Origin of the sequence: Streptomyces sp. NPDC058145 (assembly GCF_042884245.1) — a bacterium.
Lineage (GTDB): Bacteria > Actinomycetota > Actinomycetes > Streptomycetales > Streptomycetaceae > Streptomyces.
On sequence record NZ_JBHVUH010000001.1, the window covers coordinates 288,879 to 403,391 of the forward strand.

Sequence of the window (114,513 nt, forward strand, 5' to 3'; positions counted from 1 at the left end):
CCGCGGGGGGGGGGGGGCCCCCCCCCGCGGGGGCCCGCGGGGGGGGGGGGGGTTTGGGGGGGGGGGGGGGGGGGGTTGGGGGGGGGGGGGGGGGGGGCGCCCCCCCCCGGGGGCCCCCCCCCCGCGCCTCTCTCGTCTCATGCCCGTAGGCGCCCGCAGCGATTGGACGATATGGGCCAACGACGACGGCGGAACCAGAGGTCAGCGGAGGCGGAGGTGGCCCGAACCGCCCACTCGTGCGTCACTCACTCTTCTTCTGCCGCCCCCGCGTCTTCTTCTCGGGGCGCCAGTCGACGAGGTCGGACTCGGAGAGCTGACGTTCCGTACGGCCGGTCTCCAAAGCGGACTGGAATTTCTCGGCAGGGTTCCCCTCCCACTCCTCGTCGTACTCGCCGTACCGCTGGTGGATGGATCCAGGGCAGCACCTCGCGCAGACCGGCGAGCAGGGGAACGAACCGGGGGTCCTCCTTGGCCCAGCCGTCGTTCTCCACCCGGTCGCGGATCATGCCGACGAGGGCGTCGGCCTGGTCGCGGTGGTCCCAGCCGGCCCAGCCGAGCAGCAGGGAACCGTCGGAGCCGGGGGAGGCGCCGGGAACCGTGGTTCACCACCCGGCCGGGGTGGCCTTGAGCTCCCGCAGATAGAGGCCGCCGGGTACGGCGATCAGCACATCGCACTCGCTGACCGGCCCGACGCCCCGGTGAACTGGAATGTCGCCCACGCCCGGTAGGGCTCCGTCTTCGGCATCAGCCCCCGGAGATGGTCCAGCCCCTCCTGCTCCTACCCGAACCGGGCCGCCGCGGCTGGAACCAGCGCTCCCGCGGAGCGGGCGCTGTCGGCTTGGGAGCAGCGGGCAGCAGGCACCTCCGGACGGCAGTGGACACGAGGGGAGGCACGGGTGACGCGCGTCTGTGCCCCCCTCGACGGCTGGATGAGAATCCTGATCCGCCCCACCGACAGGCGGCCGTGGCCGACCGGCTGCACGATCACGTCGGCCGAAGGCGGCCACGCGGAAGCCCCCGCCGCCCGCCCGGCACGGGGGCTTCCTGTCGACCGCCGCCTACTGCTCCAGCTCGTCCAGCGCCCCCAGCTGCTGCATCAGCCCCAGCTGGTCGTGCTGCCACCAGGTTTCGGTGATCTTGCCGTGGGCGCCGAAGCGGAAGAGGGTCATGCCGGTCATGCTGACCTGGCGGCCGGTCGCCGGGATGCCCAGGAAGTCGCCCTTGTGGGTCGCGTGCCAGGTCCAGCGCGCGCAGGCCTGGTCGCCCTGGGCCAGCACGTCGTCGACCGTGAAGGCGAAGTCGAAGGCGGCGCGCCACATCCGGTACTCGCTGCGGACGCTGTCCAGCCCGATGGTGTCCTGCGGGTTCACCGGGTCGTGGCTGTGGATGTCCTCGTCCAGCAGGTCGTTGAGCGGCGGCAGCTCGCCCTCGCTCTCCAGGGCCGCGAAGAGCCGCCGTACGGAATCGAGGCCCAACTGCTCGTCCCTGACGACGTCCAGGTCCGTGAACGTCGGCGTCTCGTCGCACAGGGCGACCATGTCCCGGAAGATCCTGCCGGTCTCCGGGAGGTTCGAGTTCCGCATCGCCTCCTCGTACGACGGGAACTCCACCACCTCGACGATGTGCGACGCGTCGGAGCGGTCCTTGCCGACCACCGCGTGCGTCGCCGTGCGCTTCCCCTTGCTCTGGGTGACCCAGTCGTCCATGAGCCGGTTCATCTCGTCCAGCCGGCTCGTCCTGCACTCGATGAGCTGTACGAAGGTCATGCCACCGCCTCCGGCCCCCCCTGGTCCGGTACCGACCCGACCATCTTCCCACCGGAACGGCGCCGCCACCCGTGCTACTGAGGCCCGTACTTGCGCCCCGTCCGCGAGCTGATCCCGCCCAGCAGACCGCGCGGGGTGACCTTCACCAGGCCCATCAGCGCCTTGTAGCGCGGGTCCGGGATGGACAGCGACTTCCCGCGGGCGAGGTCGGCCAGCGCCGCCGCGACCAGCTTGTCCGCGTCCAGCCACATCCAGCCGGGGATGTTGTCCGTGCCCATCCCGGCCCGCTCGTGGAACTCCGTGCGCACGAAGCCGGGGCACAGCGCCATCAGCCGGACCCCGCTGCCGGCCAGGTCCTTCGCCACGCCCTGGGTGAACTGCACGACCCACGCCTTCGAGGCGCCGTAGGTGCCCCGGGGCACGAAGGCGGCCACGGACGCCACGTTGACCACACCGCCCCGGCCGCGCTCCCGCATCGCCCCGGTGGCCGCCGAGGTCAGCCGCAGCACCGCCTCGCAGTGCACCTTGAGCATTCTCAGCTCGTCGGCCATGGACACATCGAGGAAGCGGCCCTTGTTGCCGAAACCGGCGTTGTTGATCAGCAGGTCGACCGGGTTGCGCCGGTCGCCGAGCCGGTCGGCCACCGTCTCGATGCCCTTGTCCTCGGCGAGGTCGGCGGTGAGCACCTCCACCTCGACGCCGTGCCGGTCGTGCAGCTCGGTCGCCTGCTCGCGCAGCCGCTTGGTGTCCCGCGCCACCAGGACGAGGTCATGCCCTTCAGCCGCCAGGCGCCGCGCGAAAGCGGCACCGATCCCCGCGGTCGATCCCGTAATCAGAGCCGTTGTCATGGCCCAAGGGTAGTGACCCGGAGCGACCGCGTCCGCCGGCGGTGACAGCCGCTCAGCGGGGCTGAGCGGCGACGTACTTGCGGGCCGCGGCCAGCGTCTCCGTGTGCAGCGCCTCGCCGGCCACGAGCAGCCCGGGCAGCAGTTCCCGCTCGGTGGTGACCGCGCGGAACTGCATCGCCGCCGTGACCCCGTGGTCCGGCCGGTGCAGGATCTCGACGGAGTCGCCCGCCCGTATCTCCCCCGGTTCGATCACCCGCAGATAGGCGCCGGTCGCGCCCTTCCGGGTGAATCTCCTCACCCATCCCTGTTCGGCCAAATGGCCCTGGAAGGTGCGGCACGGGATCCGGCCGGAGGTGACTTCCAGTACGACCCCGGAACCGATCCGCCAGCGCTCGCCGATCAGCGCGCCGGACACGTCGAGACCGTCCGTCGTGAGGTTCTCGCCGAAGCAGCCGTTGGCCAGCGTCCGGCCCAGCTCGCGCTCCCAGGCGTCGAGGTCCTCGCGCGCGAAGGCGTACACCGCCTGGTCGTCACCGCCGTGGTGGCGGGTGTCGCACACCGCGTCCCCGGCGACACCGCTCGCGCCGGTCCCCTTGGGGCCGGGCGCCGCCACCCGCACCGGCCCGTCGGTGGGCCGCTTGTCGATGCCCGTCACACCCTGCGGCTGGTCCGTGTACGGCACCGGCTGCGGGCTGCCCAGGTTGACCGAGAGAAGCTTCATGCCCGCACGGTACGGGACCGGACCCCAAAGCGTCGACGCAATATCGGGCGCCGCATCCAAGCTCGGCTTATGCTTCCAGGGTGATCGAGGCCCGTCATCTCCGCGTCCTGCGCGCCGTAGCCACCACCGGCTCCTTCTCCGCCGCTGGGCGCGAGCTGGGCTGCACCCAGCCCGCCGTCAGCCAGCAGATGAAGGCCCTGGAGGCCTCGGTCGGCACCCCGCTGCTGGTCCGCAGCGGCCGCGAGATGCGGCTGACCGAGGCCGGTGAGGCCCTGGTCCGGCACGCCTCCGGCATCCTCGCCGGGCTCACCGCGGCCGAGGAGGAGGTCGCCGCGATCGCGGGCCTGCGCGCCGGCCGGGTCCGGCTCGTCTCCTTCCCCAGCGGCAGCTCCACCCTCGTGCCCACCGCCCTGGCCGCACTCCGCGCCGCCCACCCCGGCACCCGTGTCTCCCTCGAGGAGGCCGAGCCCCCGAGGTCCGTGGAGCTGCTGCGCGAGGGCGACTGCGACCTGGCGCTCGCCTTCCGTTACGAGGGCGCGGCCGTCGCCGAGGAGTGGGACGACCTCGTCGTACGGCCCCTGCTGATGGACCGCCTGGTCGCCCTGGTGCCCGAACGGCACCCGCTCGCGCGCGCGGAGTCCGTCGCCATCGGGGAACTGGCCCGTGAGCCCTGGATCGCGGGCTGCCCGCGTTGCCGCAGCCAGTTGGTGGAGGTGTGCGAGAGCGCCGGCTTCACGCCCCGCATCGACTTCGCCACCGACGACTACCCGGCGGTGGTCGGCCTGGTGGGCGCGGGACTCGGGGTCGCCGTGCTGCCGCAGCTCGCGGTGGAGTCGGTACGGCCGAGAGGGGTGCGCACGGTGAATCTGGAACCGGTGGTCCGGCGGCAGATCGTCGCCCTCACCCTGCCCGACCTGGCCCAGGTGCCGACCGTGGCGGCGACGCTGGAGCAGCTGGCCCGGGCGGCCGGGCGGGAGCAGCGGTACGACGGCCGGGTCACGCGCGGGGACGACGGCTAGGTCGCGCGCGCGAGGTACTGCGGAGAGGTCACGCGGGGTACTACGGCGAGGTCGCGCGGGCTCCGGCGGCGAAGCCGCGGACAGGGTGCACGGCGGCAGAGTCGCGGGCACGCGCTTGGCGTGCCCGGTGGGGGATGGGAAGCACCCGGTGGTCTGTGGGTGCAGAAACGTTTCCTTCAGTGATGAGGGGCGGGGTCGCCGCTGGTGGTCGAGGCCGCCACCAGGCGGTTGCGTGCCCGCCCCATCAACTCCTCACGCTCGTCCTCGGTCAGGCCGCCCCAGACTCCGTACGGCTCGCGTACCGCAAGCGCGTGCGCCGCGCACTCCGCACGGACCGGGCACCTCATGCAGACCTCCTTGGCCGAGTTCTCGCGAGCGCTCCGAGCCGCCCCGCGCTCGCCCTCAGGGTGAAAGAAGAGCGAGCTGTCGACCCCGCGGCAAGCAGCCAGCAACTGCCAGTCCCACAGGTCCGCATTCGGTCCGGGAAGGCGGGAGAAATCTGCCATTACGTGACCCCTTGTAGCCGTTCTGGGCGGATCCGGTGCCAACGACCGTACATCTCCGGTCTAAGGAGATGAAAATATGACTCATTGCGAATCTAGCTCCAGACACCGAGAAACGGGAGCAAAAGCGACTAAATGGGGCATAGGTTGTGATGAAAAGTTGAGAGTCTGTTGGGCATGTCTGCACCGTGTCGAGACCCTCACGTAGAGTGCCGAAGACGGCATGTAGCCCCGTAACTCTTTCGAGTGACCGTCGTTGAGAGTGCGGAGGCGGTTGAAAACACAAGCGCTCGGGCAGGCGTCCGAGGCGGTCGACCGCACAGGTGACGATTCCGTACCAGCCTGGAGGCTCAAGGTGACGCGCATCAGCTGCGGAGGGCGGTCATGACATCCGTCCTCGTCTGCGACGACTCCCCGCTTGCCCGAGAGGCGCTGCGCCGCGCGGTGGCGACCGTGCCCGGCGTCGAGCGCGTGACCACGGCGGCCAACGGCGAGGAAGTCCTCCGCCGCTGGGGCGCCGACCGCTCCGACCTGATCCTGATGGACGTACGCATGCCCGGCCTGGGCGGCGTCGAGACCGTGCGCCGCCTGCTGTCCGCGGACCCGGGCGCGCGCATCATCATGCTGACCGTCGCCGAGGACCTCGACGGTGTGGCCCTCGCGGTGGCCGCCGGCGCCCGGGGCTACCTGCACAAGGACGCCTCGCGCGCGGAGCTGCGCGCCACGGTGACGCAGGCCCTCGCCGACCCCACCTGGCGGCTGGCCCCGCGCCGGCTGCGCTCGGCGGAGATGGGCGCCGCGCCCACCCTCACCGCGCGCGAGATCCAGGTGCTCGAGGGCATGAGCCACGGCCGCTCCAACGCCGAGATCGGCCGCGAGCTGTTCCTCTCCGAGGACACCGTGAAGACGCATGCCCGCCGCCTGTTCAAGAAGCTCGGCGCCTCGGACCGGGCCCACGCGGTGGCGCTCGGCTTCCGCTGGGGACTGGTCCGGTAGGACGTGTGCCGCGGCGCACGGCCGCGGTCGGCCCCTGGTCGTCCCCGTCTGTCGCGCGGCAGACGGGGCGGAGCGTGGCCGGGGGCGAGGCGGTCCGGTGGCGGGGCGACGGGTGGGTGCGGGTGCGGCTCGGTGGTCTGTCGGCAGTTGTCGGCGGCCGGTGCCCGCGGTCCGTGCCCGCGGCCCGTGGTCATGTGGCCGATGGGTGTGCGTGTGTTCGAGCGGGGCTGTGGTCCGGTCGCGGGAGTGGTGACTGTGGGTGACGATTCTGGCTCGCCCGGCATCTTCGGTCACCCGGCTTCCCCGGTCATCTCCTCGGTGATCCGCCGCTCGGCCGTCGTCCGCCGAAGCGGCTCCGCCGCCCGCCCGCCGACCCATCCACCGGGGTGCGAGGCGCGCGGGCGCAGGGCTGTCGGTGGGCGGCGGGAGACGCGCGGACGGGGCCGGGCGAGGCGGCCCGTGGACGCCCGCTGCTCGTTTCGGCGCGGATGCCGCATCCTTGAGATGTGGAGTCTCTCGGGGACGAGTCGGTCGAGCGGAAGGGGAGGGCGCAGGGGATGAGTGCCGGCGCACCTACTCATAACGCTTCGGTGCACAACCACGGGCACGATGCGACGGACCGGACGGCCGCAGGGCACCATGGACCGATGCGCGACGACGAGGCGGGCACGGCCCCTGGGGCCTTCGGTGCGCTCGTACATCGCGCCGTCGACGGCGACGCGCAGGCCACGCACGACCTGCTCGCCCATGTCCACCCCTTGGCGCTGCGCTACTGCCGCACCCGGCTGTCCCGGCTCCCGGGCGACGCGCGCCACTTCGTGGAGGACCTCGCCCAGGAGGTCTGCGTGGCGGTGCTGCTCGCCCTGCCCCGCTACCGGGACACCGGCCGCCCCTTCGAGGCCTTCGTCTTCGCCATCGCCTCGCACAAGGTGGCCGACCTCCAGCGCGCCGCGATGCGCCACCCGGGCTCCACGGCCGTCCCCTCGGACGAGATGCCGGAGCGCCCCGACGACTCCCTCGGCCCCGAGGAGCGCGCCCTGCTCAGCAGCGACGCCGAGTGGGCCAAGAAACTGCTGGCCAACCTGCCCGAGAACCAGCGGGAGCTGCTCCTGCTGCGCATCGCCGTGGGCTTGACCGCGGAGGAGACGGGGCAGATGTTGGGAATGTCACCCGGCGCGGTCCGGGTCGCCCAGCACCGGGCGCTGAGCCGCCTGCGCGCACTGGCCGAGCAGTAACCCCCTGGACGGGGCCTCCCAGGCTCCCTCCGCTGAACGGGCACGGTCCCGTTCCCGTACGAACATACGAAGCCTGAAGCGGCGTCCTGACGTGGAATTTGCTAGCGAAGCTTGCCGTTAGCATGGACATCCGCACCGATCAAGGCCATTTGGGGAAGGTGTCATGACTGCAAACGTCGACGGAGTGCCCGGAAAATTCGCGACCCTCGGGCTGACCTACGACGACGTGCTGCTGCTGCCGGGCGCATCCGAGGTGCTCCCCAACGCGGTCGACACCTCGTCCCGCATCTCCCGCAACGTCCGGGTGAACATCCCGATGCTCTCGGCGGCGATGGACAAGGTGACCGAGTCCCGCATGGCGATCGCGATGGCCCGGCTGGGCGGCGTCGGCGTGCTGCACCGCAACCTCTCCGTCGAGGACCAGGTCAACCAGGTCGACCTGGTGAAGCGGTCCGAGTCCGGCATGGTCACCGACCCGATCACGGTGCACCCCGACGCCACGCTCGCCGAGGCGGACGCGCTGTGCGCCAAGTTCCGCATCAGCGGTGTCCCGGTCACCAACCCCGCCGGCAAGCTGCTCGGCATCGTGACCAACCGCGACATGGCCTTCGAGAGCGACCGCAGCCGCCGCGTGCACGAGGTCATGACCCCGATGCCGCTGGTCACCGGCAAGGTCGGCACCTCCGGCCCCGAGGCCATGGAGCTGCTGCGGAAGCACAAGATCGAGAAGCTGCCGCTGGTGGACGACGAGGGCGTCCTCAAGGGCCTGATCACGGTCAAGGACTTCGTCAAGGCCGAGAAGTACCCGAACGCCGCGAAGGACGCCGAGGGCCGGCTGCTCGTCGGTGCCGCGGTCGGCGCCAGCCCCGAGGCGCTGGAGCGCGCCCAGGCGCTCGCCGGGGCCGGTGTGGACTTCCTGGTCGTCGACACCTCGCACGGCCACAACAGCAACGCCCTGAGCTGGATGTCCAAGATCAAGTCGAGCGTGAACGTCGACGTGGTCGGCGGCAACGTCGCCACGCGCGACGGCGCCCAGGCGCTGATCGACGCGGGTGTGGACGGCATCAAGGTGGGCGTGGGCCCGGGCTCCATCTGCACCACCCGCGTCGTCGCAGGCATTGGTGTCCCGCAGGTCACCGCCATCTACGAGGCCTCCCTCGCGGCCCGTTCCGCCGGTGTCCCGCTGATCGGCGACGGCGGCCTGCAGTACTCCGGCGACATCGGCAAGGCGCTGGCCGCCGGCGCCGACACGGTGATGCTGGGCAGCCTCCTCGCCGGCTGCGAGGAGTCCCCGGGCGAGCTGCTCTTCATCAACGGCAAGCAGTTCAAGTCGTACCGCGGCATGGGGTCGCTGGGCGCCATGCAGTCCCGCGGCCAGGGCAGGTCGTACTCCAAGGACCGCTACTTCCAGGCCGACGTCGTCGCCGACGAGAAGCTCGTGCCCGAGGGCGTCGAGGGCCAGGTGCCCTACCGCGGCCCGCTCGCCAACGTGCTGCACCAGCTCGTCGGCGGCCTGCGCCAGACCATGGGTTACGTGGGCGCCGCCACCATCGAGGAGATGGAGTCCAAGGGCCGGTTCGTGCGGATCACCTCGGCGGGTCTGAAGGAGAGCCACCCGCACGACATCCAGATGACGGTCGAGGCACCGAACTACAGCAACAAGAAGTGACGCACGTACGCGCGTGACGGGCATCGGCGGCGGCCCCGGAACCTACGGGGCCGCCGTTGCCGTGCCCGTCGGCGATACTGGAAGACGCTGAACGCATCAGGGAAAGGCCAAGACGTGACTGAGATCGAGATCGGGCGCGGCAAGCGCGGCCGCCGGGCGTACGCCTTCGACGACATCGCCGTCGTCCCCAGCCGCCGTACGCGGGACCCGAAGGAGGTCTCGATCGCCTGGCAGATCGACGCCTACCGGTTCGAGCTGCCGTTCCTGGCCGCCCCCATGGACTCGGTCGTCTCCCCGGCCACCGCGATCCGCATCGGCGAGCTGGGCGGCCTGGGCGTACTGAACCTCGAGGGCCTGTGGACGCGGCACGAGGACCCGCAGCCGCTGCTCGACGAGATCGCCGAGCTGCCCGCCGAGCAGGCGACCCGCCGCCTCCAGGAGATCTACGCGGCTCCCATCAAGGAGGAGCTGATCGGCGCCCGCCTCAAGGAGGTGCGCGACGCCGGCGTGGTCACGGCGGCCGCGCTCTCCCCGCAGCGCACCGCCCAGTTCTCCAAGGCGGTCGTGGACGCGGGTGTGGACATCTTCGTCATCCGCGGTACGACGGTCTCCGCGGAGCACGTGTCCTCCTCGCACGAGCCGCTGAACCTCAAGCAGTTCATCTACGAGCTCGACGTGCCGGTGATCGTGGGCGGCTGCGCCACCTACACCGCGGCCCTGCACCTGATGCGCACCGGTGCGGCCGGCGTGCTGGTGGGCTTCGGCGGCGGCGCCGCGCACACCACGCGCAACGTGCTCGGCATCCAGGTCCCGATGGCGACGGCGGTCGCCGACGTGGCCGCGGCCCGCCGGGACTACATGGACGAGTCCGGCGGCCGGTACGTGCACGTGATCGCGGACGGTGGCGTCGGCTGGTCCGGCGACCTGCCCAAGGCGATCGCCTGCGGCGCCGACTCCGTCATGATGGGCTCCCCGCTGGCCCGCGGCACGGACGCGCCCGGCAAGGGCCACCACTGGGGCATGGAGGCCGTCAACGAGGAGCTGCCCCGCGGCCAGAAGGTCGCCCTGGGCACGGTCGGCACCATCGAGGAGATCCTCACCGGCCCGTCCCACACCCCCGACGGCTCCATGAACTTCTTCGGCGCCCTGCGCCGCGCCATGGCCACCACCGGCTACAGCGAGCTGAAGGAGTTCCAGCGCGTCGAGGTGACGGTCGCGGACAGCCAGCACCGCCGCTGAGCCTTCGATACACCGGAAGGGCCGGTCATCCAGGAGGATGACCGGCCCTTCCGCGTGCCCAAATACGACTCTTCGGGGGCGCATTGGGTTGAAGGGGGCGCGTGGTTGCGTTCGGGGTGAATGCGGGCCGAGTGGGTGAAGCGGGGCGGTAATGTCCGTGGTCGGCGCTCCAGTTGTCCTGGGCGCCTCCTTCCAAGGACAAGGACCGGACCCCGCCCTCGGGGCCCGGCCCGAATTCCATGCGGTCCGCCTACCGGGTCTCTGGGCGGCTCGTGGAAGGGGGCGCCCATGGGACGCCACCGCAAGCCCAACCGATGGGACCGTGTCCGGCTTCGGCTCGTGAAGTGCCGGAGGAGGTGGATCTTGCGGATCTACGGGCGATGAGCGGCCACCCCTACAGCAACTAGGGGTGGACACTCCGTACCTCGCTCAGGAGCCTGCCGCAGTGACCCCTGCGGTGGGCTCCACTGCTTAGTACGGTAGCCGCGGTTTCGCCCTTCACGCCACCGGCACCGCCGGCTCGAGCGTCCACGCGCCCCCCTTCACAACCGGTGCGCCGCCCCCGTGGGGGCCGCGCCTCGGGTGTCCAGCAGGAGTTGGGCCTTCACCGACAGGCCCTGCAGATCGTATGTGCGGTGGTGCTGGAGCAGGATCGTCAGGTCGGCGTCGGCGACCGCCTCGTACAGGGCGTCGGCTCGGGGGACCGGGCGGTCGAGGACGCTCCACGCGTGCACGTACGGGTCGTGGAAGCTGACGGACGCGCCCAGCTCGGTCAGCCGCACCGCGATCTCGCGCGCGGGCGTGCCCTGGAGGTCGGCGATGTCGGGCTTGTAGGTGACGCCGAGCAGCAGAACGCGGGCCCCGCGCGCGGACTTGCCGTGCTCGTTGAGGAGGGTGGCGGCGCGCCGGACGACGTACTCGGGCATGCGGTGGTTGACCTGCTGGGCGAGTTCCACCATGCGCAGGGTGCGGGTCGCGTGGCCGGTCAGGTCCTGGGGGAGGCCGTGGCCGCCGACGCCAGGGCCCGGCCGGAAGGCCTGGAAGCCGAACGGCTTGGTCTCCGCGCAGCGGACGACGTCCCACAGGTCGACGCCCAGCTCGTGGCAGAGCTCGGCCATCTCGTTGACCAGCGCGATGTTCACGTGCCGGTAGTTCGTCTCCAGCAACTGCACCGTCTCCGCCTCGCGCAGCCCGCGCGCGCGGACCACCTTGTCGGTCAGTCGCCCGTAGAAGGCGGCGGCCGACTCGGTGCAGGCCGGGGTGAGCCCCCCGATGACCTTGGGCGTGTTGGCGGGGGTGCGGTCGCGGTTGCCGGGGTCGACCCGGCTGGGCGAGTAGGCGAGGTGGAAGTCGCGCCCGGCGCGGAGTCCGGAGCCCTCCTCCAGCAGGGGGCGCAGGAACCCGTCGGTGGTCCCGGGCAGCACGGGTGACTCCAGGATGACCGTGGTGTGCGGGCGGAGCCGTTCGGCGAGCGTGCGGGCGGCCCCCTCCACCAGGCCGAGGTCGATCCCGCCGTCGGCACCGCGCGGAGTGGGCGCGCAGATCACCGCGGTGCGCACCCGGCCGAGCTGGGCCGGGTCGGTACCGGGCCGGAAACCGGTGGAGCGCATCCGGCGCAGCTCGGCGGGGCTGAGCGAGCCGGCCTCGGGGCCGGTGGCGTACCCGATGGTCGGGATGCCTGCGGCGACGGCGGCCTGGGCGAGCGGCAGGCCGTACGGACCGAGTCCGATCACGGCGAGGTCTGCGGGCATGGGGCGTGGGCCGTCCTTCCCAGTAGCCGAAGCGGGACAGGTGCGCAACCGCTGTGGGCAGCATGTACGAGCGCACTGTCACACTAGGAGTAAATATGACCGTGATGTGGGATTGTGTTCGTGTGTCTCCCAGGCGGTTGCGCGCACGTTGTCCACAGGTCGCGGGCGCGTGGTGGCCGGCACAGGGCGAGCCGGTCAGAATTTGGGCATGAGGAGGGGATGAACGGGCTTCGCCCACCGCGGGTGCGGCCGACGCGAGCGAGACGTTCGACAGCGGGAGGCAGCGGTGAGGACAGCGACTCTGGGCCCGGAGCAGCGCGCCGAGGCACTGGCGGCGATGGCGGAGCGCGAGCTGGACGTGCTGGTGGTCGGCGGCGGAGTGGTGGGCGCCGGCACCGCACTGGACGCCGTCACCCGCGGTCTGTCCACCGGCCTGGTCGAGGCCCGCGACTGGGCGTCCGGCACCTCCAGCAGGTCCAGCAAGCTCATCCACGGCGGCTTGCGCTACCTGGAGATGCTCGACTTCGCCCTCGTCCGCGAGGCGCTGAAGGAGCGCGGTCTGCTGCTGGAGCGAATCGCCCCGCACCTGGTGAAACCGGTACCGTTCCTCTATCCGCTCCAGCACAAGGGCTGGGAGCGGGTGTACGCCGGGTTGGGCGTCGCGCTCTACGACGCGATGTCGATGGCCCGCGGGCACGGCCGTGGCCTCCCTCTGCACCGTCATCTGACCCGCCGTCACGCCCTGCGGGTCGCGCCCTGTCTGAAGAAGGACGCCCTGGTCGGCGCGCTGCAGTACTACGACGCCCAGGTGGACGACGCCCGCTTCGTCACCAACCTGGTGCGCACGGCGGTGTCCTACGGCGCGCGGGTCGCCAACCGGGCGCGCGTGACCGGGTTCCTGCGCGAGGGTGAGCGGGTCGTCGGCGCCCGGGTGCAGGACGTGGAGGGCGGCGGGGAGTACGAGATCCGCGCCAAGCAGGTCGTCAACGCCACCGGCGTGTGGACCGACGACACCCAGGCCATGGTGGGTGAGCGGGGCCAGTTCCACGTCCGCGCCTCCAAGGGCATCCATCTGGTCGTGCCCAAGGACCGCATCCACTCCACCACCGGCCTGATCCTGCGCACCGAGAAGTCGGTCCTGTTCGTCATCCCCTGGGGCCGGCACTGGATCGTCGGCACCACGGACACCGGCTGGGACCTCGACAAGGCCCACCCGGCCGCCTCCAGCGCCGACATCGACTACCTGCTGGAGCACGTCAACTCGGCGCTCGCCGTGCCGCTCGGCCGCGACGACGTGCAGGGCGTGTACGCCGGACTGCGCCCGCTGCTGGCCGGTGAGTCGGACGCCACGAGCAAGCTGTCCCGCGAGCACACCGTGGCGCATCCGGCGCCGGGTCTGGTGGTCGTGGCGGGCGGCAAGTACACGACGTACCGGGTGATGGCGAAGGATGCCGTCGACGAGGCGGTGCACGGGCTCGACATGCGCGTCGCCGACTGCGTCACCGAGGAGATCCCGCTGCTCGGCGCCGAGGGCTACCGGGCGATGTGGAACGCCCGGGCGCGGATCGCCGCCCGCACCGGGCTGCACGTGGTCCGGGTGGAGCACCTGCTGAACCGGTACGGCTCCATGGCGGAGGAGATCCTGGACCTCGTCGCGGCCGACCCGGCCCTGGGCGAGCCGCTGCAGGCCGCCGACGACTACCTGCGCGCCGAGGTCGTGTACGCCGCCTCGCACGAGGGCGCCCGGCATCTGGACGACGTGCTCACCCGCCGCACCCGTATCTCCATCGAGACCTTCGACCGGGGCACCCGCAGCGCCCGGGAGGCCGCCGAGCTGATGGCGCCCGTCCTCGGCTGGGACAAGAGCCAGATCGAGCGCGAGGTGGAGCACTACGAGAAGCGGGTGGAGGCCGAGCGGGAGTCCCAGCTCCAGCCGGACGACCTGACGGCGGACGCGGCCCGGCTGGGCGCGCCGGACATCGTGCCGCTGTAGCCGGAACCACCCGGACGAGTGACCCGGGCCGGGATCTCCGCCGGGATCCCGGCCGTTGTACCCGGTGCGAGGGCGAATTCGGCGACGGGCGGGGCGGGTTCCGGGTGGCTCAGGAGCCGCGCCCGCGCGTGTGCCCAAGAGGAACCGGGGCACTCCTGGAGGGGGAGGGGGGCGCAGGGGCTGACGCGGACTCAAGGGGACGGCGTGGCGGGTGTTCCGGTATGTGCGGCCCCCGGCGCGGCAGGGGGCACCCTGGGCGTCGGCCACTTGTCGGGTGAGAGACAATGGAGGCTCTGTCAGGGCGGGTTGCATGAGGGGACGCATGTCGGAGGCGGAGCGGGCGGGAACATCCCGTCAGGAGACTCGTCAGGGCAAGAACGAGCGGCGTCTCCTCGCCGGGCGGTACCGGCTGGGAGACGTGCTGGGCCGCGGCGGCATGGGCACGGTGTGGCGCGCCGAGGACGAGACCCTCGGCCGTACGGTCGCCGTCAAGGAGCTGCGGTTCCCGTCGAACATCGACGAGGAGGAGAAGCGGCGCCTGATCACGCGCACCCTGCGCGAGGCCAAGGCGATCGCCCGGATCCGCAACAACAGCGCGGTGACGGTCTTCGACGTGGTCGAGGAGGACGACCGGCCGTGGATCGTCATGGAGCTGGTCGAGGGCAAGTCCCTGGCCGAGGTCATCCGTGAGGACGGCCTGCTGGAGCCCAAGCGCGCCGCCGAGGTGGGCCTCGCCGTCCTCGACGTGCTGCGCTCCGCGCACCGCGAAGGCATCCTGCACCGGGACGTGAAGCCGTCCAACGTGCTGATCGCCGAGGACGGCCGGGTCGTGCTCACCGACTTCGGCATCGCGCAGGTCGAGGGCGACCCGTCCATCACGTCCACCGGCATGCTGGTCGGCGCCCCCTCGTACATCTCCCCGGAGCGCGCCCGCGGGCACAAGCCCGGTCCCGCGGCCGACCTGTGGTCCCTGGGCGGCCTGCTGTACGCGTCGGTCGAGGGTCTGCCGCCGTACGACAAGGGCTCGGCGATCGCCACGCTGACCGCGGTGATGACCGAGCCCCTGGAAGAGCCCAAGAACGCGGGCCCGCTCAGGGACGTCATCTACGGCCTGCTCACCAAGGACCCGGCGCAGCGGCTCGACGACGCCGGCGCCCGGGCCATGCTCAACGCGGTGATCCACGCGCCCGAGCCGGAGTCGATGGACGCCACCCGTGTCGTCCCGCTGCCGGCGCAGCCCGGCGGGCCGGAGGGCAAGCGGGGCGAGGAGGCCGGGGAGAAGCTGCGCGGGGCGCTGCGCTCGGTCCGCAAGGCGGCCGGGGCGGCCACCGCGGCGGCGGCCGTGCGGGCGAAGAACAATGGCGCGACGGCCACTTCGGGTACCGGCGCTCCGGGCGCCGCGGAGCGTGGGCCGGTCTCCGGCGCCACGGCCGGTGCCGGTTCGCCGGGAAGGCAGACCGGTACCGCCCAGGACTCCCCGGCCGCTCCGAACGCAGCCGCGAGCAAGCCGAGTTCCGGTTGGCCCGTGGTGCCGCCGCCGGACCTGGACCTGCCGTCGCGGCCGGCGCCCAGGGCGCCGCTCACCGACGTGGTGCCCAGGCGGACCCTGGTGATCATCGCGGTCGTGGTCGCGCTGGCGGTGATCGGCAGCGTGCTGGCCGTCGTGTTCGGCGGCGGCGACGGCAAGGGCGACGACCGCGGCAGCGGTGCCAAGGCCGCGCCGAGCGCAAGTGCCTCCGTCAAGGAGGACAAGGGCACGGGCCGCAAGAGCAGCCCCGGCGACGGCACGCGGACCGACGAGGACGCCTCGACGGGCTCGTCGTCGGACGACGCGGCGAGCGCGAGCGCCTCCGACGATGACGGGAACTCCGGCTCGTCCGGCTCGAAGAGCGGCGGCAGCGCGCCCGTCGAGTCGACCCACAAGGGCGGCCAGGGATACTCGATCGGGCTGCCCAAGGGCTGGAAGTACCAGTCGACCGGCGCCGCCGGCGACCGCTACACCGGGCCCGACGGACAGAAGCTGCTCGTCGCCTGGACCAGCACGCCCAAGAACGACCCGGTGGCGGACTGGAAGAACCAGGAGCGCTACATGGTGCGTTCCCAGTACCAGAAGATCCGCATAGAGCAGGTCGACTACCGCGGCTGGAACACCGCCGACTGGGAGTTCACCTACTCCGAGGGCGGCACCAAGTACCGCACGATCGACCGGGGGTTCGTGGTGAACGGGCACCTCGGGTACGCCTTGATGTACACCGCCAAGGCCGCGAAGTGGCACGGCGAACTGCGCAAGGACACCTGGCGGACGCTGACGAAGTCCTTCGAGCCCAAGTCGTGACATGACCGAGCCCGGTTCGGATACGTGAGAATCCGTCATCCCTTCAATGCGGGTTGCCTCCGGCACGTATCGTGAATGGTTGCGGACCGTACGGAGCCGGATGCGGATGCGGAACGGACCGTAGGGGAACGGATCTGAACGACCAGGCGGCCGGGGGAGGCAACGTGGACGACTACGCGGGCCGGGTGCTCGCCGACCGCTACCGCCTGCCGCTGCCGCCGTCCGACGAGTACGAGCTGACCGAGACCCGGGCGTTCGACACCTACAGCGGCCAGGAGGTGCTGGTCCGTCAGGTGCCGCTGCCCGAGGTCGTCGAGGCCGAGGTGCTCGACTCGGAGGGGCTGCCCGAGGGCTTCACCGCCCGGGAGCGCGGCACCCGCCGCTCACCCGCCGCCCGTACGGCCACCCGCCGCCCGTCGGATCCCGCGGTGCGGCGCGCCGTCGAGGCCGCGCAGGCGGCGGCCCGCATCCCCGACCATCCGCGTCTGGACCAGGTCTTCGACGTGTTCGCCGAGGGCGGCTCGCTGTGGATCGTCAGCGAGTGGGTGGCCGCCCGGCCGCTGTCCGCGCTGCTGGCCGAGCAGCCGTTGGCGCCGTACCGGGCGGCCGAGGTCGCCTCCGACGTCCTCATGGCGCTGCGCGTGCTGCACGCCCACGGCTGGACGCACCGCAACGTCACCGCCCGCACGGTCCTCGTCTGCGACGACGGCCGGGTGATGCTGACCGGACTCGCGGTCGGCGCGGCGGAGGAGGCGCTGTGCGGGTACGACCCGGTGCCGGCCCAGGACGGGCCGCACGACCCGCACGGGCCGGCCGGCGACGGCGGCGGCGCGGACACCCGGGCCGCCGGTGGACAGCTTCCCGGCGCCCTCGGTGCTCCCGGCGGACCCGGCGGCCCAGGTACTCCCGGCAGCTCCGGGAGCCAGGGGTTCGGCGGCGCGCTCGGACCCGCGGTGGCGGTTCCGTCCCCCGATGCCGATCCCGAGGCCGCGCGGCGGGCCGCGATCCAGGCGCGGGCGGCCGGCGGAATGCCGGTGCCGGGCGGTGCTCCCGCCGGTACTGTCCCGGTTCCGCCGTCCGGGCGCCGGGCCCTGGAGAGCGGCGACGACGTCCGCGCCGCCCGAGCCGGGGCCATAGCCGCCTACCGTGCCGGAACCCGGGCCGCGGCCCGGGTGCAGGAAGCCCAGCAGAACGGCCGCGCCGCCCTGCCCGGCGCCCGTCCGCCCGCCGAGGGCGACACCGGGGCCGCGGGTGCGGCGCAGCCGCCGTACTCCTCCGGCCGGACCGCCGTGCCGCCCGGCCGGACAGCCGACCCCCACGGTGCGCCAGGCACCGCCTGGCACGGCGCCGCACCCCGCACCGGCCCGGCCGGCGACCCGCAGCGACCGGGACTGCCGCCCGGCGACGACCTGACCTCCGGCTCAGGGCGCCTGCCCGTGCCCGGCCAGTCACCCGCGCCCGGATACGGCGCTCCCGGCGCCGGTCACAGTGCCGTGGCCCCGGGTCAGACGTCCGCTCCCGGCCTCGGCGCCGCCCCGGAGACGCCGACCAGCCCCTCCGCCGCGGGCTCGCGGTGGGACGACCCCGGGGCCGGGGGCAATGCCGTGCGTCGTGGGCCCGGTACCGCGCTTGCCGCCGAGCGGGCCCGTCAGGTGCGGATGACCGTGGTGGGGCCGGTCACCGAGCGCTGGGCGCCGGAGCAGGCGGGCCCCGTGCACGAGAACTGGCAGCTGGCCGCGCCGATCGGGCCCGCCACCGACCTCTGGGCGCTGGGCGCGCTGCTCTTCCGCGCGGTCCAGGGACACGCCCCCTACCCCGAGGAGTCCACGGCCGAGCTGGTGCAGCTGGTGTGCGCGGAGCCGCCCGCCTTCGCCGAGGAGTGCGGCCCGCTGCGCCCGGTCGTGGAGTCGCTGCTGCGTCAGGACCCCACCGACCGGCCGGACTTCGAGGAGCTGAGCGGCTGGCTGCGCTCCCTGGTGCGCTCGGCGCCCGAGCCGGACGCCGGTGCCCATGTGGTGCCCGTCCCGCCCGCCGACCCCAAGCGGCTGCCGATCGTCCGGCGGCGCGGCGAGCTGGTACGGCGGCGGCGTACCCGGGTGCCCGCGGCCCACCCGCACGGCCGGCACAAGCGCGCCCCGGAGCAGGCGCGTTCGCCCCGCAACCTCGGCCGGCTGCTGCTCCTGCTGATCCTGCTCCTGCTGGCCGGCGCGGTGGCGTACGCGATGCTGTTCATGCCGAAGCAGGGCGAGAGCGGCGCCGCGGGCGGCGACCGTACCGGCAGCGCCGGTGAGGCGAGCCCCGCGCCCTCGCCCTCCGAGCGGCCGTCCTCCGGGCGGCCGTCCGAACCCGGCCCCTCGGCGTCCGCGCCCGCCGCCGAGACCCAGACCGGCGGCGACCCCTCCGTCGCCGACGGGTTCACCCTGCGCAAGGACCCGGACGGCTTCCGGATCGCCGTCGCCAAGGGCTGGGACCGCACGCCGAAGAACGGCAGCGGCCAAGTCGTCTACACGCACGGCAACTTCGAGCTGCTCGTCGTACCCGGACGAGACGGCACGGGCACCTACGGCAGCGATCCGATGGTCTACCAGCGGGACAAGGAGCGCGAACTCCAGCCGTACCGGGACTCGAGCTGGGCCACGGCCACCGGCCTGCGGACCATCGAGGTGGGCGGCCGGACCATGGCCGAGGGCCAGTTCACCTGGACCGACGGGCAGGGCCGCGACCGGTACGTGCGCAACATGGCGATCCTGCTGAACGGCCGCTACCACATCGTCCAGGTCCGGGGCCCGGAGGCCGAACGCGACGAGGTGACACGGCTGTACGAGCAAGCTACCGCGACGTACCGCTACACGGGTTGAGCGCCCCGTATACCGCCTGTGTGAAACGGGGTTGGGTACCGCCCGCGCGCCGGATACGGCAACCGTCACAGGACTGTCACCTTGGTACCCCTCGTGTTCCCAGAGGGAGGGCCGGTCCTTAGTCTGACCCTGTCAATAGCATTGCGGGGCAACGTGAATCAGATGCAGGGCCTGCTCATAGCGGGCCGCTACCGGCTCGCCGATTCCATCGGCAGCGGCGGCATGGGCCGGGTATGGCGCGCCCACGACGAGGTGCTGCACCGGCAGGTGGCCGTCAAGGAGCTGACAGCGGCGCTGTACGTCTCCGACAGCGACCGGGCCGTTCTGCTGGCCCGCACCCGGGCCGAGGCGCGGGCCGCCGCACGCATCAACCACTCCGCCGTCGTCACCGTCCACGACGTGCTGGAGCACGACGGCCGCCCGTGGATCGTGATGGAGCTGGTGGAGGGCCACTCGCTGGCCGACGCGGTCAAGGAGCGCGGCCGCCTCGAAGCCTCCGAGGCCGCACGGATCGGCCTGTGGGTACTGCGGGCTTTGCGCGCCGCGCACTCGGCCGGCGTACTGCACCGGGACGTCAAGCCCGGCAACGTCCTCCTCGGCCGGGACGGCCGGGTCCTGCTCACCGACTTCGGCATCGCCCAGATCGAGGGCGACTCCACCATCACCCGCACCGGAGAGGTCGTCGGCTCCGTCGACTACCTCGCGCCCGAGCGGGTGCGCGGCCACGACCCGGGCCCGTCCTCGGACCTGTGGGCGCTCGGGGCCACGCTGTACACGGCGGTCGAGGGACGCTCGCCGTTCCGCCGCACCTCGCCGCTGAGCACCATGCAGGCGGTCGTCGAGGAAGAGGTGGAGGAGCCCCGCAACGCCGGTCCCCTCGGCCCCGTCATCGCCGCCCTGCTGTGCAAGGAACCGGCCCAGCGGCCGGGCGCGGAGGACGCGGAGCGCATGCTCGCCGAGGCGGCGCAGGGCCGCCGGCCGCACACCACGCAGGCGTTCGTACCGGCGCAGGGCTCGGGCGCGCACGATGGAGCGAGGAGTAACACCGGTCACGGTCAGGCCGGTTACCCCTCCGGAGGGACCACGCGCGGTCACGTCCCCGGCGCACCGGCTGCCGGGAGCCGTTCCACGACCGGGGCAACGGCCGTGGCCCCCGCACCCGCGGGCATGCCGGCCCGGCCCCGGCGCCGGCTGCGCACCCTCGCGCTGGTCGTCGCCGCCGCGGCCGTGCTCGGTGGCGGCGCGGCCGTCGCCTTCCAGCAGTGGGGCGGATCGGAGCGCGACACCGGTACGAGCAGGGGCACGAACCAGGTCACGCCGTCGCCCTCCGCCAGCGGCGACAGCAGCGCCACACCCCGCCCCGGCGGAGTCGTGCCCGCCGCCTGGCGGGCGTACCACGACCCGTGGGGCTTCACCGTCTACCTGCCCAAGGGCTGGTCGCGCAGGATCGTCGAGGGGCAGGGCGTCGAGGCCGATCCCGACCTCCGGCAGGTCGACTACACACCCGACGGCGGCAAGCATTTCGTGCGCATCGCCATGGACACCAGCTCGGACTTCGCCAACGCCCTCGAGCACCAGAAGGACCTGGAGCAGCAGCTCAAGCTCCATTCACTGGTCAACTACCGCCAGGTGACAATGAAAGCGAACACCTACCGCGATCGCGAGGGCGCGCTGTGGGAGTACACCTGGGACGCGCTCGCGAAGGACCCGCCCTATGTGGCCGGGCCCCGGCACGCCATCGAGGAGACGTACTTCTCGCGCGAGGGCACCGAGTACGCGATCTACATGTCGACGCCCGAGGCCGACTGGCCGCGGACGAGCAAGCAGTTCCAGTGGGTGCTGCGGAGCTGGCAGCCGCCGAGCGCCGGCTGACCGGCTCAGGCTTGGCCGATCACCGACCCGAACGGGTGCGGCCGGTGCGGCATGATGGGCCTCATGGGATCCGACGGGGACGACTTCCGCGTGATCGCGGGCCGTTACCGCCTCGAGGAGCGGATCGGACGCGGCGGCATGGGCGTCGTATGGCGGGCGAGCGACCAGGTGCTGGGCAGGCTGGTGGCGGTCAAGGAGCTGGCGGCCGACGACTCCCTCCCGGACGACGACGCCCGCCGCCGACGCGACCGCACCTTCCGTGAGGCGCGGGCGGTCGCGCAGTTGCGGCACCCGCACATCATCGTCGTGCACGACGTCATCGAGCAGGACGAACGTCCGTACCTCGTCATGGATTTGATCGACGGCGGCTCCCTCGCCGACCGCATCACCAGGAACGGACCGGTCGACGCCGCCGAGGCCGCCCGGATCGGCGCCGACCTGCTGAGCGCGCTGCGCGTCGCGCACGAGGCCGGCGTGCTGCACCGCGACATCAAGCCCGCGAACGTGCTGCTGGAGTCCGGCACCGGCCGGGTGGTGCTCACCGACTTCGGCATCGCGCAGGTCGCGGGCGCCACCACGCTCACCGAGACCGGCTCCTTCGTCGGCTCGCCCGAGTACACCGCCCCGGAGCGGATGGCCGGCACCCGGACCGGACCCGAGTCCGACCTGTGGTCGCTCGGCGCGCTGCTGTGCACGGTGCTCAGCGGTGAGTCCCCGTTCCGGCGGGACTCGCTCGGCGGCATCCTGCACGCCGTCGTCGCCGCCGAGATCCGGCCACCCGCGCAGGCAGAGCCGCTGCTGCCCGTCGTACGGGGCCTGCTGGAGCGCGACCCCGACCGCCGGCTGGACGCGGCGGACGCCGAGCGGATGCTCCGGACCTTCCTGGAGACGGGCCGCACACCGGCCGCCCCGGAACCGCCGACGACGGGCCGCACCCCCAGGATCGTCGCCCTCGCGGCCCGTGCGGCCGGAGCAGGCCACCCGCCGACCGAGCCCGATGTGCCGCGGGCGACCGCCGACACCCCGACGCCCGAACAGCCCCCGCCCGCACGCCAGTCCTCACGCGGTGTGCTGATCGCCGCCCTGCTGGTCGCCGCGGTGGCCGGGGCGGGCGTCTCGGCGGCGGCACTGCTGCTGCACCAGGGCGAGGGCGGCGGCACGCCCGGCGGCACGACGAGCAGCCCGGCCGCGCCGACCAGCCACTCCGCGTCCCCGCCGGCCGGCAGCGCCTCGCCGTCCCCCGCGGGCACCACGAGCGGCGCGCCCGCGGCCTCCCGGCCCCACACCGCCCCCTCCGGATACCGCACCGCCCGGGACCCGAACGGGTTCTCGCTCGCCGTGCCGGAGGACTTCGACCGCGAACGGCAGGGCGAGCGCGTCTTCTACCTCTCCCCGGGAGAGACCTTCCGCCTCGGCGTCAAGGTCTCGCCGCCCGACGCCGGCGGCCCCGCCGCGGTGATGAGCCGGGCGGCCGCGGGGGGCGCCAGCACCAACCCCGGTTACCACGACGGCCGGGTCGTCGGGACCACGCACGCCGGACACCCCGCCGCGCTCTGGGAGTTCACCTGGGACGGCTTCAGCGCCGCCGAGGGCCCGCGCCACACCTACGACCTGTGCTGGGAGGAGGACGGCCGGATGTACGACGTGTGGGTGTCGGCGCCGGTCGGACGGGTCCGCGAGGCCCGGGAGTACTTCGACGTGGCCGTGGACACCTTCTCGGTCACGGCACGTTGATTCCCGCTCGGTCACGGCTTCGTGACCGGTTCGTGTTCCCTGTGGTGGGGGACGGCGATGGCGCGATATGGATGTTCCATGAGCACTGACGGGGGAGCCGGTCGCACGGCCGACGACACGACGAGTTTTGTTCTGCGACCGCCGAACCCGGTGCCCGGCGCCCGGCCCGGGGCGGCGCCCCGGCAGGCGGACCAGCAGACGGACGAGCAGGCGGCTCACCTGGGCCCTGCCCAGAGCCCGGCCCAGGACCCGGCCCCCGCCGCTCAGGAGCCGGGCACCGGGCGGCTGATCGCCGGCCGGTACCGGCTGCTCGCCAAGCTCGGCCACGGCGGCATGGGCACCGTGTGGCGGGCCAAGGACGAGATGGTGGACCGCGAGGTCGCGGTGAAGGAACCCCGTGTGCCGGACCACCTTCCCGAGCGCGAACGCGCCAACGCCTTCGAGCGGATGCGCCGCGAGGCCCGCGCGGCGGCCCGGCTCGACCATCCCGCCGTGGTCAACGTGTACGACGTCGCGGTGGTGGACGGGCGGCCGTGGATCGTGATGGAGCTGGTGCACGGCCGCTCGCTGGGCGGCGCGCTCCAGGAGGGCACGCTGGACGCGCGCGAGGCGGCGCGGATCGGCCTGGAGGTGCTCGGCGCGCTGGAGGCCGCGCACGCGGCGGGCGTCCTGCACCGGGACGTCAAGCCGGACAACGTGCTGCTCGGCCGGTACGACCGGGTCGTCCTCACGGACTTCGGCATCGCGCAGATCGAGGGCGAGACGAACCTGACCGACACCGGCGGCTTCGTCGGCTCGCCCGAGTACATCGCGCCGGAACGGGTGCTGGGGCAGCGCCCCGGGCCGTCGAGCGACCTGTGGTCCCTGGGTGTCGTCCTCTACACCGCCACCGAGGGCGTCTCCCCGTTCCGCCGCAGCAACACCCCGGCCACCCTGCAGTCCGTCCTCAACGCCACCCCGGCCGCGCCCGCCGCCGCGCGCGGCCCGCTGGCGGAGGCCGTCAACAGCCTGCTGCAGAAGGACCCTTCCCGCCGCCCGACGGCGGCCCAGGTCCGCGTGCTGCTGGAGGCGGCAGCCAACCCCCCGGCGCCCGAGCCCACCCAGCGCGTGACGGTCGCCGCGCCCGCCGGCCGCGCCCCGCGCCTGGGCCGCAAGGCCTGGCTGGGCGTGGGCGCGGCCGTGGTCGCCGCGGCAGTGGCCGGGTACCTCGTCCTCGCCGATCCCTTCGCGGGACCGCTGCCGGACGGCTGGACGAAGCGGAACGACGCCGGGCTGGGCGTCACCCTCGCCGTCCCCGCGTCCTACGAGCCCGGCCACCCGGACAAGAACGACTCCGACCGGAGCTGGGTGTCGTACACGGACCCGAGCGGAGCCATCTCGGTCGTGCTGGACCTGACCCGGAAGTCTGAGGACTCGCTCAACACGATCAAGAGCAACGCGGTGGCCCAGATGCACGCCGACGACGAGAAGTTCAAGAACGAGGGCGAGTACAGCCTCGACATGCCCAAGGGCGCGAAGACGCACCCGGACGACGGCACCAGGTACCACGGCAAACAGGCCGCCACGAACACCGTCGGTTACACGACCGACGACTCCCAGAGCCCGCGCCCGCGCGAGCTGCGGATCTTCTACTACCGCACCGGCTCCGGTGACCTGTACCGACTCACCATCGGCTACCCCGGCAAGGGCGACTTCACCGCCCGGGGGCGCGAGGTCGCCAGGACGGCGATCGCGAACCTGGCGATCAAGAAGCCCTGAGGGACAGCGGATCGGGCCCATCGGCACCCGGCCCCGCTTCACAAGGGCGCGGTGCGCACGGTACTCATGTGACATGAGTGGAGACGGCGAACACCCGCCCGGCGCACGGCTGATCGGTGGACGCTACCGGCTTCTCGAGCGCCTGGGCGCCGGGCCGTCCGGGACCGTCTGGCGGGCCCGGGACGAGCAGGAGCGGCGGGACGTCGCCGTCAAGGAGCCCGTACTGCCCGGGCGTCCGGCCGACGACGAGGAGAGCCGCCGGATCGCGCACCGGCTCCACCGGGAGGCACGGACCGCCGCCCGGGTACGGCACCCCTCGGCCGTCGCCCTGCACGATGTCGTCCTGGACGGCGAACTGCCGTGGATCGTCATGGAGTTGGTGAAGGGCGAGTCGCTCCGGGAGGCCGTGCGGCGCGGGCCCCTGCCGCCCGCCGAGGCCGCGCGTGTCGGGCTCGCCGTCCTCGGGGCGCTCAGGGCCGCGCATGCCGTGGGGATCGTGCACCGGGACCTCAAGCCGGCCAACGTCCTGATCGAGTCCGATACCGGGCGGGTCGTCGTCACCGACTTCGGGATCGGGGACGGGCCCACCGCGAACGTCCCCGCCGGGTTCGCCGCCCCGGAGCGGGCCTCGGGGCGCGGCGCCGGGCCCGCCTCCGACCTGTGGTCCCTCGGCGCGCTGCTCGCCACCGCCGTGGAGGGCGGCGACGCCGGCCCGCTGCGACCGCTCCTGACCCGCCTGCACGCGCCGGACCCGGGCGCGAGGCCGACCGCGCAGGAGGTCGCGGCAGCCCTGGAGGCCTGCGCCACCGTGCCCCCCGCCCGCCCGGCGCCCCACGAGCCACCGCGAACCCTGGCCCCCGAACCACACCCCTGACCCGGCCTGCGCCGCCCTCTCGCCGCTTCGGCCCTCCCCACGCCGGAAAAACCCGGCGCGCGATGATCGTCACCCGACAACGCGCTGATCAGCGCATTCGCTGCCAGTGATCACTGGCGTCATGTGAGCACTCGGTGAATCCCCGTTACCGACGGGTACCCAAAGCCTCCGCCGCGGCATACCCTGCGCGTCATGACGGACTCGCAGGCCCCGGACATCACCGGTACCAACCCGCTCGCGCCCGCCCCCGAGGGCGTCCGCACCGCCGCCGACGTGGTCACCCCGACGCTGGTGGCCCAGCTCACCAAGGGTGTCGTCGGCTCCGGCCGTACCACCAACCACACCCCCTTCACCGGCGAGAAGCTGGCCGACCTGCCCGAGTCCACGCCCGAGGACGTGCGAGAGGCCTTCGAGGCCGCCCGCGCCGCCCAGGCCGTGTGGGAGAGGACCCCGGTGCGGCAGCGTGCCGCCGTGCTGCTCCGCTTCCACGACCTGGTGCTCGAGCGCCAGGCCGAGGTGCTCGACCTCATCCAGCTGGAGACCGGCAAGGCCCGGCTGCACGCGCACGAGGAGGTGCAGGCCGTCGCCGTCGCGGCCCGCCACTACGGCCGCAAGGCCCCCGGCTACCTGCGTCCCAAGCGGCACACCGGCGCCGTGCCGACCCTGACGAAGGTCACCGAACTGCGCCACCCGCGCGGGGTCGTCGGCCAGATCGCTCCCTGGAACTACCCCCTGGAGCTGTCCGTCGGCGACGCGCTGCCCGCCTTCGCCGCCGGCAACGCGGTCGTCATGAAGCCGGACACCGAGACCTGCCTCACCGCGCTCTGGGCCCGTGACCTGCTCATCGAGGCCGGGCTGCCCGAGGGCGTCTTCCAGGTCGTGCTCGGCGAGGGCCCGGTCGTCGGACCCGAGCTGGTCAAGCACGCCGACTACGTCTCCTTCACCGGCTCCACCCGCACCGGCCGCGAGGTCGCGCAGGGCGCCGCCGCCCGCCTGGTCGGCGTCTCCCTCGAACTCGGCGGCAAGAACGCCATGCTGGTCCTGGAGGACGCCGACATCGAGAAGGCCGCCGCGGGCGCCGTCCGGGCCTGCTTCTCCTCGGCCGGCCAGCTGTGCATCTCCATCGAGCGGCTGTACGTCCACGAGTCCGTCGCCGACGCTTTCCTGGAGCGCTTCGCCGCCCGCACCCGGGCCATGCGGCTCGGCAACTCCCTCGCCTACGGCGCCGACATGGGCTCGCTGGTCGGGGAGCGGCAGCTCAAGACCGTCGAACGGCACGTCCAGGAGGCCGTCGCCAAGGGCGCCGAGGTGGTCACGGGCGGCGTGGCCCGTCCGGACATCGGCCCGTACTTCTTCGAGCCGACCATCCTCGACGGCGTCGAGGACTCCATGGCCGTCTGCGAGGAGGAGACCTTCGGCCCCGTCGTCTCCCTGTACCGCTTCAAGACCGAGGACGAGGCGGTCGAGCGCGCCAACTCCACGCCGTACGGCTTGAACGCGTCCGTGTGGACGAAGTCCGCCCGGCGCGGCCTGGACGTCGCCTCCCGGCTGCGCACCGGCACGGTCAACGTCAACGAGGGCTACGCGCCCGCCTACGGCAGCGTCCAGTCCCCGATGGGCGGCATGAAGGACTCCGGCCTCGGCCGCCGCCACGGCTCCGAGGGCATCCTCAAGTACACCGAGGCCCAGACGGTGGCCCGGCAGCGGCTGCTGCCGATGGCGCCGTCGCTGGGGATGGACGACGCGCAGTACGCCCAGTTCATGAGCCGCAGCCTCCGCCTGATGAAGGCATTCCGTTTCCGCTAGTCCACCCCCGACCGAACAGCCATCAACCCCCGTTCTCGACGAGGAGAGCACGTGTCGCAGGAGAAGTCTGTCCAGACCCGGGACGAGGACGGGTACGACTACGACGTCATCGTGATCGGTTCGGGGTTCGGCGGCTCGGTCTCCGCCCTGCGCCTCACCGAGAAGGGCTACCGGGTGGGCGTGCTGGAGGCCGGCCGCCGCTTCACCCGCGACTCCCTGCCCAGGAACTCCTGGGACCTGAAGAACTACCTCTGGGCCCCGCGGCTCGGCATGTACGGCATCCAGCGCATCCATCTGCTGGGCAATGTGATGGTGCTGGCCGGCGCGGGCGTCGGCGGCGGTTCGCTGAACTACGCCAACACCCTCTACGTGCCGCCGAAGGCCTTCTTCGACGACCCTCAGTGGCGCGGCATCACCGACTGGCAGCAGGAGCTGAAGCCGTACTACGACCAGGCGCAGCGCATGCTCGGCGTGCGGCTCAACCCGACCATGACCCCGTCCGACGTGCACCTGAAGGCGGCGGCCGAGCGGATGGGCGTCGGTGACACCTTCCACCTGGCGCCGGTCGGCGTGTTCTTCGGTGACGGCAAGGACGCCGACGGCACGGCGCAGGGCAGGCCCGGCGAGCAGGTGGACGACCCGTACTTCGGTGGCGCCGGGCCCGCCCGCAACGCCTGCACCGAGTGCGGCGAGTGCATGACCGGCTGCCGGCACGGCGCGAAGAACACCCTCAACGAGAACTACCTGTACCTCGCCGAGAAGGCCGGCGCGGTGGTCCACCCGATGACGACGGTGGTGTCCGTCACGGACGACTCGCGCGGCGGGTACGCGATCGCGACGCTGCCGACGGACGAGAAGAAGAAGGGCGGGGGACGGCTGTTCACCGCGCGGAAGGTCGTGGTCGCGGCCGGTACGTACGGCACCCAGACCCTGCTGCACCGCATGAAGGCCGGCGGTCAGCTGCCCCTTCTCTCCGCCCGGCTCGGCGACCTGACCCGCACCAACTCCGAGGCCCTGGTCGGCGCGCAGACCGACAACCGCCGCTACCGCAAGGCGACCGGGGAGCAGAAGGCCGACTTCACGCGCGGGGTCGCCATCACGTCCTCGATCCACCCCGACGACAGCACCCACATCGAACCCGTCCGCTACGGCAAGGGCTCCAACTCGATGGGCGGTCTGTCCATCCTCCAGGTCCCCTACGCCGAGGGTTCCTCGCGCGTCCTGGCCTGGCTGGCCAACGCCGCCCGCCACCCCCTGCTCGTCGCCCGCTCGCTGTCCAACCGGCGCTGGTCGGAGCGGACCATCATCGGGCTGGTGATGCAGTCGCTGGACAACTCGCTGACGACCTATCTGAAGCCCGGCGGGGTCGGCAAGGGCCTGCTCACCGCCCGGCAGGGGCACGGCGCCCCGAACCCCAAGCAGATCAAGGCCGCGTCCGAGGCCGCCACCGTGCTCGCCGAGGAGATCAACGGCTTCCCGGGCAGCAACGTCGGCGAGCTGATGGGCACCCCGCTGACCGCGCACTTCCTCGGCGGCTGCCCCATCGGCGACTCCCCGGAGACGGGTGTGATCGACCCCTACCACCGGCTCTACGGCCACTCCGGCATCTCGGTGGTGGACGGCGCCGCCGTCTCGGCCAACCTGGGTGTCAACCCGTCGCTGACGATCACCGCGCAGGCCGAGCGGGCCATGTCGTTCTGGCCGAACAAGGGCGAGGAGGACCCGCGCCCGGCGCAGGGGGCGGCTTACGAGCGGCTGAAGCCGGTGGAGCCGCGCGAGCCGGCGGTCCCCGCGGACGCGTTCGGCGCGCTCAGGCTGCCGTTCCTGGGCATCCCGGCGGTGCCGCCGAAGAAGTAGCCGGACCCGAAGACGCCGAGGGACCTGCATCCCCCTCCGAACGCAGGTCCCTCGCCTCATACCGTCTTCTTGATCCGGCAGCAGGTTTGATCCGCGAGGCCGGTGAATGGTTGCTTCCGGATTCACCGGAATTTGTGTGGCGTGGGTCACATTCGACATGGGCCGGGGATCGGGCACGACGAAGGGCCCCGCGGGACTCGAGCCGCGGGGCCCTCTCTTCGCCGGCACCGGCGCAAGGGCGCGCCGGTGCCCGGGAGCGGCGCCGGGGGGTCGCGCCGCCTGCTCTGTGGTCCTGACCTCGTGTTTTCCGTCGGTCGGCCCCGGGCGTCCCCGGAGCCGGCCGTTCTCTTGGGTGACCGGGCTGCTGTCCCCTGCCGTCCGGTCACTTCTGCGGAGCGAGGTCCCACGGCGTACGGCACGACCCGTACGCCTCATCGCTCCGGCGAGCCACGCGTGGTTCTGTCGGGCCCGCCCCTGGCTGGCACGGACACCGATCTCAACGAAGCGGTGCGGGGGCCGGTCACGCGCCGTACGGGTGAGACCCGGACCGAACTCAGATACGACCCCGGCACAGCTCCAGCATGGTCATCGCCAGTGCGGTGCCCGGCCTGCCGAGCGCCTCGCGGTAGCGGCCGAGGATCTCCATCTCGCGGGAGAGGTTCACCCGTCGGCCGCCGGAGGCGGTCCGGGTCTCCTGGACGACGGTGGACACGGCCATCCGCTCCTGGATGAGCCCGATGATCCGGTCGTCGAGCGCGTCGATGCGGGTACGGGAGTCGGCGATGGTCTGTTCCGCGGTGAGGGTGGTCATGTCGGGGGCTCCTCGTGAAGGTGGCTGGTGGAGGCCCCGGAACGGCAGAACCCGGAGAAACGACAGGCGCCCCGGGCCTTGTCGGCCCGGGGCGCCTGGTAAGTCGCTTGGCGGTTCGCTCAAGCAGCACGACCATGGCAGCCGGCGGGCCGGGTGCCATAGGTAAAGAGGAAGGTCGAGTGCGCGAGCATGCGGCCAGTATGCCACGGTCCCGTCCGGCGGAGGCGAGCCCGCCCACACCGTTAGACTCGTTAGCACAGACCCCGCCCGACCACCAGAAGGCACCCCGTGTCATCAGCGACTTCAACTGCCGCCTCCCCCGACACCGTCCTGGTCGTCGACTTCGGCGCGCAGTACGCCCAGCTCATCGCCCGTCGCGTCCGCGAGGCGCGGGTCTACAGCGAGATCGTGCCGAGCACCATGCCGGTCCAGGAGATGCTCGCCAAGAACCCCGCGGCGATCATCCTCTCCGGCGGGCCCTCGTCCGTGTACGAGCAGGGCGCCCCCCGGCTCGACCGCGCGCTCTTCGAGGCCGGCGTCCCCGTCTTCGGCATGTGCTACGGCTTCCAGCTGATGGCGCAGGTCCTCGGCGGCACCGTCGACAACACCGGCGCCCGTGAGTACGGCCGCACCGACCTGCACGTCTCCAAGTCGGGCTCCACCCTCTTCGAGGGCACCCCGGACGAGCAGCACGTGTGGATGTCGCACGGCGACGCCTGCTCCGCCGCCCCCGAGGGCTTCGCCGTCACCGCGTCCACCGACGTCGTCCCGGTCGCCGCCTTCGAGGACGACGAGAAGAAGCTGTACGGCGTCCAGTACCACCCCGAGGTCATGCACTCCACGCACGGACAGCAGGTGCTGGAGCACTTCCTGTACCGGGGCGCGGGCCTGACCCCGTCCTGGACCACCGGCAACGTGATCGAGGAGCAGGTCACCGCGATCCGCGAGCAGGTCGGCGACAAGCGCGCCATCTGCGGCCTGTCCGGTGGCGTGGACTCCGCCGTCGCCGCCGCGCTCGTCGCGCGGGCCATCGGTGACCAGCTGACCTGCGTCTACGTCGACCACGGCCTGATGCGCAAGGGTGAGACCGAGCAGGTCGAGAAGGACTTCGTGGCCGCGACCGGCGTCAAGCTGGTCGTCGTGGACGCCGAGGAGCGCTTCCTGACCGCCCTCAAGGGCGTCTCCGACCCGGAGGAGAAGCGCAAGATCATCGGCCGCGAGTTCATCCGCGTCTTCGAGCAGGCGCAGGCCGAGATCATCGCCGACGAGGGCCCGGCCGTGGAGTTCCTGGTCCAGGGCACCCTGTACCCGGACGTGGTCGAGTCCGGCGGCGGCACCGGCACCGCCAACATCAAGTCGCACCACAACGTCGGCGGCCTGCCCGAGGACCTCGAGTTCCAGCTGATCGAGCCGCTGCGCAAGCTGTTCAAGGACGAGGTCCGGATGGTCGGCCAGGAGCTGGGCCTGCCGGAGGAGATCGTGCAGCGCCAGCCCTTCCCGGGCCCCGGCCTCGGCATCCGCATCGTCGGCGAGGTCACCAAGGAGCGTCTCGACCTGCTCCGGGACGCCGACGCCATCGCCCGCGAGGAGCTGACCGCGGCCGGACTGGACCGGGACATCTGGCAGTGCCCGGTGGTCCTGCTCGCGGACGTCCGCAGCGTGGGCGTCCAGGGCGACGGCCGCACCTACGGTCACCCGATCGTGCTGCGCCCGGTCTCCTCCGAGGACGCCATGACCGCCGACTGGTCGCGGCTGCCGTACGACGTCCTCGGCCGCATCTCGACCCGGATCACCAACGAGGTGAGGGACGTCAACCGCGTCGTCCTCGACGTGACCTCCAAGCCCCCGGGCACCATCGAGTGGGAGTGATCCTCTCCCGGTGAGGATCAGGTCCGCCTGAGCGTGCGCACCGGCGCGCCGGGCCGCCAGACCTGGACGACCAGATACGTGTCGCCCTCGACGAAGGTCCGCACGACCTCCGTCAACTCGGTGCGGAAGAGGTGGAACGGCTGCGGCGGTTCCACCTCTTTCACGTACGCGGCCTTGCTCTCACCCTCCTCGACCTCGTACGCCCGTCCGGCGATCCGCACGTCCCCGCCGGCCATCCCGGTGCCCTCGCCCGGGTTCGCCTGCAGCGCGAAGCGCGGATCGCGGCGCAGATCGAGGGCCTTCAGCGAGCCGGCCATCATGCCCAGCCACAGCTCGCCGCCCCGGAAATCGGCCTCCAGGCCCGAGGTGCGCGGGGAGCCGTCCCGGCGCAGGGTGGCGAGGACATGGTGACGGAAGGCGCCGAAGCGCTGCTCGGTGATCGCCGCCAGCTCGGGCGCGGCGGTGGAGAAGGCTGCCCAGTTCATGCCGGCCAGTCTCACCGGCAAACCGGACACCTGCTGTCGGATATCCGCCGCGCACGTCATCTTTACCAACCGGCGCTGCCCTTTTGCGCCGACCGGCGGTAACTTCCCGCCCGTACCGCAAACCCCCACGCTGGAGGACCCATGCACGGGCCCACGCCGCCCCCTCCGCTGCCCACCGATCGGCTGAAGTTCGCCATGCCGCCGATGCACGACTCGGTGGAGGACGAACGCCGGCACCGCAAGGAGCGGCTCGCGGGCGCCCTGCGGATCTTCGGGCGCGCCGGACTCGAGGACGGGGTGTCCGGGCACATCACCGCGCGCGACCCGGAGTACAGCGAGTGCTTCTGGGTCAACCCGTTCGGGATGCCGTTCAAGCACGTCACCGTCGGCGACCTCGTGCTCGTCAACCAGGACGGTCAGGTCGTCGAGGGCCGCTACCACGTCAACCAGGCCGCGTTCACCGTGCACGCCCAGGTGCACGCCGCCCGGCCCGACGTCGTCGCCGTCGCGCACTGCCACTCGGTGCACGGCCGGGCCGTCGCCGCGCTCGGCGACCTCATCGACCCCATCACCCAGGAGAGCTGCGCCTTCTACGAGGACCTGGCGCTGTACGACGCCTACACCGGCGTCAACGTCGACGCCGAGGAGGGCCGCCGCATCGCCGGCACGCTGGGATCCCGCAAGGCGCTGGTGCTGCGCAACCACGGGCTGCTGACCGTGGGGAACTCGGTGGACGCGGCGGCCTGGTGGTTCCTGTCCCTGGAACGGTCCTGTCAGGTGCAGCTGATGGCCAAGGCGGCCGGCCGGCCGGTGCTCATCGACCACAAGCTGGCCGTGGCCACCCGCGAACAGCTCGGCGGCGACCTGGTGGCCTGGATCAACTACCAGCCCCTGTGGCAGGACATCAGCCGCAGCGAACCCGACCTGCTCGGCTAGGGCCTGCCTCTCGTTCGGGTCAGGCCGGGCTCGCGGGCCCTGGTGCCTGATCCGGCCCGATCCTGATCCGGCCCGATCCAAACGAAAGACCCTGGCTCCCGGCCGTGCGGGGGCGCCGGGAGCCGCGTCAACACGGCGGCCCGGAGTTCACCCGCCGTGACCCGGACCGGCAGGCCCGGACCGCCCGGGGTAGGGCACAATTCGCTTTCGTCGCAGGGGAGTTGCATGGCCGGAAATGCGCACTATGGGTGGCTTCGGGTCGTGTCGAGAGGTCGTTGCGGAAGGCGGGCGTCGGGCGTGGCGGTGCAGGAGGCCAGACAGAGCACGGGTGCCGACGGCGCCCATGAGGGCGGATGCGCGTGCGGGGACTGCCCGCACGGGGCACGGCAGGGGCACCGGCGGGCCGTCGCGGCGTTCCTGCGCGTCCGCGACGGGTTCGCGGCCGGGCAGGGCCTGCCGCCGGCCGTGGCCCACTCGGCCTCAGCCTCCCGCCAGTGGGTCTCCGAGGAGCTGACCCAGCGGGCCGAGGAGGTCGCCGAGCGCGGCCGCGCCGAGGGCCACGCATGGCTCGCGCGGCTGTGGCTGCGGACGGTGTGCGCGGTGGGCGGCGCCGTCCTCGCCCTGCTGCTCGCCGAGTCGCTCACCGCCATCGGCGCGGGCTGGAGCAGCGCCCGCACCGCCGCCCTGCTCGCCGCCTTCGCCGTCGGGGGCGTGCTGGCCGCCGCCTCCTGGTGGCACCGGGCGCGCGGCGGCGTGCTGGCCCCGCTCATCGGCGAGGACAACCGCATGTCCACCTCCCGCACCGTGGCCGCGAGCTGGATCCTCCTCGTGACCTACGCCGTCCTGCTGCTCGCGGGCCGGCTGGCCGCCGCCTCCGGTCACACCGAACGCGACGCGCTGCTCACCGGCCTGGACCTCGCGCGCGGCGCGGGCCTGGTGACCGTCCTCGGCGTGCTGTGCGGCATCGCCGTACTGGTCCGCCGGGTGGTCGGCCTGCGCATCCTCGCCCAGCGGCTGCAGAAGGTACCGGCGCACCGGCCGCGCGCGGCCGACCTGCTGACCGACGACTCCGGCCGGGGCGCCTTCGCCGACATCCAGTACGTCGCCGTGAACGCCGTCGCCCTGCTGTTCGCCGCCGTGCGGTTGGCCCGGCGCCCCGACCAGCTCCCCGACCTGCCCTGGGGGCTCGCGGTCCTGGTGCTCGTCTCCGCCGCGACCTACCTGGCCGGCAAATACGCGGAGGGCGGCCGCCCGGTGATCCTCTCCGTGGTCCGCGCCCGCGAGCCCGGCGACCTGGACGGCCCGATCCGCACCGGCGACGACATCGAGATCCGCGGCACCGGCTTCGTCCCGCCCGGCGCCCAGAGCGCCGACCGTCTCTCCCGCACGGTCGTCCGCATCGGTGCCGTCGACGTGCACGTCCCCCTGGTCCCCGTCACCGGCGGCTTCCGCAACCCCACCGACACCGTGCTGACCGTCCCGGTACCGGTCGAGGTGGAACCCGGCGCGGTGGAGGTGCAGGTGATCACCGCGGGCGGTGCGGCGACCAACCGGTGCGTCGTCCAGATCACGGAGTGAGGGACGGGCCGAGTGAGGAGTGGACCGGCGGGCCGGTGCCTCCGTCCCGTCCGGCCGTCCGCTCACACCCGAAGGTCGGAAGTCGGTAAAAGCGGTGAAAGCGTCCCGTAGAGGATTGAACGGTTCCCGCTTGTCATACGTATCGTCGATTGAGGGGTCCGGCACGGCGGGTGAGAGGCGGCTGGCAGTGATGACTCAGGGTATTCGGACGGACACGTACACCTCCGATCCGAACGGCGTGCGCGGCTGGCGGGACACGGCCACCCGGTACGCCCTCCTTCCGCTTCGCATCTTTCTCGGCGTGACCTTCGTCTACGCCGGTCTGAACAAGATCACCGACAGTGCCTTCCTCAAGTCCGGCGGCGCCGGGTCGATCGGCGACACCATGCGCGCGGCCCGCGGCTCCGCCGCCCTTCCCGCCCTGATCGACCTGGCGCTCAAGAACCCCGTCGGCTTCGGCTTCGCCATCGCCCTCGGCGAGCTGGCCATCGGCATCGGCACCCTGCTCGGACTGCTCGGCCGGCTGGCCGCCCTCGGCGGCGCGCTGATCTCGCTCAGCCTGTGGCTCACCGTGAGCTGGGCCTCGACGCCGTACTACTACGGCAACGACCTCGTCTACCTGATGGCCTGGCTGCCCCTCGTCCTCGCCGGAGCGCCCTACCTCTCCGTCGACGCGGCCCTCAGATCGCGCCGACGAGCCCGAGCGGGCGGCTACCGCTGACCGCTGCGCGCGGCGTGCCGTCTGCGTACGCCCCGCGCCGCCGCCGTGCTGACGCCGGCCAGGCAGAGGCCGCCCACCACCAGCGGGACGATCAGGAACCACGGGGCGTCCCACAGCCCGGCCGCGTCGCCGGCGTAGACCGCGCCGGCGGCGGTCAGGAAGAGACCGGCGACCAGCTTCCCCGGCTGGAACTCATGACGCAGCATGGCTGACCTCCACCTGTCCGACGCCCACCCGGAGATCCAGCCTGAGCGTCCCGGCCTTCTTTCCGGAGCCGACCGGTGAAAGGGTCACGTCCTGGTGCCTGCCCGGCTTCACGTCCACGTCCTTTCTGCTGTCACCGGGCAACCGGATGTCGCCCACGCCCACGTCGATGCTCATCCGCACGGTCGTGTCCCGCGGCACGATGACCTTCAGCTGCCCCGCGCCCACCTCCGCGTCGGTGGTCACCGTCCGCCCCCTGCCGGGGTGCACCCGGGTCAGGTCCAGGGTGCCGACACCGGTGCCCACGGAGTAGGCGGGCCGCACGTCCGCCGTCGCGGCCGGTCTCCAGGACGTCCGGTTCCAGTGGGTCGCCATGTCCTTCGGCAGGGCCGTGGCGCCCGCCAGCAGCGCCGCGGTGACGATCGCCAGGAACATCGACCCGGCCCCCGTCCGGCCCAGGAACGCGCTGACCGCGATGCCGAGGCCGAAGGTCACGAGCGCCCAGGCCAGGCCGGTCTGAAGGCTGGTGCCCAGCGGGTGCGTGTCCCAGGTCAGCCCGGTGCCCAGGCCGCCGGCCAGCAGGGCGAACAGGAACACCCAGCCGCCGATCCAGCGCGGGCCGCGCGGTCTCGGCGGCGCCGGCCGCGTCGGCTGTGAGGTGCCGGGGTGGGTCCAGGGGAGGTCGATCCCGAGGTCGACGGCCGGGGCGAGGTGCCGGTCACGGGCGTCGGGAGGGCCCCACAGATACCCGGTGCCGCCTACATGGGTGCCGTCCTTGACGATCGGATCCCGCCACCAGGAGGGGTGGTGGATGGTGATGACCGGCGGCGCCTTGGCCTCCGGCGGGGCGTCGGCGGCGGCCTGCGCGGCGAGCGGATCGGGGTCGGGGGCACCGCGGTGCCGTGACCAGTACCCGGCGCCGGCCAGCAGCAGGGAGAGCACCACGGCGAAGGCGAGCACCCCGCCGTTCTTCAGCATGGTCAGGAAGATCCCGCACCCGACCAGCGCGAACAGCACGGCGGCCAGCGCCTGCCCGTCGACCCGCCCGGTCAGCAGCCTGCGGACCTCGTTCTCCTCTTCCTCCTCGTACGGCACGAGCAGCCAGGCGAAGCCGTAGAAGATGAGACCGATGCCGCCGGTCGCTGCCAGCACGGCCAGGGTGATCCGGAAGATCACCGGGTCCATGTCGGCCTGCCGTCCGAGCCCCGCGCACACGCCCGCGATCGCCTTGTGCCGGCGGTCGCGCCGGAAGCGGCCGGGGGCCTCGGCGGTGTCCTGCTCCTCCGTCCGCTGCTCCGTCTTCCGCTCCGCTGTCGTCGTCCGCCCCGCGGTGCCGGTGCCGGCGGCTCCCTCCGCTCCGGGCGTTCCTGTCCCTCCCGTCGCGGCGGGCGCGGCATCCGTCGGCCCGGTGCCCGGGGCCGGGCGCGGGCCGGGGCCGGGTCCCGGACCCGTCGCGGCGTGCTCGTGATCCGTCATGTGTCCATGGTGACGGTCCGTCCGCCGCGAGGGCAGTCGGGATCCCCCTGGGTGAACCCTGAGATCGGCCCGGAGAGACGGCGGGGAGGCGTTCGACACGGGCCGGCCGGCCCCTGCGGACCGCCGGCCCGGAGATCAGCCCGGAGATCAGGGGAGTCTAGGGGGCGGACCCTGATGCTCCGCCCCCGCAGCCGTGTGACCATCGATGGCATGCCGGAAGCCGCAGCACTGCCCCTCGAAGATCCGCGGCCACCGCGCAAGCTCTACCGCAGCAGCGACGGCCGCTGGCTCGGCGGAGTGGCGCGGGGTCTCGCCGGGCACCTCGGCCTGCCCGTCATCTGGGTCCGGCTCGCCTTCGTCGGCCTGTTCATGGCCAACGGACTGGGCGCGCTGCTGTACGCCGCGTTCTGGTTCTTCGTCCCGCTCGGCGTCGGCGGCGTCGGCGGCCACAAGCCACCGCTGGTCGGCACCGAGACCTCGCCGGAGGGCCGCCGCAGACTGGTGGCCCGCAAGCCGGACAAGGGACAGATGGTCGCCCTGCTCCTCATGGTCATCGTGTCCGTGGTCTTCGTGGGCAGCGTCAACCTGACCAACGGGGCCAAGGCGTATCTGCTGCCCGCCGTGCTGGTCGCGGCCGGTGTCGCCCTCGTCTGGCGCCAGGCGGACAACGCCCGCCGGGCCCGCTGGGTCGAGGTCGGCAGCCGCCGGCGCACGCTCACCCTGCTGCGCGCGGGCGTGGGGGTTTTGCTGGTCACCGCCGGCGTCTCCGCCATCTTCGTCATGCAGGGCTCGGCCGCCCACCTCGGCGCGGTCCTCCAGGCCGCGCTCGCCGTCCTCGTCGGCATCACCCTGCTCGCCGGCCCCTATCTGGTCCGGATGACCCAGGACCTGTCCGAGGAACGCCTCATGCGCATCCGCGCTCAGGAACGCGCCGAGGTCGCCGCCCACGTCCACGACTCCGTGCTGCACACCCTCACCCTGATCCAGCGCAACGCCGACAACGCCGGCGAGGTGCGCCGCCTGGCCCGGGCCCAGGAGCGGGACCTGCGCACCTGGCTGTACAAGCCCGAGGGCACGGGCAAGGATGAGGCGGACGAGCCCGACACGGTCGCCGAGGCGGTGCGGCGCAGTGCCGCCGAGGTGGAGGACAAGCACGGCGTGCCCATCGAGGTGGTCGTGGTCGGCGACTGCCCGCTCGACGAACGGACCGGCGCGCAGATGCAGGCCGCGCGCGAGGCGATGGTCAACGCCGCCAAGTACGGTGGCGAGGGCGGTGCCGTGCAGGTGTACGCCGAGGTCGAGGGGAGGACGGTGTTCGTGTCGGTCCGCGACCGCGGCCCGGGTTTCGACCTCGACTCGATACCCGCCGACCGCATGGGTGTCAGAGAATCGATCATCGGCCGCATGGAGCGCCATGGCGGCAAGGCCCGGCTGCGGGCGGTGCCGGGCGGCGGCACGGAGGTCGAACTGGAGATGGAGAGGGCGGAGAAGACGTCATGAGCGACGCGACCGAGGCGAACGGCACGGCGGGAGCGGCGGAGCCGGCCGGGTCCGACCCGACCGGGAAGCGGCATGTGCGCGTGGTGCTCGTGGACGACCACCGTATGTTCCGCACCGGCGTCCAGGCCGAGATCGGTCAGACCGCCGAGACCGGGGTCGAGGTGGTCGGCGAGGCCGCGGACGTCGACCAGGCGGTCTCGGTCATCACCGCGACGCGGCCCGAGGTGGTCCTGCTCGACGTCCACCTGCCGGGCGGCGGCGGCGTCGAAGTGCTGCGTCGGTGCGCCGCGTTGATGGCGGACGCCGAGCGGCCCGTCCGCTTCCTCGCCCTGTCCGTCTCGGACGCCGCGGAGGACGTGATCGGCGTGATCCGCGGCGGCGCCCGCGGCTACGTCACCAAGACCATCACCGGCACCGATCTGGTCGACTCGGTCTTCCGGGTCCAGGAGGGCGACGCCGTCTTCTCGCCGCGCCTGGCCGGGTTCGTCCTGGACGCCTTCGCCTCCACCGACGCCCCGCCGGTCGACGAGGACATGGACCGCCTCACCCAGCGCGAACGGGAGGTGCTGCGCCTGATCGCGCGCGGCTACGCCTACAAGGAGATCGCCAAGCAGCTCTTCATCTCGGTCAAGACGGTCGAGTCCCATGTCTCGGCGGTCCTGCGCAAGCTCCAGCTCTCCAACCGCCACGAGCTGACCCGCTGGGCCACGGCACGCCGGCTGGTCTGACCGCCGCGGCGCCCTCACGACACCCGTGTCGCCCCCGCGAACGGCATCTCGTCGACGGGGGCCACCCGGACCGGGGCCGACGGGTTCGGGGCGTGGATCATCCGGCCGTTGCCGATGTAGATGCCGACATGGCTGATGCCGGAGTAGAAGAAGACCAGGTCGCCGGGTTGGAGCTGGGAGCGGGGCACTCGTCGGCCCGCGTTGATCTGGGCGTAGGTGGTGCGGGGCAGGGAGATGCCCGCGGAGCGGTAGGCGGCCTGCACCAGCCCCGAGCAGTCGAAGGCGTTGGGCCCGGTCGCGCCCCACACATAGGGGCTGCCGAGCTTCTGGTAGGCGTAGGCGACGGCCGTGGCCGCACGGGAGCCGGAGGCGGCGACGGACCCCGCTTGCTCCAGGGCTGCCCGGGTGTCCGAGGCGGAGCGCGCGGCGTGCCCGGCGGAGGCGCCGTCGCCGGTGATCCGTGACCGCTCCGGGGGAGTGAGGCGTGCCAGCAGTCGGCGCGCCTCCCCGAGCTTCGCGGTGACGGTCTGCTTGTGCCGTCGTACCTCCACCTGCCGCGACCGCAGCGACTTCAGCTCGACGCGGGAGGCGCCGCGCAACTGCTCGATCTCGCGGAGCTGTTCCCGCACCCGCGCCACCGTCCCGGCCTGCCGGTCGCTCGCCCGCTCCGCGAACGCGGCCCCGTCCAGGTACCGGTCCGGGTCGCTGGACAGCGCCAGCTGCCAGGAGGGGTCGATCGTGCCGTCGCGGTACTGCGCCGCCGCCAGCGAACCGAGCGCGTCACGTGCCGTGTTGAGCTTCTGCTGCCTGCGGGCGGCCTCGTCCCGCAGCGAGTTCAGCCGCCGCTGGGCCGCGTCCGCCTTCTCCTTCGACCCGTTGTACTTCTCGGTGGCGCTCTCCGCCTCCTGGTACAGCTTGTCGACCTTGGCCTTCACCTGGGCCGGCGTCAGCTGCGGCTCGGCGTTGCCCGTGCCCTCGAAGGCCGTCGCGGTGGCCGCGCCCGCCAGGGCGAGGGTGACGGCCGTGCGGGCCGTGTTGCCGCCGAGCGAGCGCTGTCGGGGCTTGCGGTGCGCTGCCACCTGGACCGTCACGTCCTTCCATGGGACCTCTGCGGCCGAGCGGTCGGGGTGTCCGGCGGCCGCCCGCACAGGGGATCGGGCCGCCGCCGGACCTTTCTCGGCGGAGGTGGCCGGCGGCCGCCCCTGGCCCGGGCGGCGGTGGGAAGCCGGTCACCTGGGGGAGGACGCTAGGCCGGACTGTGACAGGTTGGTAACGCACTGTACGGAAGTGGCCGAGACGGACCGAGCTGTACCCGTCCGTGATCGCATTGCCGGGCCATGGCTGCCGCCTTCACGCTGCGTAGTGACCGAAGCGCGCATTGAGGGACCCACGGGGACCCTGTGGTGCTATGCGGCGCATATATGCAAGATCCCCCGCGCGGGATAGCGGCCGTGGGGCGGGCCCGGTGACCGGCCGTCCAGGACCGCCTCATAGGCTCCGGGGTCATGGACGTACTCATCCATCTCCTCGTCGGCCTGCACATCATCGGCATCGCCGCGCTGCTCGGCGGTTTCCTCACCCAGATGAAGGCGATGGGCCAGGGCACGGCCCGGTTCGTCCCCGGGATGCTGCACGGCGCGTTCACCATGCTGGTCACCGGCGTGGCCCTGGTCGGGCTCAACGAGGCCGACGGCCACCACGTCAACACCTTCAAGATCGGCGTGAAGCTGGCCCTGCTGATCGTGATCCTCGGGCTGGTCTACGTCCAGCGTGACGAGGAGAGGGTGGACAAGCGCGTCTTCGGGCTCGTCGGCCTGCTGACCATGGCGAACATCTTCATCGCCGTGCTGTGGACGTGAGGCTCAGCGCGCCCTGACGAGGCCGGCGCGGGCCGCGAGCACCGCGCCGGCCGCGACTACCAGCCACACCGCCACCGCCAGCCACACCAGCACCTGGCCCGGCCTCCGCAGCCACTCGATGCCCAGGGCCGCCGCGACCGACAGGGTCGACGCCGCCGTCATGCCCAGCGGGAACACCGTCGACCAGCGCCGCACGTCGAAGCGCAGCCGCGGCCGGGCCACCTCGGCGGCCAGCAGGACCACGCAGCAGGCCAGGTCCAGCACCAGCAGCGCGACCGTGACATTGCGCAGCACGCCCCGGTCGTCGTCGTTCCACAGGTACAGCCGCGCACTGTCGGCGGCCAGCAGCTTCGCCCCGGCCAGCGCCGAGATGGCGAGCGCACCGCCCGCGATCCAGTGGTCCCCGGCCCCCTCCAGCACCTGCCGCGGATCGAAGCGCGCCAGCGCCAGGCCGTAGAGGACCAGGCCCAGCCAGAACAGCACCAGCGCGGCGCGCGCCAGCCACGCCGTCGTCTCCGCCGCGGCCAGGGTGGCCGCCAGCACCGCCAGCCCCTGTGTGGCCACACAACACAGGAACACCGCCCCCGGCATGCGCCGCCCCCAGTGCCGTACGACGAGAAGCAGCAGCACCGGCCACAGCAGAACCGCCAGCGCCAGGGCGGCCCCGGCCAGGGTCTGCCGGCCGAGCAGCGAGAGCCGGGTGCCGAGCACCGTCGTGGCGGCGACGGCGGAGAGCGCGCCGGGGCTCTTCGCCTCGGCCAGCCACCGCGGCCGCTGCGTCACCAGCCGTACGGCGAAGTCGGCGGCGAGCGCCACCCAGGCGAGGCAGGCCAGCCACAGGAAGACCAGGGACACCACCTCGGGACCGGTCAGATGCAGGCCCACCGACACGATGCCGCTCGCCATGACGGCTGCCCCCGCCGCCGGCGGACGCCCCGCCCACCATGTACGCAGACCAGAGAAGCCGGGCATGGGCATGCGCCCGATGCTAGGGAGCGGTGGCGCCCGCGCTCGCGGGGCACGCGCGCGCGGGGCCCGAAAAGAGCACCGTCAGGCCGGCCGCACCACCCGGTGGACGACCGACTCGCCCGCCAGGTGGACCGGTTCCTCGCGCACGTACGCACCGGGCCGCGGGGCGTGGATCATCGTCCCGTCGCCTGTGCACAGGCCCACATGGCTGCTGTCTTCGTGGAAGAAGACCAGGTCACCGGGGCGCGCGTCGGCGAGCGGGACCGCGGTGCCCATGGCGGCCTGGTCACGCGCGGCACGCGGCAGGGTGACACCCGCGGCCTTCCAGGCGGCCTGGGTGAGGCCGGAGCAGTCGTATGAACCGGGCCCGCTGGCACCTGAGACGTACGGCTTGCCGATCTGGGCGCGCGCGAAGGCGATGGCCTTCTCGGCCTTGGTGACGGGGGCCAGCGGGGCGACGGGCGGCACGCTCACCGGCCGCGCCGCGGACCGCGGCCGCTCCGGAGCCCGGGCCGGGACCGAAGGCGGAGCCAGGACCGAGGGCGGAGCCGGGACCGAAGCCAGAGCCGGAGCCGGATGCGGAGCCGGCACCGCAGCCATAGCCGGAGCCGGGGCCGCGACCGGAGCCGTCAGTCGGGACAGCAGCTCGCGCGCGGTGGCGAGCTTGTGCTGGACGGCCGCCTTGGCCGTCCTCACGTCGTACCGCGCGGCGGCCGGCGCCTCGGGGGCCCTGGGGGCCTTCCCGCGCTCGGCCGCGCCCTTCACCCGGGAGGCCAGCCGGTTCATCAGCCGGCTCTGGGCGAAGTGGTCCTCCGGGTACTCCGCGAGCAGCGAGCCGGCCGTCTCGGGAGCGGCGGCGAACGGAGCCAGCCCCTCGCGGGCCTTGGTGAACAGCCCCGGGCGCCGGACGGCCTCCGCGCGCGGGACCTCGGCGCGAGCCCGCTGCACGGCCGCGGGCTCCTCCTCCGGGTCAGCCCTGCGGTACAGCTCATCGATCTTCTTCTCGACCTCCTCCACGCTCGGCCTGCCGTCGCCTGCGGAGGAGGCGGAGGCCGAAGCGGCCCCGGCCGTCTGGGACAGGACGGCCACGGAGGTGAGGGCGGCGGTGGCCAGGACGGGGGTGCGGATGCCCGTCCCACGGGTCCCCGGGGGACCCGGCTTGCGGTGCGACGCCAAGGGAGGCGACTCCTTCCAACATGCCGCCTACCGGGTTAGCTGTCGGGTTCGGGCGGGTGGTTCGGAAGGGTTGCCCTACGGCGTCGTCCCGGGCGGGAGTCGGCCGATTCACCCCAGGAACGGTGGGTCCCCGGCTCCGGCTGCCACGAGGGGCGCACCGGACTCGGCGGAGGCCGCGCGGCCCGGCGAGGTTCGCCGGTAGGGGTCGTGCGGCCTGACGGCAACCTAGCCAACTCGTGTGACTCCTGTGAAGGTTGCTGTGCCATATGTCCGATACATTTCCGTGACCCGGGGCCGGTTTCATACGGGCGTGACAAGGCGCTTTCGCAGGGTGAGGGGTTCGGCCGCATTCCTGGCGCGATGGCCGACGCGCCGGTGCCGTGTGCTGTCGCGGACCTCACGGGCGCCGACTTCCCGGTGCCGGGACCGGTTGTCGGTGCGGCCCCCTAGACTCGTAGAGCGATGAGCAGCCTCTTTGACGACAGCTTCCTGGCGGACCTCCAGGCCCCTCGCGGGCACGCGGAGGAGCCCCCGCCGCCGCCCGAGGACGACCACGCTCCGGAGCCCCTTCCGGACGATCTGTTCGGCGGGAAGTTCGACGTGCCGCCGGACCGGGACGCCCACTACCGCGACGGCGCCCCGCGTCCCGTGATCGACCCGGACGCGCTGATGCGGGGGCTGAACGACAACCAGCGCGCCGCGGTCGCCCACGCCGGCTCGCCGCTGCTCATCGTGGCCGGCGCGGGTTCCGGCAAGACCCGCGTGCTCACCCACCGCGTCGCCCACCTGCTCGCCGCGCGGAACGTGCACCCGGGTCAGATCCTCGCGATCACCTTCACCAACAAGGCCGCGGGTGAGATGAAGGAGCGGGTCGAGCAGCTCGTCGGCCCGCGCGCCAACGCGATGTGGGTGATGACCTTCCACAGCGCGTGCGTGCGCATCCTGCGGCGCGAGTCCAAGAGGCTCGGCTTCACGTCGTCCTTCTCGATCTACGACGCCGCCGACTCCAAGCGCCTGATGGCCCTGGTCTGCCGCGACCTCGACCTCGACCCCAAGCGCTACCCGCCGAAGTCCTTCAGCGCCAAGATCAGCAACCTGAAGAACGAGCTGATCGACGAGGAGGACTTCGCCGCCCAGGCCACCGACGGATTCGAGAAGACCCTCGCCCAGGCCTACGCGCTCTACCAGTCACGGCTGCGCGAGGCCAACGCGCTGGACTTCGACGACCTGATCATGACGACGGTCAACCTGCTGCGCGCCTTCCCGGACGTCGCCGAGCACTACCGCCGCCGCTTCCGGCACGTCATGGTCGACGAGTACCAGGACACCAACCACGCCCAGTACGCTCTGGTACGGGAACTGGTGGGCACCGGGCAGCACGACGAGGACGTACCCCCCGGCGAGTTGGACCTGCCGCCCGCCGAACTCTGCGTGGTGGGCGACGCGGACCAGTCGATCTACGCCTTCCGGGGCGCGACGATCCGCAACATCCTCCAGTTCGAGGAGGACTACCCGAACGCGACGACGATCCTGCTGGAGCAGAACTACCGCTCCACGCAGACCATCCTGTCCGCCGCCAACGCGGTCATCGAGCGCAACGAGTCCCGCCGCCCGAAGAACCTGTGGACCAACGCCGGCCAGGGCGCGCGGATCACCGGCTACGTCGCCGATACCGAGCACGACGAGGCCCAGTTCGTCGCCGACGAGATAGACCGCCTCACCGACGCGGGCGAGGCGAAGGCCGGGGACGTCGCCGTCTTCTACCGCACCAACGCCCAGTCCCGTGTCTTCGAAGAGGTCTTCATCCGCGTCGGCCTGCCCTACAAGGTCGTCGGCGGCGTCCGCTTCTACGAGCGCAAGGAGGTCCGGGACGTCCTCGCCTACCTGCGTGTCCTCGCCAACCCCGAGGACTCGGTGCCGCTGCGCCGCATCCTCAACGTGCCCAAGCGCGGCATCGGCGACCGTGCCGAGGCGATGATCGACGCCCTCTCCCAGCGCGAGAAGATCAGCTTCCCGCAGGCGCTCAAGCGCGTGGACGAGGCCTACGGCATGGCCGCACGCTCCACCAACGCCGTCAAGCGGTTCAACACGCTGATGGAGGACCTGCGGACCATCGTGGAGTCCGGCGCCGGACCGGCGACCGTGCTGGAGGCCATACTCGAACGCACCGGTTACCTGGCCGAGTTGCAGAACTCCACCGACCCGCAGGACGAGACCCGCATCGAAAACCTCCAGGAACTCGCGGCGGTGGCCCTGGAGTTCGAGCAGGAGCGTGCGGAGGGGGAGACGGGCACGCTCGCCGACTTCCTGGAGCAGGTCGCGCTGGTCGCCGACTCCGACCAGATCCCGGACGAGGAGGACGGCGACGGCGTCATCACCCTGATGACCCTGCACACCGCCAAGGGCCTGGAGTTCCCGGTCGTCTTCCTGAGCGGCATGGAGGACGGCGTCTTCCCGCACATGCGCGCCCTCGGCCAGACCAAGGAACTGGAGGAGGAACGGCGCCTCGCGTACGTCGGCATCACCCGCGCGCGGGAGCGGCTGTACCTCACCCGGTCGGCGATGCGCAGCGCCTGGGGCCAGCCCTCGTACAACCCGCCCTCCCGCTTCCTGGAGGAGATTCCGGCCGCGCACATGGAGTGGAAGCGGACCGGAGGGGCGGCGCCGGTGTCCTCCGGACCCGCCGCCGGGTTCGCTGCGTCGCTGTCCTCCGCCCGCTCCCGCTCCGCGGCGTCGGGCGCGTCCGGGTTCGCCACCCGGCGCACGGCCGAGAAGCCGGTGGTCGCGGTGGCCGTCGGGGACCGGGTCACGCACGACCAGTTCGGCCTTGGCACGGTCGTCGCGGTCAAGGGCACCGGCACCAACGCCGAGGCGACGATCGACTTCGGGGACACCAAGCCGAAGCGGCTGCTGCTGCGGTACGCGCCCGTCGAGAAGCTCTAGACGACCCGTCGGGCAGCCCCGGACGACAGGAGCCCCGCCGGTCGGGCGGGGCTCACGTCATTCGTCCGTCTCTCCGAGGCTCAGCTCGGGTCCAGCCCGTGGCTTCGCAACCACGGCAGTGGGTCTATGGCCGCCCCGCCGGCCGGCCGGACCTCGAAGTGCAGGTGCGGTCCGGTGGAGTTGCCCGAGTTGCCTGAGTAGGCGACCGGCTGGCCGGCCTTGACGGTCGTACCGGAGGCGACGCGGTAGCTGGAGAGGTGGCAGTACCAGGTCTCCGTGCCGTCCTTGGCCGTCAGGATCATCATGTTGCCGTAGGCGCTGTTCCACTTGGTGGAGACGACGCCGTCGGTCGCGGCCATCACCGTGGTGCCGTACGAGACCGGGAAGTCGATGCCCGTGTGCACGGACATCCAGTTCACACCGGCCTGGCCGAAGTAGGCGCTGAGCCCCTTCTGGGCGACCGGGAGCACGAACTTGGGCCGCAGCCGCTCCTTGAGCGCGGCCTCGGCGGCGGCCTTCTTCTTCTGCAGTTCCTGCTGGTTCTTGAGGTCGATGCGTTCCTGCGTACGGCTGGCCCGGTCGGCGAAGTCGTCGGCGCCGGCGGAGAGCGTCCTGAGCTGGGTGTCCAGCTTGCTGTTGGCGACGGACGGCTTCACCGACTGCGCGTCCGAGGCGGTGGCGGAGGTTTCCTTGCCGTCGTCGGTCAGGCCGCCGACGGAGGCGGCGGCGATGCCGGCGACCCCCATCACACAGGCCGAGGGCACGGCGATGGTCAGCAGCGCGGAGCGCTTGGGCGGCGTACGGCGACGGGAACGCGCCGCGCCGCGGGAGCCCGCGCGGGGCGCCGGGATGGAAGCGAACTCCTCCTGGTCGTCGAGCAGAACCGGGACGGCGGGCAGCTCACCCGTGTCGCCCGGCTCGCCGTGCCCTGCGGCCGCTTCCCCGAACTCGCCGGGCTCGGCGTACTCACCGAACTCGGCGGCACCGGTGTACTCGCCGGTGTCCGCGTACTCGCCGGCCTCGGTGTAGTCGACACCCTCGGCGTACTCACCGAACTCGCCGGTCTCGGTGACCTGGTCGAACGGCTCGGCAAGCTGGTCGTGCGGTGTCCCGAGCTGGTCGGGCTGCACGGGCGTGCCGTCGGAGTTCCACTGCGTGGCGTCGTACACGCCGGTGTCATAGGTCTGGGTGCCCCACTGCCACTGCTGGGTGGGGTCGGCGCCGGCGGACTGGTCGTGCTGCAGCCAGGTGTTCGCGTCCCACTGGCCGCTGACGTCGTTGCCCGTGGCCTGTGCCGGGATTGTCCAGGCGGTGGTGTCGTGTCCGCCCGTGTCGTAGGCCGTGTGGTGCTGGGCCGCGTACGGGTCGTACTGCGTGAACTGGCCCGTACCGGTCTGCCACTGCGTGCTGTCGTAGGCGCCCGTGTGCTGCTCGCCGCCGGGGAGACTGCCGAAGAGCGGATCGGCGGCGAAGGCGCCGGTCCCGCTGGTGCCGGCCGCGAAACCGGTGGCGTCGTAGCCGCCGTACGTGGTGAGGTCGTCGTACTGGGCTTCCTGCGTTCCGTACGCGTAGTGCCCGGTGGAGGCGTCGGAAGCCGGGGCCGGGGTGGTCATGGTCCCCGACGGGTGACGATCGTTCACCAACTTCTCTTTCGCCTCGACAACGGTGGCTGCCAGAGCAGTGCGGCGACTGTACCCGGCGGTACGCGGGCGCGACAATCGTCGGCCGGTTTCGCTTGGGCCGGAAACGGGCATTCGGCCGTGATTCGGGGGTCCGTGAACGCGAGTTTGGCTTTGTGTTCGAGAACTGTTCGATGCTGGATGACGCTGTGTCACCTGTGGAGCGGCTGTGTCACCGCCCGTGCACGGCCTCGGCCCACCCCTCCGGGGCGGTCTCCCTCACGCCACCGTCACGCCGTCGGCGATCCGGCTCTCGGCGGGCGTGGCCTCCAGGGCCTCACGTATCCCGGTGGCGACGGCGGGGTGCACGGGCAGGGCGAGATGCCCGATGCCCGTCACCCGGACGTTGCGCACCTCCAGGTCGGGGTGGTCGATACAGGCCGACTCCAGGGGGTCCATCACGGAGTCCAGGTCGCTCCAGAAGCTGACGAACCGCGTACGGCAGCCGGGCGCCGGCCTGGTCAGCTCCTCGATCACCTCGGAGCCGGGCCGCATCTGCCGCACGATCGGGTGCGCGCTCGCCAGGGGCACGGCCCGGGTTCCGGAGTGCGGGGTGCCGAGGGTGACGAGGGTGCGTACCCTGATGTCACCGCCCAGGCACTGTGTGTAGTAGCGCGCGATGAGGCCGCCGAGGCTGTGGCCCACGATGTCGACCTGGGTGCTGCCGGTTCGCTCGCAGATCTCCTCGACATGCCGGCCCAGCAGTTCGGCTGCGATGCGTATGTCGCATGTCAACGGAGAGTAGTTGAGTGACTCCACGCGCTGCCGGCCGCTGCGCGCGAGGCTGCGGCGCAGCAGGACGAAGACCGAACGGTTGTCGATGAAGCCGTGCAGCAGCACGACCGGCGGTCCGGGCCTGTCCGGCAGCCGGGTGGTGCCGTCCGGGCCCTGGATGGAGGGCGCGGGGCCGCGCCGCTCCTGGATGAGGCCGGTCGGGTACAGCAGCAGATGCCCGGCCAGGATCGCCGCTTCCAGCGCGGTCGCCTTGAGCAGGGTCATGGAGAGATCGACCAGTCTGCCGGGCCACAGGCGCCGGTAGAGCGGGAGGACGAGCGGCAGTACCCCGGTGACCTTCATTGGCCGACCTCCAGTCGGCACGTGGGGGGCGGCTCGGTCCCCCGCGTGCCCTCATGTCCCACCATGTGATTTCCCCCTCCCCGCGCGCCGTAAAACTGCCGGTTGCGGGATGCTGGAGATAACGTTCGTTCACTTCGCGACGGGTGGCGGAACGCGCCAAAAGTGCGGTACTTGTCGTTACGGACGGAAGCGATCGCTTCCGGGGTCGTCTGATGGAGGCAGTGATGGGTGTGGCAGCCGGTCCGATCCGCGTGGTTGTGGCCAAGCCGGGGCTCGACGGCCACGATCGCGGGGCCAAGGTCATCGCGCGTGCGCTGCGCGACGCCGGCATGGAGGTCATCTACACCGGACTCCACCAGACGCCGGAGCAGATCGTCGGCACCGCGATCCAGGAGGACGCCGACGCGATCGGCCTGTCGATCCTCTCGGGGGCCCACAACACCCTCTTCGCCGCCGTCATCGATCTCCTCAAGGAGCGCGACGCCGAGGACATCCTCGTCTTCGGCGGCGGCATCATCCCGGAGGAGGACATCGCGCCGCTCAAGGAGAAGGGTGTCGCGGGGATCTTCACGCCGGGAGCGACGACCGGGGCGATCGTGGAGTGGGTGCGGGAGAACGTGCGTCAGCCAGCCGCTTCCTGAGCCCGAGCTGCCGCGGACGCGGGTGCCATGCGGCTCCGGGGGCGCCGCCCCTGGAGCCTTTCGCACATGAACGGCTCCTTGCCTCAGGTCCCGGACGGGCCGGGGGTTCCGTCCGGTGCCAGTTCCCCGGCCATCGCCGCCCGCAGCCGCAGGGTGGTGACGAGCCGCTGGAACGCCTCCGCCCAGTACCCTCCGGCGCCCGGTGAGGCGTCCTCCCGCTCATCGGGTATCGCCAGCAGGCCGTCGAGACGGGTGGCCTCCGCCGGATCCAGGCACCGCTCGGCCAGTCCCATCACCCCGCTGAAGCTCCAGGGGTAACTGCCCGCGTCCCGTGCGATGTCGAGGGCGTCCACCACGGCCCGGCCGAGCGGGGCGGCCCAGGGGACCGCGCACACCCCGAGCAGTTGGAACGCCTCCGACAGGCCGTGCGTCGCGATGAATCCCGCCACCCACTCGGCCCGTTCACCGGCGTCGAGCGCGGCCAGCAGCTTCGCCCGCTCCGCCAGGGACACCGCCCCGGGCCCGCCGGCCTCGGGCGCCGACGGCGAGCCGAGCAGCACCCTCGACCACTCGGCGTCCCGCTGCCGCACCGCCGCCCGGCACCAGGCGGCGTGCAGCTCGCCCTGCCAGCCGTCGGCCACCGGCAGCGCCACGATCTGCTCCGGGGTGCGCCCGCCGAGCCGCCCCGGCCAGGTCCCCAGCGGGGTCGCCTCCACCAACTGGGCCAGCCACCACGACCGTTCCCCTCTACCGGTGGGAGGCTTGGCCGCCACACCGTCCCGTTCCATGCCCGGGTCGCACTCGTGCGGCGCCTCCACGACGAGCGTGGGCGAAGCCGCCGTGCGGTCCACGGCCACACATGCCGCGGCCCGCCCCGCCATACGCCCGGCGAGTGCCGAACCGGGCAGCGACGACAGCAGTTCCGCCGCCGTCGCCCGGACGTTGCGGCTGCGGTCGCCCAACGCCTGCTCGAGGAACGGCTCGTCCTCGGCCGACAGGCCCGCGCGCAGCGAGTCGAGGAACATCAGACGGTCCTCCGCCCGCTCCGTCGACCAGGTCCCCTCCAGCAGTTCCCGTGCGACGGCGGGCGTACCGGCCCGCAGCGCGCCCAGCAGCGCGACCCGCTCGGCGAACAGCCCCTCCTGCCACAGCCGTCGCACCGCCTCACCGTCCCCGGCGTCGGGCAGCGCCGCGCCACCTCCCGGCGCCGCGCGCAGGGCGAACCGCCAGTCGGGGTTGAGCCGGGCCAGCCACAGCGCCCGCGGTCCGGCGAACGCCAGCGCCGCAGGCCGCAGGTCGGTACGGCCCCGGGCGGCGTCCAGCAGCGCGGGCAGCGTCTGGGCGGGGGCCGCGTAGCCGTGGGCGCCCGCCGCCGCCAGCCACTGCGGGAGCAGTTCCATGAGGTCCGGCGAGCTGCCCCGCCGCCCGCCGCCCACGCCGCCGGAGCGGTCGGCCAGCAGCGCGGCGAGCCTGCGGGCCGCGGCCGCGGGCAGCGCCGGACGCGGGTCCTCGGGGGCTGGCTCCGGCCGCCGCGCGGCCCGCCCGGGCCGCAGGCCCGCCCGCCGCCGTACGGTCGCCACGGCAGCGGCGTCCAGCAGCGCCAGGGGGGCCTCCCGCCCGGCGGCGGCTGCCGGAGGGCGCCGGTCGGTGCCGAGCAGTGCGGCGGTGACCAGCTCCTCCCAGGGGGCCGCGCCGTTCCGCGTGGCCGGCGTTCCGTTCATGACGTCCCGTTTCCCTTCCATCGTCGAGGGCGCCGCCCCGTTCCTCCGCCGGCGGTCGGGTCCGGTCAGCACAGCGTCACCGGGTCTCCCGGGCCCTCGGGCCACGCCGTCAGCGGGGTGAAGCCGCGGTGGCCGCACTCGCCGAAGACCCGCACGGGGGCGCCGCCGGACAGGGCGACCAGGCGCCACAGGCCCGGGCGGGAACGGAACGCCTCGGTGAGCGGCAGCGCCGAGTCCCCCTCCGCGTCGGCCAGTTGCCAGGCGTCGCCCGCACCCGTGTCCTGGGCGGGCACGACCCGGTCCAGCGTGACCGGGACCGAGTCCAGCCAGGGGTCCTCACGCAGGGCCTCGCCGTAGCGCGCCGCGGCCTCGGCGGTGGTCCCACCGGGTGGGCGCGGCGCGGCGGGCGCGGGCGGGGCGTACTGCTCGCCCAGAGCCGCCCGCACCTGACCGGCGCCGGGGAACACGGACAGGTCCGCGTCCAGCGCGAGACCGACCGGCAGCGACAGCTCCGGTGCCCGGCCGGCCGCGCCGTAGGAGAGGAGCAGCCGGGTCAGGCCCGAACCGGCGCCGTGCAGCCATATCCGGCGCGTCGTCAGTTTCGCGTCGGACGTGTCGTACTGGGCGAGGACCAGCCAGCGGTCGCGCTGCGGCGGGCCGTCCGGTGCGGCGGGCAGGCCGAGCCGGGAGCGGACCGTGGCCGCGAGGGCGTCCGGCAGCCGGTCGCGGCGCAGCCAGCCCTGGTCGAGGAGATGCAGCAGGGCACTCTCCTCCAGCAGCCGCGCCGGCCAGCCCGGACCGGAGGCCGGTATGGCCCCCAACTCCCGTACTCGCGCGGCGAGTCCTGGCGCCTGTGCGTCGACCATGCGGGCCGCCGTCTCGTCCCACTGGCCGTACCCCGTCTGCTCGGCCGCGGCCAGACCGCCGCGCAGCAGGTCCGCCAGGCGCTGCTCCAGCTCCGTCGCGCCCGCCGCGACCCGCTCGGCGCGGCGCTCCGCCCGCCGCCGCGCCGCATCGGGATCGGCGGCCCCGGACCCGGACGCGGCACCGCCGTCGTCCCCGGCACGCTTGTTCTCCGCGCGCTCGCGCCGGCCCGAGAGCCACTGCCCGGCCCAGTCCGGCGGCTCGGCCGCCACCGGCACCGAGCCGTCCCCCTCCGCCCAGAGCAGGAGCAGGCCGAGGGCGTGCTTGCACGGGAACTTACGACTCGGGCAACTGCACTTGTATCCGGGACCGGTGACGTCCGCGAGGTCCACCACCGTCTGGTACGGCCTGCTGCCGCTGCCCTTGCACAGCCCCCACACCGTCCCCTCTCCGCTGCCCGCACCGGACCACGGCCCGGCCGTGCCCAGTCTGCTTCCCGCCTTGCGTGACGCGGCGTCAGGCGCCAGAGCCAGCACCTGGTCCGCGGTCCAGCGCACCCCCTGCTCAGTCATGGAAACGACGGTAGGTCCCACCACTGACAATCGACCCCGCGAGCACGTTCATGCAGGTCAGAGCGATTGTCAGTGGTGTGGTGCACGGTGGATGCCAGATCCGAACCGGCCGAGCTGGAGGGGGCCTCAGCCATGTCTGTGTCCGTGGAACCGATGTCCGTCGACGCGAGCGGAGACCAGGACGCGCAGGCGTTGCGACCGCACGCCGAGCACGCCTTCGCCGCCGAACTCGCCGCGCTCGCCGCCCAGGACGACCGCCCGCGCCCGGCCCGCTGGAAACTGTCGCCGTGGGCGGTGGCGACCTACCTGCTCGGCGGCACCCTGCCGGACGGCACCGTGATCACGCCGAAGTACGTGGGCCCGCGCCGCATCGTCGAGGTCGCCGTCACCACCCTCGCCACCGACCGCGCCCTGCTCCTGCTCGGCGTACCCGGCACGGCCAAGACCTGGGTGTCGGAGCATCTGGCCGCGGCCGTGAGCGGCGACTCGACCCTGCTGGTGCAGGGCACGGCGGGCACGCCGGAGGAGGCGATCCGCTACGGCTGGAACTACGCGCGACTCCTCGCCCACGGCCCCAGCCGGGACGCCCTCGTGCCCAGCCCCGTCATGCGGGCCATGGCCGAGGGCATGACGGCCCGGGTGGAGGAGCTGACCCGCATCCCGGCCGACGTCCAGGACACCCTGATCACGATCCTGTCCGAGAAGACGCTGCCGATCCCGGAGCTGGGCCAGGAGGTGCAGGCGGTCCGCGGCTTCAACCTCATCGCCACCGCCAACGACCGCGACCGCGGCGTCAACGACCTCTCCAGCGCCCTGCGCCGCCGCTTCAACACCGTGGTGCTGCCGCTGCCGGAGAGCGCCGACGCCGAGGTCGACATCGTCACCCGGCGTGTGGAGCAGATCGGCCGCTCCCTCGACCTGCCCGCCGCGCCCGACGGCATCGACGAGATCCGCCGGGTGGTGACCGTCTTCCGTGAGCTGCGCGACGGCCTGACCGCCGACGGCCGCACGAAGCTGAAGTCACCGAGCGGCACGCTGTCCACGGCCGAGGCGATCTCCGTCGTGACCAACGGCCTCGCTCTGGCGGCCCACTTCGGTGACGGCGTGCTGCGCGCGGGCGATGTCGCCGCCGGCATCCTCGGCGCCGTCGTCCGCGACCCGGCGGCCGACCGGGTGATCTGGCAGGAGTACCTGGAGACGGTCGTGCGCGAGCGCGACGGCTGGAAGGACTTCTACCGGGCCTGCCGGGAGGTGAGCGCGTGAGCGACACCTCGGCCCGGGACGGTGCGTACGGCTCCGGGCCGCTGCTGCTGGGCGTACGGCACCACGGGCCCGGCTCGGCGCGCGCGGTGCGGGCCGCCCTGGACGCCGCCCGGCCCGGCGCGGTACTCGTCGAGGGGCCGCCCGAGGCCGACCCGCTGATCCCGCTGGCCGCCGACCCGGACATGCGGCCCCCGGTCGCCCTCCTCGCCCACGCCGTGGACGAGCCCGGCCGCTCGGCATTCTGGCCGATGGCCGAGTTCAGCCCCGAGTGGGTGGCGATCCGCTGGGCCCTCGAGCACGACGTCCCGGTCCGCTTCATCGACCTGCCGGCCACGCACACGCTGGCCTGGGACACCGAGGCGGAGACCCCGTCCGGCGCCGGGGTCGGGGAGGGCCCGGAGCACGACCTGCGCGTCGACCCGCTCGCGGTACTCGCCGGGACCGCCGGTCACGACGATCCCGAGCGCTGGTGGGAGGACGTCGTCGAGCACCGGGGCGCCGGGCCCCGGGACCCCTTCGCCCCGTTCGCCGCGCTGGAGGAGGCCATGGCCGCGCTGCGGGAGCGGTACGGCGTCGGCGGCAGACCGCGTGACCTGGTGCGGGAGGCCCATATGCGGCTCCAGGTGCGGGCCGCGCGCAAGGAGTTCGGCCCGGCGGTGGCCGTCGTGTGCGGCGCGTGGCACGTGCCCGCGCTGCGGGAGAGGACCACCGTTACCGCCGACCGGGCACTGCTGAAGGGGCTGCCCAGGATCAGGACCGATCTGACCTGGGTGCCGTGGACGCACCGCCGGCTGGCCCGGTCGAGCGGCTACGGCGCCGGGATCGACTCGCCGGGCTGGTACGGCCATCTGTTCCGGGCGCCGGACCGGCCGGTCGAGCGCTGGCTGACCAAGGTGGCGGGGCTGCTGCGCGAGGAGGACCGGATGGTGTCCTCCGCGCATGTCATCGAGGCCGTACGGCTCGCCGGCACCCTCGCGGCGATGCGCGGCCGCCCGCTGCCGGGCCTGAGCGAGACCAGCGACGCCGTGCGCGCGGTGATGTGCGACGGGTCCGACGTACCGCTGGCACTGGTGCACGACCGGCTGGTGGTCGGCGACCTGCTGGGCGAGGTGCCGGAGGCGGCGCCCGCGGTGCCCCTGCAGCGCGACCTCGCCCGGGAGCAGCGCGGGCTGCGGCTGAAGCCGGAGGCACTGGAGCGGGAGCTGGAGCTCGACCTGCGCAAGGACACCGACGCCGGCCGCGGCAGGCTGCTGCACCGGCTGCGGCTGCTCGGCGTCGGCTGGGGCGAGCCGGCCGAGTCCCGGGGGAGCACCGGCACCTTCCGGGAGACCTGGCGGCTGCGCTGGGAGCCGGAGCTGTCGGTCCGGGTCGCCGAGGCGGGGGTGTGGGGGACGACCGTGCTCGCCGCGGCCACGGCGAAGGCCGAGGCCGACGCGCTCGCCGCGCGGACCCTCGCCGACGTCACCGCCCTCGCCGAGCACTGCCTGCTCGCCGGGCTGCCGGACGCGCTGCCCGTGGTGATGCGGGTGCTCGCCGACCGGGCGGCCCTCGACACGGACGTCGGTCATCTCGCCCAGGCCCTGCCGGCCCTGGTCCGCTCCCTGCGCTACGGCGACGTGCGCGGCACCGACACCGGAGCCCTGACCGGCGTCGCCGCGGGCCTCGCCGAGCGGGTCTTCGTCGGCCTGCCGCCGGCCTGCGCCGCCCTGGACGCGGACGCGGCACAGGAGATGCGCGGCCATGTGGACGCCGTGCACACGGCCGTGGGCCTCCTCGCGGAGACCCTGGCCGGCACCCCTGCCGCCGGTCACGGGGACCTGCGCGGCCGGTGGCGCGCCGTGCTGCGGACCCTGGCCACGCGGGACACCGTGCCCGGCGTCGTCCGCGGCCGGGCCGTGCGGCTGTTGCTGGACGACGGCGAGCTGGAGCCCGGCGACGCGGCCCGGCTGATGGGTCTGGTGCTGTCCCCGGGCACCCCGCCCGCCGACGCGGCGGCCTGGATCGAGGGTTTCGCCGGGGGCGGGGGCGGCATGCTGCTGGTCCACGACGAACGGCTGCTCGGCCTGGTCGACACCTGGCTGACCGGGGTCCCCGCGGACGCCTTCACCGACGTACTCCCGCTGCTGCGGCGCACGTTCTCGGCGTACGCGCCCGGCGTGCGCAGAACCCTCGGGGAACTGGTGCGCCGCGGCCCCGGAGCGGACACCGCCCGCACGGCCCGGGCGGCGGCCGTACCCGGCTTCGCCACCGAGCCGGACACCGCGCGTGCCGACGCCGTGCTGCCGGTGCTGCGGCTGCTGCTCGGCCAGGACCCGGACGGCGGCACCACGACGACCGACGACGACTGCCTGACGGGAGTGGGCGCATGACCGGCGAACCCCTGCTGACGGAATCCGCCGACCCTGCCCCGGAGCGGCTGCGGCGCTGGCGGCTGGTGCTCGGCGGCGACCAGGCCGACGGCACCGGATACGCGCTGTCCGGCCGGGACGCGGCGATGGACGGGACGCTCGCCGCTCTGTACGGCAAGGGCGACAAACCGCAGGGAGGGCGGGACCGTTCGGCGGGCCTGGGCGCCTCGGCGCCGTCCGTGGCCCGCTGGCTGGGCGACATCCGCACCTACTTCCCGTCCTCCGTCGTCCAGGTCATGCAGCGCGACGCCATCGACCGGCTCGGGCTAGCGTCCCTGCTGCTGGAGCCGGAGATGCTGGAGGCGGTCGAGGCCGACGTGCATCTGGTCGGCACGCTGCTCTCGCTCAACAAGGCCATGCCGGAGACGACGAAGGAGACGGCGCGGGCGGTGGTGCGCAAGGTGGTCGAGGACCTGGAGAAGCGACTCGCCGCCCGGACCCGGGCCACCCTCACCGGCGCCCTCGACCGCAGCGCGCGCGTCAGCCGGCCGCGCCACCACGACATCGACTGGAACCGCACCATCGCGGCCAACCTCAAGCACTACCTGCCCGAGTACCGCACGATCGTGCCGGAACGGCTCATCGGATACGGGCGGGCCGCGCAGTCCGTGAAGAAGGAGGTCGTCCTCTGCATCGACCAGTCGGGCTCGATGGCGGCGTCCGTGGTCTACGCGTCCGTCTTCGGGGCGGTGCTGGCCTCGATGCGGTCGATCGACACCCGGCTCGTCGTCTTCGACACGGCGGTCGTGGACCTCACCGACCAGCTGGACGACCCGGTCGACGTGCTCTTCGGTACCCAGCTCGGCGGCGGCACGGACATCAACCGGGCGCTCGCCTACTGCCAGGAGCGGATCACCCGGCCCGCCGAGACGGTGGTCGTGCTGATCAGTGACCTGTACGAGGGCGGCATACGCGACGAGATGCTCAAGCGGGTCGCGGCGATGCAGGCGTCCGGGGTGCGGTTCGTCACCCTGCTCGCGCTGTCGGACGAAGGAGCGCCGGCGTACGACCGGGACCACGCGGCGGCGCTCGCGGCGCTCGGAGCACCGGCGTTCGCCTGCACGCCCGACCTCTTCCCGGAGGTGATGGCGGCGGCGATCGAGAAGCGGCCGCTGCCGATACCGGACACCGCCTGACGCGGCCCGAAAAAAGGGACATGGCTACTCATTGGTAACAGGGGGCTTGCGCGACCACGGGCCGTGCGTGCGAGTATCTACGCCGCCTTCACCCTGCCGACCTGAGGGAGCTCTCGCCTCTTGACCCTGACAGCAGCTCCGTTCGGGACCGCTGTGCGCGCGCTGCGTACCGCGGCCGGGCGGCGTGCGCTCCAACTGGTGCTGCTGCTCGGCGGATTGCTCGCACTCGGCTTCCTCTGCGGGGAGCAGGCCCACGCGGCCGAAGGCACGCCCACGACCCCGGTGAGTTCGGTACTGCCGCGGACCGGGCACGAGGACGCGCCGACCGCCGAGGCGGAGACCGTCACGGCACCGACCGCCACGGCAAGGTCCGTCACGGCACCGAACGTCACGGTGGCAACCGTCACCGAACGGGCCGTCACCTCCGCGCATGGGATCACCGACGGCACCGTCGTCGAACAGGCCGTCACCTCGGTGGAGGCGGTCACCGAACGGGTCGTCACCCCCGTGCGCACCGTCGTGCGTGAGACGGCCGACACCCTCGACGAGGCACGGGCCACGGCGCTGCCCGGAACGTCCTCCCTGCCCGTGCCGGAACTCCCCGGAGTCTCCGAGCGGCTGCCCGTGCCCCAGTCGCCCACGCCGGTCACCCCCGAACCCCGGCCGGACCGGCACGGCGACGCGGCACCGGCCGCCGGACAGGCCGACCGGCCCGGCGCCGAGAGCGCCGAGGGCACCGGCCACCGCACCACGGCCCCCGCGCGCCCGTCGGCCGTCACGTACGGACCGGACGCCGTGCCCGTCACCGCGCAGGCACCGGCGCACACTCCGGCCGGCCATGGCACCGCCCATGCGGGCGCCCCGGCCCAGCGGCCCGCGCCGTCCGGAGACCCGGACGGCGCCCTCGGCAAGCAGGCGGCCGACGGCGCCGCGTCCCGGCACGGCGACGCGCACGCCATCGCCCTCGACGGCCGGGCGCCCCTGCGGCTGCTGCCCGGCTCCACCGCGCGCGTCGACGCACAAGGGACCCGGGAACGGCACCGGGACATCCCTCTCTTCCCCGGCTAGGCCCCAGGGCCGACCTCCCCGCCACCGACCTGTCGCGCGGGGCGCAACAGGTCTGCCCGCCCGTCCGGGACCCCCTTTTCCGATCCCCTCGGCGATCCCCGGACGGAACCCCTAGCCGTTTCCGAAGGACTGACGCACGCAATGAACAAGAACATCCGCCGCTCCGTCGTGATCGCCGCCGGTGTCACCGGCGCCTGGGCGCTGGGCTCGGCCGCCGCCAGCGCCGACGAGCTGTCCTCCCCCTCGGTCTCCGTACCGGACACCGACAGCAGCACCGGCACCCTGACCGGCACGCTCACCGACACCGTCGACGGTGTCCTGACCGACGTCACCGATGTCGTCGGCACCACCGGTGTCACCGGCACCGTCTCCCGGCTGACCGACACGGCCACCGACACCGTCTCGGGCACGGCGGCCGAGGCGCGCAAGCCGGCCGGGACCGTCACCGGCACGGCCGACCGGGCCCGTCGCCACGCCGACACCAGCACCCCGGCCGCCAAGAGGATCAGGGGCGACCAGGCCATCAAGGGCGCGCAGGCCGCCCGTGCCGGCCGGTACCGGGCCGAGGCGCCCGCGCAGGCCGCGCAGCACCTGCGGGAGGCGGGCGACGGGCTCCTCGGCGGGACCACCGCCAGGGCCGCCAGGCTGACCGAGGTGGCCGAGGTGGCCACCCCCCTCTCGGCCCCCACCCCCCAGGGCGGGATCGACTACCTCTTCGGCCCGCTCTCCTCCTTCGCCCCCGAGGTGGAGGAGGCGCTGGCCGCCGCACAGACCGGGCTCCGGACCACCACGTCGGACGCCCGCCTGAGGGCCGAGGCAGTCGTCGCCGGCGTGCCCGCGCACGCCGCCGGCACGGTCGACGGTGCCCAGCGGCGCGTCGTGGGCACTGTGCGGGCGGTGCCGGGCACGGCCGCGCCGGCCGTGGACGAGACGACCGCCGCCGCGGTCCCGCCGGTGGCCTCCGCCGCCGTGGACGGTGTGCTGCCGGTCGCCGGGCAGGCCGTGGCGGGAGTCGTACCGGCCGTCGGCCGCGCGGTCGAGGGCGTGCACGGCACCGTCAGGGGCGCGGTGACGGGCGTCCAGGGCACCGCCACGGGCGCTGCGGCGGGCGTACAGCCCACCGCCGGGTACGCGGTCGCGGGCGTCGAGGGCACCGCCGCGGACGCCGTGACGCACGTGCGTGGGCTCGCCACCGACGCCACGGCCGACGTGCACGGCGTCACCGGCGGTGCCGTGACCGGCGTCGACGGCACCGCCACGGGCGCGGTGGGCGGCGTGCACGGTGCCGCCGGGTCCGCCGTGGCCGGGGTCGACGGCACCGCCACCGGCGCCCTGGCCGGCGTGCTCCCCGTCGCCGGCGGTGCCGTCGAGGGTGTGCCGCCGTACGCCACCGGCCTGGTCGGCCAGGTCGTCCACGACACCGAGGACGCCGTGCTGCCGCCGGTCGCCGGGGCCGCCGTGCACGGGGTCGTGCCGGTCGCCGGGCGGGCCGTCACGGACGCGGGGGCGCTCGCGTACGGAGCGACCGGTGCCGTGGCGCCCTTCGCGACCGGTGTCGTGGGCGCCGTGCCGCCGGCCGCCCAGGAGGTGACCGGGCAGGCCGGTGCCTTCGCGCAGGGCGTGACCGGGCAGGTGCCGCCGTTCGCGGCCGGAGTCACCGGCGCGGTGCGGCCGGTCGTGGACCAGGTCACCGGGACGGTACTGCCGGTCGTGGACGGTGCCGGCGTCAGCGCGAGCGGGCTGGCGTACGGAGTGGCCGGCGAGGCGGTGCCGTTCGCGGGCGGCGTCGTCGGCGCGACCGGGCCCGTCACGCGGCAGGTGGGCCCCTTCGCCCAGGACCTCGGCTGGACCGCGCGGGTCACCGCGGGGCCGCTGGCCGCCCATGCCGTGGACGGTGCCGCGCGGGTCGCTGAGACCGCCACTCCGGGGTATGCGCACGACCTGACGGACCATTACGGCGCGCAGGCCTGACAGGCCGCGACCGACTCCGTGGAGGGGACCGGACCCGAACGGCCGAATCCCGTCGGCCCGTCCGCCCGGCCCTCCGCGGCACGGGGCGGGTGGTTCCCATTGGGGTGGGGACCACCCGTCCAGGGCCCCAGAGGCCCGTTCGGGGGCCTCACCGGGCTCACCCCAGCCCGGTGAGGCCGCGCACATCCCCCCATCGTCGGCACGCCGTGCCAGCAAAACCGGCATCATGTGACAGGTATCACCGCTCAGGTGTGACCCTCGATTTAGGGACCCCCGGCCAGCGGCGATAACCTGCGAGACGGACATGCCGCGCGCTCGGACACCGTGTGCGCTTCCCTTGTGACACAGCGGACGTCACGTTGCCCTTCGCGGCACGCCCACGCATCCAACGAACCGCTAGATCACTGATAGGGACGGAAGCGCGTGGACCTGTTCGAGTACCAGGCGAGGGACCTCTTCGCCAAGCACGATGTACCGGTGCTGGCCGGTGAAGTCATCGACACGCCTGAGGCGGCGCGCGAGATCACCGAGCGGCTGGGCGGCAAGTCCGTCGTCAAGGCGCAGGTGAAGGTCGGTGGTCGCGGTAAGGCCGGTGGCGTCAAGCTGGCCGCCTCCGCGGACGAGGCCGTCGCCCGGGCGACGGACATTCTCGGCATGGACATCAAGGGCCACACGGTCCACAAGGTCATGATCGCCGAGACCGCTCCGGAGATCGTCGAGGAGTACTACGTCTCCTTCCTCCTCGACCGTGCCAACCGCACCTTCCTCTCCATCGCCTCCGTCGAGGGCGGCATGGAGATCGAGGAGGTCGCGGCCACCCGCCCGGAGGCCGTCGCCAAGATCGCGATCGACGCCATCGACGGCGTGGACGAGACCAAGGCCCGCGAGATCGTCGAGGCCGCCAAGTTCCCGGCCGAGGTCGCGGACAAGGTCGTCAACGTCCTGATCAGGCTGTGGGACACCTTCATCAAGTCGGATGCCCTCCTGGTCGAGGTCAACCCGCTGGCGAAGGTCGCCTCCGGCGAGGTCATCGCCCTCGACGGCAAGGTGTCGCTCGACGAGAACGCCGAGTTCCGCCACCCCGAGTACGAGGAGCTCCACGACAAGGCCGCGGCCAACCCGCTCGAGGCCGCCGCCAAGGAGAAGAACCTCAACTACGTCAAGCTCGAGGGCGAGGTCGGCATCATCGGCAACGGCGCGGGTCTCGTCATGAGCACCCTGGACGTCGTCGCGTACGCCGGTGAGAAGCACGGCAACGTCAAGCCCGCCAACTTCCTGGACATCGGCGGTGGCGCCTCCGCCCAGGTGATGGCGAACGGCCTGGAGATCATCCTCGGCGACCCCGACGTCAAGTCGGTCTTCGTCAACGTCTTCGGCGGCATCACCGCCTGCGACGAGGTCGCCAACGGCATCGTGCAGGCCCTGAAGCTTCTCGAGGACCGCGGCGAGAACGTCAGCAAGCCGCTCGTCGTCCGTCTGGACGGCAACAACGCCGAGCTGGGCCGGCAGATCCTCACGGACGCCAACCACCCGCTGGTCCAGCGCGTCGACACCATGGACGGCGCGGCCGACAAGGCCGCCGAGCTGGCCCACGCCGCCAAGTAAGCACTCAGGACGAGGACACAACACACCATGGCTATCTGGCTCAACAAGGACAGCAAGGTCATCGTCCAGGGCATGACCGGCTCCACCGGCATGAAGCACACCAAGCTCATGCTCGGTGACGGCACCAACGTCGTGGGCGGCGTGAACCCGCGCAAGGCGGGTCAGTCCGTGGACTTCGAAGGCACCGAGGTACCGGTCTTCGGCACCGTCAAGGAGGCCATCGAGAAGACCGGCGCCAACGTCTCCGTCATCTTCGTGCCGGAGAAGTTCACCAAGGACGCGGTCGTCGAGGCCATCGACGCCGAGATCCCGCTGGCCGTCGTGATCACCGAGGGCATCGCCGTGCACGACACGGCCGCCTTCTGGGCGTACGTCGGCAAGAAGGGCAACAAGACCCGCATCATCGGCCCGAACTGCCCCGGCATCATCACCCCGGGCCAGTCGAACGTCGGCATCATCCCGGGCGACATCACCAAGCCGGGCCGCATCGGCCTGGTCTCGAAGTCCGGCACGCTGACGTACCAGATGATGTACGAGCTGCGTGACATCGGCTTCTCGACGGCCGTCGGCATCGGTGGCGACCCGATCATCGGCACCACCCACATCGACGCCCTGGCCGCGTTCCAGGACGACCCCGACACCGACCTGATCGTGATGATCGGTGAGATCGGTGGCGACGCCGAGGAGCGCGCGGCCGCGTTCATCAAGGAGAACGTGACCAAGCCGGTCGTCGGCTACGTCGCGGGCTTCACCGCGCCCGAGGGCAAGACCATGGGCCACGCCGGCGCCATCGTCTCCGGTTCGTCCGGCACCGCCCAGGCGAAGAAGGAGGCCCTCGAGGCCGCCGGCGTCAAGGTCGGCAAGACGCCGACCGAGACGGCGAAGCTGGCGCGGGAGATCCTGAGCGCCTGAGCGTCACAGCTGAGTGCCGGTAGGCCCGTCCCCGTAGGTTGGGGCGGGCCTACCGGCTTTCTCGCTCGCCACGCCGGTGGGTGCGACGGTGTCACCCGGCAACGGGCATCAGACGTTCCGGGCCGCTCGTCTCCGAGCGGCGGAGTTTCTCGCGCAGTGTCTGCTCCTCGCGGGACAGGGGGCCCATGGCGGCAGGTGGTGGCACCCCCTGCACCGCCTGGGCCGGCGCGATGGGCGGCTCGTAGTGGGTCGGTGCGGTGCGCAGGGTCAGTGCCGTGGAGCCGATGATCGCGACCGTGAAGGCGATGGCCGCGCGCGTCCAGAACACGTTCCGGCGTTCGCCGCTCGTCCGTACCGTCGTCGGTCTCGGCGGCCGCGGCCGCTCCGTGGAGGCGAGCTCGACCAGCCGCCGGTGCAGTTGGGCGGGGTCGGCCAGGTGCGGGACCCGCGCGGCCACGGCCTCCCGGGCGCGGGTCAGCCGGCCGGCCGCGGCGGGCGTACTGGCCTCCGTCTCCGCCGCCGTCTCGGGCAGGTCGAGGCCGACGCCGTCGTACAGCACGAGGGTGCGCCGGTAGGAGGGGGGCAGCTCGAGCAGGGTGTTCAGCAGCACGCGGTCGGCGGGGTCGGCCGGTGGGGGTTCGGGGGAGCGGTGGCGGGGGCGGAAGCGGTGCCAGGGGGAGAGGGCCCACTCGTACGCCACCGCCCGCACCCAGCCCGCCGGGTCCCGGTCCCGGGCCACTTCCGGCCAGCGCTGCCAGGCGAGTTGGAAGGCGTGCTCCACGGCCTCCCGGGCCAGCTCGCGGCGACCGGTGAGCAGGTAGGCCTGCCGGGCGAGGGCGGGAGCGCAGAACGCGTACAGCGCGTCGAAGGCCTGAGCGGGCGTCAGCGCGGACGGTGACCCCGCCGGGCCGTTCGCGTCCGTCCGCCCGGCCGGGGGCTCGGCGAGGCCGGTCAGCAGGCGGGCGTACGCCTCGCCCTCCTGGCCGCTCGGAGTGCTGCGGCCACGCTCCCAGGCGCGGACCGTGGCACGGCCGACGCCGATCCGTGCGGCTACTTGAGCCTGCGTCAGCGACCCGGCCTCCCGCAGGCGGCGGCGTTCCTTCGGTGGTGGCAACTGGCTGGCCGGGCTTTCCGTCACAGAACACTCCTTCGGCCGAAAAAGTACATAAACATATATTGAGCGACACATCGGCAGTTCTCCTGTTACGACGGGAAAGCGCGTGTCGTTGGGAGCATGGCGGCGTGACCCTGATGACCGATCGCCGACCGTCGTTGCCGCCCCTGCTGCACGGAATGCGCGACCGATCGCCCGGGCTGGGCGCCGGTCTGCTGGGCGGCGCGGTCGCCGCCGCGCTCGGGCTCGGCTCGCTCGCCGTACTCGTGCTGGGGCTGTGGATCAGCTCGCCGTACCCCGACAGCGGACCGGACGGCGCGCTGCACGTCGCCGCCGCGCTGTGGCTGCTGGGACACGGCGTCGAGCTGGTCCGCACCGACACGCTGGCCGGCTCGCCCCAGCCGGTGGGCGTGACCCCGCTGCTCCTCCTCGCCCTCCCGGTGTGGCTGGTGTACCGGGCGGCGCGGGACGCCACGGACGCCTCCCCCGAGCCCGACGGCCCGCCCCCCGTCCCGGCGCGTACGGCGTGGACGGGTGTGGTCCTCGGCTACCTCGGCGTCGGCGTCGCCGCCGCGCTGTACTGCTCCGGCGGCGAACTGCGTCCCCAGTGGGGCTGGGTGACGGTGTGCCTGCCGCTGGTCGCCGCGGTGCCCGCGGCGGTTGGGGTGTGGACGGCGCACGGCTGCCCGCGCGGGCCCCTGCGCGATCTGCTGCCTCTGCTGCCCGGGCCGGTGCGACGGCTGCTGACCGGGGCGGACGCGTGGGCCCGGCTGGACGCGGCGGTACGGGCCGCCGCGGCCGGGACGGCGGTGCTGGCCGGGGGCGGGGCACTGCTGCTCGGGGCGTCGCTGGTGCTGCACGGCGATGTGGCGCGCGCATCCTTCCTCCAGCTGACGGCGGGCTGGACCGGCCGGTTCGCCGTGCTGCTGCTCGGTATCGCGCTGATCCCGAACGCGGCGGTGTGGTCGGCGTCCTACGCCCTCGGCCCAGGCTTCGTCCTCGGCACCGGGCACCTGGTGCACCCCTTCGCCTCTGACCCCGCCCCGCTCCTGCCCCCGTTCCCGCTGCTCGCGGCGGTGCCGGACGCGGGCCCCGGGACCCGGCTGAACTGGGCCGCGGGGCTGGTGCCGGTGGCGGCCGGGGTGACGGTGGCCTGGTTCCTGGCGCGGGCGGCCGCGGGCCGGCGGGGACGGACGGGGGCCGGGCAGCGGGCGGCGCCCTGGTCCGCCGTGCGGACGGCCGGGGCGCTGGTCCTGGCGGCGTTGCTGTGCGGGGCGGCCGTGGCGCTCCTCGCCGCGCTGTCCGGCGGCCGCCTGGGCGCGGCCGCGCTGGCGGACTTCGGCCCGGTGTGGTGGCAGGGTGGTCCGGTGGCCGCGCTGTGGATCACCGTGATCGGTCTGCCGGTCACGCTGATCTCACGGGCCTGGCGGGTGTGGAGAGGCCGGGCCCGGGACGCGGAGCCGGCCGGGCGGACGGCGAAGGACACGGGGGCCGGGCAGGCCCCCGCGCGGGCCGCGCTCAAGACCGCCGCCGAGGAGCCGGCCAAGGACGCGACGCCGAAGGCGGGGAAGACCGGGAAGGGCGTGCGGACGACGAAGGCGCCGGGTGGGGGACTGCTAGAGGACGAGCTGTACGACTTCCTGCCCGCCGGCGACCCGTACCTCCCGGGCCGGCAGCACGACGACCTCTCCCGGGCCTCCCGCTGGGAAGCCCTGCGTGCGGCCGCCACGCCCCCGCAGGCCCCGGAACGGCCACCTCTGCCGCCCCCGTCACCGGCGACGGATGCGCCTCGGCCCAGCGACGGCCCGGCTCCCGGCGACCCACCCGGTCAGGACGACGGGCCCGACCCGTCGTCGGCACCGGCCGCCGAAGAACTCTCACAGCCCGCCCGGCCACCCCTGCCGCACCCGGCGGCCCCGATGGACACCCCCGGCCCGCCCGAACCGCCGGCCGACGAGTAGCCGCGTGGCCGCGTACCGCCCCGCCCGGCGGGCCCGGGGCACCGGACCCGAGCCGTCACCGGCGCGCGGTCGAGCCCCGGGGTCCGGGACGGACGCCTCAGCCGTCGCCGACCCCCAGCACCCCGCGCAGCTCCTTCGGCAGGTGCTGGTCGCAGGACTGTTTGGCCTGGTGGGTCAGGGCGTCGCTGACGCAGGTGTAGTAGTCGCTGTAGACGAGCTGGACCGTGAAGGTCATGCCCACCAGGAGCAGGGCCAGGCCGGCCGTGACCAGGCCGCTGATCGCCGCCGTGGTCTGCGGGCGGGCGCCCGGCGCCGGGGCGGGGGTGTCCGGGCCGGGGGTGTCCGGGCCGGGGTCGCGGGGCTTGGCGCGCAGGGCGCTGATGCCCCAGTACAGGGCCAGCGCGCCCAGCAGCAGCGCCACGTACGGCCAGCTGAACAGGGCGAAGAAGACGGCCCACATGCCGGACAGCAGGGCGTAGCGCGCGCGGCGCTGGGCCGGGTCCGTCGGGTCCCAGCGCATGCCGGGGCCGGTCGGGCCGCCCTGGCCGGGGCCCTCGGGCCGGCTGCCGGGACGCTCACCGAAGCCGCCGGGGGAGCGGCCGGGCTGGCGGTCGCTCCACTGGCTGCCCCACGGGGGCTCGCCCTGCGGGGACTCGCCCTGCGGGCCCGAGGACCCCTCGGGGCGGCGGGGCTGCCACGGCCGGTCCGGGGTGCCCTCCGGCGGTGGCGCGAACGGGTTGTCGTCCTGCCGCTCGTCACCCTGCCCGTCCCCGTCCCGTCCGCCCGACGGCGCCTCGGGCGGCGAGGCCGGCCGCTCCCGGAGCAGCACGCCGGCACGCTCGCCTCCCTGGGCCCGGAGCGGCGGGAACGTGAGGAGTCGCAGGCTGCGATCGGGCATCAAAAGAGCGTCTTCCCCTAGGTGAGCGCGGCTGTCCGCGTTGAGCTTCCACCCCGTGAACGCACCGCACGGCGACCGCGTTCCCGGGGCTGCTCCTTCGTGATTCCCTCCGAACGCTACCTTCCGGCCACGCCCCCGTCCCGAGGGGGCCTTCCGGAGTGCCGGTATCGTTGCTGGCGGTCGGCCGCTTCGTAGACTTCCCCGTATCCCGGGGCGCGAAGCATTGGTGCGAACGCACAAACCGCCGACCGGACATGTCGCTCACCGAGAAAGGGCCCCGCCGTGGCCGCCACCCCCGCTGGCCGAGCGGTCAAGCGCCTCGTCGTGCTGGTCTCCGGATCCGGCACCAATCTCCAGGCGCTCCTGGACGAGATCGAGCGCACCGGAGCCGAGGAGTACGGCGCGCGGATCGTCGCCGTCGGGGCCGACCGCGGCGACGTCGAGGGGCTCGCCCGCGCCGAGCGGGCCGGACTGCCGACCTTCGTGTGCCGGGTGAAGGACCACGGGACCAGGGAGGAGTGGGACACGGCCCTCGCCGAGGCCGTGGCCGCGCACCGGCCCGACCTCGTGGTCTCCGCCGGCTTCATGAAGATCGTCGGCAAGGAGTTCCTCGCGCGGTTCGGCGGGCGGTTCGTCAACACCCACCCGGCCCTGCTGCCCAGTTTCCCGGGGGCCCACGGCGTGCGCGACGCGCTCGCGTACGGCGCCAGGGTCACCGGCTGCACCGTCCACTTCGTCGACGACGGCGTCGACACCGGGCCGATCATCGCTCAGGGCGTGGTCGAGGTCCGGGACGAGGACGACGAGAGCGCGCTGCACGAGCGCATCAAGGAAGTCGAGCGAAGACTGCTCGTCGAGGTCGTGGGGCGGCTCGCCCGCAACGGCTATCGCATTGAGGGACGAAAGGTAGTTATCCAGTGACCGCCACCGCCGAGAGCACCAAGCGGCCCATTCGCCGGGCGCTCGTCAGCGTCTACGACAAGACCGGCCTGGAAGACCTCGCGCGCGGCCTGCACGAGGCCGGTGTCGAGCTGGTCTCCACCGGCTCCACGGCCGGCCGAATCGCCGCCGCCGGTGTCCCCGTCACCAAGGTCGAGGAGCTGACCGGCTTCCCCGAGTGCCTGGACGGCCGGGTCAAGACGCTGCACCCGAAGGTGCACGCGGGCATCCTCGCCGACCTGCGGCTGGACAGCCACCGCGAGCAGCTCGCCGAGCTGGGCGTGGAGCCGTTCGACCTGGTCGTCGTCAACCTCTACCCGTTCCGCGAGACCGTCGCCTCCGGCGCCTCGGACGACGAGTGCGTGGAGCAGATCGACATCGGCGGCCCGTCGATGGTCCGCGCCGCCGCCAAGAACCACCCGTCGGTGGCCGTGGTGACCAGCCCGGAGCGGTACGCCGACGTCCTCGCCGCCGCGGCGGCCGGCGGCTTCGACCTCGCCACCCGCAAGCGGCTCGCCGCCGAGGCCTTCCAGCACACGGCCGCCTACGACGTGGCCGTCGCCTCCTGGTTCGCCTCCTCCTACGCCCCCGTCGACGAGTCGTCGTTCCCCGACTTCCTCGGCGCCACCTGGGAGCGCGCGCACACTCTGCGCTACGGCGAGAACCCGCACCAGCCGGCCGCCCTCTACGTCGAGGCCGGCGGCGCCGGCCTGGCGCAGGCCGAGCAGCTGCACGGCAAGGAGATGTCGTACAACAACTACACGGACACGGACGCCGCCCGCCGTGCCGCGTACGACCACGACGAGCCCTGCGTCGCGATCATCAAGCACGCCAACCCCTGCGGCATCGCGGTCGGCGCGGACGTCGCCGAGGCGCACCGCAAGGCGCACGCCTGCGACCCGGTCTCCGCGTACGGCGGGGTCATCGCCGTGAACCGGCCGGTCAGCAAGGAGATGGCCGAGCAGGTCGCGGAGATCTTCACCGAGGTCATCGTCGCGCCCGACTACGAGGAGGGGGCCCTGGAGGCCCTCGCCAAGAAGAAGAACATCCGGGTCCTGAAGGCCCCGAACGGCCCGGCCGACCCGGTCGAGGTCAAGGCGGTCGACGGCGGCGCGCTGCTGCAGGTGACCGACCGGCTGCAGGCAGAGGGCGACGACCCGGCCAACTGGACGCTCGCCAGCGGCGAGGCCCTGAGCGAGGCCGAGCTGGCCGAGCTCGCCTTCGCCTGGAAGGCCTGCCGCGCGGTGAAGTCCAACGCGATCCTGCTCGCCAAGGGCGGCGCCTCGGTCGGCGTCGGCATGGGCCAGGTCAACCGCGTCGACTCCTGCAAGCTGGCCGTCGAGCGGGCCGGTGAGGAGCGGGCCCGCGGCGCCTACGCGGCCTCCGACGCCTTCTTCCCCTTCCCCGACGGCCCCGAGATCCTCATCGGCGCCGGTGTCCGGGCGATCGTCCAGCCGGGCGGCTCGATCCGTGACGAGCAGGTCGTGGAGGCGGCCAAGAAGGCGGGCGTGACCATGTACTTCACCGGCACGCGTCACTTCTTCCACTGAGCCCCAGGGCGACGAGAAGCGGCCTCCGGCCCCCTTCGCGGGGGCCGGAGGCCGCTACGTCGTGCGGGTGCTCAACTCACGGGTTGCGGATCACGATCGAGCCGCAGACCTTGTCGGCGAACGTCTGGCTCTTGGAGTCCCACGCGGGCCAGAGGTAACCGAGGTAGCAGGGCAGACCGTCGATGATGTGGGCCAGCTGGCGCACGAACGCCATGCCGCCGCCGAGCGGCTGGCCGGTCTCCTCCTTGAGCGTGCGGATGCCGAGCGCCTTCTTGCCGACGGTCTGGCCGGTCTTGCCCTCCTGGATCACCTGCCAGATGAGGACGCCGATGCCGAGCAGGAAACCGACCAGCGTCAGGGCCGGGGCGCCCGCCTTGGCGCCGATGACGGCGAGGGGGACGTAGGCGACCATGTACAGGACCATGTCGATCAGCTTGCTGAGGAACCGCTGACCCCAGTTCGCGTACTGCGGCTGCATGCCGTACCCGCCCTGCTGCGGGTAACCCGGGTAGCCGGGCTGCTGGGGATAGCCGTAGCCCTGCTGCGGCGGGACGCCCTGCGGGGCCTGCGGGTAGCCGGGCTGCTGGGGGTAGCCGTAGCCCTGCTGCTGCGGCGGCACGCCCTGCGGAGCCTGCGGGTAACCCGGCTGCTGCGGTTGACCGTAACCCTGCTGCGGGTCCTGCGGCTGACCATAGGGGTTGTTGGGCGAGCCGAAACTCATGGCGGATTTCCTCCGTTGGATCTGCGGGGACGACGCGGAAGGAACGGAGGTACGTCAGGATTTGAGCGGTTTGCCCCCCAACCGGACCGCGATACTGCGCCGTTCATCGTCATCCGGGAGGCGAGTTCTTGTCCAGCCGGATTCGCGATGCGTTGTGCAAGTGCAACATCGTCGATCATGTCCGGACATCCGGGACCGTCGCCGGAAGCCGTCCCAGGTGCCGGACGGTGGGGACCCGGATTGGAACCGAGGGCCGGTCATCCGCGAGGATGGGTGCATGACCGCCCAGATTCTCGATGGCAAGGCCACCGCAGCCGCGATCAAGTCCGAGCTGACCGCCCGCGTGGCGGCGCTGAAGGAGAGGGGCGTCACGCCCGGCCTGGGCACGATTTTGGTCGGGGAGGACCCCGGCAGCCAGAAGTACGTCGCCGGCAAGCACCGCGACTGCGCCCAGGTCGGCATCGCCTCCATCCAGCGCGAGCTGCCCGCCACGGCCACCCAGGAGGAGATCGAGGCGGTCGTCCGGGAGCTGAACGAGGACCCGGGCTGCACCGGCTACATCGTGCAACTCCCGCTGCCCAAGGGCATCGACGAGAACCGCGTCCTGGAGCTGATGGACCCGGCCAAGGACGCCGACGGCCTGCACCCGATGAACCTCGGCCGTCTCGTGCTGAACGAGCCGGCGCCGCTGCCCTGCACCCCCAACGGCATCATCAGCCTGCTGCGGGCCCACGGCGTCGAGATCAAGGGCGCCGAGGTCGTGGTCGTCGGGCGCGGTGTGACCATCGGCCGCCCGATGCCGCTGCTGCTCACCCGCCGCAGCGAGAACGCCACCGTGACCCAGTGCCACACCGGCACCCGTGATCTGTCCGCCCACCTCAAGCGGGCCGACATCATCATCGCGGCGGCCGGCTTCCCGCACCTGATCCGCGCCGAGGACGTCAAGCCGGGCGCGGCCGTGCTGGACGTCGGTGTCTCCCGCAACGCCGAGGGCAAGATCGTCGGCGACGTCCACCCGGACGTGACCGGTGTGGCCGCCTGGATCTCCCCGAACCCGGGCGGTGTGGGCCCCATGACCCGGGCGCAGCTGCTGGTCAACGTGGTCGAGGCGGCGGAGCGCAGTGCCGGCTGAGGACGACCGTACGGTGACCGGGCCGACGGCCCGCGACGCGATCAGCGCCCCCGACGCCGAGGGGCGCCCACGGCGTGTCACGCGCCGCTTCCCGCTGTTCACCAGGGACACCGCGCGCCCCGAGGGCGGCGGCCGGGCCGCCCCGGGTGACGCCCCGGCGCCCGCCCGGCAGTGGCCGATGCTCGTCGTGCTCTCCGCCGTCGCGCTCGGCCTGCTGCTGACCGCGCTCGACGTGTTCCGCTACGGAACCCTGCTGATCGGCGCCGCCCTGCTGGCCGGCGCGGCCCTGCGCTGGACGCTGCCGAGCGTCGGCATGCTCGCCGTCCGCTCGCGGTTCACGGACATCGTCACCTACGGCGTCCTGGGGCTCGCGATCGTGCTGCTGGCGATGACGGTCCAGCCCAACCCCTGGCTGACCATCCCGTTCCTGAAGGGCGTGCTGCACTTCACGCTGACCAATTAGCGCCACCTGCGGGGCCCTTGGCGGGCGCCTCGGTGGCCGGTGCGATGGAACGGCGGCCCGTCCCCTCCCCCGAGCAAGGACGGACCGCCGTCATTACGTAAGCCTTCCCTGCCGTGAACGGCCAGTTCAACGGCTGTCCGCACGCTGTGGCACGGAAGTGACCGTTCCGCTACGGTGTCCGCGCACTGCCACATGTGTGCGGGCCGTGTCGCTGTCCCCGTGAATCGGCGCTACGTTACGAAGGCTCCGTGGAGGCGGGTGCGCGACCTGTGGAACCGGTGCTCCCGTGCACCCCCGCTCCGGGAACTGGGATCCTTGGTCGGCGCATCCCTGTGGGTAGGCCAGAACGATGTCGCGCCGGGAACCGACCGGACCGGCGCGCGGGCCACGCGCGGGGCACGGCGCGGGGAACCAACAGCACCAACCGGGGGGAAGAGGGGGAAGCACGATGCCTCGATGGAAAGCCTTGCCGGACGAGCTGGATCCGCAGATCAAGGAGTTCACGAGCCAGTTGCGGCGACTCGTGGACCGCAGCGGCCTGAGCATCGCGGCGCTGGCGGACCGGACCGGCTACAGCAAGACGTCCTGGGAGCGTTACCTGGGTGGCCGGCTCCTCGCGCCCAAGGGCGCGATCGTGGCGCTCGCGGAGGTCACCGGCACCCACCCCGTCCACCTCACCACGATGTGGGAGCTGGCCGAGCGGGCCTGGAGCCGTGCGGAGATGCGGCACGACCGGACCATGGAGCAGATTCGTATCTCCCAGGCGCGCGCCGCGCTCGGGGAGTTCGGGGCGGCCGGGGCCGAGGCCCAGGGGACGGGCGGTACGAGGACGGCCAACCGGGGCACCGGCACCACGGCGGTCCCGGGTGCCGCGGACCCCGCTGGTGCCCCGCCGCGGGTTCCGGCCCAGCCGACGGCGTCCGACGCCGACGACCGCGAGCGGACGGACCTCGGCCCGGGCCCCGAGGTCAACTCCTGGGGGCTGGCGGGCTACGAGGGCCCGTCGCGGGCGAGCGGTCGCCCGGGTACGCGTGCCCCGTCCACGCCGGACGGCGCGGGCCACCCGCCGGTTCCGCCGTCCCCGTACGGCGGGCAGCAGCCGCCGAGCTCCGCGGGCAACCGTTCCGCCAAGGGGTCCGGCGGCAAGCGGCGGCTGACGATGTTCCTCGCGGGTGCCGGCGCCGTCCTCGTCGTCGTCGCGGCCGTCTTCCTGTTCACGCACCGGGGCGGCGGCAAGAACGTGGGCGCCACGAAGTCGCCCTCCCCGGCCGCCAGCACCCGCCCCAGCCTGCCCGCCGGGGTCAAGTGCGCCGGCTCGGCCTGCACCGGCAAGGACGCGGAGGCGATGGGCTGCACCGGCAGCCTGGTGACCACCGCGAAGACGGCCACCGTCGGCGCCGCCACCCTCGAGGTCCGCTACAGCAGCACCTGTGGCACGGCCTGGGGACGGATAACCGGCGGCGTCCAGGGCGACCAGGTCCAGGTCTCGGCAGGCAAGGCCCGACAGAAGGGCGACATCACCACCGCCGGGGACACCATCGCCTACACGCCGATGGTCGCCGTGAAGGACGCGGCCGAGGCCGAGGCCTGCGCGACCCTCGCCTCCGGGCAGACGGGCTGCACGAAGTAGCCGGCTGCGCGAAGCGGCGAACCAGCGGGCGGGGCGAAAGAGGGGACCGGCGCGCGGGACGGAAGCGGAGGGGCCCGTTCGGGTGACTTTCCGGGGCGGGGCGCATGGGCCCCGGGAACCTGGGCACGCGAACCGTACCCCCACGGGAGTCCGGCAGTCCGGTATCCCCACCGGCGGCCGTCTCCGTCCCCCTCTCCCGGACGGGCGGCCGCCTCCTCCGTACCCCCGTGACCCGCCGGCACGACTTGTGAACTGAGCCACAGGGCCCCGGACGTCTCGCATGGCGGATGCGCGATAGCCTGACCGCTGGATTCTCTTGACGCCAAGAGATCGATCATCCGGGGCCGTGCCGCCCCACCGCCAGCTGTCATACGGAGAACGCCATGACCCGCACTCCCGTGAACGTCACCGTCACCGGCGCGGCCGGCCAGATCGGTTACGCCCTGCTCTTCCGCATCGCCTCCGGCCAGCTGCTCGGCGCGGACGTGCCGGTCAAGCTGCGCCTCCTGGAGATCACGCCGGCGCTGAAGGCCGCCGAGGGCACGGCCATGGAGCTGGACGACTGCGCCTTCCCGCTTCTTCAGGGCATCGAGATCAGCGACGACCCGAACGTCGCCTTCGACGGCGCCAACGTGGCCCTGCTCGTCGGCGCCCGCCCCCGCACCAAGGGCATGGAGCGCGGCGACCTGCTCGAGGCCAACGGCGGCATCTTCAAGCCGCAGGGCAAGGCCATCAACGACCACGCCGCGGACGACATCAAGGTCCTGGTCGTCGGCAACCCGGCCAACACCAACGCGCTGATCGCCCAGGCCGCCGCGCCGGACGTACCGGCCGAGCGCTTCACCGCGATGACCCGCCTCGACCACAACCGCGCGCTGACCCAGCTCGCGAAGAAGACGGGCTCGACGGTCGCCGACATCAAGCGCCTGACCATCTGGGGCAACCACTCCGCCACCCAGTACCCGGACATCTTCCACGCCACGGTCGCCGGCAAGAACGCCGCCGAGGTCGTGAACGACGAGAAGTGGCTGGCCGAGGACTTCATCCCGACCGTCGCCAAGCGCGGCGCCGCGATCATCGAGGCCCGTGGCGCCTCGTCCGCCGCCTCCGCCGCCAACGCCGCCATCGACCACGTGCACACGTGGGTCAACGGCACCGCCGAGGGCAACTGGACCTCGATGGGCATCCCGTCGGACGGCTCCTACGGCGTCCCGGAGGGCCTGATCTCCTCCTTCCCGGTCACCACCAAGGACGGCAAGTACGAGATCGTCCAGGGCCTGGACATCAACGAGTTCTCCCGCGCCCGCATCGACGCCTCCGTCAAGGAGCTCGAGGAGGAGCGCGAGGCGGTCCGCGGTCTCGGCCTGATCTGAGAACACCCGCGGCGGTGACGCCGTGCACACGAGCGGGCCCCGCTCCGGAGGAACCGGAGCGGGGCCCGCTCGTATGCGGACGCGGGACCCGCCCGGTGTCCCGCCGTTGCCCTATGCTGATGGCTCGTCAACTCACCTCTTCGCTGAGTGACTTACCACGCCTCGGGGGAATCGCGTGAACACCGCATTCGTGCCGCAGCAACCGCAGCCGACGCCTGCGGCGGCACCATCCGCAGCGCCGCCGCCCACCCCACCGCACGCCAGTGAGGCCACCCGGCTGCTGTGCGCGGGCACGTACCTGGATCCCGGTTACCGGGACCGGGTGATCGACGAACTGCACCTCAACGAGCAGCGGTTCGTGGCGCCCTCGCTCGGTCTCGACGCCGCCCGCGTCCTCGCACACGCCCTGCGCGCCCGCCGCCGGGAGCTCCAGTGGGCCGCGGCGGCTCTCGGTCTGTGGCTGGTGGGAGCGGCCCTGACCCAGGGTCTGCTGGCCCTCTACCTGCTGCCCAGCCTGTATCTCGCGATCGGCGTCCGGATCAGGGGCCGCTCGCCGGTCGCTCCCCTGTACCGGGTGCTGCCCGCCTTCCTCTTCCGCTGGTGGGGCCGGATCCTGTTCGCGCTGCTGCTGGGGTTCACCGTGATCGCCGCGTTCGGCGGCGGGGACGACGGCACTTCGTACGACTCCTACGGCGGCTCCTACGACTCGTACGGCTCGTACGGAAGCTCCGACTCGGCGAACCTGAGCGACGTCTTCCTGCCTGGCTCCAATGATGCCGGGGCCCATTTCAGGCCCTGGCAGGCCTGGGCCACCCTGGTCGTCCTCGCGCTCGTCGCCCTGTGCCTGGCGGGTCAGCGGGGCCAGTTCGCGCGCGTCCTGGCCGCCGAGCTGTCCCCGCAGCGCTTCCCCGACGCCGCCGACGACCCCGCCGAGCAGGGCGAGAACCGCCGGTTCCAGTGGCTCAAGCACCGCATCCGGACCGAGCAGCACGCGCCGCTGATCATGTACCACGAGGCGCGTCCGTTCTGCGGGGCCGGTGTGGCGCAGCAGGACTGGGTGCTGGCCGTCGAGCTCAAGCCCGACGCGCTGAAGAAGCGACAGCAGCCGATCAGCAACCGGCTGGTGCTGGAGAAGATCCGGCCGCTGGTGGAGCGGCTCCGGCTGCCCGCCGAGTACGCGGGGACCGGGGTGCGCGACCGACTGCGCTGGCTGGAGATCGACGAGTGCGTGTTCCTGCCGGCGGAGGGTCTGCTGCGCCGCGAGGACGCGCCTCACCAGCCGCATGCCTTCGAGGAGCACCGGGCGCACGCGGTCGAGGAGGGCGCCGAGAAGCGCCGGCACTTCCTGCGCATCCGCGTAGGCGGCTGGGAGGAGGAGCTGGTCGTCACGGTGTTCGTGCGCGTCCACACCCAGGGCCGCATGCTCATGCTGGAGATCGCTCCGCACGTGCTGTCGCCGGTGCGTCAGGTGTTCAAGGAGGCCGACCGTACGGCCCACCGGTACCAGCACAACAACTTGCTGGGCAAGGCGGTCTGGGCCGTGACCCGGGTGCCGGGCTCGCCGGCCGGGTCCCTGATCGTCCTCGGCAGGGCCGTGGCGTACGGCTGGCGGCTGCTGACGGGCGGGTACGCGAACGCGTTGCCGGACGGACCCGCGCTGTCCGTCCGGGAGCTGGGCTCGGCCGAAGCAGGTTCGCAGTTCCAGGAGATGGACGCCTCCCGCTACCTCACGAGCATCCAGGACCGGGTGGCGAACGGGGTGCGCGCCGCGCTCGCCGAAGCCGGCTACCAGACCGGCGAGTTCGTCCAGCAGGTCAACAACATCAGCAACGGAGGCGTGCACATCGGCAGCGTCGAGGGAAGCACCTTCGCCGTCGGCGACAACTCCTCCGCCTCCTCCACGAACGGCGGCGGCGAGCCGCGGAAGGGAGCCGACGCCCATGGCGACGAATGAGCCGAGGGTCAGCATCGGCGATGTCTCGCACAGCACCTTCGCCATCGGCGACCACGCGCACGCCGAGAGCCACCACGGCACGGCCGCGCCGCGCGACGCGGCGGCCGAGGAGCTGCTGCTGGCCGTACGGGAGCTGCGCGCCGATCTGGCACGGGTGCGGGCCGACGACCGGACGGCGGAACTCGACGCCGCCCTCGCGGACACGGAGGACGAGATCACCCGCACCGGCCAGGCCGCCCCCTCCCGCCGCGAGCGCCTGCGCCGGCTGCTCGACGACTCCCAGGCGCTGGTCGGTCTGCTCGCCTCGGCGGGCACGCTGGCCGGCCTGGTGGGGCTGTGAGGCGGACGCCATGAGCGGGGGAGCGCGGTACTGGAACGAGGAGACCCAGCGCTGGGAGGACAGCGAGGGAGGTCAGGCCGGCGCACCGGTGACATCGCCACCGCCGGCCATGCCGGACCGGGCACCCGTGTGGCCCCCGGCCGGACCGCCGACGACCGCCGAGGGCGTGTCCGTCCCGCCGGATCCTGTCCTTGCGGAATCCGTCTCCCCGGCGCCCGCGGTGCCCGGGCAGGCGCCGCCCGCGCCGCCGACGCCGTGGCCGGATTCGTCCGGCGTCCCGCACGGCACCTGGCCGGGCGCCTCCGTCGGCACGCCAGGTGGACCGAACGGCCCTGAAGCGGGCAGCGGCGGGGCGGGCTGGTCCTCGCCCGAGTGGCCCGTGCCGCCCGGGCCGGCGCCCGCGCGCACCGGCGGGCTCAGCCGGAGAACGGTCTGGACCGTCGTCGTGGGCGCCGCCGTGGTCGGTGTCGCCGCGAGCCTCGTCCTGACCTTCGTGGTCGGGTCCGGGGATCACGACCGGCCCACACCGGCGGCCGGCTCGCCGAGCGCCGCCGTGGTCACGGACTCCCCGGTGCCGTCCGACGACCCGTCCGGCTCCGCGTCCAACGCGGAGGACGCTGCCACACCCTCCGCCTCGGCGAGCCCGCTGCCCGCGGACTGGGAGGCGTACGACGACGACGAGGGCTTCCGGATCGCGCGCCCCAAGGGCTGGTCGCGGTCCACGCTCCCCTCCTCGTACGGCATCAAAATCGTCAACTACCGCAGCCCGGACCAGAAGCACCGGCTGCAGATCTACCAGGTGGCGGAGGCGTCCCCGGACGAGTCGTTCGAGATGTACCTGTCCGACGGAACCGCCAAGCCGCCGGGATTCCGGAAACTCTCCCTGCTCGATCTCGACGAGGGCGACTTCGTCGGCTCACGCATGGAATACCTGGCCGACAGCATCAAGGGCGAACCGGACGTCGGCGCCTGGCACGTCTACGACGAGCGCTTCATGGCCGTGGACGGGCGGATCTACGCCATCGCCGCCTACGGCCCCGACAAGGACGGCGGCGGTGACGAGCTGAAGCTGCTCGACACCGCGCTGAGCGGGTTCTGCCCGCCCGACACGGGCTGTGACGCGCCGATGGACTGAGCGCTGCGCCGTAGATAACCCGTTTCTGACCGATTTCGCATGAATTTTCAGTGACGCCGCGCACTGTGGGCCACTGATTCGGCATGCAAGCCCCGGGTCGTGGGCAGGCGGCGACGGTCCCTGAGCACGCCGCCTGCGTGACACACGGGCACCGAACAGGAACGGAAGGCAGCACCGATCATGGCGGAGAGAACGGAACGACAGGACCAGGCGACGATCCACGCGGGAGGGGAATGGCTGGCAGCGGCCTCCGGCGCGACACGCGAGATCCTCGACCCCGCGGACGCCCGGCGGTTCGCCCTGGTCGCGGAGGGTGACGAGAAGGACGCGGAACGTGCGGTCGCCGCCGCCCGGCAGGCGTTCGACCACGGCCCCTGGCCCGGCACGCCGGTCGCCGAGCGCGCCGCGCTGCTGCGCCGCGTGGCCGACCTCCTCGTGCGCGACCGCGAGGAACTCGGCCTGCTGGAGAGCCGGGACGCGGGCAAGACCGTCGAGGAGGGCCGCGTTGACATCGACTGCGTCGCCGACGCCTTCCGCTACTTCGCCGACCTGGTCGCGGGCGAGGCCCCCGGCCGGGTGGTCGACGCGGGCTCACCCGACATCCACAGCGTCGTCGTCCACGAGCCGGTCGGCGTCTGCGCGCTGATCACCCCCTGGAACTACCCGCTGCTCCAGGCAAGCTGGAAGATCGCCCCCGCGCTCGCGGCCGGCAACACCTTCGTGATCAAGCCCAGCGAGATCACCCCGATGACGACCATCGCGCTGATCGACCTGCTCCGTGAGGCCGGTCTGCCCGCCGGCGTCGCCAACCTGGTCACCGGCCCCGGCCACACCGTGGGCGCCCGGCTCGCCGAGCACCCCGACGTCGACCTCGTCTCCTTCACCGGTGGCCTGATCAGCGGAACCAAGGTCGCCCAGGCCGCCGCCCCCACCGTCAAGAAGGTCGCCCTCGAACTCGGCGGCAAGAACCCCAACGTGGTCTTCGCCGACGCCTGCGCCACCGAGGAGGGCTTCGACACCGCCGTCGACCAGGCCCTCAACGCCGCCTTCATCCACAGCGGCCAGGTCTGCTCGGCAGGCGGCCGGCTGATCGTCGAGGAGTCGGTCCGGGACCGCTTCGTCACCGAACTCGCCCGTCGCGCCCAGCGGATCAGGCTCGGCCGGGGCACCGAGGACGGCGTCGAGTGCGGCCCGCTCGTCTCCGCGCAGCAGCGCGCCAAGGTCGAGTCGTACGTCGCCTCCGCGCTCGAGGAGGGCGCGGTGCTGCGCTGCGGCGGCAAGCGTCCCGAGCCGTCCGAGACCCGGCCGGAGAGCGGCTACTTCTACGAGCCGACCGTCCTCGACGCCTGCCACCGCGAGATGCGGGTCGTACGCGAGGAGGTCTTCGGCCCGGTCCTCACCGTCGAGACCTTCCGCACCGAGGAGGAGGCGGTGTTCCTCGCCAACGACACCGAGTACGGCCTCGCGGGCGCCGTCTGGACCGCCGACGCGGGCCGTGCCCGCCGCGTCGCGGGACGGCTGCGCCACGGCACCGTCTGGATCAACGACTTCCACCCCTACCTGCCGCAGGCGGAGTGGGGCGGCTTCGGCAGGAGCGGCACCGGCCGTGAACTCGGCCCCGCCGGCCTCGCCGAGTACCGCGAGACCAAGCACGTCTACCAGAACCTGGCGCCGAAGCCGGTGCGCTGGTTCGCCGGCTGAGCCCCCACCAGCCCCGCCGGCGAACCGCCTTCCGCACCCTGAACTTCTTCCCACCCCCCAGGAGTAACCACCCGATGCCCGATCACACCCACGAATTCGACTACGTCGTCATCGGCGGCGGAACGGCCGGTTCCGTCATCGCCTCGCGGCTGACGGAGAACCCGGACGTGACCGTCGCCGTCATCGAGGGCGGCCCCAGCGACGTCGGCCGCGACGACGTGCTGACGCTGCGCCGCTGGATGGGCCTGCTCGGCGGTGAACTCGACTACGACTACCCCACCACCGAACAGCCCCGCGGCAACTCGCACATCCGGCACAGCCGGGCCCGGGTGCTGGGCGGCTGCTCCTCCCACAACACCCTCATCTCCTTCAAGCCGCTCCCGTCCGACTGGGACGAGTGGGAGGAGGCCGGTGCCGAGGGCTGGGGCGCCGTGCCCATGGAGGCGTACTTCGCCCGCCTGAAGAACAACATCGTCTCCGTCGACGAGAAGGACCGCAACGCCATCGCCCGCGACTTCGTCGACGCCGCGCAGACGGCGCTCGACGTCCCGCGCGTCGAGGGCTTCAACGAGAAGCCGTTCACCGAGGGCGTCGGCTTCTTCGACCTCGCCTACCACCCCGAGGACAACAAGCGGTCCTCCGCGTCGGTGGCGTATCTGCACCCCGTCATGGACGGACGCCCCAACCTCCACGTCCTCCTGGAGACCTGGGCGTACCGGCTGGAGCTGGACGGCACCCGCGCCGAGGGCGTGCACGTGCGCACCAAGGACGGCGAGGAACTGCTGATACGGGCCCGCAACGAGGTCGTGCTGTGCGCGGGCGCCGTCGACTCGCCCCGCCTGCTGATGCACTCCGGCGTCGGCCCGCGCGAGGACCTGGAGGCGCTCGGCATCCCCGTCGCGCACGACCTGCCCGGCGTCGGTGAGAACCTGCTCGACCACCCCGAGTCGGTGATCGTCTGGGAGACGAACGGGCCGATCCCGGAGAACTCCGCGATGGACTCCGACGCGGGCCTGTTCGTGCGCCGCGATCCCGGACACCAGGGCCCGGACCTGATGTTCCACTTCTACCAGATCCCGTTCACCGACAACCCGGAGCGACTGGGCTACCAGCGGCCGGAGTTCGGCGTCTCGATGACCCCGAACATCCCCAAGCCGAAGAGCCGCGGCCGCCTCTACCTCACCAGCGCCGACCCGTCCGTGAAGCCCGCACTGGACTTCCGCTACTTCACCGACGAGGACGACTACGACGCGCGGACCCTGGTCGACGGCATCCGCATCGCCCGCGAGATCGCCAAGGCCGAGCCGCTGGCCGGCTGGCTCAAGCGCGAGGTCTGCCCCGGCCCGGAGGTCCAGGACGACGCCGAACTGAGCGAGTACGCCCGCAAGGTCGCGCACACCGTCTACCACCCGGCCGGCACCTGCCGCATGGGTGCCGCCGAGGACCCGCTCGCCGTCGTCGACCCGGAGCTGCGCGTCCGCGGTCTCGACGGAATCCGTATCGCCGACGCCTCCGTCTTCCCGACCATGACGGCGGTCAACCCGATGATCGGGGTGCTCATGGTCGGGGAGAAGGCCGTCGATCTGATCGGAGGTGACGCGCGATGACGCTCACCGTTCCCACCCGTAAGCCGCCCACCACCGACGCCCCCGTCTTCTCGGTCGACGGACTGTGGAAGGTGTTCGGCCCCAAGGCCGGCCGCGTCCCGGGCGACCCGGAGCTCAGCACCCTCGACCCCGCCGACCTGCGCTCCCGCACCGGCTGCACGGCCGCCGTCCGGGACGTCTCCTTCGACGTGCGCAAGGGCGAGGTCTTCGTGGTGATGGGCCTGTCCGGCTCCGGCAAGTCCACCCTCGTGCGCTGTCTGACCCGGCTCATCGAGCCCACCGCCGGCACCATCGCCATCGACGGCGAGGACGTGCGCGCCATGGACCGCACGCGCCTGCGCGAACTGCGCCGCCACCGGGCCGCGATGGTCTTCCAGCACTTCGGCCTGCTCCCGCACCGCACGGTCCTCGACAACGTCGCCTACGGTCTGGAGATCCAGGGCGTCGGCCGGTCCGAGCGGCGCGAGCGGGCCGCCGAGGTGGTCGCCAAGGTCGGCCTCGAAGGCATGGAGAAGCGCCGTCCCGCCCAGCTCTCCGGTGGCCAGCGCCAGCGCGTCGGACTCGCCCGCGCGCTCGCCGTCGACCCCGAGGTCCTCCTCTTCGACGAGCCGTTCAGCGCCCTCGACCCGCTGATCCGGCGCGACATGCAGGAGGAGGTGATCCGCCTGCATCGCGAGGAGGGCCGCACGATGGTCTTCATCACCCACGACCTCTCCGAGGCGCTGAAGCTCGGCGACCGCATCGCCCTGATGCGCGACGGCCGCGTCGTCCAGCTCGGCACCCCCGAGGAGATCGTCTCCGCCCCGGCCGACGACTACGTCCGCGAGTTCGTCCGGGACGTGCCGCGCGAGCAGGTGGTGACCTGCCGCAGCGCCATGCGCCCCGCGTCCCTCGAGGAGGCCGGCAACGGCCCCGCAGTCCGCCCGGAGACCACCGTCGCCGAGGCCATCGAGGCAGTGGCCCGGGCCGGCGCCCCGGCCCGGGTGATGAACGAGGGCAAGTGCGTCGGAGTGGTCGGCCACGAGCAACTGCTCAGCGTGGTCGCCGGCACCGCGTCCACGCCGGCCGCCGGCGGTGGCGCGGGCGCCGCCGCACCCGCCCAGGGCGGGGAGGCGACCCCGCCCGCCCTCAGCACCGGCACGGAGGGCGTCTGATGGCAACGGTCACCGCGACAGCCCCCCGCACGCACCTCCCCGGCGTCCTGAGACACCGCGCAGCGGCCAAGCTCCTCCTGCTGGCCGTAGCCGCGGCGATCATCGTCCCCCTCGTCGACAGCCGCTGGGGCAGCGCGTCCTGGCCCGGCGCCCTCACCGTCGACCTCTCCAAGCCCCTGGCCGGTGCCAGCGACTGGGTGATCGACAACCGCGACAGCCACCCGCTGTTCCTCTACTTCTTCGGCTACATCAGCAACGCGGTCGTCCTGTCCGTACGCGCCGTCTACCTCACCCTGCTCGCCGCGGGCTGGGCGGGCGTCACAGCCTTCGGAGCCCTGGTCGCCTGGCGCGTCGCCGGCGTGCGGCTGGCCGCCGGCACGGCCGCCGCCCTGCTGGCCTGCGGAGTGCTCGGCATGTGGGTGCCGACCATGCAGACCCTCGCCCTCATGGTGGTCGCGGTCCTCGCCTCCGTGGCCGTGGGCGCCCTGCTCGGTCTGGCCTCCGGCCTCTCCGACCGGCTGAACCGCGCGCTGCGCCCGGTGCTGGACACCATGCAGGTGCTCCCGGCGTTCGCCTACCTCCTCCCCGTCGTCCTGGTCTTCGGCATCGGCGTGCCCGCGGCCGTGCTCGCCACCGTCGTCTACGCCGCCCCGCCGATGGCCCGGCTCACCGCGCTCGGTCTGCGCGGTGCCGACCCCGAGGTCCTGGAGGCCGTGGAGTCGCTCGGCGCCACCGCCCGCCAGCGGCTGCTGACGGCCCGTATCCCGCTGGCCCGCAAGGAACTCCTGCTCGGCCTCAACCAGACGATCATGATGGCCCTGTCCATGGCCGTCATCGCCTCCGTCATCGGCGCCGGCGGCCTCGGCGACCGCGTCTACCAGGCCCTCGCCTCCGTCGACGTGGGCGCGGCCCTCGCCGCGGGCATCCCGATCGTGCTGCTGGCGGTCGTCCTGGACCGCGTCACCGCGGCGGCCGGAAACGGCACGCCGGCGGCCGGCCGCCCCCGCACCATCGGCTGGCCCTACGCCCTCGCCGTCACCGTGGCCGTCGCCCTGGCCACCCGCCTCCTCGGCGCCCTCGACTGGCCCGGTGGCTGGACCCTGCCGATCGCCGAGCCGGTCAACCGCGCCGTCGACTGGATGACGGCCCACCTGTACTCCGGTGTCCCGGTGGTCGGCGGCACCGCCGACTGGGCGGGCCACTTCACCACCTGGGTGCTCGACCCGGTCCGCGACGGACTGCAGTGGCTGCCCTGGTGGGCGGTGCTGCTGATCGTCGCCGCGCTGGCCTGGCTGATCGGCACCTGGCGCACCGCCCTGACCGCCGTCCTCGCCATGGCCGCGATCGGCGTGCTCGGAGTGTGGAAGCCGTCCCTCGACACCCTCTCCCAGGTGCTCGCCGCCGTCGCCGTCACCCTCGTCCTGGGCTTCGCCACCGGCATCGCCGCGGCCCGCAGCGACCGTGTCGAACGCGCGCTGCGTCCCGTGCTGGACGTCTTCCAGACGATGCCGCAGTTCGTGTACCTGATCCCGGTCGTCGCCCTGTTCGGCGTCGGCCGCGCCCCGGCCGTCGCCGCGGCCGTCGTGTACGCGCTGCCGGCCGTCGTCCGGATCACCGCCCAGGGCCTGCGCCAGGTCGACCCGGCCGCCCTGGAGTCCGCGCGCTCGCTCGGCGCGACCGGCCGCCAGCAGCTCTGGCAGGTGCAGCTGCCGCTGGCCCGCCGCTCGCTGCTGCTCGCCGTCAACCAGGGCGTGGTCCTGGTCCTCGCCGTCGTCATCATCGGCGGCCTCGTCGGCGGTGGCGCCCTCGGCTACGACGTAGCCTTCGGCCTCGCCCAGGGCGACCTGGCGACCGGCCTGGTGGCCGGCGCGGCCATCGTCTGCCTGGGCCTGATGCTCGACCGGGTGACCCAGCCCACCGAACGGCGCCCGAAGAAGGGAGCGTGACATGCGATTCCGTACGACTCTCACGGTGGCCGCGGGCGTGTCCGCGCTCGCGCTGCTCACCGGCTGCGGCGCCGCCGACATGACCAAGCAGGCCAACCCCTTCGCCAACGCGCGGGGCTCGAAGACCGTCACCCTGTCCGTGCAGTCCTGGGTGGGCGCCCAGTCCAACGTGGCCGTCGCCCAGTACCTGCTGGAGCACAAGCTGGGCTACCGCGTCGACACCGTCCAGGTCGACGAGGTGCCCGCCTGGGACGCGCTCAGCCAGGGCCGGGTCGACGCCATCCTGGAGGACTGGGGCCACCCGGACCAGGAGAAGCGGTACGTCGAGGACAAGAAGACGATCGCGCCCGGCGGCGGCCTCGGGGTGACCGGGCACATCGGCTGGTACGTCCCCACCTACCTGGCCAAGCAGCACCCGGACATCACCGACTGGCACAACCTGAACAAGTACGCCTCCCTCTTCCGCACCGCGGAGAGCGGCGGCAAGGGCCAGCTGATGGACGGCTCCCCGTCCTACGTCACCAATGACAAGGCGCTGGTGAAGAACCTGAAGCTCGACTACCAGGTCGTCTTCGCCGGTTCCGAGGCGGCGCAGATCACCCAGATGAAACAGTTCGCCAAGGAGAAGAAGCCCTTCCTGAGTTACTGGTACGCGCCGCAGTGGCTGTTCAAGAAGGTCCCCATGACGGAGGTCAAGCTGCCGCCGTACAAGGAGGGCTGTGACGCGGACACGGCCAAGATCACCTGTGCCTACCCGCACACCCCGCTGCAGAAGTACCTCAACTCCGGCTTCGCGAAGTCCGGTGGCAAGGCGGCGGCCCTCCTGAAGAAGTTCAAGTGGACGACCGGGGACCAGAACGAGGTCTCCCTGATGATCGCCGACCAGAAGCTGAGCCCGCAGGAGGCGGCTAAGAAGTGGGTGGACAGCCACCCGTCCGTCTGGAAGAAGTGGCTGTCCTGAGCCGGATCAGCGCAGTCGGGCGACGATCTCGCCCAGCGCGGCCATGGCCCGTCGCTGGAGTCCCGGCCCGAACGTGACGCGAGTGGCCCCGAGTTCGCCGAGCACGGCGGGCGAGGGGCCCTCGCCGTCCAGCCGGGCCACCATGTTGAGCGGGCCCTGGATGCCCGACCGCAGCAGGGGCAGCACATCGGCCGGCGCCAGGATCGGGTACACGCAGTCCGCGCCCGCCGCCACGTACAGCGCGGCACGGGCGATGGCCTGGCCGGGATCGCCGTCGCCGTGGACGAAGGTGTCGACCCGGGCGTTGACGAACAGCCGGTCGGCGGCGGCCGAGCGGACCTCGGCGAGGTACTCGGCGTGTTCGTGCGGGTCCTTGAGGACACCGCCCGCTCCCGAGTCCTCGAGGTTGCAGCCCACCGCGCCCGCCTCCAGCAGCCGCTCCACCAGCTCCTTCGGCGCCAGTCCGTACCCGCCCTCGACGTCCGCCGAAACCGGCACGTCCACCGCCCGTACGATCCGGGCCACCGCCGCGAACATCTCGTCGGCGGGGGTGTCGCCGTCCTCGTGGCCGAGGGACGCGGCGACCCCGGCACTGGGAGTGGCCAGCGCCGGGAACCCGGCCTCGACGCACGCCCGGGCGCTCGCCGCGTCCCATGGGCCTGGGAGCACCAGAGGGTCGCCCTGGGGGCGCCGGCGGTGCAGCGCGCGGAACAGGTCCGCCCCGGTCAGGGCCGGCGGCTCCGCGGCGGGGCGGCTCACCTGTGCTGTCCCGGCTGGTAGTGGCCGGGGGCCATCCGGGTCGTCACGCCGAAGCGGTTCCACGCGTTGATCACCGTGATCGCGGCGATCAACCGTGCCAGCTCGGCCTCCTCGAACTGCTTGGCGGCCCGGTCGTACACCTCGTCCGGCACGAAGCCCTCGGTCAGCACGGTGACCGCCTCGGTCAGCTCGATCGCCGCCAGCTCCTTCTCCGTGTAGAAGTGCCGGGACTCCTCCCAGGCGCTGAGCTGCACGATCCGCTCCACGCTCTCGCCCGCCGCGAGCGCGTCCTTGGTGTGCATGTCGAGGCAGAAGGCGCAGTGGTTGAGCTGTGAGGCGCGGATCTTCACCAGCTCGTACAGCTTGGGGTCCAGGCCCTGCCTGGCGGCGGTGTCCAGGCGGACCATCGCCTTGTAGACCTCGGGCGCGTGCCGGGCCCACTCCAGGCGCGGGGCGTGTTCGGTGGCGTACTCGACGGATTCCTGTGCGCTGCTCATGGTTCGACCCTAGGAGCCGGGCAGCCCAGGAGTATGGTCCATTTCCATGGCGAATCCCTGGGCCAATCTTGGCGTGGACCTCCATCTGGAACCGGCCGGGACCGGCGGGCTGCGCCGCGGTCTGACCGACGCGCTGCGGGACGCGGTCCGCACCGGCCGACTCGCCCCCGGCACCCGGCTGCCGTCCTCCCGCTCCCTCGCCGGCGACCTCGGCATCGCCCGCAACACCGTCGCCGAGGCGTACGCCGACCTGGTCGCAGAAGGCTGGCTCACCGCCCGCCAGGGCTCCGGCACACGGGTGGCGGAGCGAGCGGTGATCCCGCCGGCGGCGGACGCGCCCCGGCGCCGCCCACCGGGCCGACCGGCGTACAGCCTCGTCCCCGGCAGCCCCGACCTCGCCGCCTTCCCGCGCACCGAGTGGCTCAAGGCCGCCCGCCGCGCCCTGGCCACCGCCCCCTTCGACGCCCTCGGCTACGGCGACCCGCGCGGCCGCCCCGAACTGCGCACCGCCCTCGCCGGCTACCTCGCCCGCGTCCGGGGCGTCCGCGCCGACCCCGAGACGATCCTGATCACCGCCGGCTTCTCGCACGCCCTGCGCGTCCTCGGCACGCTGCTGCGGGCCCGCGGGGTGCGCTCGGTGGCGGTGGAGTCCTACGGGCTCGACGCCCACTGGAGCCTGCTGCGCGACGCGGGTCTCGCGACGCCCGCCCTGCCGTACGACGAACTGGGCACCGATACGACAGCGTTGGCGGGCGAGGGAGCCGTACTCCTCACGCCCGCCCACCAGTTCCCCATGGGTACGGCCCTGCACCCCGACCGGCGCACGGCGGTGGTGGAGTGGGCGCGGCGCACCGGCGCCCTGGTCCTGGAGGACGACTACGACGGCGAGTTCCGCTACGACCGCCAGCCCGTCGGCGCCCTCCAGGGCCTGGACCCCGGCCGGGTCGTCCACCTCGGCACCACCAGCAAGTCCCTCGCGCCCGGCCTGCGGCTGGGCTGGATGGTCCTGCCGCCCTCGCTGGTGGAGGAGGCGGCCGCGGCCAAGGGCCGGATCGACACCGTGGGCGTGCTGGACCAGCTCACCCTGGCCGAGTTCCTCACCTCCGGTGCCTACGACCGGCACGTCCGCTCCGCCCGGCTGCGCTACCGGCGCCGCCGTGACGCCCTCGCCGCAGCCGTCGCCGAGCGCGCGCCCGGCGTCCGGGTCACCGGGATCGCGGCCGGCCTGCACGCGGTGCTGCGGCTGCCGCCCGGCAGTGAACAGTCGGTGGTGCAGGCCGCGACCTGGCAGGGCCTGGCCCTGCACGGCCTGTCCTTCCACCGGCACCCCGACGCCGTCGCCGAACCGGCCGACGCGCTGGTCGTCGGGTACGGCACGCCGCCGGACAGCGCGTGGGCGGGCGCGCTGGAGGCACTGTGCCGGGCGCTGCCATGAGGCGAGGGCTTCTCCATCCGCACCGGGTTCACCTGCATCCGCAGCAGGCTCCCTCTGATCCTGATCCTGATCCTGATCCTGACCCGGAGCGGGCTCACCCCTCCTCCACCGCGACGGCCGGCGCCTCCCCGAACCGCGCCAGTGCCAGCGCCCCCGCCACCGCCACCACGAACCCGAGTGCCGCCAGCCAGCCCAGGCCCTCGCGGGTGCGGTCGCCGAGCCAGACGACGCCCACCGTCGCCGGGCCGATCGTCTCGCCGATCACCATGCCGGCCGTCGCGGTCGTCACCGAGCCGCGCTGCAGGGCCGAGGTCAACAGCACGAAGGCGGCGGCGCCGCCGATCAGGAGGGCGTAGGACGCCGGATTCGTGAGCAGATCGGCCGGCCGCAGCGAGTCGATAAGCCGGACCGCCACCTCCACCACCCCGAACCCGAAACCCGCCCCAAGACCCAGCACGAGGGCCCGCATCCGCCCCGACAGCCGCCCGCCCAGCAGAGCGAGCACCGCCATGCCGGCCGCCGTCGCGAGCATCACCCACTTCAGGGCGTCCGAACCGCCCTCCTCGCCCTCCGGCCCGGCCGCCAGACCCAGCATCGCGAGCCCCGCGCACACCACGCCCACCGCGCCCCACTCCGTGCCGCTGAGCCGCACCCGAAGCAGGCGCGCCGCGACCACCGCCGTCACCGCCAGGCTCGAGGCCAGCGCCGCGCTCACCGCGTAGATCGGGATCGAGCGCAGCGCGGCGATCTGGAACAGGAAGCCCAGTCCGTCCAGCGCGAGACCGGCCAGGTACCGCCACTGCCGCAGGGCCCGCAGCAGCAGGGCGACCTCGCCGCCCCCGCCCGTACCGGCCTCCCGCGCGGCCATCGCCTGCAACACCGTCGCGGTACCGAAGCAGACCGCCGCGCCAAGGGCGCACACCATTCCGAACAACACGAAGCGACTCTAGGCGAGGGCGAGATCGCAGGGCCCCTTGCGGGTACCCGCGCACCCCCGCCTAGGCTGACCGCCGCACACCGCACAGCAGACGGGGGAGAGACACCACATGGCGAACACGCGCGCGCAACTGCGCTCCACCACGGTCGTCCTCGGCGGCATGGGCCTGCTCGCCGCCGCCCTGACCGCCTGCTCCTCCGCGCCGGACAAGCGCTGCGTCGACCGGGACAGCTACCGCCTCGCCAAGGGCTACAAGGTCGTCTCCGACAAGAACTGCAGGTCCGCCAAGGTCTCGGTGAACGGCTCCTGGTACTACGGCGGCAAGAAGAGGGGCTCCTGGGTCACCGGCGGCTCCTTCACCAAACCGAGCAAGGGCTCGGGCGGCTCCTCGGGCGGCGGCGGAGTGCACCGCGGCGGGTTCGGCGGCGGCAAGGGCGGCTCCGGCGGCTGACCGGCACACACCCATGGAACGCCGAACCATCACCCCCCGCCCCGACTGGCAGCGGACCGTCGAGGAACAAGGGCTCGTCTACCCGCTCACCCGCCACCCCGACGGCTCCCTGCGCCCCTACTGGGACGAGAGCGCCTACTACGTCTTCACCCTGGACGAGGTCGAGGCGCTGGAGGAGACCGTCGGGGAACTGCACCGCATGTGCCTGGCCGCCGCCGGGCACATCGTGGCGAAGGGCCGTTTCGCCGACCTCGGCATCACCGACCCGCGGGTCGTCGCGGCCGTCACCGAGGCCTGGCACCGCCGCGCCGAACTCCCCACCGTCTACGGCCGCTTCGACCTCCGCTACGACGGCACCGGCCCGGCGAAACTGCTGGAGTACAACGCGGACACCCCCACCTCGCTGGTCGAGGCCGCATCCCCCCAGTGGTTCTGGATGGCGGAGCGCTTCCCCGGCGCCGACCAGTGGAACTCCCTGCACGAACGTCTGGTCGACGCCTGGCGCGAGCAGGCCGCGCTGCTCCCGCCGGGCAGCCCGCTGCACTTCGCGCACTCCTCGGCCGACGAACTCGGCGAGGACCTGATGACGGTCGCCTATCTGAAGGAGACCGCCGAGCAGGCCGGACTCGCCACCGACTGGATCTCCATGGAGGAGATCGGCTGGGACACCCTCTCCGGCCGGTTCGTGGACAACGGACTCCGTTTCATCCGCGCCGTTTTCAAGCTCTACCCCTGGGAATGGCTCACCACCGACGCGTTCGCCGGGCACGTCCTCGACACCCTCGACAACGGCGGCGGCAGCGGCACCACCCTGTGGATCGAGCCCGCCTGGAAGATGCTGCTGAGCAACAAGGCCCTGCTGGCCGTCCTCTGGGAGCTGTACCCCGGCCACCCGAACCTGCTCCCCGCCCATCTCGACGGCCCGCGCGAACTGGCCCGGACCACCGGCTACGTGGCCAAGCCCCTGCTGGGCCGCGAGGGCGAGGGCGTCACCGTGCACGAGCCGGGCGCGCCCGCGGCCGTACCCGACGAGCCCTGCTGCTACCAGCAGTTGGCCCCGCTGCCCGCCTTCGACGGCAACCATGTCGTCCTCGGCGCCTGGACCGTCCGGGACGAACCGGCCGGCCTCGGCATCCGCGAGTCCTCGGGCCTGATCACCGACGGATACGCCCGCTTCCTCCCGCACGTGATCCTCTAGTGCTGCGACCGGAAGGGTTCACCGGCTCGCGAGGCCCGGCACGGCACCTCGCCGCGTCGTCGCATCACCCGAGTACATCCAGTACGCGGGTGATGCTCCGCCCTGCGACGCACCGAAGCGGACGCCGCGAGCTTCCCGGCCGGCCTTTCCGGCCACAGCACCAGGCGCCGCCCCGGACGTGCCGCCGGACGGCTCCTAGCCGCCCAGCACGGCCTCCAACTGGTCGATACCCCAGTCCAGGTCCTCCTCGGTGATGACCAGCGGCGGCGCGATCCGGACGGTCGAGCCGTGGGTGTCCTTCACCAGCACGCCCCGCTCCATCAGCCGCTCCGTCACCTGACGCGCGGTGCCGGCCCGCGGCGCGATGTCCACACCCGCCCACAGCCCGCGCCCCCGCACCGCCGTCACCGGGCCCGCGCCGAGCAGCCCGCGCAGCCGCCGGTGCAGCCGCTCGCCCAGCTCGGCCGCCCGCGCCTGGTACTCGCCGGTCCGCAGCATCGCGATCACCTCCAGCGCCACCGCGCAGGCCAGCGGGTTCCCGCCGAACGTCGACCCGTGCTCGCCCGGCCGGAACACACCGAGCACCTCCGCGCTCGACACCACCGCCGACACCGGCAGGATCCCGCCGCCCAGCGCCTTGCCCAGCAGGTACACGTCCGGCACCACCCCCTCGTGCTCGCACGCGAAGGTCCGCCCGGTCCGCCCCAGCCCCGACTGGATCTCGTCGGCGACGAAGAGCACGTTCCGCTCCCGGGTCAGCTCCCGCACCCCGGCCAGATAGCCGGCCGGCGGCACGATCACCCCCGACTCGCCCTGGATCGGCTCCAGCAGCACGGCGACGGTGTTCTCGGTGAGCGCCCGCCGCATCGCGGTCAGATCCCCGTACGGCACGATCTCGAACCCCGGCGTGTACGGCCCGAAGTCCGCCCGGGCCTCCGGATCGGTCGAGAAGCTGATCACCGTCGTCGTACGCCCGTGGAAGTTGCCGCCCGCGACCACCACCTTCGCCATCTCCGCGGGCACCCCCTTCACCCGGTAGCCCCACTTCCGGGCCGTCTTCACCGCGCTCTCCACGGCCTCCGTACCGGTGTTCATGGGCAGCACCATCTCCATGCCGCACAGCTCGGCCAGCTCGGTGCAGAAGGCCGCGAACCGGTCGTGGTGGAAGGCGCGGGAAGTCAGCGTCACCCGCGCGAGCTGCCGCTCGGCCGCCTCGACGAGGCGCCGGTTGCCGTGCCCGAAGTTCAGCGCGGAGTACCCGGCCAGCAGGTCCAGATACCGGCGCCCCGCCACGTCCGTCAGCCACGCCCCCTCGGCCGTGGCCACGACGACCGGCAACGGATGGTAGGTGGGCGCGCTGTGCGCGTCGGCGGCGGCGATGAGGTCTTCAGCAGTGGGCACGGCCTCTCCCGGATACGACGGTGACTCTCCCGGACACGACGGTGGCCCCCTTCCTATCCTCGCTCGCATGGTGGACGCGGGATCTCGCCGTTCCGGCGCGCCCGGTAGGCTGATCAGCGGGTCGTGACTGGCGCGCAGGGATGGGACGGACCATCGGGGAGCGGCCCGAGCGGGAAAACAGTGCCGTGCGCCTGGGCCGAACGTGAACGCTGAACGCACGCCGTCCGGAGGTCCCCATGCCAGAGCAGAACTCCCTCTCCACCGAGTCCACGGCCTTCCGCGCCGCACTCGACGTCATCCGCACGGTCGAACCGCGGGTCGCCGACGCCATCGGCCAGGAGGTCACCGACCAGCGCGCGATGCTCAAGCTGATCGCCTCCGAGAACTACGCCTCCCCGGCCACCCTGCTGGCGATGGGCAACTGGTTCAGCGACAAGTACGCCGAGGGCACCGTCGGCCGCCGCTTCTACGCCGGCTGCCGCAACGTCGACACCGTCGAGTCGCTGGCCGCCGAGCACGCCCGCGAGCTCTTCGGCGCCCGGCACGCCTACGTCCAGCCGCACTCCGGCATCGACGCCAACCTCGTCGCCTTCTGGGCCGTCCTCGCCGACCGTGTCGAGGTGCCGTTCCTGGCGAAGACCGGCGCCCGCCAGGTCAACGACCTCACCGAGGCCGACTGGGCCGAGCTGCGCCAGGCCTTCGGCAACCAGCGCATGCTCGGTATGTCCCTGGACGCCGGCGGCCACCTCACCCACGGCTTCCGCCCGAACATCTCCGGCAAGATGTTCGACCAGCGCTCCTACGGCACCGACCCGGTCACCGGCCTCATCGACTACGAGGCGCTGCGCGCCCAGGCCCGCGAGTTCAAGCCGCTGATCATCGTGGCCGGCTACTCCGCCTACCCGCGCCTGGTGAACTTCCGGATCATGCGGGAGATCGCCGACGAGGTCGGGGCGACCCTGATGGTCGACATGGCCCACTTCGCGGGCCTGGTCGCCGGCAAGGTCCTGACCGGCGACTTCGACCCGGTCCCGCACGCCCAGATCGTCACCACGACCACCCACAAGTCCCTGCGCGGCCCGCGCGGCGGCATGGTCCTGTGCGACGACTCCCTGAAGGACCAGGTCGACCGCGGCTGCCCGATGGTCCTCGGCGGCCCGCTGCCGCACGTGATGGCCGCCAAGGCCGTCGCCCTCGCCGAGGCCCGGCAGCCCTCCTTCCAGGACTACGCCCGGCGCATCGTCGACAACTCCCGTGCCCTGGCCGAGGGCCTGACGCGGCGCGGCGCCACCCTGGTCACCGGTGGCACGGACAACCACCTCAACCTGATCGACGTGGCCACCTCCTACGGCCTCACCGGCCGCCAGGCCGAGGCGGCCCTGCTGGACTCCGGCATCGTCACCAACCGCAACGCCATCCCGGCCGACCCGAACGGCGCCTGGTACACCTCCGGCATCCGCGTCGGCACCCCCGCCCTGACCACCCGGGGCCTCGGCACCGCCGAGATGGACGAGGTGGCCGGTCTCATCGACCGGGTGCTCACCACCACCGAGTCCGGCACCACCAAGTCCGGCGCCCCCTCCAAGGCCCAGCACGTCCTCGACCCGAAGATCGCGGACGAGATCTCCCACCGGGCGACCGACCTGGTAGCGGGCTTCCCGCTGTACCCGGAGGTCGACCTCGGCTGACCCTCACAGGTCGATCAGCCCTGACGAGGCTCCCCAGCGCGGCGGACCGGCACGACGCCGGTCCGCCGCGCGGCGTACCGCAGCGGCGCCGGCGTTTCGGCGGCGAGCCCTCCGGCGGCCGCCCACCCCAGCGGGACGGCGGCCCGGGACCCGCGCCGACCCGCGCGGGTCCCGGGGCGCCGGCACCGGCGCGCCGAGCGGCCCGGCGCGGTCCAGCCGGTCGTGGTCGTCCCGCCGCGCCCGGTGCCCCGGCGACGCCGAGCGCCCCCGCGCCCCCGGCGACGCCGAGCGCCCCCGCGCCCCCGGCGACGGCGAGCGCCCCCGCGACCGCCGTCACCCGGGTGGCCCGCGCCTGCCGCCGCCATGGCCCCCGTGCGCCCGTCGACGCCCTCTCCCGGGTCCCACCCTCTGTCACACCTCGCGGAACGGATCGCGCCTCACCTGTTTCCCACCCGTACCGGATCGCCACCCGTTACCTGAGAGAATGGTGAACATGGCCACTGACCGACCTCGCGTGCTCTCAGGAATCCAGCCCACCGCAGGCTCGTTCCACCTCGGCAACTACCTCGGCGCCGTCCGCCAGTGGGTGGCCCTGCAGGAGTCCCACGACGCGTTCTACATGGTCGTCGACCTGCACGCGATCACCGTTCCGCAGGAACCGGCTCAGCTGCGGGCCAACACCCGGCTGGCCGCCGCGCAGTTGCTGGCCGCCGGGCTCGACCCGGACCGGTGCACCCTCTTCGTGCAGAGCCACGTCCCCGAGCACGCCCAGCTCGCCTGGGTCATGAACTGCCTCACCGGCTTCGGCGAGGCCTCGCGCATGACCCAGTTCAAGGACAAGTCCGCCAAGCAGGGTGCCGACCGGGCCTCCGTCGGCCTGTTCACGTACCCGGTCCTGCAGGTCGCGGACATCCTGCTGTACCAGGCCAACGAGGTGCCGGTCGGCGAGGACCAGCGCCAGCACATCGAGCTGACCCGCGACCTCGCCGAGCGGTTCAACGGGCGGTTCGGCCGGACCTTCACCGTCCCGAAGCCGTACATCCTCAAAGAGACGGCGAAGATCTACGACCTGCAGGACCCGACGGTCAAGATGAGCAAGTCGGCGTCCACCCCCAAGGGCCTGATCAACCTGCTCGACGAGCCGAAGGCGACGGCGAAGAAGGTCAAGAGCGCGGTCACCGACACCGACACGGTGATCCGCTACGACACCGAGAACAAGCCGGGCGTCTCCAACCTCCTCACCATCTTCTCCACCCTCACCGGCCGCTCCATCGACGAGCTGGAGAAGGACTACGAGGGCAAGATGTACGGCGCGCTCAAGACGGACCTCGCCGACGCCATGGTGGAGTTCGTGACGCCGTTCCGGGAACGCACCCAGCAGTACCTGGAGGACCCCGAGACGCTCGACTCGGTCCTTGCCAAGGGCGCGGAGAAGGCACGGGCCGTGGCCGCGGAGACGCTCGCGCAGGCGTACGACCGCGTGGGCTTCCTGCCGGCGAAGCACTGAGCGGCACCCGGGCGTAGGACCGCACGCGCACCCGAGCGGGCGGAGCGCTGCACATCACTGCCGCTGCGCCTGCCCACGGGACACCCGTGGCCGTACAGTCGATAACCGACGGGTGAGAAGAAAACAGACACGACGAGGGGAGACGACGTGGGGACCGTAACGATCGGCGTGTCGATCGCGGTCCCGGAGCCTCACGGCAGCCTGCTCCAGGAGCGGCGCGCGGGCTTCGGCGACGCCGCGGCTCACTGCATCCCCTCGCATGTCACCCTGCTGCCGCCGACCGAGGTGGACGAGGCCGGCCTGCCGGCGGTGGACGCCCACCTGAGACGGGTCGCGGCGGCCGGGCGGCCGTTCCCGATGCGGCTGTCCGGGACCGGCACCTTCCGGCCGCTGTCGCCGGTCGTCTACGTGTGCGTCGCCCAGGGCGCCGAGGACTGCTCCTGGCTGCAGCAGCGGGTCCGCGACGCCTCCGGGCCGGTGCCGCGCGAGCTGCAGTTCCCGTACCACCCGCACGTCACGGTCGCGCACGGCATCGACGAGGCGGCGATGGACCGCGCCTTCGCGGAGCTGGCCGACTTCGAGGCCGAGTGGCCGTGCACCGGGTTCGCGCTGCACGAGCAGGGCGCCGACGGCGTGTGGCGCAAGCTCCGGGAGTACCCGTTCGGTGGGTCCGTGGTGCCGCCGCAGGCGGGCCACATGGACCGCGGCACGATCGCCAGCCGGTAGCCGCCGCATCCTCGTCCCTCAGAGGGGCAGTCTGCGGAACACCGTCCGCGGCGCGTGCCGCAGGACCGCCATCACCAGGCGCAGGAAGCCCGGCACCCACACCGTCTCCGAGCGGCGGCGCAGGCCCAGTTCGACGGCCGTGGCGACCGCCTCGGGGGTGGTGGCGAACGGCGCCCTGGGCAGGCCGGCCGTCCTGCGCGTGACGACGAAGCCGGGGCGTACGACCATGACGTGCACGCCGGTGCCGTACAGCGCGTCGCCGAGGCCCTGCGCGAAGGTGTCGAGCCCGGCCTTGCTGGAGCCGTAGATGAAGTCCACCCGGCGGGCGCGTTCACCGGCGACGGAGGAGAGGACCACCAGCGAGCCGTGGCCCTGGGTCTGCAGCGCGCGGGCCGCCACCAGGCCCGCCGACACGGCTCCGGTGTAGTTGGTCTGCGCGACCTGGACGGCGCGCAGCGGGTCGCGTTCGTCGTGGGCCTGGTCGCCGAGGATGCCGAAGGCCAGCAGCACCAGATCGATGTCGCCCTCGGCGAACACCTTGCCGAGGACCGGCTCGTGGGACTCGGGGGCGAGGGCGTCGAAGGCGAGGGTGTGGACGTCGGCGCCCAGCGCGCGCAGGCTCTCGGCCGTCTGCTCCAGACCGGGCGAGGGGCGGCCCGCCAGCCGGACGGTCCGGGCGCCGCGGGCGATCAGGCGGCGCACGGTGGCGAGCGCGATCTCGGAGGTACCGCCGAGGACGAGCAGGGACCGGGGGAGGGGTTCGAGGTCGAGCATGCCGGTGACCGTATCGTCCATTTATGGGCGATTGGTCACGGAACATAACTCTGCTCGGCGGAACGGGTGATTAATGGGATGTCACTCAATAGTGTCGATGTCACCCGCACATCGGGTCTCGGTCCCGGGGGCAGAGACGCACCATGGACTGGCTGAAGAAGCTCCCCGGGATCGGGCCGATCGTCACTCGGCTGATGACCACGCACGCCTGGCGTTCGTACGAGCGCCTGGACCGGGTGAAGTGGACGCGACTGGCCGCCGCGATGACCTTCGTCAGCTTCGTCGCGCTGTTCCCGCTGCTGACGCTGGCCGCCACCGTCGCCGCCGCCACGCTCAGCCAGTCGCAGCAGAGGAACCTGCAGGACAAGATCGCCGAGCAGATTCCCGGCATCTCCGACCAGCTCGACATCAACTCCCTGGTGGAGAACGCCGGCACCGTCGGGGTCATCGCCGGTGCCCTGCTGCTGTTCACCGGCATGGGCTGGGTCGGCCAGGTGCGCGACTGCCTGCGCGCGGTGTGGGAGCTGCCCGACAGCGAGGAGAACCCGTTCCTCGCCAAGGCCAAGGACACGGGCATCCTGGTCGGTCTCGGCGGCGCGGTCGTCGCCACCCTCGCCATCTCCACCGTGGCCTCGGCGATGGTGGGCCGGCTCAGCGACAGCCTCGGCCTCGACCGGGCGGGCTGGGGGCACGTGCTGCTGCAGATCATCGCGTTCGCCGTGGCCGTGCTCGCCGACTTCCTGCTCCTGCTCTACGTGCTGACCCTGCTGCCCGGCGTCGAACCCCCGCGCCGCCGCCTGCTGATGGCCGCGCTGACCGGGGCGGTCGGTTTTGAACTGCTGAAGCTGCTGCTCAGCGGCTACATCCAGGGAGTCGCCTCGAAGAGCATGTACGGCGCGTTCGGCGTGCCCGTGGCCCTGCTGCTGTGGATCAACTTCACCGCGAAACTCGTCCTGTTCTGCGCCGCCTGGACGGCGACGCCGAGCAAGGACGCCGAGATCACGAACGCGTCCGACGGCGCATCAGATCCGGCAGCGGCCAACGGCGGTTGATCAGGTACACCCCGCCTCCGAGCAGCACCAGCAGCCCGCCGGCGATGGCCAGGGCGGTTCCGACGCCGGTGGCGCCGATCCTGCCGGAGGCGCTCGCCACCGGCCGCGTGCCGGACCCGCCGGTCCTGTGCGCGGGCCCCGGGGAGGCGGTGGCACCCGGCTGGGCGGTGGACTGCGCACTCTTCGGCGGGACCAGCTCGCCCACCGGTCGCACCTTGCCGGCCGCCCGGAAGCCCCAGTCGAACAGCTTCGCGGTCTCCTTGTAGACCTCGTTGTGCTCGTGCTTCTCCGGGTTCATCACCGTGACCAGCAGCACCTTCCCGTCGCGTTCGGCGACGCCGGTGAAGGTGGCGCCCGCGTCGGTGGTGTTGCCGTTCTTCACCCCGGCGATGCCCTGGTAGACGGGCACGTCCGTGTCGCCGCTCAGCAGCCGGTTGGTGTTGCGGATCTCGCCGGACTCGAACTTCGCCGACACGGTGGAGCAGTACTCGCGGAAGTCCTTCTTCTGCAGCCCGGAGCGGGCGAACAGCGTCAGGTCGTACGCCGACGACCTCTGCTCGGGCGCGTCGTATCCGTCCGGGCTGACCACGCGCGTGTCCAGGGCCTGCAACTCGTCGGCGTGGTCCTGCATGTCCTTGACGGTCCGGTCGACCCCGCCGTTCATCGCGGACAGCACGTGCACGGCGTCGTTGCCCGAGCGCAGGAAGACCCCGAGCCACAGGTCGTGCACGGAGTAGGTGTGGCTCTCCTTTATCCCGACCACGCTCGAACCGGCGCCCATGCCCGCGAGGTCGGACGGGACCACCTTGTGCTCCATCGTCTTCGGGAACCGGGGCAGCAGGGTGTCCGCGAACAGCATCTTCAGGGTGCTCGCCGGGGGCAGCGGCCAGTGCGCGTCGTGCGCGGCGAGGACCTCGCCGGACTCGGCGTCGGAGACGATCCAGGACCGTGCGGTGAGGTCCTTGGGGAGCACGGGCACTCCGGCCGCGAGGTTCACCTGGGTGCCGGGCCGCCCGAGCCGGGCGCCGCCCACCTGCGACATGCCCGCCGGGGGAGTGGCCGCCGGGCTCGTGGAGGGCGTCGGGGCCGCGAGCGCGACGGGCGCGGTGGCGGACAGGGACAGCAGCGTGGCGGAGGTGACCAGCAGGGATCGCCGGAGGGTCTTCTTGGGAGCGGGCACGGTCGGAAACGTACCTGCCATGGACACCGAAGTCCCGCCCGGCACCCCACCCCGGCCACGGAACGGAACCCCGAACAGCGATACTGCATCCATGCCGTGCTCATCCGGGGCACAACCCCCGGACCCCCGGCCGGTCGTCCGGGCCCGGCGTCGTGTCGAAAGGTCAGTCCCTGTGAAACTCAGCCGCCCGGTCTCCTGGTTCCTGCTCGCCTTCGGGGTGTGGAGCTGGGTCATCTGGATCACTTTCGTCAAGAACCTGGTCGAGGACGGCAGCGGACTCGCCTTCGACGACGGCCACCCGACCGCGTACTTCTGGGTGCATCTGCTGCTGGCGATCGTCTCCTTCGTATTGGGGACGGTCATCGGGGTCATCGGGTTGCGCGGACTGCGCGCCCTGCGCCGGACGTCATAGCGGGAGGCACTGCAGCGTGGTCATCGTCTTCGTCCTCCTCGCGGCGGCCGTCCTGGCCGTGCTGGTGCTCGGGCACTGGTACGTGTGGCGCCGTCTGGTCCGCGACACCACCCGGGGTCCGGGCCCCGCCCGCCGCACCGGCACGGCGGTGTTCGTCGCCGGCCCGCTGCTGATGGTCGGCGCCCTGGTCGCCGAACGCTCCGGCGCCCCCTTCTGGCTCCAGCGCACCCTCGCCTGGCCCGGCTTCCTGTGGATGGCGCTGGCGCTGTACCTGCTGGTGGCGGTGGTGGCCGGCGAGGTCGTACGGCCGCTGCTGGGACGGCTCCTGGCGCGCCGGGTGCGGACCACCGAGACCCTCGTACGGGAGCCGGAGACCGTGCCGGCGGCACCGCGGCCGTCGCCGGACGAGCCGGAGCCCGCCGGGCAGGCACCACGCGGGACGAACGCCCCCTCCCGGCGGCTGTTCGTCTCCCGGGTCGTGGGCGGGGCCGCCGCGGCCGCCGCAGTCGGAACCGTCGGTCACGGCACCTACGGCGTGCTGCGCGGGCCGCGGGTCAAGCGCGTCACCGTGCCGCTCACCCGGCTGCCGCGCGCCGCGCACGGGTTCCGGATCGCCGTCGTCAGCGACATCCACCTCGGACCCGTCCTCGGCCGCGGCTTCGCGCAGCGGGTCGTCGACACCGTGAACGCCACCCAGCCCGACCTGATCGCGGTCGTCGGCGACCTGGTGGACGGCAGTGTGAAGGACCTCGGCCCGGCCGCCGCGCCGCTGGCCCAGCTCACCGCACGGCACGGGGCGTACTTCGTCACCGGCAACCACGAGTACTTCTCCGGTGCCGAGCAGTGGGTCGCCGAGGTGCGCACCCTCGGCCTGCACCCGCTGGAGAACGCCCGCACCGAGCTGCCGTACTTCGACCTGGCCGGGGTGAACGACCTCCAGGGCGAGAGCGAGGGCCAGGGCCCGGACTTCGCGAAGGCGCTCGGGGACCGGGACCCGGCCCGCGCCTGTGTGCTGCTCGCCCATCAGCCGGCGCAGATCCACGAGGCGGTCCGGCACGGCGTCGACCTCCAGCTCTCCGGCCACACCCACGGCGGCCAGCTCTGGCCCGGCAACCTGATCGCGGCAGCCGCCAACCCCACCGTGGCCGGCCTCGAACGCTACGGGGACACGCAGCTGTACGTCAGCCGGGGCGCCGGCGCCTGGGGACCGCCCACCCGGGTCGACGCGCCCTCGGACGTGACCGTGATCGAACTGGCCGCCACGCGCGCCTGACCCGGCCGCCGGCGCGCGGGGCGGAAACCGCTTCCACCTCCCTGTGAAGACGCTGTGGAATTCGGCGGAAACAACGCCTCGGTAAGTTCTCCCTCATTCGTGCCGATTGCTCTTCCCCCCGCTGAAACAGGTGTGATTAGGTGAGCCGCGCCACTAGGGGGTGGCCGTTTTTTTTGTGCTGGGCCAGGGGTAGGGCCCTGGCAGGAGGGGCACCACCATGCGATCTGTTCGCATGCGCATTCTCGTGACGCTGCTCGTACTCGCCGTCGTGGGAATCGGCGGCCGGCAGTTGCTGTCGTCGCAGGGCGACAAGAACCGGACGATCACCGTCGGCACGACCGACGCCGTCACCTCACTGGACCCGGCCGGCGCCTACGACGCCGGTTCCTGGGCCCTGTTCAGCAATGTCTTCCAGACCCTGCTGACCTTCGAGCCGGGCGGCGTCCGACCCGTCCCCGACGCGGCGAAGAGCTGCACCTTCGAGGGCGGCGGCCTGAAGACGTACCGGTGCTCGCTGCGTGACGGCATCACCTTCCCGAGCGGGCGCGAGCTCACCGCCGCGGACGTGAAGTACTCCTTCGAGCGGGTCAAGAGGATCAACTCGGACGTCGGCCCGGCGTCCCTGTTCTCCACCCTCGGCTCGGTGACCGCCGACAGCGCGACCACCGTCACCTTCCATCTGTCGTCCCCGGACGCCACCTTCCCGCTGAAGGTCGCCACCGGTGCCGGCTCGATCGTGGACAAGGACGCGTACCCGGCCAGGGCCCTGCGCACCGGCACCGGTGTCGACGGCACCGGCCCGTACACGCTGACCTCGTACACCAAGGACCAGAAGGCCGTCCTGGCGCCCTACGGGCAGTACCAGGGCTACCTCGGCGGCACCGGCCACTCCATCGAGCTGCGTTACTACGCCAACTCCCAGAAGCTGCAGAGCGCCTGGCGGCACAAGCAGCTCGACGTCGCCACCCGGACCCTGCCGCCGCAGGCCCTGTCCGAGCTGAACCCGAGCGACCCCACCCAGCGCGTCACCGAGTCCGACAGCTCCGAGACCCGCAACCTCTACCTGAACACCCGCGCGAACTCCCCGCTGCACGACGCGCGGGTGCGCCGCGCCATGGCCTGGCTGGTCAACCGCGAGCAACTGGCCGCCAAGGTGTACGACGGCACGGTCGACCCGCTGTACTCGCTGATCCCGGCCGGCATCATCGGCCACACCACGTCCTTCTTCGACACCTACCCGACGCAGAGCACCGCGAAGGCGCGGGAGCTGCTCACCCAGGCCGGGGTGACCCTGCCGGTGCGCTTCACCTTCGGCTACGGCAAGGGCCGGGGCGCGGGCGCGGAGGAGGCCGCGGAGCTGAAGCAGCAGCTGGAGAAGGGCGGCCTGTTCAAGGTAAACATCCAGGGTTACGAGTGGACCGACTTCCAGAAGCGCTGGGCCGCCGGGAAGATGGACGCCTGGGCGGTCGGCTGGGTGGCCGACTACCCCGACCCGGACACCTTCGGCTCCCCGCTGGTCGGCACCGGCTCCACCATGAGCACCGGCTACAGCAACAAGGCCGTGGACGCCCTCATCCGGAACAGCCAGCAGTACGCCGACCGCTCGCGGGCCTCGAACGACTTCCGCGACATCCAGGGGGACGTGGCGGCCGACGTGCCGCTGATCCCGCTCTGGCAGCGCAAGGAGTACGTGGTCAGCACCGAGGACGTCGGCGGCGGCCAGTACCTCTCGGACGGCACGGGCGTGTTCCGCCTGTGGCGCCTGCAGTGGATCTGACGCCCCGCGGATGAGGGGTTAGTCCTCGTCCTCGTCCGCGCGGGCGCCCGCGCGTCCGGCTCTGGCCGCCGGGTCCGGCAGTGCCCTCGTCATCCCCGGCAGGAAGTCCGTGAACAGCTCGTGGACCTCCAGCACCAGGGGGCGCAGCACCCGGAACCGGGCCAGGGCCACCCCACGGGCGGTCAGCCGGGCCCCCCGACGCGCCAGCCGGTAGCTGCGCTCGCGGCCCTCGGTCCGGTCGAAGATCCAGTACAGGACGAGACCCATCTGGGACAGCCACATCAGCTCCGGCAGCACGTCCCGCAGTTCGGGCGCCACCTTGGACTTCGAGCCGGCCAGCAGCTCCCGGTGGACGCTCATGGCCTGCTCCCGCGCGTGCTCGCTCTCCGGGGAGAACGGGCTGAGCGGGCTGTCGGGGTCGGCGGCGTTCTTGAAGAACTGGACCGCGAACTCGTGGTAGGGCCTGGCGATGTCCAGCCACGCGGTCAGGACGCCCGCGAGCCGGGCCTCCAGATCGGTCTCCCGTTCCAGGACCTCCCGGACCGCCACCTGGTGCTCGGCGGCGATCCGGTCGTAGAAGCCCTGGATCAGGTGCTCCTTGCCCTCGAAGTAGTAGTAGGCGTTCCCGACGGAGACGCCGGCCTCCTTGGCGATGGCCCGCATGGTCGTCTTGTCGTAGCCGCGCTCCTGGAAGAGCCGCATCGCGGTCTCCAGGATGAGTGCGCGGGTCTGCTCGGACTTGGTCTGGGGGCCGGCCGCTTCGGGGCCTTCGTTCTTCGCGGGCACGACAGGAGCCTAACCAGTGGCGCAGGCGCCGCCGGAACAGGTGGGCGGGTTGTGGGTCCAGCCCGCGCGCGGGTCGTACGCCCATCCGTCGGTCCGCGGGTACGCTTGCCCGCCCCACTGCGCGCCCCGCCACTTGGCGGCCGCCAGCACCGCGCCCCGGGCCAGCCTCGCCCCCGCCGGGGTGCTCAGCCGGTGGGCGAGCGGGCGGTGTTCGCGCAGCGCCCACAGGACGACGATCCAGGCGCGGGAGGCCTGGTAGACCTGCCCGGAGTCGCCGATCACGGTGACCTCCTCGAGGGTGGCGGCGTGGTCGAGCCCCGGGAAGCGCCGACGGGCCTCGTCCGAGCCGGCCGGGACCAGCTCCAGCGGCACCAGCTTCGGCTGCCGTACGAGCCAGCCGCGCAGATGCGTGCACAGGGCGCATTCGGCGTCGTAGAGGACGGTGAGCCCGCGGACCGGGACGGACGTGGCGCCCCGGTCCCGCGCGGAGGTCACCGCGCTCACGCCCCGGCCGTCGGCGGGACCCAGGCCTGCGGGGACACCGGCGGCTGCTGCTCCCGCTCCATCAGCCCGCGCCGCCGGATCCTGCTGAGCACGTACACGTTGCCCAGGTGCATCACGCCGAGCACCAGCAGCACCACGCCGAGCTTGGCCGACAGGGCCTCGAAGATGCCCCGGGTGTCGTCTATGTCGCCGCTGTCGTTCAGGTACAGCGCCACGAAGCCGAGGTTGACCAGGTAGAAGCCGACCACCAGGAGGTGGTTGACGGCGTCGGCGAGCTTCTCGTTGCCGCGCAGCACGTCGGACAGGAAGACCCGGCCGTTGCGGCTGAGAGTGCGGGCCACCCAGACGGTCAGCGCGATGCTGACCACCAGGTAGATGACGTAGGCGATGACGGTGCGGTCCATGCCCCACCCCTTCTTGAACGCGTTCAAAACGCTGACAGGGATGACTCTAGACCTGCTTTTGAACATGTTCAACTCAATGGGCGCGACGAGTCGCTCCGGCTCCGCGTGTCAGCTCCGGCGGCCCAGCTCCGGGCGCTTGCTGTAGTCGGTGAAGCCGAGGACGTTCCCCCAGGGGTCGGCGATCTCGACGGTCCAGCCGGTGGCCACCGAGAACACCTCGTCCAGCGGCACGATCCCGGCGCCGGCCAGCTCCCGCGCCGCCGCCCGCGCGTCCGGCACCTCGAGCCACAGCCGCGGGGAGGGCCACGCCGGCGGCCGGTGCCCCAGCGCCTCCTCGGCGCGCAGCAGGATCCCGGGCGTCTCGCCGCCGACCTTCAGCAGGGCGATCCCGGCCTCGTCGAGCCGGAACCCGACGGTGAACCCGGCCCGCTCGTAGAAGTCGACGGCCTCACCGAGGTCGCCGACGGGAAACAGCGCGTTGTCGAACCCGAGCAGTTCGTACGACCCTTTGTCTGACATGTCGTCACATTAGGGCTCAACCCGACCATACGCGAGAAGCCCCACCGAAACTCGATCGGCGGGGCTCAAGGAAACGCGGGGAAGGGCGCCTACATACTGCTCAGCGACCGGGCGTAGTTGATCTGACCCATGATCGCCGGGAAGGTGCCCGGACCCTGAGCCGGGAGCATCGTGGAGTGGTGCCGGCCCGCACTGGTCACGGTGACCTGGATGTAGCCCGTGGTCCGCTTCTCCTTCATCAGCAGGAAGAACAGGCCCAGCAGGCAGAAGAGGAAGAAGACGACGGCGAGCACGATGGCGTGCGGCGGGATCCGCTCCTCGGTGTGCGACATGTCGGTGGCGTTCCAGACCGCGCCGCGCAACGGCAGCTGCCCGGCCGGAGTGATGATCTGATCGCCCGTCACCGCGATGTCGCCGATCGCCAGCAGCGTGGCACCGCCCATGGGCCCCGGAGCGGCAGGCGCCCCCGGAGCCGCCTGCTGCTGCGGGAACCCGTACCCCTGCGGCACGGGCGCCGGGTAGCCGTAGCCGGGCACGCCGGCGGGCTGGGCCGGGTAGCCGTAGCCGGGCCCCGCCTGGGGCTGCGCGGGGATGCCCGGGGGCTGCGTGGGCGCCGCCGGAGGGTGCCCGGGGCCCCACTGGTCGCTCGCGCCGGTCTGCGGATACGGCTCGGTCATGCTGGCGTCCCCCTGATGGCCGCTTCGTCGGATCGAGGGATCATCCTGTCACCTGCCGGCCCGGGCACCGAGAAGGGCCCCGCTTCCGGTGCGTGACCGGGAACGGGGCCCAACTCGTGGGGTGCGAAGGGCAATCAGTAGCGGCGCGTGATCAGTGCGCGCTTGACTTCCTGGATCGCCTTGGTGACCTCGATACCGCGCGGGCAGGCGTCCGTGCAGTTGAAGGTCGTGCGGCAGCGCCACACGCCGTCGCGGTCGTTGAGGATCTCCAGGCGCTGCTCGCCCGCCTCGTCACGGCTGTCGAAGATGAAGCGGTGGGCGTTCACGATCGCGGCCGGGCCGAAGTACTGGCCGTCGTTCCAGAACACCGGGCAGGACGACGTGCACGCGGCGCAGAGGATGCACTTCGTGGTGTCGTCGAAGCGCTCGCGGTCCTCGGCGGACTGCAGACGCTCGCGCGTGGGCTCGTTCGTGTCCTTCGTGACGAGGAAGGGCATGACGTCCCGGTACGCCTGGAAGAACGGCTCCATGTCCACGACCAGGTCCTTCAGGACCGTGAGGCCCTTGATGGGCTCGACCGTGATCGGCTTCTCGGGGTTGATGTCCTTGATCAGCGTCTTGCAGGCCAGACGGTTCTTGCCGTTGATCCGCATGGCGTCGGAGCCGCAGATGCCGTGGGCGCAGGAACGGCGGAACGTCAGGGTGCCGTCGATGTCCCACTTGATCTTGTGCAGACCGTCGAGGACGCGCTCCTTGGGGTCGATCTCCAGCTGGAAGTCTTCCCAGGCCGCCTCCGCCGAGACCTCCGGGTTGAAGCGGCGGATCCGGAAGGTGACGGTGATGTAGGGGGAGTCGGCGAAGCCGGGCTCGGGCTGGCCGGCCGCGTCCGCCTTGTCCAGAACAGGGGTAGCCATCAGTACTTACGCTCCATCGGCTGGTAGCGGGTCTGGACGACCGGCTTGTAGTCGAGACGGACGGTTTCCGAGCCGTCGGCGCCGACCTCGCGGTACGCCATGGTGTGCCGCATGAAGTTGACGTCGTCGCGGTTCGGGTAGTCCTCGCGGTAGTGACCGCCGCGGGACTCCTTGCGGGCGAGTGCGGAGACCGCCATGACCTCGGCCAGCTCGAGCAGGTTGCCCAGCTCGACCGCCTCGAGGAGGTCCGTGTTGAACCGCTTGCCCTTGTCCTGGATCGCCACGTTCTTGTAGCGCTCGCGCAGCTCGGCGATCTTCTCGACGGCCGTCTTGATCGTCTGCTCGGTGCGGAACACCATGACGTTGGCGTCCATGGTCTCCTGCAGCTCACGACGGATGGTGGCCACCCGCTCGTTGCCGGTGGAGTTGCGCAGCCGCTCGATCTGCGCGACGACGAGCGACTCCGGGTTCTCCGGCAGCTCGACGAAGTCGACCTTCGCCGAGTACTCGGCGGCGGCGATGCCCGCGCGGCGGCCGAACACGTTGATGTCCAGCAGCGAGTTGGTGCCCAGGCGGTTGGCGCCGTGCACCGACACGCAGGCCACCTCGCCGGCCGCGTAGAGGCCCGGGACGACGGTGGTGTTGTCCGCCAGGACCTCGCCCTGGACGTTCGTCGGGATGCCGCCCATGGCGTAGTGCGCGGTGGGCTGGATCGGGATCGGGTCCGTGTACGGCTCGATGCCCAGGTAGGTGCGCGCGAACTCGGTGATGTCCGGGAGCTTGGCGTCCAGCTGCTCCGGCGGCAGGTGGGTGAGGTCCAGGTAGACGTGGTCGCCCTCGGGACCGCAGCCGCGGCCCTCACGGATCTCCGTGTAGATGGAGCGGGAGACGACGTCACGGGACGCGAGGTCCTTCATGACCGGCGCGTACTTCTCCATGAAGCGCTCGCCGTCCTTGTTGCGGAGGATGCCGCCCTCGCCGCGCGCACCCTCGGTGAGGAGGATGCCCATGCGCCAGATGCCGGTCGGGTGGAACTGGAAGAACTCCATGTCCTCCAGCGGCAGGCCCCGGCGGTAGACGGCGGCCTGGCCGTCACCGGTGAGGGTGTGCGCGTTGGAGGTCACCCGGAAGAACTTGCCGGTGCCGCCGGAGGCGTAGATCACGGCCTTCGCCTGGAAGAGGTGGAGCTCGCCGGTCGCCAGCTCGTACGCCACCACGCCGGCCGACTTCCTGACGCCGTCGACCTCGGTGATCAGCTGGTCCAGGACGTAGAACTCGTTGAAGAACTCCACGCCCTCCTTGACGCAGTTCTGGTACAGCGTCTGGAGGATCATGTGGCCGGTGCGGTCCGCGGCGTAGCAGGACCGGCGGACCGGGGCCTCGCCGTGGTTGCGGGAGTGACCACCGAAGCGGCGCTGGTCGATCGTCCCGTTGGGCGTCCGGTTGAACGGCAGGCCCATCTTCTCCAGGTCGAGGACGGCGTCGATGGCCTCCTTCGCCAGGATCTCCGCGGCGTCCTGGTCGACCAGGTAGTCACCGCCCTTGATCGTGTCGAAGGTGTGCCACTCCCAGTTGTCCTCCTCCACGTTGGCCAGCGCGGCGGCCATGCCGCCCTGCGCGGCGCCCGTGTGGGAGCGGGTGGGGTAGAGCTTGGTCAGGACCGCGGTGCGGCTGCGCTTCGTCGACTCGATGGCCGCGCGCATGCCGGCGCCGCCGGCGCCGACGATGACTGTGTCGTACTTGTGGATCTTCATGTTTCTCGCAGCCCCGTGCCTAGCGGATGTTCGGGTCGAAGGTGAAGATCACCAGCGTGCCGAGCAGGATGGTGAACACCGTGGCGGTGTAGAGCAGAGCCTTCAGCCACAGCCGGGTGTTCGGGCGCTCGGCGTAGTCGTTGATGACCGTGCGCAGGCCGTTGGCGCCGTGCAGCATCGCGAGCCACAGCATCAACAGGTCCCAGACCTGCCAGAACGGGGACGCCCAGCGGCCGGCCACGAAGGCGAAGCCGATCTTGGAGACGCCGCCGTCCAGGACGAGCTGGATCAGCAGGTGGCCGATGACGAGGACGACCAGCACGATGCCGGACAGGCGCATGAACAGCCAGGCGGCCAGCTCGAAGTTGCCCCGAGTGGACTTGGGGGTCTTATTGGTCCGCCTGCGCGGCGCCTCGATCAGCGGGGCCGGGTTGTCGGCGGTGTACACCGGGGCGCCCTCGACGGGGCCGACTCCGGACGCGGGGGTTTCAGTCGTGGACATGAGTGTCAGCTCCCGAACAGGGCACGAGTGGCGTGGCCGAGGACCGGGTAGATCGCGCCGATCATCAGGGCGATCCAGACACCCATCACGGTCCAGAACATCTGCTTCTGGTAGCGCGGGCCCTTCGACCAGAAGTCGACGGCGATGACGCGCAGGCCGTTGAGCGCGTGGAAGAGGATGGCGGCGACGAGGCCGTACTCCAGCAGCGCGACGATGGGCGTCTTGTAGGTCGCCACGACCTTGTCGTAGGCCTCGGGGGAGACACGGACGAGTGCGGTGTCCAGCACATGCACGAACAGGAAGAAGAAGATGAGGACGCCGGTGACTCGGTGAGCCACCCAGGACCACATTCCTTCCCGTCCGCGGTACAACGTTCCAGCCGGCACGGAAGAACCCTCCGGGAGCGGGGACAAGGGCCGCGCCGGCTTCACGGTCGGTCGGGCCCGGCCGGGTACGGTCCACCGGCCCTCAGCATCGTATCCATGCGGCGCGGTGAGGCTTACGGGGGGCCTACTTGTGTGATCAAAGTGGCACCGGACGGGCTAGGGGTGCGGCATTTGCGTGATGTGTGCGGTCATATCCCGGAAGCGGGCGTGTTGTGGCTGGTCGCGCCGCTGGGCGGGCCCGGTGACTGGCGGGTCGCCGGACCCGCCAGGTACGTCGCCAGTCGGTGCTTCGCCAGGCGCCGCAGCTCCTCCGCCGCCATGACCCGCTCCTCCTCCGGATCGTTCGCCAATCGTGACCGGATGCCCTCGAGGATGCGGTCGATGACCTCGTACGCCGGGGTGTCGCCCAGATAGATGACGAACGTGTGTCCGAATTTCGCCTCGTAGGCCGCGTGTGCCGCGCTCAGCGCCATGTGGGCCGCCTGGTAGGTGTCCTCCGGCAGCCGGGGCAGCGGCTCGCCGGCCAGGGCCCCGGCGAGATCGGCCGCGGGCAGGTCGTACGTCGCCTCGTCCGCCGCCGCCAGCAGGGCGTCCAGGTCCGGGTAGGGGCGATGCTCGGCGAGGCGCCCTGACCAGCGCGGATTGCGCAGGCAGCGCAGCAGCATCGCGCGCGCCTCGCCGGCGGGGGCGGCGTTGAAGGCGTCCAGCGGCGTGGGGAGGTACGGGAGACGATGCGCAGGCAGCGTGGGTCCTCGCGTCACATGTGGTGTGGCAGGGGATCTTGTGAAGGCTGTGTCGCTACGTTATCGACAGTGGTCACAGTGTGTCCGACGGGTATCTGAATTTCACCCGTACGGAAGAGTTTCGGAACACCTCGATGACGGATGACGGGCCGATCAGTCGTACGTTGGCTGAGTGACCCAGCACAGGCGCCGGGCGTCGGCGCAACAGGCGAGGCGGAAGCGGGCGGTGGTCGCCGCGGCTTTCGCGGGGACCGTCGCGCTCGGTGTGGGCGTCGGCATGTGGGCCTCGGCGGACAGCGGCGGAAGACCGGCCGAGGATGTGGCGCAGGCCCCGTCGGGCCGGGCGCCGAGCAGTCCGTCGCCCAGCCGCTCCTATCCGCTCTCCCAGGCGCCGCGCACCATACCCGCGGTCAGCTCCCACACCGCGGCGCGCGGCCCCGGCTGGCGCCCGAAGAAGGGCGAGCGGGTGGTGGTGAGCGATCCGTCGCTGGCCGACGAGGGCCGGCTGACGGCCGGTGAGCTGGGGCTGACGTACGCCGGGCAGAAGGGCGACAAGCGGGCCGGGGACGTCCGGCTCACGCTGGGCAGGCGGGGCGGCAACCCGGAGTCGTACACCATGACCGTCCGCGACGGCCGGGTCGACATCAGCGGGCCGGCCGAGACCGGCGTGTTCTACGGCACCCGCACCCTCAAGCAGGAGGTCCACGGCGGCGGCACGGCACCGGAGGGAGTCGTGCGCGACCGGCCCGCCAAGCCGGTGCGCGGCTTCAACCTGGACATAGCCCGCAAGCCGTACAGCGAGTCCTGGATCGAGGACCGGATACGCGAGCTGGGCGACCTGAAGTTCAACGAGCTGGGGCTGCACTTCTCCGACGACCAGGCCTTCCGGATCGAGTCCAGCAGCCATCCCGAGATCGTCTCCAAGGACCATCTGACCAAGGCCCAGGTCAAGCGGATCGTGGACCTGGCGAAGAGCCGGCACATCACGGTCGTGCCCGAGATCGACTCGCCGGGCCACCTCGGCGCGGTCATCGCCGCCCACCCCGACCTGCAGCTCCGCAACGCGAGCGGGGTCGCCACGCGGGGTGCGATCGACATCTCCAAGGGCGGCTCCGCGAAGATCGTCGACGACCTGCTGAACGAGTACGCCGGGGTCTTCCCGGGCAACCAGTGGCACCTCGGCGGCGACGAGTACCAGGCGCTGACGGTGTCGGACCCGCAGGCCTCCTACCCGCAGCTCGCGGCCGCCGCCCGGCAGAAGTACGGCTCCGGCGCGACCGTCGCCGACCTCGCCACCGGCTGGCTCAACGACCGCGCCGCCACCGTCCGCGCCCACCACCGGACCATGCGGGCCTGGAACGACGGCTTCTTCCGGAACACCATCGTGCGGCCCGCCAAGGACCTCCAGGTCGCCTACTGGACCGGCAAGGAGATCGGCGCCCGGCAGCCGGTGGAGTATCTGCGCGACGGCCGCAAGGTCCTCAACTACAACGACGAGTTCCTGTACTACGTCCTCGGCCAGCCGCAGACCTTCGTCTACCCGACCGGGCAGCGGATCTACGAGCAGTGGAACCCGCGCGTGCTGCGCGGCACCACCGCCGTCCCGTCGAGCTACGACGGGCAGATCCCCGGCGGCTCGTTCGCCGTGTGGAGCGACATCCCGAGCGCCCAGACCGAGGCGCAGGTGGCCGCCGGCATCCGGATGCCGCTCCGGGCCACCGTGCAGAAGCTGTGGGACCCGGGGAAGCCGGCACTGTCCTGGGCCGAGTTCAAGGCGCTGGCGGACCGGCTGGGCTGAGCCCCCGCCGGGCACGGTAAGTTCCGCGTGCCGTATGCACGGCACGCGGAAGATTCACGGGGGGAACTGTCATGTCCGGTACACGCCTGCGTTCACCACTCCTGCTCGGCCGGACCGCCTGCGCCCTGCTGGGCCTGGTCGCCGTCACCGACCTGCTCGCCATCGGGGCCGGTTACGGCGTGTACCGCACGGCCGACGAACTCGCGGCGGGCACCGGCGTGGGTGCCACGCTCTCCCCGCGTGCCTTCCGCGCGGACCATCTGTACTCGGTGGCCGGAGTGCTCCAGACGGTGACGTGGCTGGCCTGCGGCGTCGTCTTCGTGGTCTGGCTCCACCGGGTGCGGGTCAACGCCGAGGTGTTCCGCCCGGACGGGCACAGCAAGGCACGGGCGTGGGTGTTCGCCGGCTGGGTGGTGCCCCTCGCCAACTTCTGGTTCCCCCGCCGCGTGGTCCTGGACATCTGGGACTCCAGCGGCCCCCTCGGCGCGCCCCCGCGGCACGGGCTGGTCAACCTCTGGTGGACGCTGTGGCTCGTCTCCACCGGCGTCGGCCGGCTGATGGCGGACCTCTACGCCTCCGCGGCCACCGGCCAGGAGTTCCGGGACGCCGCGGTGCAGATGATGGCCGCCGACGCCGTCGACATCGCGGCCGCCGCCCTGGCGATCCTGCTCGTCGTGCGGCTGACCCGCAGGCAGCAGGAGAGGGTGCTCGCCGGTCCCGTCTTCGTCACGGCTCTTGGCTGAAAAGCTTCGGCTGTGACACCCTCGGCCCGTTGCACGCAGTAAGGGGAAGTGTGGGCTCCGTAAAGGCGGCGCCCTGGCGAGGGAGGCTTCCATGAGCCTGGTGGAACTGATCGCGCAAGCCGGCGAACGGGGGCTGGCCGTGAGCGGTCTGGCTTGTTTGGACCGGTGCGTGCCCCTGCTGGGCGGTGACGACGAGGTGCTGCGCCCGCTGTGGGCGAGTGTCGCCGAGGGCTCGGACTGGGCCGGCGGCCTGGAGAAGGCGCGCGGCGCGCTCGGCCCGGAGGACTCCGACGAGGACGAGGCCGCGCGGCTCGCCCACCGCATGCTGGACGAGGCCCCGGCCGAGCGCACCCCCGAGGCGGTACGGGCCTGGGCGGACGCCTGCTCCGTCGCCTCCCTGCGCATCCACCGGCTCCTCGACCCCGCCGCCGACGGCACGGACGACACCGGCGACGTGGAGGCCGGCCGCACCGGCGACGCCGAGGGACTGCCCCCGCTCGTCGCCGCTGAGCTGCGCCGCCAGACCGTCGTCCTGGAACTCCTCGCCGAGCACGGCGCGAACGGCCTGCGCCGGGCCCTGGACGTGTCGGTCGAGGGCCGCCGGGTGCTGAGCGCCGTGGTGTCCCGCCGGGCCCGCGGCCGCGGCTGACCGGCCCGTACCGGACGGCGGCCCCGGCCGCCGGCCGAACCACCGCATAGGGGACCGGCGGGCCGTAAACCCCGTTGCTGGGCGAGTCCTGTGTCCGTCCTGCGGTGGCGGTGGGGCGGTCCTGCGCCGTTTGCGGGAACCGGCCTGATCGCTGTGACGGATGCCCCGCGCGGCCCGCTCTTCCCTATGTGACAGCGCACTACGTGACAGCACAGCAGGAGACCCGGCCGCATGCCGCGGCCAAGCCCGCACGCTGGGCCGCGGACACGGTGGCGGCCATGCGCGAGGGCGCGCGGCTCAGGCTCGACTACTCGGTGCAGAGCCTGTGGCGGGTGGACCGGATGATCGACGGCATCCGCCGCGAGGGGCCGCCGTACGCGGCGGTCGAGCACGCGTTGCGCGGCTTCGGCGCCTACGCGGGCGAGGTCGTCGTCCGCCGGACCGGCGCCGAGTGGTGGGCGTCCGGCGGCGAGCACTGGATCCGCACGCCCGACGGCCGCCTGTGGGACCCCATCGACGAGGCCCGCCGCGCCTACGCCGGCCACGGCTCACTGCGCCTGCTGTGCCGGGACGCCACGAGCGGGCCGGCCGACTGACACCGGCGTCCGGCGCCACGGACTCGCCCCGGACGCGCACCGGCCGGGATCCGCCGCCTGGCGGGATCCCGGCCGGTGCGCCGCACGGGTGTTACGGCGTCAGCGTCACGCCCAGCCCGCCGCCCGTCGGGGTGCCGAGCATCGTCCTGCTCAGAACGACCGTCTGGCTGTAGCCGAGGCCCGAGCTGTTGCTCGGCAGGTACATCAGGATGCCGTTGCCGCTGTCCTCGCCCGCCACGCCGAGCGTCAGGTCGGCGCGCCCGTACCCGGACAGGTCGGTGAGGGACACCGACGAACCGGCCTTGTCACCGCTCTCGGTGTTGCCCGGCACGCCCGAGGTGTCCTGCGAGACCGCGACCGCGCCGGAGCCGGTGAGGCCCGAGGCGCCGCCCTTGATGAGGAGCGCCGAGCCCGCGTCGGCCTGGTTGACGCCGCCGCGCGTGATGTCCTCGCCGGGCAGGCCGGTCAGGACGTCCGGGTAGCCGTCACCGTTGTAGTCGCCGACCGAGACGGAGGCGCCCATCGCGTCACCGGACTCGTTGCCGCCGGGGACGCCCGTGGTGTCCTGGTGGACAGTGACCATGCCGGTGGTGGTGAACCCGGTCGAGGAGCCCTGCACCAGGGTGACCTGGCCGCCCGACTTGCCCCCGGACTCGCTCGTGTACGGCTGGCCGATGACGATGTCGTCGTAGCCGTTGCCGTTCACGTCACCGGCGGCGATCGACCGGCCGCCCTTGACCGAGATGACGCCCGCCTTGGTCAGGCCCGTCGCCGAGCCCGCGAACCGCACGACACGGCCGATGCCGCCCGTGTCCCGGTAGTTGAGGGCGACGTCGGCGTATCCGTCCCGGTTGAAGTCACCGGTCGCGGCGTCCAGGTAGGCCAC

96 protein-coding genes and 2 riboswitches (1 of these 98 cut by a window edge) are annotated in these 114,513 nt (G+C 72.6%); of the genes, 59 read left to right on the forward strand and 37 right to left on the reverse strand.

Annotated features, from left to right (window positions below):
* Positions 1-245: 245 nt before the first annotated feature.
* From ACFVVO_RS01480 to ACFVVO_RS01495, 4 genes are all read right to left on the reverse strand, one after another.
* On the reverse strand, positions 246-563 hold the full coding sequence (locus ACFVVO_RS01480) for a DUF7008 domain-containing protein (RefSeq protein ID WP_390051549.1): 318 nt from the start codon (positions 561-563) through the stop codon (positions 246-248).
* Positions 564-1,058: 495 nt separating this feature from the next.
* On the reverse strand, positions 1,059-1,766 hold the full coding sequence (locus ACFVVO_RS01485; protein ID WP_390050928.1) for an ester cyclase: 708 nt from the start codon (positions 1,764-1,766) through the stop codon (positions 1,059-1,061).
* A 74-nt stretch (positions 1,767-1,840) separates the two neighbouring features.
* Positions 1,841-2,614 (reverse strand): SDR family NAD(P)-dependent oxidoreductase, encoded by a 774-nt coding sequence (locus ACFVVO_RS01490; protein WP_390050929.1) that lies wholly within the window; start codon positions 2,612-2,614, stop codon positions 1,841-1,843.
* Between the two features lie 52 nt (positions 2,615-2,666).
* Complete coding sequence (locus ACFVVO_RS01495; protein ID WP_390050930.1) at positions 2,667-3,335, reverse strand: MOSC domain-containing protein; 669 nt, start codon at positions 3,333-3,335, stop codon at positions 2,667-2,669.
* An 80-nt stretch (positions 3,336-3,415) separates the two neighbouring features.
* On the opposite strand from ACFVVO_RS01495, the gene ACFVVO_RS01500 reads away from it, so the two are divergent.
* Entirely contained in the window at positions 3,416-4,354 is a 939-nt protein-coding gene (locus ACFVVO_RS01500; protein WP_390050931.1) for a LysR family transcriptional regulator, read from the forward strand.
* A gap of 176 nt (positions 4,355-4,530) precedes the next feature.
* Here the strand turns inward: ACFVVO_RS01500 and ACFVVO_RS01505 are convergent, their stop codons facing one another.
* Positions 4,531-4,860, reverse strand: a complete 330-nt coding sequence (locus ACFVVO_RS01505; protein WP_390050932.1) for a WhiB family transcriptional regulator — start codon at positions 4,858-4,860, stop codon at positions 4,531-4,533.
* 381 nt (positions 4,861-5,241) lie between these two features.
* Between ACFVVO_RS01505 and ACFVVO_RS01510 the strand changes: the two genes are divergently transcribed.
* The 4 genes from ACFVVO_RS01510 (at position 5,242) to ACFVVO_RS01525 (ending at position 9,996) form a co-directional block, all read left to right on the forward strand.
* Positions 5,242-5,853 carry a response regulator transcription factor gene (locus tag ACFVVO_RS01510; RefSeq protein ID WP_003948568.1) on the forward strand — a complete coding sequence of 204 codons (612 nt, stop codon included), beginning with the start codon at positions 5,242-5,244 and terminating at the stop codon, positions 5,851-5,853.
* A 647-nt stretch (positions 5,854-6,500) separates the two neighbouring features.
* On the forward strand, positions 6,501-7,088 hold the full coding sequence (locus ACFVVO_RS01515; protein ID WP_351672097.1) for a sigma-70 family RNA polymerase sigma factor: 588 nt from the start codon (positions 6,501-6,503) through the stop codon (positions 7,086-7,088).
* A gap of 163 nt (positions 7,089-7,251) precedes the next feature.
* Positions 7,252-8,757 (forward strand): IMP dehydrogenase, encoded by a 1,506-nt coding sequence (gene guaB, locus ACFVVO_RS01520; RefSeq protein ID WP_390050933.1) that lies wholly within the window; start codon positions 7,252-7,254, stop codon positions 8,755-8,757.
* A 114-nt stretch (positions 8,758-8,871) separates the two neighbouring features.
* Positions 8,872-9,996 (forward strand): GuaB3 family IMP dehydrogenase-related protein, encoded by a 1,125-nt coding sequence (locus tag ACFVVO_RS01525; protein ID WP_390050934.1) that lies wholly within the window; start codon positions 8,872-8,874, stop codon positions 9,994-9,996.
* A gap of 542 nt (positions 9,997-10,538) precedes the next feature.
* On the opposite strand, the gene ACFVVO_RS01530 is transcribed toward ACFVVO_RS01525, so the two are convergent.
* On the reverse strand, positions 10,539-11,747 hold the full coding sequence (locus ACFVVO_RS01530; protein WP_390050935.1) for a nucleotide sugar dehydrogenase: 1,209 nt from the start codon (positions 11,745-11,747) through the stop codon (positions 10,539-10,541).
* 286 nt (positions 11,748-12,033) lie between these two features.
* Between ACFVVO_RS01530 and ACFVVO_RS01535 the strand changes: the two genes are divergently transcribed.
* The 9 genes from ACFVVO_RS01535 to ACFVVO_RS01575 all read left to right on the forward strand — a co-directional run bounded on the left by ACFVVO_RS01535 (position 12,034) and on the right by ACFVVO_RS01575 (position 28,834).
* Complete coding sequence (locus ACFVVO_RS01535) at positions 12,034-13,740, forward strand: glycerol-3-phosphate dehydrogenase/oxidase (RefSeq protein WP_390050936.1); 1,707 nt, start codon at positions 12,034-12,036, stop codon at positions 13,738-13,740.
* 322 nt (positions 13,741-14,062) lie between these two features.
* On the forward strand, positions 14,063-16,075 hold the full coding sequence (locus ACFVVO_RS01540) for a protein kinase (protein WP_390050937.1): 2,013 nt from the start codon (positions 14,063-14,065) through the stop codon (positions 16,073-16,075).
* 164 nt (positions 16,076-16,239) lie between these two features.
* Positions 16,240-18,933: a protein kinase gene (locus ACFVVO_RS01545; RefSeq protein WP_390050938.1), complete on the forward strand. Its 2,694-nt coding sequence runs from the start codon at positions 16,240-16,242 to the stop codon at positions 18,931-18,933.
* A gap of 162 nt (positions 18,934-19,095) precedes the next feature.
* Positions 19,096-20,805, forward strand: a complete 1,710-nt coding sequence (locus ACFVVO_RS01550; RefSeq protein WP_390051551.1) for a serine/threonine-protein kinase — start codon at positions 19,096-19,098, stop codon at positions 20,803-20,805.
* Between the two features lie 63 nt (positions 20,806-20,868).
* On the forward strand, positions 20,869-22,539 hold the full coding sequence (locus ACFVVO_RS01555) for a protein kinase (RefSeq protein WP_390050939.1): 1,671 nt from the start codon (positions 20,869-20,871) through the stop codon (positions 22,537-22,539).
* A 78-nt stretch (positions 22,540-22,617) separates the two neighbouring features.
* A complete protein-coding gene (locus tag ACFVVO_RS01560) occupies positions 22,618-24,297 on the forward strand; it encodes a serine/threonine-protein kinase (protein ID WP_390050940.1) in 1,680 nt (559 codons plus the stop codon).
* Between the two features lie 73 nt (positions 24,298-24,370).
* Complete coding sequence (locus ACFVVO_RS01565; protein ID WP_390050941.1) at positions 24,371-25,171, forward strand: serine/threonine-protein kinase; 801 nt, start codon at positions 24,371-24,373, stop codon at positions 25,169-25,171.
* 192 nt (positions 25,172-25,363) lie between these two features.
* Positions 25,364-26,977, forward strand: coding sequence for a succinic semialdehyde dehydrogenase (locus ACFVVO_RS01570; RefSeq protein WP_390050942.1), 1,614 nt, complete (start codon positions 25,364-25,366; stop codon positions 26,975-26,977).
* A 51-nt stretch (positions 26,978-27,028) separates the two neighbouring features.
* The gene (locus ACFVVO_RS01575) at positions 27,029-28,834 is read left to right on the forward strand and encodes a GMC family oxidoreductase N-terminal domain-containing protein (RefSeq protein WP_390050943.1); all 1,806 of its coding nucleotides are present in this window, start codon (positions 27,029-27,031) and stop codon (positions 28,832-28,834) included.
* A 553-nt stretch (positions 28,835-29,387) separates the two neighbouring features.
* Here the strand turns inward: ACFVVO_RS01575 and ACFVVO_RS01580 are convergent.
* Positions 29,388-29,645, reverse strand: coding sequence for a chorismate mutase (locus tag ACFVVO_RS01580; protein WP_390050944.1), 258 nt, complete (start codon positions 29,643-29,645; stop codon positions 29,388-29,390).
* A gap of 288 nt (positions 29,646-29,933) precedes the next feature.
* Between ACFVVO_RS01580 and guaA the strand changes: the two genes are divergently transcribed.
* On the forward strand, positions 29,934-31,514 hold the full coding sequence (guaA, locus tag ACFVVO_RS01585; protein WP_390050945.1) for a glutamine-hydrolyzing GMP synthase: 1,581 nt from the start codon (positions 29,934-29,936) through the stop codon (positions 31,512-31,514).
* Between the two features lie 17 nt (positions 31,515-31,531).
* Here the strand turns inward: guaA and ACFVVO_RS01590 are convergent, their stop codons facing one another.
* Positions 31,532-31,999, reverse strand: coding sequence for a pyridoxamine 5'-phosphate oxidase family protein (locus tag ACFVVO_RS01590; protein WP_390050946.1), 468 nt, complete (start codon positions 31,997-31,999; stop codon positions 31,532-31,534).
* A gap of 141 nt (positions 32,000-32,140) precedes the next feature.
* Here ACFVVO_RS01590 and ACFVVO_RS01595 point away from each other — a divergent pair, with 141 nt between their 5' ends.
* From ACFVVO_RS01595 to ACFVVO_RS01605, 3 genes are all read left to right on the forward strand, one after another.
* On the forward strand, positions 32,141-32,935 hold the full coding sequence (locus tag ACFVVO_RS01595) for a class II aldolase/adducin family protein (protein WP_390050947.1): 795 nt from the start codon (positions 32,141-32,143) through the stop codon (positions 32,933-32,935).
* 297 nt (positions 32,936-33,232) lie between these two features.
* Positions 33,233-34,513, forward strand: coding sequence for a hypothetical protein (locus ACFVVO_RS01600; RefSeq protein ID WP_390050948.1), 1,281 nt, complete (start codon positions 33,233-33,235; stop codon positions 34,511-34,513).
* Positions 34,514-34,703: 190 nt separating this feature from the next.
* Positions 34,704-35,234: a TQO small subunit DoxD gene (locus tag ACFVVO_RS01605; protein ID WP_390050949.1), complete on the forward strand. Its 531-nt coding sequence runs from the start codon at positions 34,704-34,706 to the stop codon at positions 35,232-35,234.
* Here the strand turns inward: ACFVVO_RS01605 and ACFVVO_RS01610 are convergent.
* Positions 35,225-35,440, reverse strand: a complete 216-nt coding sequence (locus ACFVVO_RS01610) for a hypothetical protein (protein WP_390050950.1) — start codon at positions 35,438-35,440, stop codon at positions 35,225-35,227. The two genes, ACFVVO_RS01605 and ACFVVO_RS01610, sit on opposite strands and share 10 nt — an antisense overlap.
* The gene (locus ACFVVO_RS01615; protein ID WP_390050951.1) at positions 35,427-36,914 is read right to left on the reverse strand and encodes a PspC domain-containing protein; all 1,488 of its coding nucleotides are present in this window, start codon (positions 36,912-36,914) and stop codon (positions 35,427-35,429) included. The genes ACFVVO_RS01610 and ACFVVO_RS01615 overlap by 14 nt, the downstream gene beginning before the upstream one ends.
* A gap of 210 nt (positions 36,915-37,124) precedes the next feature.
* On the opposite strand from ACFVVO_RS01615, the gene ACFVVO_RS01620 reads away from it, so the two are divergent.
* Both ACFVVO_RS01620 and ACFVVO_RS01625 read left to right on the forward strand, forming a co-directional pair.
* Positions 37,125-38,414 (forward strand): PspC domain-containing protein, encoded by a 1,290-nt coding sequence (locus ACFVVO_RS01620; RefSeq protein ID WP_390050952.1) that lies wholly within the window; start codon positions 37,125-37,127, stop codon positions 38,412-38,414.
* Positions 38,411-39,142, forward strand: coding sequence for a LuxR C-terminal-related transcriptional regulator (locus tag ACFVVO_RS01625; RefSeq protein WP_390050953.1), 732 nt, complete (start codon positions 38,411-38,413; stop codon positions 39,140-39,142). The genes ACFVVO_RS01620 and ACFVVO_RS01625 overlap by 4 nt, the downstream gene beginning before the upstream one ends.
* A gap of 14 nt (positions 39,143-39,156) precedes the next feature.
* Here the strand turns inward: ACFVVO_RS01625 and ACFVVO_RS01630 are convergent, their stop codons facing one another.
* Positions 39,157-40,221, reverse strand: a complete 1,065-nt coding sequence (locus tag ACFVVO_RS01630) for an NlpC/P60 family protein (RefSeq protein WP_390051553.1) — start codon at positions 40,219-40,221, stop codon at positions 39,157-39,159.
* 426 nt (positions 40,222-40,647) lie between these two features.
* On the opposite strand from ACFVVO_RS01630, the gene ACFVVO_RS01635 reads away from it, so the two are divergent.
* Positions 40,648-41,001, forward strand: coding sequence for a hypothetical protein (locus tag ACFVVO_RS01635; RefSeq protein WP_390050954.1), 354 nt, complete (start codon positions 40,648-40,650; stop codon positions 40,999-41,001).
* A 3-nt stretch (positions 41,002-41,004) separates the two neighbouring features.
* Here the strand turns inward: ACFVVO_RS01635 and ACFVVO_RS01640 are convergent, their stop codons facing one another.
* Positions 41,005-41,979 carry a tellurite resistance/C4-dicarboxylate transporter family protein gene (locus ACFVVO_RS01640; protein ID WP_390050955.1) on the reverse strand — a complete coding sequence of 325 codons (975 nt, stop codon included), beginning with the start codon at positions 41,977-41,979 and terminating at the stop codon, positions 41,005-41,007.
* A 72-nt stretch (positions 41,980-42,051) separates the two neighbouring features.
* Complete coding sequence (locus ACFVVO_RS01645) at positions 42,052-43,146, reverse strand: C40 family peptidase (protein ID WP_390050956.1); 1,095 nt, start codon at positions 43,144-43,146, stop codon at positions 42,052-42,054.
* 7 nt (positions 43,147-43,153) lie between these two features.
* Positions 43,154-43,325, reverse strand: a riboswitch (cyclic di-AMP (ydaO/yuaA leader).
* A 283-nt stretch (positions 43,326-43,608) separates the two neighbouring features.
* Here ACFVVO_RS01645 and pcrA point away from each other — a divergent pair.
* On the forward strand, positions 43,609-46,089 hold the full coding sequence (pcrA, locus tag ACFVVO_RS01650; protein WP_390050957.1) for a DNA helicase PcrA: 2,481 nt from the start codon (positions 43,609-43,611) through the stop codon (positions 46,087-46,089).
* 80 nt (positions 46,090-46,169) lie between these two features.
* On the opposite strand, the gene ACFVVO_RS01655 is transcribed toward pcrA, so the two are convergent.
* Positions 46,170-47,729 (reverse strand): M23 family metallopeptidase, encoded by a 1,560-nt coding sequence (locus ACFVVO_RS01655; RefSeq protein ID WP_390050958.1) that lies wholly within the window; start codon positions 47,727-47,729, stop codon positions 46,170-46,172.
* 258 nt (positions 47,730-47,987) lie between these two features.
* Positions 47,988-48,845: an esterase/lipase family protein gene (locus ACFVVO_RS01660; protein ID WP_390050959.1), complete on the reverse strand. Its 858-nt coding sequence runs from the start codon at positions 48,843-48,845 to the stop codon at positions 47,988-47,990.
* Positions 48,846-49,069: 224 nt separating this feature from the next.
* Between ACFVVO_RS01660 and ACFVVO_RS01665 the strand changes: the two genes are divergently transcribed.
* Entirely contained in the window at positions 49,070-49,486 is a 417-nt protein-coding gene (locus ACFVVO_RS01665) for a cobalamin B12-binding domain-containing protein (RefSeq protein ID WP_390050960.1), read from the forward strand.
* Positions 49,487-49,569: 83 nt separating this feature from the next.
* On the opposite strand, the gene ACFVVO_RS01670 is transcribed toward ACFVVO_RS01665, so the two are convergent.
* Positions 49,570-51,207 (reverse strand): DUF5691 domain-containing protein, encoded by a 1,638-nt coding sequence (locus tag ACFVVO_RS01670; protein ID WP_390050961.1) that lies wholly within the window; start codon positions 51,205-51,207, stop codon positions 49,570-49,572.
* A gap of 65 nt (positions 51,208-51,272) precedes the next feature.
* On the reverse strand, positions 51,273-52,643 hold the full coding sequence (locus tag ACFVVO_RS01675) for an SWIM zinc finger family protein (RefSeq protein WP_390050962.1): 1,371 nt from the start codon (positions 52,641-52,643) through the stop codon (positions 51,273-51,275).
* 132 nt (positions 52,644-52,775) lie between these two features.
* Here ACFVVO_RS01675 and ACFVVO_RS01680 point away from each other — a divergent pair, with 132 nt between their 5' ends.
* The 7 genes from ACFVVO_RS01680 (at position 52,776) to sucD (ending at position 63,006) form a co-directional block, all read left to right on the forward strand.
* Positions 52,776-53,906: an AAA family ATPase gene (locus ACFVVO_RS01680; protein WP_390050963.1), complete on the forward strand. Its 1,131-nt coding sequence runs from the start codon at positions 52,776-52,778 to the stop codon at positions 53,904-53,906.
* A complete protein-coding gene (locus tag ACFVVO_RS01685) occupies positions 53,903-56,275 on the forward strand; it encodes a DUF5682 family protein (protein WP_390050964.1) in 2,373 nt (790 codons plus the stop codon). The genes ACFVVO_RS01680 and ACFVVO_RS01685 overlap by 4 nt, the downstream gene beginning before the upstream one ends.
* The gene (locus tag ACFVVO_RS01690; protein ID WP_390050965.1) at positions 56,272-57,450 is read left to right on the forward strand and encodes a VWA domain-containing protein; all 1,179 of its coding nucleotides are present in this window, start codon (positions 56,272-56,274) and stop codon (positions 57,448-57,450) included. The genes ACFVVO_RS01685 and ACFVVO_RS01690 overlap by 4 nt, the downstream gene beginning before the upstream one ends.
* A gap of 120 nt (positions 57,451-57,570) precedes the next feature.
* Complete coding sequence (locus ACFVVO_RS01695) at positions 57,571-58,518, forward strand: hypothetical protein (RefSeq protein ID WP_390050966.1); 948 nt, start codon at positions 57,571-57,573, stop codon at positions 58,516-58,518.
* Positions 58,519-58,659: 141 nt separating this feature from the next.
* Positions 58,660-60,489, forward strand: coding sequence for a hypothetical protein (locus tag ACFVVO_RS01700; RefSeq protein WP_390050967.1), 1,830 nt, complete (start codon positions 58,660-58,662; stop codon positions 60,487-60,489).
* A gap of 423 nt (positions 60,490-60,912) precedes the next feature.
* Entirely contained in the window at positions 60,913-62,094 is a 1,182-nt protein-coding gene (gene sucC / locus ACFVVO_RS01705) for an ADP-forming succinate--CoA ligase subunit beta (protein ID WP_390050968.1), read from the forward strand.
* Between the two features lie 27 nt (positions 62,095-62,121).
* Positions 62,122-63,006: a succinate--CoA ligase subunit alpha gene (gene sucD, locus ACFVVO_RS01710; RefSeq protein ID WP_390050969.1), complete on the forward strand. Its 885-nt coding sequence runs from the start codon at positions 62,122-62,124 to the stop codon at positions 63,004-63,006.
* Positions 63,007-63,097: 91 nt separating this feature from the next.
* Here sucD and ACFVVO_RS01715 read toward each other — a convergent pair whose 3' ends face one another.
* Positions 63,098-64,144 carry a helix-turn-helix domain-containing protein gene (locus ACFVVO_RS01715; protein WP_390050970.1) on the reverse strand — a complete coding sequence of 349 codons (1,047 nt, stop codon included), beginning with the start codon at positions 64,142-64,144 and terminating at the stop codon, positions 63,098-63,100.
* A gap of 113 nt (positions 64,145-64,257) precedes the next feature.
* Here ACFVVO_RS01715 and ACFVVO_RS01720 point away from each other — a divergent pair, with 113 nt between their 5' ends.
* Positions 64,258-66,081, forward strand: a complete 1,824-nt coding sequence (locus tag ACFVVO_RS01720; protein WP_390050971.1) for a DUF6350 family protein — start codon at positions 64,258-64,260, stop codon at positions 66,079-66,081.
* A 97-nt stretch (positions 66,082-66,178) separates the two neighbouring features.
* Here the strand turns inward: ACFVVO_RS01720 and ACFVVO_RS01725 are convergent, their stop codons facing one another.
* Positions 66,179-66,979 (reverse strand): hypothetical protein, encoded by an 801-nt coding sequence (locus tag ACFVVO_RS01725; protein ID WP_390050972.1) that lies wholly within the window; start codon positions 66,977-66,979, stop codon positions 66,179-66,181.
* A 282-nt stretch (positions 66,980-67,261) separates the two neighbouring features.
* On the opposite strand from ACFVVO_RS01725, the gene purN reads away from it, so the two are divergent.
* Together purN and purH are read left to right on the forward strand one after the other, a co-directional pair.
* The gene (gene purN, locus ACFVVO_RS01730) at positions 67,262-67,900 is read left to right on the forward strand and encodes a phosphoribosylglycinamide formyltransferase (RefSeq protein WP_390050973.1); all 639 of its coding nucleotides are present in this window, start codon (positions 67,262-67,264) and stop codon (positions 67,898-67,900) included.
* Positions 67,897-69,468: a bifunctional phosphoribosylaminoimidazolecarboxamide formyltransferase/IMP cyclohydrolase gene (gene purH, locus ACFVVO_RS01735; RefSeq protein WP_390050974.1), complete on the forward strand. Its 1,572-nt coding sequence runs from the start codon at positions 67,897-67,899 to the stop codon at positions 69,466-69,468. The genes purN and purH overlap by 4 nt, the downstream gene beginning before the upstream one ends.
* A 76-nt stretch (positions 69,469-69,544) precedes the next feature.
* Here the strand turns inward: purH and ACFVVO_RS01740 are convergent, their stop codons facing one another.
* Entirely contained in the window at positions 69,545-70,189 is a 645-nt protein-coding gene (locus ACFVVO_RS01740; RefSeq protein WP_390050975.1) for an RDD family protein, read from the reverse strand.
* 277 nt (positions 70,190-70,466) lie between these two features.
* On the opposite strand from ACFVVO_RS01740, the gene ACFVVO_RS01745 reads away from it, so the two are divergent.
* The 12 genes from ACFVVO_RS01745 (at position 70,467) to ACFVVO_RS01800 (ending at position 85,585) form a co-directional block, all read left to right on the forward strand.
* On the forward strand, positions 70,467-71,321 hold the full coding sequence (locus tag ACFVVO_RS01745) for a bifunctional methylenetetrahydrofolate dehydrogenase/methenyltetrahydrofolate cyclohydrolase (protein WP_390050976.1): 855 nt from the start codon (positions 70,467-70,469) through the stop codon (positions 71,319-71,321).
* Entirely contained in the window at positions 71,311-71,784 is a 474-nt protein-coding gene (locus ACFVVO_RS01750; protein ID WP_390050977.1) for a DUF3017 domain-containing protein, read from the forward strand. Before ACFVVO_RS01745 ends, ACFVVO_RS01750 begins: the two co-directional genes overlap by 11 nt.
* A gap of 448 nt (positions 71,785-72,232) precedes the next feature.
* Positions 72,233-73,414: a DUF2690 domain-containing protein gene (locus tag ACFVVO_RS01755; RefSeq protein ID WP_390050978.1), complete on the forward strand. Its 1,182-nt coding sequence runs from the start codon at positions 72,233-72,235 to the stop codon at positions 73,412-73,414.
* A 383-nt stretch (positions 73,415-73,797) separates the two neighbouring features.
* On the forward strand, positions 73,798-74,787 hold the full coding sequence (locus ACFVVO_RS01760; RefSeq protein ID WP_390050979.1) for a malate dehydrogenase: 990 nt from the start codon (positions 73,798-73,800) through the stop codon (positions 74,785-74,787).
* Between the two features lie 175 nt (positions 74,788-74,962).
* The gene (locus tag ACFVVO_RS01765; RefSeq protein WP_390050980.1) at positions 74,963-76,741 is read left to right on the forward strand and encodes a hypothetical protein; all 1,779 of its coding nucleotides are present in this window, start codon (positions 74,963-74,965) and stop codon (positions 76,739-76,741) included.
* Complete coding sequence (locus ACFVVO_RS01770; protein WP_390050981.1) at positions 76,728-77,081, forward strand: hypothetical protein; 354 nt, start codon at positions 76,728-76,730, stop codon at positions 77,079-77,081. The genes ACFVVO_RS01765 and ACFVVO_RS01770 overlap by 14 nt, the downstream gene beginning before the upstream one ends.
* 10 nt (positions 77,082-77,091) lie before the next feature.
* Complete coding sequence (locus ACFVVO_RS01775) at positions 77,092-78,216, forward strand: hypothetical protein (RefSeq protein ID WP_390050982.1); 1,125 nt, start codon at positions 77,092-77,094, stop codon at positions 78,214-78,216.
* Between the two features lie 180 nt (positions 78,217-78,396).
* Positions 78,397-79,917 carry an aldehyde dehydrogenase family protein gene (locus ACFVVO_RS01780; RefSeq protein ID WP_390050983.1) on the forward strand — a complete coding sequence of 507 codons (1,521 nt, stop codon included), beginning with the start codon at positions 78,397-78,399 and terminating at the stop codon, positions 79,915-79,917.
* 74 nt (positions 79,918-79,991) lie between these two features.
* A complete protein-coding gene (locus ACFVVO_RS01785) occupies positions 79,992-81,524 on the forward strand; it encodes a GMC family oxidoreductase (RefSeq protein WP_390050984.1) in 1,533 nt (510 codons plus the stop codon).
* Positions 81,521-82,678 carry a glycine betaine/L-proline ABC transporter ATP-binding protein gene (locus tag ACFVVO_RS01790; protein WP_390050985.1) on the forward strand — a complete coding sequence of 386 codons (1,158 nt, stop codon included), beginning with the start codon at positions 81,521-81,523 and terminating at the stop codon, positions 82,676-82,678. The genes ACFVVO_RS01785 and ACFVVO_RS01790 overlap by 4 nt, the downstream gene beginning before the upstream one ends.
* On the forward strand, positions 82,678-84,624 hold the full coding sequence (locus ACFVVO_RS01795; RefSeq protein WP_390050986.1) for an ABC transporter permease: 1,947 nt from the start codon (positions 82,678-82,680) through the stop codon (positions 84,622-84,624). The genes ACFVVO_RS01790 and ACFVVO_RS01795 overlap by 1 nt, the downstream gene beginning before the upstream one ends.
* A gap of 1 nt (position 84,625) precedes the next feature.
* Positions 84,626-85,585, forward strand: coding sequence for an ABC transporter substrate-binding protein (locus ACFVVO_RS01800; RefSeq protein WP_390050987.1), 960 nt, complete (start codon positions 84,626-84,628; stop codon positions 85,583-85,585).
* A gap of 6 nt (positions 85,586-85,591) precedes the next feature.
* Here ACFVVO_RS01800 and ACFVVO_RS01805 read toward each other — a convergent pair whose 3' ends face one another.
* Positions 85,592-86,344 carry an isocitrate lyase/phosphoenolpyruvate mutase family protein gene (locus ACFVVO_RS01805; protein WP_390050988.1) on the reverse strand — a complete coding sequence of 251 codons (753 nt, stop codon included), beginning with the start codon at positions 86,342-86,344 and terminating at the stop codon, positions 85,592-85,594.
* Positions 86,341-86,841 carry a carboxymuconolactone decarboxylase family protein gene (locus tag ACFVVO_RS01810; RefSeq protein WP_390050989.1) on the reverse strand — a complete coding sequence of 167 codons (501 nt, stop codon included), beginning with the start codon at positions 86,839-86,841 and terminating at the stop codon, positions 86,341-86,343. Before ACFVVO_RS01810 ends, ACFVVO_RS01805 begins: the two co-directional genes overlap by 4 nt.
* 46 nt (positions 86,842-86,887) lie before the next feature.
* Here ACFVVO_RS01810 and ACFVVO_RS01815 point away from each other — a divergent pair, with 46 nt between their 5' ends.
* Positions 86,888-88,276: a PLP-dependent aminotransferase family protein gene (locus ACFVVO_RS01815; protein WP_390050990.1), complete on the forward strand. Its 1,389-nt coding sequence runs from the start codon at positions 86,888-86,890 to the stop codon at positions 88,274-88,276.
* A 94-nt stretch (positions 88,277-88,370) separates the two neighbouring features.
* On the opposite strand, the gene ACFVVO_RS01820 is transcribed toward ACFVVO_RS01815, so the two are convergent.
* Positions 88,371-89,201 carry a DMT family transporter gene (locus ACFVVO_RS01820; RefSeq protein WP_390051554.1) on the reverse strand — a complete coding sequence of 277 codons (831 nt, stop codon included), beginning with the start codon at positions 89,199-89,201 and terminating at the stop codon, positions 88,371-88,373.
* A gap of 121 nt (positions 89,202-89,322) precedes the next feature.
* On the opposite strand from ACFVVO_RS01820, the gene ACFVVO_RS01825 reads away from it, so the two are divergent.
* Both ACFVVO_RS01825 and ACFVVO_RS01830 read left to right on the forward strand, forming a co-directional pair.
* Complete coding sequence (locus tag ACFVVO_RS01825; protein WP_390050991.1) at positions 89,323-89,664, forward strand: hypothetical protein; 342 nt, start codon at positions 89,323-89,325, stop codon at positions 89,662-89,664.
* Positions 89,665-89,677: 13 nt separating this feature from the next.
* A complete protein-coding gene (locus ACFVVO_RS01830) occupies positions 89,678-90,862 on the forward strand; it encodes a glutathionylspermidine synthase family protein (protein WP_390050992.1) in 1,185 nt (394 codons plus the stop codon).
* Between the two features lie 195 nt (positions 90,863-91,057).
* Here ACFVVO_RS01830 and rocD read toward each other — a convergent pair whose 3' ends face one another.
* A complete protein-coding gene (gene rocD / locus ACFVVO_RS01835; RefSeq protein ID WP_390050993.1) occupies positions 91,058-92,263 on the reverse strand; it encodes an ornithine--oxo-acid transaminase in 1,206 nt (401 codons plus the stop codon).
* Between the two features lie 113 nt (positions 92,264-92,376).
* Positions 92,377-92,467: riboswitch (ZMP/ZTP riboswitch) on the forward strand.
* Between the two features lie 32 nt (positions 92,468-92,499).
* Between rocD and ACFVVO_RS01840 the strand changes: the two genes are divergently transcribed.
* The 3 genes from ACFVVO_RS01840 (at position 92,500) to ACFVVO_RS01850 (ending at position 96,184) form a co-directional block, all read left to right on the forward strand.
* Entirely contained in the window at positions 92,500-93,951 is a 1,452-nt protein-coding gene (locus ACFVVO_RS01840; protein WP_390050994.1) for a glycine hydroxymethyltransferase, read from the forward strand.
* A gap of 493 nt (positions 93,952-94,444) precedes the next feature.
* The gene (trpS, locus tag ACFVVO_RS01845) at positions 94,445-95,458 is read left to right on the forward strand and encodes a tryptophan--tRNA ligase (RefSeq protein ID WP_390050995.1); all 1,014 of its coding nucleotides are present in this window, start codon (positions 94,445-94,447) and stop codon (positions 95,456-95,458) included.
* Between the two features lie 147 nt (positions 95,459-95,605).
* Positions 95,606-96,184: a 2'-5' RNA ligase family protein gene (locus tag ACFVVO_RS01850; protein ID WP_390050996.1), complete on the forward strand. Its 579-nt coding sequence runs from the start codon at positions 95,606-95,608 to the stop codon at positions 96,182-96,184.
* Between the two features lie 18 nt (positions 96,185-96,202).
* Here the strand turns inward: ACFVVO_RS01850 and ACFVVO_RS01855 are convergent, their stop codons facing one another.
* A complete protein-coding gene (locus ACFVVO_RS01855) occupies positions 96,203-96,958 on the reverse strand; it encodes a decaprenylphospho-beta-D-erythro-pentofuranosid-2-ulose 2-reductase (protein ID WP_390051556.1) in 756 nt (251 codons plus the stop codon).
* Positions 96,959-97,101: 143 nt separating this feature from the next.
* Here ACFVVO_RS01855 and ACFVVO_RS01860 point away from each other — a divergent pair, with 143 nt between their 5' ends.
* Entirely contained in the window at positions 97,102-98,010 is a 909-nt protein-coding gene (locus tag ACFVVO_RS01860) for a YihY/virulence factor BrkB family protein (protein WP_390050997.1), read from the forward strand.
* Here ACFVVO_RS01860 and ACFVVO_RS01865 read toward each other — a convergent pair.
* A complete protein-coding gene (locus tag ACFVVO_RS01865; protein ID WP_390050998.1) occupies positions 97,958-99,190 on the reverse strand; it encodes a D-alanyl-D-alanine carboxypeptidase family protein in 1,233 nt (410 codons plus the stop codon). The genes ACFVVO_RS01860 and ACFVVO_RS01865 overlap by 53 nt on opposite strands.
* Before the next feature lie 172 nt (positions 99,191-99,362).
* Between ACFVVO_RS01865 and ACFVVO_RS01870 the strand changes: the two genes are divergently transcribed.
* The 3 genes from ACFVVO_RS01870 to ACFVVO_RS01880 all read left to right on the forward strand — a co-directional run bounded on the left by ACFVVO_RS01870 (position 99,363) and on the right by ACFVVO_RS01880 (position 102,652).
* Entirely contained in the window at positions 99,363-99,602 is a 240-nt protein-coding gene (locus ACFVVO_RS01870; RefSeq protein ID WP_358938009.1) for an SCO4848 family membrane protein, read from the forward strand.
* A 16-nt stretch (positions 99,603-99,618) separates the two neighbouring features.
* Positions 99,619-100,875: a metallophosphoesterase gene (locus tag ACFVVO_RS01875; RefSeq protein WP_390050999.1), complete on the forward strand. Its 1,257-nt coding sequence runs from the start codon at positions 99,619-99,621 to the stop codon at positions 100,873-100,875.
* Between the two features lie 232 nt (positions 100,876-101,107).
* Entirely contained in the window at positions 101,108-102,652 is a 1,545-nt protein-coding gene (locus ACFVVO_RS01880) for an ABC transporter substrate-binding protein (RefSeq protein ID WP_390051000.1), read from the forward strand.
* A gap of 18 nt (positions 102,653-102,670) precedes the next feature.
* On the opposite strand, the gene ACFVVO_RS01885 is transcribed toward ACFVVO_RS01880, so the two are convergent.
* The 10 genes from ACFVVO_RS01885 to ACFVVO_RS01930 all read right to left on the reverse strand — a co-directional run bounded on the left by ACFVVO_RS01885 (position 102,671) and on the right by ACFVVO_RS01930 (position 109,859).
* Complete coding sequence (locus ACFVVO_RS01885; protein WP_390051001.1) at positions 102,671-103,438, reverse strand: TetR/AcrR family transcriptional regulator; 768 nt, start codon at positions 103,436-103,438, stop codon at positions 102,671-102,673.
* A gap of 9 nt (positions 103,439-103,447) precedes the next feature.
* Positions 103,448-103,942: a thiol-disulfide oxidoreductase DCC family protein gene (locus ACFVVO_RS01890; protein ID WP_390051002.1), complete on the reverse strand. Its 495-nt coding sequence runs from the start codon at positions 103,940-103,942 to the stop codon at positions 103,448-103,450.
* On the reverse strand, positions 103,939-104,346 hold the full coding sequence (locus tag ACFVVO_RS01895) for a hypothetical protein (RefSeq protein ID WP_390051003.1): 408 nt from the start codon (positions 104,344-104,346) through the stop codon (positions 103,939-103,941). Before ACFVVO_RS01895 ends, ACFVVO_RS01890 begins: the two co-directional genes overlap by 4 nt.
* A 108-nt stretch (positions 104,347-104,454) precedes the next feature.
* Positions 104,455-104,865 (reverse strand): VOC family protein, encoded by a 411-nt coding sequence (locus ACFVVO_RS01900; protein WP_390051004.1) that lies wholly within the window; start codon positions 104,863-104,865, stop codon positions 104,455-104,457.
* 89 nt (positions 104,866-104,954) lie between these two features.
* Positions 104,955-105,542: a hypothetical protein gene (locus ACFVVO_RS01905; protein WP_390051005.1), complete on the reverse strand. Its 588-nt coding sequence runs from the start codon at positions 105,540-105,542 to the stop codon at positions 104,955-104,957.
* Between the two features lie 134 nt (positions 105,543-105,676).
* Complete coding sequence (locus tag ACFVVO_RS01910) at positions 105,677-106,456, reverse strand: succinate dehydrogenase iron-sulfur subunit (protein WP_365120740.1); 780 nt, start codon at positions 106,454-106,456, stop codon at positions 105,677-105,679.
* Positions 106,456-108,210 (reverse strand): succinate dehydrogenase flavoprotein subunit, encoded by a 1,755-nt coding sequence (sdhA, locus tag ACFVVO_RS01915; RefSeq protein WP_390051006.1) that lies wholly within the window; start codon positions 108,208-108,210, stop codon positions 106,456-106,458. Before sdhA ends, ACFVVO_RS01910 begins: the two co-directional genes overlap by 1 nt.
* A gap of 19 nt (positions 108,211-108,229) precedes the next feature.
* Complete coding sequence (locus ACFVVO_RS01920; RefSeq protein WP_390051007.1) at positions 108,230-108,712, reverse strand: succinate dehydrogenase hydrophobic membrane anchor subunit; 483 nt, start codon at positions 108,710-108,712, stop codon at positions 108,230-108,232.
* A 5-nt stretch (positions 108,713-108,717) separates the two neighbouring features.
* Positions 108,718-109,098, reverse strand: a complete 381-nt coding sequence (sdhC, locus tag ACFVVO_RS01925; RefSeq protein ID WP_390051008.1) for a succinate dehydrogenase, cytochrome b556 subunit — start codon at positions 109,096-109,098, stop codon at positions 108,718-108,720.
* Between the two features lie 188 nt (positions 109,099-109,286).
* Entirely contained in the window at positions 109,287-109,859 is a 573-nt protein-coding gene (locus ACFVVO_RS01930; protein WP_390051009.1) for a 2-oxo-4-hydroxy-4-carboxy-5-ureidoimidazoline decarboxylase, read from the reverse strand.
* Positions 109,860-110,118: 259 nt separating this feature from the next.
* Here ACFVVO_RS01930 and ACFVVO_RS01935 point away from each other — a divergent pair, with 259 nt between their 5' ends.
* The 4 genes from ACFVVO_RS01935 to ACFVVO_RS01950 all read left to right on the forward strand — a co-directional run bounded on the left by ACFVVO_RS01935 (position 110,119) and on the right by ACFVVO_RS01950 (position 113,627).
* Positions 110,119-111,639 carry a glycoside hydrolase family 20 protein gene (locus ACFVVO_RS01935; RefSeq protein ID WP_390051558.1) on the forward strand — a complete coding sequence of 507 codons (1,521 nt, stop codon included), beginning with the start codon at positions 110,119-110,121 and terminating at the stop codon, positions 111,637-111,639.
* A 71-nt stretch (positions 111,640-111,710) separates the two neighbouring features.
* On the forward strand, positions 111,711-112,382 hold the full coding sequence (locus ACFVVO_RS01940) for a DUF4328 domain-containing protein (protein ID WP_390051010.1): 672 nt from the start codon (positions 111,711-111,713) through the stop codon (positions 112,380-112,382).
* A gap of 91 nt (positions 112,383-112,473) precedes the next feature.
* Positions 112,474-113,031: a hypothetical protein gene (locus tag ACFVVO_RS01945; protein WP_390051011.1), complete on the forward strand. Its 558-nt coding sequence runs from the start codon at positions 112,474-112,476 to the stop codon at positions 113,029-113,031.
* A gap of 203 nt (positions 113,032-113,234) precedes the next feature.
* Positions 113,235-113,627, forward strand: a complete 393-nt coding sequence (locus tag ACFVVO_RS01950) for a hypothetical protein (RefSeq protein WP_390051012.1) — start codon at positions 113,235-113,237, stop codon at positions 113,625-113,627.
* Positions 113,628-113,718: 91 nt separating this feature from the next.
* Here ACFVVO_RS01950 and ACFVVO_RS01955 read toward each other — a convergent pair whose 3' ends face one another.
* Positions 113,719-114,513: the end of an FG-GAP-like repeat-containing protein gene (locus ACFVVO_RS01955; protein ID WP_390051013.1), read on the reverse strand. The gene runs 1,815 nt beyond the window's last position; only the last 795 of its 2,610 coding nucleotides appear in the window; the start codon falls outside the window, past its right edge; the stop codon is at positions 113,719-113,721.

Coding starts and splice junctions, on each gene's coding strand:
- ACFVVO_RS01485 (WP_390050928.1), bottom strand. CDS start 1,766: ATGACCTTCGTACAGCTCATCGAGTGCAGGACGAGCCGGCTGGACGAG.
- ACFVVO_RS01490 (WP_390050929.1), bottom strand. CDS start 2,614: ATGACAACGGCTCTGATTACGGGATCGACCGCGGGGATCGGTGCCGCT.
- ACFVVO_RS01495 (WP_390050930.1), bottom strand. CDS start 3,335: ATGAAGCTTCTCTCGGTCAACCTGGGCAGCCCGCAGCCGGTGCCGTAC.
- ACFVVO_RS01505 (WP_390050932.1), bottom strand. CDS start 4,860: ATGGCAGATTTCTCCCGCCTTCCCGGACCGAATGCGGACCTGTGGGAC.
- ACFVVO_RS01510 (WP_003948568.1), top strand. CDS start 5,242: ATGACATCCGTCCTCGTCTGCGACGACTCCCCGCTTGCCCGAGAGGCG.
- ACFVVO_RS01515 (WP_351672097.1), top strand. CDS start 6,501: ATGCGCGACGACGAGGCGGGCACGGCCCCTGGGGCCTTCGGTGCGCTC.
- guaB (WP_390050933.1), top strand. CDS start 7,252: ATGACTGCAAACGTCGACGGAGTGCCCGGAAAATTCGCGACCCTCGGG.
- ACFVVO_RS01530 (WP_390050935.1), bottom strand. CDS start 11,747: ATGCCCGCAGACCTCGCCGTGATCGGACTCGGTCCGTACGGCCTGCCG.
- ACFVVO_RS01540 (WP_390050937.1), top strand. CDS start 14,063: ATGTCGGAGGCGGAGCGGGCGGGAACATCCCGTCAGGAGACTCGTCAG.
- ACFVVO_RS01550 (WP_390051551.1), top strand. CDS start 19,096: ATGCAGGGCCTGCTCATAGCGGGCCGCTACCGGCTCGCCGATTCCATC.
- ACFVVO_RS01555 (WP_390050939.1), top strand. CDS start 20,869: ATGGGATCCGACGGGGACGACTTCCGCGTGATCGCGGGCCGTTACCGC.
- ACFVVO_RS01560 (WP_390050940.1), top strand. CDS start 22,618: ATGAGCACTGACGGGGGAGCCGGTCGCACGGCCGACGACACGACGAGT.
- ACFVVO_RS01565 (WP_390050941.1), top strand. CDS start 24,371: ATGAGTGGAGACGGCGAACACCCGCCCGGCGCACGGCTGATCGGTGGA.
- ACFVVO_RS01570 (WP_390050942.1), top strand. CDS start 25,364: ATGACGGACTCGCAGGCCCCGGACATCACCGGTACCAACCCGCTCGCG.
- ACFVVO_RS01580 (WP_390050944.1), bottom strand. CDS start 29,645: ATGACCACCCTCACCGCGGAACAGACCATCGCCGACTCCCGTACCCGC.
- ACFVVO_RS01590 (WP_390050946.1), bottom strand. CDS start 31,999: ATGAACTGGGCAGCCTTCTCCACCGCCGCGCCCGAGCTGGCGGCGATC.
- ACFVVO_RS01595 (WP_390050947.1), top strand. CDS start 32,141: ATGCACGGGCCCACGCCGCCCCCTCCGCTGCCCACCGATCGGCTGAAG.
- ACFVVO_RS01605 (WP_390050949.1), top strand. CDS start 34,704: ATGACTCAGGGTATTCGGACGGACACGTACACCTCCGATCCGAACGGC.
- ACFVVO_RS01610 (WP_390050950.1), bottom strand. CDS start 35,440: ATGCTGCGTCATGAGTTCCAGCCGGGGAAGCTGGTCGCCGGTCTCTTC.
- ACFVVO_RS01615 (WP_390050951.1), bottom strand. CDS start 36,914: ATGACGGATCACGAGCACGCCGCGACGGGTCCGGGACCCGGCCCCGGC.
- ACFVVO_RS01620 (WP_390050952.1), top strand. CDS start 37,125: ATGCCGGAAGCCGCAGCACTGCCCCTCGAAGATCCGCGGCCACCGCGC.
- ACFVVO_RS01625 (WP_390050953.1), top strand. CDS start 38,411: ATGAGCGACGCGACCGAGGCGAACGGCACGGCGGGAGCGGCGGAGCCG.
- ACFVVO_RS01635 (WP_390050954.1), top strand. CDS start 40,648: ATGGACGTACTCATCCATCTCCTCGTCGGCCTGCACATCATCGGCATC.
- ACFVVO_RS01640 (WP_390050955.1), bottom strand. CDS start 41,979: ATGCCCATGCCCGGCTTCTCTGGTCTGCGTACATGGTGGGCGGGGCGT.
- pcrA (WP_390050957.1), top strand. CDS start 43,609: ATGAGCAGCCTCTTTGACGACAGCTTCCTGGCGGACCTCCAGGCCCCT.
- ACFVVO_RS01660 (WP_390050959.1), bottom strand. CDS start 48,845: ATGAAGGTCACCGGGGTACTGCCGCTCGTCCTCCCGCTCTACCGGCGC.
- ACFVVO_RS01665 (WP_390050960.1), top strand. CDS start 49,070: ATGGGTGTGGCAGCCGGTCCGATCCGCGTGGTTGTGGCCAAGCCGGGG.
- ACFVVO_RS01670 (WP_390050961.1), bottom strand. CDS start 51,207: ATGAACGGAACGCCGGCCACGCGGAACGGCGCGGCCCCCTGGGAGGAG.
- ACFVVO_RS01675 (WP_390050962.1), bottom strand. CDS start 52,643: ATGACTGAGCAGGGGGTGCGCTGGACCGCGGACCAGGTGCTGGCTCTG.
- ACFVVO_RS01680 (WP_390050963.1), top strand. CDS start 52,776: ATGTCTGTGTCCGTGGAACCGATGTCCGTCGACGCGAGCGGAGACCAG.
- ACFVVO_RS01690 (WP_390050965.1), top strand. CDS start 56,272: ATGACCGGCGAACCCCTGCTGACGGAATCCGCCGACCCTGCCCCGGAG.
- ACFVVO_RS01700 (WP_390050967.1), top strand. CDS start 58,660: ATGAACAAGAACATCCGCCGCTCCGTCGTGATCGCCGCCGGTGTCACC.
- sucD (WP_390050969.1), top strand. CDS start 62,122: ATGGCTATCTGGCTCAACAAGGACAGCAAGGTCATCGTCCAGGGCATG.
- ACFVVO_RS01720 (WP_390050971.1), top strand. CDS start 64,258: ATGACCGATCGCCGACCGTCGTTGCCGCCCCTGCTGCACGGAATGCGC.
- ACFVVO_RS01725 (WP_390050972.1), bottom strand. CDS start 66,979: ATGCCCGATCGCAGCCTGCGACTCCTCACGTTCCCGCCGCTCCGGGCC.
- ACFVVO_RS01740 (WP_390050975.1), bottom strand. CDS start 70,189: ATGAGTTTCGGCTCGCCCAACAACCCCTATGGTCAGCCGCAGGACCCG.
- ACFVVO_RS01745 (WP_390050976.1), top strand. CDS start 70,467: ATGACCGCCCAGATTCTCGATGGCAAGGCCACCGCAGCCGCGATCAAG.
- ACFVVO_RS01755 (WP_390050978.1), top strand. CDS start 72,233: ATGCCTCGATGGAAAGCCTTGCCGGACGAGCTGGATCCGCAGATCAAG.
- ACFVVO_RS01760 (WP_390050979.1), top strand. CDS start 73,798: ATGACCCGCACTCCCGTGAACGTCACCGTCACCGGCGCGGCCGGCCAG.
- ACFVVO_RS01770 (WP_390050981.1), top strand. CDS start 76,728: ATGGCGACGAATGAGCCGAGGGTCAGCATCGGCGATGTCTCGCACAGC.
- ACFVVO_RS01775 (WP_390050982.1), top strand. CDS start 77,092: ATGAGCGGGGGAGCGCGGTACTGGAACGAGGAGACCCAGCGCTGGGAG.
- ACFVVO_RS01780 (WP_390050983.1), top strand. CDS start 78,397: ATGGCGGAGAGAACGGAACGACAGGACCAGGCGACGATCCACGCGGGA.
- ACFVVO_RS01785 (WP_390050984.1), top strand. CDS start 79,992: ATGCCCGATCACACCCACGAATTCGACTACGTCGTCATCGGCGGCGGA.
- ACFVVO_RS01790 (WP_390050985.1), top strand. CDS start 81,521: ATGACGCTCACCGTTCCCACCCGTAAGCCGCCCACCACCGACGCCCCC.
- ACFVVO_RS01795 (WP_390050986.1), top strand. CDS start 82,678: ATGGCAACGGTCACCGCGACAGCCCCCCGCACGCACCTCCCCGGCGTC.
- ACFVVO_RS01800 (WP_390050987.1), top strand. CDS start 84,626: ATGCGATTCCGTACGACTCTCACGGTGGCCGCGGGCGTGTCCGCGCTC.
- ACFVVO_RS01810 (WP_390050989.1), bottom strand. CDS start 86,841: ATGAGCAGCGCACAGGAATCCGTCGAGTACGCCACCGAACACGCCCCG.
- ACFVVO_RS01815 (WP_390050990.1), top strand. CDS start 86,888: ATGGCGAATCCCTGGGCCAATCTTGGCGTGGACCTCCATCTGGAACCG.
- ACFVVO_RS01820 (WP_390051554.1), bottom strand. CDS start 89,201: ATGGTGTGCGCCCTTGGCGCGGCGGTCTGCTTCGGTACCGCGACGGTG.
- ACFVVO_RS01825 (WP_390050991.1), top strand. CDS start 89,323: ATGGCGAACACGCGCGCGCAACTGCGCTCCACCACGGTCGTCCTCGGC.
- ACFVVO_RS01830 (WP_390050992.1), top strand. CDS start 89,678: ATGGAACGCCGAACCATCACCCCCCGCCCCGACTGGCAGCGGACCGTC.
- ACFVVO_RS01840 (WP_390050994.1), top strand. CDS start 92,500: ATGCCAGAGCAGAACTCCCTCTCCACCGAGTCCACGGCCTTCCGCGCC.
- trpS (WP_390050995.1), top strand. CDS start 94,445: ATGGCCACTGACCGACCTCGCGTGCTCTCAGGAATCCAGCCCACCGCA.
- ACFVVO_RS01855 (WP_390051556.1), bottom strand. CDS start 96,958: ATGCTCGACCTCGAACCCCTCCCCCGGTCCCTGCTCGTCCTCGGCGGT.
- ACFVVO_RS01860 (WP_390050997.1), top strand. CDS start 97,102: ATGGACTGGCTGAAGAAGCTCCCCGGGATCGGGCCGATCGTCACTCGG.
- ACFVVO_RS01880 (WP_390051000.1), top strand. CDS start 101,108: ATGCGCATTCTCGTGACGCTGCTCGTACTCGCCGTCGTGGGAATCGGC.
- ACFVVO_RS01895 (WP_390051003.1), bottom strand. CDS start 104,346: ATGGACCGCACCGTCATCGCCTACGTCATCTACCTGGTGGTCAGCATC.
- ACFVVO_RS01900 (WP_390051004.1), bottom strand. CDS start 104,865: ATGTCAGACAAAGGGTCGTACGAACTGCTCGGGTTCGACAACGCGCTG.
- ACFVVO_RS01905 (WP_390051005.1), bottom strand. CDS start 105,542: ATGACCGAGCCGTATCCGCAGACCGGCGCGAGCGACCAGTGGGGCCCC.
- ACFVVO_RS01910 (WP_365120740.1), bottom strand. CDS start 106,456: ATGGCTACCCCTGTTCTGGACAAGGCGGACGCGGCCGGCCAGCCCGAG.
- sdhA (WP_390051006.1), bottom strand. CDS start 108,210: ATGAAGATCCACAAGTACGACACAGTCATCGTCGGCGCCGGCGGCGCC.
- ACFVVO_RS01920 (WP_390051007.1), bottom strand. CDS start 108,712: ATGTCCACGACTGAAACCCCCGCGTCCGGAGTCGGCCCCGTCGAGGGC.
- ACFVVO_RS01935 (WP_390051558.1), top strand. CDS start 110,119: ATGTGGGCCTCGGCGGACAGCGGCGGAAGACCGGCCGAGGATGTGGCG.
- ACFVVO_RS01940 (WP_390051010.1), top strand. CDS start 111,711: ATGTCCGGTACACGCCTGCGTTCACCACTCCTGCTCGGCCGGACCGCC.
- ACFVVO_RS01945 (WP_390051011.1), top strand. CDS start 112,474: ATGAGCCTGGTGGAACTGATCGCGCAAGCCGGCGAACGGGGGCTGGCC.